The following is a 115,343-nucleotide window of genomic DNA, read 5'->3' on the forward strand; positions in this document are numbered from 1 at the left end:
TGTTCTTGTTGTGGATATCAAAATAAAGACGTTAAAAATCTAAACCTACGTGAATGGGACTGTCCTTCTTGTTGTACACACCATGATAGGGATATTAACGCAAGTATCAATATAAAGAATGAAGCAATAAGGCTTCCAACCGCAAGGACTGCGGGGTTAGCCTAATCAATTAGAGTTCGATAGAACTCTTTACTTAGGAATCCCTCACTTCTAAACGAAGTGAAAGTGGGGGTAGTTCAAGTTATATCCCAAAACCATGTATCCACAAGTTTATGTAATATCCATCCGATATGTATCCGAAATCATACTTGTTCACCAAATTGAGTTTTATCATAGGAGTCAAGTCACATGTCTGTCAACTTGGATTAGTACTAACGTTGCTATAATAAGGGAGAATTTAAATATTTAAAACAGTAGAGTTTTGACTTCCAGAACTTTTTTATTATGGAGTTACTTCAAAATCTTTGCTTGTTAACGATATGTTGATTCCTAATACCTGCATAATATTTAGTCATATTTCCTTATCTATATTGATTTCTTGAGAAACATTGCAACAGAATCGTTCTATGAATTAGATATATCATTTTTGTAACATGAGCGGTCATAGAATAGTACGGTAAAGATTAGGGTTAATGTTAAAGCATTCAATAGTTATACTGATAAGGAGGAAACTAATGAAAAAACTAACTTTTAACGATTTGAACTCGCCGGAAACTATGCGTAATCCCATTATGTTTTATAAAAACCTCATGGAGCAACAAAAGCGTTTCTTTCACATTGATGACTTTTATGGCATGGGAGGGGCATGGGTTGCATTTCACTATGATGATGTGGTTGCAATTTTGAAAGATTCCCGTTTTATCAAAGATTTACGAAAATTCACACCGCCTCGTGATAAGCAGAATCCTATTGAGGAGAATACAGCAGTGAGTAAGCTATTTGAATGGCTTATGAATATGCCGAATATGCTTACGGTAGATCCCCCTGATCATACTCGCCTACGTCGGCTAGTCTCTAAATCCTTCACACCACGTATGATTGAGGACCTTCGTCCTCGTATTCAGCAAATTGCCGACGAATTGTTGGATGTTGTACAGGAACAAGGAAAGATGGAAATTATTGCAGACTTTGCTTACCCACTACCCATTATAGTCATTTCAGAGATGCTTGGGATTCCCGCCAATGATCGAAATCAGTTTCGCGCATGGACACAAGAACTGATGAACGCCTCAGTGGATCCTGGTCAAGGGACTGCAGTGACAGCAACACTTGAAAAGTTTATTAATTATATTGAAGTATTGTTTAACGAAAAACGCCTAAATCCTAGTGATGATTTGATAAGCGCGCTAGTTCAAGCAAAAGAACAAGAAGACAAGTTGAGTAAGAACGAGCTTCTTTCGACAATTTGGCTGCTCATTATCGCTGGACATGAAACGACAGTTAATCTAATTAGTAATGGTGTACTAGCGTTACTTCAACATCCTGAACAAATGAATTTACTAGGGCAAAATCCTTCTCTGCTGCCTTCCGCTGTCGACGAACTATTACGCTATGCTGGCCCAATTATGTGTAGTAGCCGTTTTGCTAGTGAAGATGTGACAATACATGGAAATAGGATTCGTAAAGGCGAATTAGTTCTACTCTCCCTGACTGCTGCAAATATTGATCCAAACATATTTCCTTATCCAGAGGAATTAAATATTTCACGGGAGGAGAATAACCATTTAGCCTTTGGGGCTGGTATACATCACTGTTTAGGAGCTCCGTTGGCGCGTTTAGAAGGACAAATTGCATTAGGCACTTTGTTAAAGCGGCTACCTAATCTTCGCCTAGCAATCGAAGCGGATCAATTGATTTATAACCATAGTAAAATTCGTTCCCTTGCAAATCTACCAGTTATTTTCTAACCTAAGATCCGACATTAGTACCTTTGGTGATTAAATTATTTATAGTTTTGGAATAAAGGTTGATTAAAAGTACCTTATACAACTTGATTTTAGTTAAAGTTATCGCCACATTGTTATAAAACTAAGACTTTATAGTACCCCAAAACGATAAAATTAGCATCTCCAGGTGAAAATGTATAATTTTTTGTTTTGGACATATTTAAATTTGTTAAATTGATGGATGTATGGTGCTACCCCATGTCCATCAACTTAAGAAAATAAATCCACCCCAAAGCGAAAAAATGAGCTTTTTTACTACAAGTTAGCACAAAATTCCGTTCTGGGGGTGAGTGATAATAAAGTCGTTTCAAAACAAATAAAATTATTTAAAAAGATGGTGTGAAATTTTAATTCACACCATCTTTTATTTATATGTTGTATTATAAAAGTATGAAATTAACGCTTCTATTTATTGGTATAATGTATAATGGCGTTATATAAAAATTCAGCTAAGTCTTCATTACTAAATTGATTTATATAATTTTTGAATCGATTATCAAATTTATACGTATTTGCAATACATGTCAACATTTCAGAGTCACATACAATAGATTGTTCGAGATAACTTTTCCATTCTACAATTAATTGCTGTACTTCATCGGAAGTAGGTGATTGATTAATATAGGAGGCAATTTTTCTAAATATTCTTTCCATGTTTTGTTCGAATTCATGAAATAAGTTCGCTTTTTCACTAGGAGAGTGTTTTTTCAGTTTCCCCTCAAATTCTTTGTATTTTTCTGTTTCTCCATAGATGAATTTCGCTTCATGAGCATATTGTTCTTGTAATGATAAAATGGATGAATTATTAAAAATATTTAAATTGTAGATATCCTTTCCTGATACATACTCATCCACCACAGTAATAATTGTTTCTAAACGTTGTTTTTTTAACAATAAAGTTTGGTTATGCTTCTTTAATAATTGTTGCTGTTCTTCTCTTGTAAGTTTCAAAATATCCGCAATTTCCTTTAGAGAAAAGTCCATTTCCTTAAAAAATAGAATCGTTTGAAGTTTTGCTAAACTGTTTCTGTCATAGAGTCGATAACCATTTTCTGTTAAGTAAATTGGCTTTAATAAATTTATTTTATCATAATATTGTAAGGTTCTTTTTGTTATGCCTGTAATTTGGACAATATCTTTAACCTTTAATAATTGTTTCTTCATCCCAAAATTCCTTTATTTCATCTAGTATTTGATTGGCAGGAGTTATTGTGGCTTCAAAGATATTTTTACCTGTTTTTTCTAAATAGTATTTAATTAAATAGTATCCACAGGCATAACCAGCAGCATAAGGCATATTGACTGGTATATAGTTTTGAAGTTTTGCTAATTCATCACCATAAAGATACGGTGCAATTTTATCAAATCCTGTTAATTGTAATTGATCCTTAAGCACGGGTTTGATACGTCTATTAAGCATTTCCATAGTTGTTTTCGATACCCAAGGACCGAGTAGATCTTCTCCAAAAATAGAAGTAGCAAAGTTTTCTGCTAACCCTTCACTAACAATTAATTCACCTAAAGTAACAGTATGGTCCCACTGAATAAATTGATATCGAACATTATGATTACATTCATGTGCTAAAGCCGCTTTCATTCGAGGTATTGTGTATTCATTTGGCACAAGTGTACACAAAATATAGCCAGGGATACCTCCATCACCACTATATCCTTCATTTAACATTAATGAAGGGCTATTTGGATCCCCTAATAGAATCGTGAATAAGTAATCGGATACACGAAGGTTCACATCATGCTCCCTAAATAAATGAAGGCTTTTCCTAACAGCTTCTTTACACTCAGACCAAAAAGAATCAGACGAAATCAATTCTAATTCTGGTGTAATCTCATTTGTAATCTGATTAGGAGAAATGCTCATTATATTATTCAATGTAATAACATCAAAACCATTTGGCTCCTCAGCTTTAAATGGAACATATTGAATTTCCCATTTCCCCATAAATGGGGCCAACATTTCTTGTCTGTATAACTCAACCTTTTCCTCTTTTGGAGCTTGTAAAATTTTTCGATATATTTTATCTGAGCGTAATGATTTTATATTCATTTCTTTCACTCCTTATTTAATATAGTTAAAATTATGCACTATGACGTAGCGTTATAGTCAAGGGGATTAATTAAAAATATGGCAGGAGGATGGGATTAAGTGTTTTTTGAAATATTAATAGGACACTTTCATTTGTAATTAGGGGTCACCGTACATGCCCATCAACCTAAGGTTTTTAATTATCCCTATAGCGAAGATTTCAACTTTTTACAATTCTCCATGAGAATTCGGCTCAATTCTTTCGTTTTGGACAACAATCAATTTCTTAAGTGGATGGTGATGGGGATTTTCCTATTTTTAAATAAATCGGACGGATATTCAAAAAAGAAAAAAACGTGAAATTAAAGTTATATAATCTTGGATTGATGGGGATCTAAAAGTAAAAATGCTCAAGATCAAACAGGTCAATAATGTGCTATAATCTCATGTGTTGAGGTATCGATTGGAAAAAGATATCAGGCACATTAAATTAGAAAAGGAGAAGGAAGGATATGCCACTTATTGTTGACAGAGAACAGGTACGGCAAGAAATACTGCATGCACTTCAGCAATGTTTAGAGGAAAAGCCTCTTCTAAAGGTTTCTATGCGAGATATCGCAGCAAAAGCCAAAATCGCTCATTCAAAAATCAACTATTATTTTAATACAAAAGAGAAACTTCTACTGGCTTATATCGAATTTTTTGCTATTTCATATAAAACGGAGATTGAGCATTGGTACATAAAGTATAAACAAAATAACGCCAATCTCAACGAAAGTTCACAAACGATAGTAAAACATTTCATCAAAGATATGGTTTTGATAAGTCATCAAAAACAATCGTGGGCTTTCACGCAAATAAGCACTATGGGTCAATACAATACGGAAATAAGGTCTGCAATCAAAAATGTTTATAACGATTGGAGAGAGTCCATCATACGTGTTTTGGAAGAGATTTATCGAGGCGAGGATGACCACATGGTATATAAGGCAGAAGCAGTTTTAATCATTATCGATGGGCTTCTTATTTATTCACTTCACGAAAAGATAGATGAGTCAAGAATAGATGCTGTGCTAGCAAATATTACGCCGTGATTTTTTGATTGTTCAAAAAACTTTGACAAAGTTTGATGTGAGTAATATGATTTATTTAGTCCGAGTGGACTAAATAAATCATATTGGAGGTCGCTTATGTCAAAAATTACTGTAGTTGGTTGTGGTGTTATGGGAAGTGCTCTGATTCGCGCGTTTATGAAAGCAGGTCATACTATTACCATTGTCGATAAAAATCCCACGGTAGCCAAGCCATTTGTAGCTGAAGGAGCTACGTTCAAATTATCATTGGATGACGCTCTAGATTGCGATTTCGTTCTGTTAAACTTACCAGATTATAAGATAGCAACGCAGGTTATTGAACAATGCAAATCGAAAGCTATCAAAGGAAAAATCATTGTAAACACTACTACAACAACCCCAACTCAAGCCCGAATTTTTGAGCAAATGATTAAAGACAGAGGCGCTATCGCCCTTGAAAGTGTGATTATTTGTTATCCTCATGATATTGGCACACATCGCGCATATCTTGTATATTCTGGCCCCAAGGAGGCTTTTGACCAAATTGAAGATCAACTTTCGGCACTTTCTTCGCCACATTTTGTTGGGACAGACATTCGCTTTGCAGAAATAATTGAGATGAGCACGTCAGCTCTGCAATTTGGTCTTTATTGGTTTGCCCTGCTAGGTTCAGCACTTTGTATACGAAACAAATTACCTATCTCCGAGTATTGTAAACATATTAAGGTAGCACTTCCAGTGGTGGGTCACCAACTGGTTACCCACTTGCCTGATAATCTAGAAAACTACACTGGCAAATTCCAAGATGCTACCGTCGCATCCTTGGATGTTCATACGCATGGACTCCAAACGGTAATGAAAACATTAGAGGATAATAACATTGATACCAGTGTATGTGAAGTTATGGAAAAGCAGATGAAAGTAGCTATTGATGTAGGATATGGAAAATGTGATTTTGAAGCAGCAATTACTCAGTTATTGAAATAAAGAATCTTCTTTAATCATCCTTGATCTTACATACATGATTCAACCTGAGACTAAAAATAATATACTAGCTACTGTATAATAATTGATTAATTGCAGTGATACCTACTATCAAAAAGTTAACTGAATTGGTGATGATTTATCATTTAGAGATGATTGTGTTATAATCTCGCCAAATTGCTATTAATCTAACGAAATTAAATTACCCTCCAATGAAAAATACGCTATTCTTTCTGTAGAATCATAGGAAAGGATGGCGTTTCTTTATGAATCTTTCGATTCTTGACGCACTTCAACTGATTGCTGAAGAATTACAACGACATATGTCTCTTCATGCTCTAAAACACCTAGCCAAAGAAAAAGGATTCGTTCAGCGAAAGGGCGCTTATCTGGAGCAAGGGTAAGCGGTCGTTTTCAATTTTAGAGTCATATTCTGGAATAATTTTCTCTATTCAGAATGGATATTTAAGTAACAGTTGAATGAGATTTTGATGAAATGTATAAAAGTAACGAAGCAGAATAATTTAACAAAAAACACTAAATAGTAGTGATGTTATGGTATTGAAAAGGGGGAATTTAAATGCGTAATGAAAATGAGATGATGGCTCTTTTTGAAAATATTGCTATGAATGATGATAGGATCAGATTATCAGTTCTTGAGGGTTCCAGGACTAACAAAAACATTCCTAAAGATGATTTTCAAGATTATGATATTTCCTTTTTTGTATCAGATATAGAGTCTTATAAGAAAAATGATTATTGGCTCGAAATATTTAGTGACCTAATTTTTATGCAAAAACCAGAAGATATGGAGTTATTTCCAGCAGAGCTAGGAAATCGGTTCAGCTATATTATGTATTTTAATGATGGCATAAAGATTGATTTAACTTTAATTCCTCTAAATGAAATAGATCAGTATTTATCTGACGTAGATGGTTTAGTGGAAATTTTGATTGACAAAGATAAACGCATTAATGAAAAAATAGTTCCAAATGACAAGAAATATTGGATTGAAAAACCATCTGAGCGAGAGTTTGATGATTGCTGTAATGAGTTTTGGTGTGTATCAGCTTATATAGCAAAAGGCTTTTATAGGAAAGAGCTTTTTTATGCACTGGACCATTTCAATCAAATTCTTCGTCCTGAACTCTTACGAATGATGTCATGGGAAGTTGGTATAAGAGAAGGATTTAATTTTAGTGTTGGCAAGAACTATAAATTTATTGGTAATTATCTTCCCGAAGAAGAGTTAGAAAAACTAATAAAAACTTTTAGTCAATCTGGTTATAAAGAATCCTGGGGATCCTTTAAGTTATGTTGTGATATGTTTAGAGCCTATTCTAAAAAAGTTGCATCTTTATTAGATTTTAATTACCCTGATTATGATGAAAAAATGACAGATTTCATTCAAAATAATTACACTAAACTAAGTCAAGAGTAACTTTGTGAACCACACTTGGTATTAAGGAAACGGTCGCGATTGTTGAATAAAACTTTATTTTTTATGGAAACAAACGAATTTAACAAATGGATATGCCAAAAGATTCCAATAAACAGTCGGCGAATTCAATCGCTCAAGGACGCAATACGCGCTTCAACATCACAGATAGCTCCTTATTCTGCACGAACAGCAATTTCAGGAAGTAGTGTAGGCTCGTTAACGAATTGGGTGCGTTCACTATAACTAATTCCTGTATATTAATTTACTTTTAATAACGAATTTTACTTAAACTAGCCTCTCTTGTAGGGGCTAGTTTTTTTCTTAGTGTGGCTTTGCTAGCAATTTCCTAACAAGGCTAATAAAAAAGGGCTGATATGAATATCAAACCCTTTTGATTATGTATAATTATTTCACTGCTGCTTTTAATTCTTTTCCAGCTTTAAAAGCAGGTGCCTTTGAAGCGGCGATTTGCATTTCTTCACCTGTTTGTGGGTTACGTCCTGTACGTGCAGATCTTTCACGTACTTCAAATGTGCCAAAACCAAGAATTTGTACTTTTTCTCCATTTACTAGCGCATTTGTTATTGTATCTAAAACAGCTTGTGTTGCTGTAGCTGCATCCTTTTGTGTAAGTTCAGCTTTTTCTGCTACTACTTTTGTTAATTCTGTCTTATTCATTTTTTGCACCTCTTCATATGTAATTAGGTGACTATTATAACGTGTGTATACCTATGATGCAATTAATATTGTGAATAGAAAAAGCCCTAGCAAGAGCTAGGGGACAATTTCTGTGTGGTAGTAAGAAAGAAAATCATGTTCATCGTACAGTTTATATTGTAACATCTCTATTAAATGATGAAAAGTACCTATTCTAGATTTTCTACTTGTTTCCACCTATTCTAAAATGAAAAATATCCCTCTAATTCATTTCATCTTAGAAGGATATTTCCAATCTTTTTCTTTTCGAGTATTTAGAGCAGGTTTAGATGAATTTGTAGAAAGTGTTTGCTTTTCTATTTTCTCTAATCTCTCATCTAATTTTTCAATAGCTTCTTTTGTTTCCTTCAGCTCTAATTTAATTTCTGTCAGCAAACGGAGTATTGCATCTCCTTTTGTCATTTTCAACAGTAATCGCTCCCTTACTTATATTAAAAAGGGATAGTAAAAAACACCAACTGGCCTAATTTAAAAGGAGATAAATTATATATGTTAGAGACCCTTGAAATGAGAAAAAAACAACACGAACTAAAAATACATAAATACAAAAATATACAAAAATACTATAATTCATTTTTGTTTGCAATCTCGATTATTTATTTTCTCTATTTCATTATTATTAATCATTCTCTTTCAGCACATCTATTACTATCTTTCATTATCGGTTTTACTCTTTGGAGTATAGGCCTAGCTATACATCTAAAACTCTTATATGAGAAAAAGGGAAAACGAAAAGTCATGAATATAGAAACAATAAACGAAATGAAAAAAATAAATATATGAGTCCAGGAAGAAAAGAACGTTATATTAAAGATTATAATGCTTCCAAAAATGAACTAGAAAAGATAATGACTTACGCTCAATTTATGTTAGAAGCTAAAGAAAGAGAAAACGCGGTAAAAGACGACAAAGGAATTTAGAGATATAATTGTAGTATTATATGCAGATGATAGTGGAAAAACAGCATTAAATCCGCTTGCTCATATGTGATTATTAGCTAGAAAAAATAAAAGGTGGTATAAATATGAAATCAACAGGTGTTACAAGAAAAGTAGATGAATTAGGACGAATCGTTCTTCCGAAAGAGTTAAGAACAACGTTAGGAATTGCAGAAAAAGAACCTTTAGAAATATTTGTAGAAGGTGAAAAAATAATATTACAAAAATACAAGTCATATGATGCTTGTGCAATAACTGGTGATATTTCAGAAAAAAACATTTCATTAGCTAATGGACAAATTGTTCTTAGTCCTGAAGGGGCTGAATTTTTAATTAAAGAAATCCAGCAACAATTAGTTAAATAATAACATTCTTCTTATTACATTATAAAGAAAAAGACATCTATATAGATGTCTTTTTCTTTGACTTAAACCAACATGATCCTATTCAACTAATGTGATGTTATAGTTTTCAGATAGTCGAACAAACATATCTTTTGCATAGTCTGACATATCATCATCAAACACATTTCTTCTGTATTTCACGACCAACACAAGATGATAATACAACAAGAATACTGAATGGTTATTACTATCTAATTTCATTTATATACCAGCCTTTATAATTTATAAGACTGACTATATCAGAGGCAAAATAAAAAGGAAAACCTTTTGGCTACGCCAAACCGAAATTCATCTCCCAGCTACCGTTGGGCTCCCCTTCACACGCTTGAGGAAGGAGAATTCTTTCGGGAAATTCGTTAAAAACTGCTGAACCACTGTTTTCTTTCGACGTAATGTGGTGGCCGCATACTTCTTACTTAGTTGATAGAAATAGATTTCCATCTTATTATGGGATAACTCCTTAATGGTTCCAATTGTTTCTTTTATATATTGAAGAAAATGAGAAAGATTGTGCAGATAAAGTTTTTTTGTTTGCTCACTTCTTTTTTTCGTTAAAGAAGGCGCATCGTGTAAAAATAAATAAACTAATGATTCTTCGCTTAATTGGGAATAATCAATATTTCGAATACCCATACCCATAATTTTTTCGAAATGACTGCTATCAAAAAATCTGATTTGGATTTTACAAGTTGAATATTATGTTTGTAATTTATAATATTCAAATTTATGCACAATTTAATAGAATGAAAAGACACATATATATTTTTATATGAATTTTTATGATTCTAATTATACCACAATAAACGCATTATTTATTTTGGTATAGAATGAAATGTTTAAATATATATTTTTACCTTTTTATTTAACGTTTCTGTTTAGATAATGTATAATGGAAATTTTTAATTGATTTTTTGTACATTTCAATCCAAACGCGGTAGGAGGAGATTTTTTTGACTAGTCTTCGTCTGAAAATTTTACAAGAAATCCATAATTTAGAAGATACCCATTGTTCAATTTGCCCTCTGAATAACCTATCAGTGAATTGTACAGATGAGCAAGAACAGGCAAAACAGAGAAACTACAAACATTGTAAAGGTTGTCCCATTTTCGATTCCATCCGAGAGAAAGGAGAGCAATTGAATTCTTTATCGAAAAAGAGTACCTTTAATAAGGTGCGAGAACGTTATATGGAAAATCCATTTAAGTATCTTCAGTATAAGGAGTACTCAATCACGGATGTAGTAAAAGAAACAGGTTTAACAAAGTATCAACTGAGAAAATTTAAACAACAGCTAGAATGAAAGTTTCGGATGAGGTGAGAAATGGACTATTTATCTTTAGAAGAGGTATGCGATAGGGTAGGTTTAACAAAAAATCAATTAGGCTATTTAATTAAGTATAAACACATCGAACCGATCAATATGGCCACCTGGAAAGCAGATGGTGGATATCGTTTTGAGCAAGAAGATGTAAAAAAGTTAGAGGAATTATACAAAGACTCTTTAACATTAAAAGAAGCAGCTGAATTTCTAAATAAGTCTAAGACTTACGTTCATAATGCAGCTAAAGATGGGTTGTTGCCCTTTAAAGAGATTGCTAAAGGGAAATCTACTGAACGATTGTACTTAAAAAAGGATTTGGAAGTTTTCAAAGAAAAAATTGAAAACAAATCAAAAGAGGAATTAAAAGAAAAAAAGCAGCATTTAAGTCTCTATCTTGATGAAAAGGTGGTAGAAGCAATAAAGAAAAAGGCTGCAAAGAAAGGATATAATGGCTATAAGAAGTTTGCTGAAGACATTTTATCCGCAGAAGTAAAAGAAGAAATAGAAGAATAGAATTCTAGAGAGAATAGATCCCTGAAAAACGAAAAAACGTTATAAGGGGTCTATTTTTGTTTTTGAGGAGTTTTTTAAGTCTCAAATCTTATTGCATTGCCTACATAAACAATACTCTTTATAAACGAATTTGAGAGCCCTTTTTTTGAGTATGTCCAAAAAAAATTTCTTAAAATACAAAAAAAGTAACATATATACTATATATGGAAAATGGTGGAGGGATCGATAAAACATTTAAGACGATTTTATTCAAGGTAAAAAAAGCACTCCAATTGAGTGCTTTTTTATCATTTATCTGGTACATAACATGTGTTGTTATCCATATAGCATTTTTCTATCTTTGTTTTAGTATTCCCTTTTTTATCTCTGTAAAAAATTTTAACTGTCCCCTTAGCGCCATTATAATCAAATTCATATGCATTAGGGTATTTGTCTCTAACCCATATTAATCCTGAACCAGCACTTGCCGGCATTGCAGAAATAAGTAATGCAGATGTTAAACTTAGCGCCCCAACTATCTTTTTAATTTTTGACTTTGACATAAATAATCCCCCTTATTATTTTATTAACTTATTAGAATAATGTAACTAATAGGTTAATAAAATGGTAACATATACCATAGATATTTAAAATCATTAAAACTTGATAAATAAATATTATAAAATTCAAAAAACAATTACTATTTCTAATAAAATTTAAGAGTAAGTGTAAAAACCTTCAAGTGAACATATTTTAATTATAGTAAACTAGATTATTCGAAAATGAATGTATCATTGTGGATTCTCTATTTAAATGAATAGGAATATGATAAAATAGAAGTATAACTGTATATCGTGTGAAGGTGGGCTTGTTATTATCCCTTCTTTCCATTTGGAAGGAAAGGGGGTGATATAACATGGAATTTTTGTTTGAACTTTTAAAAGAAATTGCAAGAGCAGTTGTGCGTGAGGTTTCAGCATACGCACTGAAAAAGCAATTCGAAAAAAAAGACAACAAAAAACCCGCGCTTCACCGACCAAAGTACAAGCGTGGGTCTAAAAGAAAAAGATAATGCATAATAACAGCCACCTTGACAGTAGCAGTTATGAGACGGGATGTTGACAGCATCTCGTCTTTTTTTAGTTTATGCAATTCAGTTAAGTACTATACTTTATATATACTGAATATGCATTCAATATATAACTAATCTAAAGTAAACATACCATATTTTTATTTTTTGGTCAACGTTCGGAAATATGAGGGACTAATGTTGTTTTGGAATAAAGTTTTATCATTTGCTACCGATGATCTTAAACAATCGCGCCCGTTTGCGGTATATTAAACTGTTACCCCTTTGCCCTTTTTGGCCAAATAAAATTGCTTATGGCAATCACAAAATCAATACCTAACACAAGTGTCCATAATTTTAGAAACCCAACCAACACTTCTGTCCGGGAAAAATCGTTAATTAAATAGATTAGGACGAGTAAAGTACCAGCACCTATTAGAAAGGCAAGCACATGTTGTCCCCAACTTTTAAAGTAGTGTTTCGCATAATCGATGCCAAATCTTTTAACTGGTTTCGATCCTTGTTTCATTACATAATATTGAAAACGTATATCAGCCCATTCAATCATACTTCTACCGTATGCAATAGAGACTCCAATATACACAGCAGCAATTGCATGCACTTTGGTAGCAGTCGCACCACGATACAAGTCTACACCCGTAGCAACCAATAAAATTAAATCAATGACAGGTGTCAAGGCTAGCAAAAACAATCCTAGTTTATTTCTTTTAAGGATATATCGTGTGAATAGACCTAAAGTGATAACAACCCAAAACCCTATTTCACATGCAACGATTAACCACGCAATTACATTCACCCCAGCACCCCTTTGTACGACGCAAGCAATTACTTGTTTCCCCTTAATACTTCAACAAAATAGCCCGTTCGTATAACCTTATATTACTTTTACCATAGGAACCCCTTCAGATAAAGCATATCCAAAGGTGCAAAAGGTGCAACTTTTTTATAAACGGTTCATCTTTTTTCAAACCCACAACTAAATTAAGAGGTTTATACTGTGATTCATAATATAAATGGTATAAAAACTAAGAGTGGTTTTATAGTGAAGGGTTTGCTTATTTTGAAAACAAGCAAACCCACTTGATAGATAGTCTTTAATATATTTTACGGCAATGGTATTATCTATATCTTTGTGCAAACTGCTCAGTATAAGAATCGACTAATTTTGTACGACCAGAATCAGAATACACTTTAATGTTGTATTTAATATAAACATTGTATGCATCTTGATCCTGCCATTTTTGTACAGTCCACCAATAGTTTTTACTTTTAGGAAGGGATAGTCCGCCTATTACATACCCAGCTACACCAGAAGCAAACGTATTTCCAATTTTCGCTATAACCCCAGCACCTAAACCTGCTATAGCTGCGTTAACCATAAAACGATATGAGGCATTATAAAATACATTGTTTCCATAAGTTGTCGTTACATATTTCCAGTTGAACGTACCAGCTGTTGGGTGAACATATTGAATTTGATCCGAATCTTTAGGTGTTATTGGATTAAATGGAGCTTGTCCATTTAGGAATAAAGAGTCTAAATCTTGTTGAGGTAATGAACTAATATCAATTGCTCTATTTTCTTTTGATACATCCTGGTTGTAAGAAACTACAGGTGAATTTTCTGCCTTGTTCTCTGCTGCTTGCGTTGTTGAACTAAATGCAAAACCTGAGCTTAGTAATAAAACCAAAGAACTTCCTGCTAATAATGTTTTTTTCATAATAATCCCCTTTCATTTGTATAAGAAATTTAATACAATATATTATACAGTCATTCTCTGAAAAGTAATTACTTTCTAAAAATAGGAGGTATGAGTCAATATGTTTAGTAAGATTACTTCAAAAAATGAACGTATTTACGTGATTATTGTAGTTGCACTGTCTATAGGGTTGTTTAGCATATCTCGTACAGTTTGGTGGTTGTATGGAATGGCGTTTTTGTTATTTTTATCTGCTTTTATATTTAGAGACAGACCTACAAAAAAGGAAGTAATGATAAATCTTGTTGGCTTTGTAGCATTATGTTTCATTTTTTGGATAGGAGAATACATCATAAATTTGTAAAATTATAACAATAATTCTCATTAAATACGATTATAACAAATTATTAGATAAATGGAATATTTTACTAACAATTTTAATATAGTGCTAGTTTGGAAAAATCGATTATTTAAGGGGTTTATCCCGTTTTTTTATTTAGAAATCTTGAGATAACCAAGATCCATTGGCAGTAATCAAAGAAAGAAGTCTATGAAAAAATATAAAACAAAGCATATTTATAACAGAAACAGCCCAAATTTCTCATTAGGAATTAGGGTTGTTTTTATGATGGGACATCCTTTCACTTTTAGGAACGGATATTTTCAAATGATAACCATTAATGAAATAATGATATGTTATAATTTTCATAATATATAAGAAAAGAAGGGATGGAATGAGCACACAAATAAAGGTAACACCGGAACAATTAGAACAAGCTGCTAAAACAGTAAGAAATACGAGATCATCATTAGAATATATACATAAAGATTTATACATAAAGATTTATACTCTCAAACTGAATATATAGCTTCTCAGTGGAGCGGAGCAAGCAGTGATCGTTTCTATCAGATGTTTAATGAAGCAAAGCCAATGATGTTTAACATCTTGCAAGAATTAGATAAGATTGCAGTAGAATTAGAACGTGCAGCTGTTAAATTCCGAGAAGCAGATGAATTGTATGACGGAATTTTAGTTGACTCTGATATTCAAGAAGGTGCCATGTGCGGAAAACTCCCTCCAAAATCAGAAGAGTCATTTTTCAATAAAAAAGATTTAAATGCTGCGTGGACTGGTATTTCTACTGGTTTTGTAGATGGTGCAGTGGATGCGTGGGAAGGACTGATATCCTTAGGTGATAAAGAAACCTGGCTTAATATGCGAGATGCGATTGTAAACTATAGGGAGACAATTCCTGCTGCATGGAACACTGTATCAGATACATTTATGAATAAATTTTGGAATGGGGATATGGAAAGTAGAGAGCATTATGTAGCTTATGGTATAGCAACGTTAGGACTCGGGTTTCTGGGTGATAAAGGTCTTAGTAAAGCAGGACAAGTTGGGAAGGTAGCTGCTATTACAGGTTTTACTAAAGGAAAATCACTTGTAATTAATTCTCCGGCATACAGAAATGCATTACATATATTAAACAACTATGAATTCAAGGCTGGAAATCACCTTTCATATGCGGGAGTCGGTAGTATTAAACAGTACTTACAGAAAGCAGCTCCATATACTTATGAGGGTCCAAATGGTCCGAAAACAATAAGATTAAGATTGGGTGAGTTAGCGGGAAATAAACATCCAGTTACAGGCATTCCGTATGATTTAGATGGCTTTCCTATCTTTAAACCCGTTTCTGAAGTTAAATTAAAAGAAGCTGATTTTAAAAAGTCTAGACCAACACATGATAGAATATGTAGTAAAGCATTATACGAACAAATAATGAAAGACCCTAAATTAGCTGTAAAATTCACAGAAGAAGAAATAGAGTTATTTAAACTAGGTGAGGTGCCAGAAAATTATACATGGCATCATCATCAAGAAGCAGGACGAATGCAACTTGTTGATTATGAAACACATAGGAAAACAGGTCACACAGGTGGATATAAAATTTGGGGAAAAGACAGCGATAAGTAAGGAGGAGTATATATGAGCAACGTTACTTGGATTGGAGTAAATAAAAAAGAGATTACAGATGAAAACATTCGGAAAGTAGAACAATATTTCAATATTAAATTCCCTATGGATTTTGTAGAATGTGTAAAAAAATATGATAGTGGTTATCCAAGACCCAAAATATTTGATGTACCTGGACAGGATGAGAATGTATTTAGTAAGCTTTTAACTTTTGATTTAGAAAGTAGAAATTCAATCATTCAAGTTTATGATGATATAAAAGATAGATTAGCAAATAAAGTATATCCTTTTGGCAAGGATTCATTTGGGAATCATCTGTGTTTTGATTACCGTAGCAATCCTGAATCACCAACAGTAGTATTTTGGGAGCATGAGGAGGAAAACATAGAAGAAGCAATATATCCTGTTTGCTCAACATTTACAGAATTACTTGCTAGTCTACGTGATTTTGAAGAAGAAGATTGAGGGAACTAAAAAACGGCCTAGAATTCTAGACCGTTTTTTTATGATTTACTAATTTTCCAACCATCATCCGTTTTCTCTAATTCAATTACGATTACTTTTTTGGGATTACCTTTATATACAGCATCAACAGTTACTGTAGCAATTTCATTTTTCTCTTCGACTTTTCGAATTTTATAGCTTTTAAGATCCTCGCTAACTGATTTCATTAGGTCTGCATTTCCGCCCACAAAAGCAACGATTTTCTTCGCTTCAGGAGTGAATAACTCGCCAAAATCTTTAACATTTCCTTCTTTTGCATCTTCAAAATATGCTGTAGCAACTTCTTCCGGATTACGATTATTCCCACATGCTGCAAGTGCTGTAACTGATAAAGCCATTACCACTATTAACATGATCATACGCGTAAATTTGTTTTTCATTCAAACCACTCCTTATATATAACGTAATTTCAACTCTTAGAAAGAGCTAAATCACTTGTATAAGTATATAATAATTAAATTTGTAAAACTATATATATTTAAATATAATTTTTATGATATTATTATTCTTAAAAAGAAGGACAGCAGGGGGAATCTACCCCTTACTATAATATTGATTTCCGTTATATACATTAGTATAAATAAAGTCAGCGTTATAGGGGTATAACAGACGACGTTCATTTTTAAAATCATAAAATCGAATTCACTTATATGAAAGATAGAAGCTCTCCTAATTAAAGGAGGGCTTTTATCTTGTTGTTAATAACAAACGAACATTTGAATAAATTTGATATGATAGAAGGAATTCATTCTTTTCAATTATGATTATTAATCGGTGGGAAATTTGGTATTGTATCTCCCTTATAAGCATCCCAATACCAAAAACTATAATTAGGTTCTAAGCTACTAAAGTGTTTTAATTTAAAATCACGTTCTATATGATACGAGTCCATATTCTCAGACATACCAAAAACCTCGATAATTGTTGGTATTTCAGTATCAATAAAGAGACCATCCGGTTTCAAACCAAGCCAACTATGCGGATGATATTTTGGGTCGTAAGTTCTTTTTACTAACCTTTGCTCCTGGCAAATACGATCATAAAGCTCGCGCTCATGAGAGCTTTCTACAACAACACCATATGTGTTAATTGATAAAATACCAAGACTCATGATGTGGTACTGTTTGAAGCCTTTTTGAGATACAAAACCTGTGATGACTGTTGGTCCATTAGAAACTCGGTTACTTAATTGCGCACTTTCTAACATTTTATTTTTTACGATAAAACTTACTGTATTATCCGCCTTTTCTGAAGGGAACCTACCTGTAATGCTACTTATATCTTCATTGATTTTCTCATGGGAAACATATTCCAATAGGAAGAAGACACCAGTTTTTTCTTTCATTTTGTCTAGTATGTGATAGATACTTCCTACTTTCCCACCTTTATACATGATGGACTTTAATGACACCGTCTTTTTTTTATTTAAATAAGTCTTGCTAGCTTGATAGTCCACCAGTTGTTTAAAAATTATAGGTAAAGTAGGATATGTTTTATGCCCTTCAATATGTATATACTGGTCCCAAGCATTTAAAAGTAATTTTTTTGCTAATTCACGAATTGATAATTTGTGTTTTTTTATTGCCGTAGATTCAGTTGTGTTGCCAGTCGAAGCAGATGGAGTTCCTTCTTGTTTACTCTCTTTATAAGTCGAGCTCTCTAATTCTACAATAATATCTCCATCTTCATCTTCATTCCAACCGGTTCTATAATCAGTTGGCTTAATAGAGCTGTTTCCATAAAAAATACAACCCTCCATATGATTATTTTTTTGTCCAGGAAATGTTTGTAGATAATAATTTTTCTTGTGGCCAATAGCCATTTCCACCGGATACTTAGGGTTACACGTACAATAGAATTTATTTTTCGTATCATATAATTCTTCAAGCAATGCTCCGTTGTTCATGCCTATAGCATATTCATAAGTATAAAATTTCTCTTCATACTGCTTATTTACTACTTTGATAAAAGATAACATTGATATTCCCCCTAAAAATCATAAAGTATTAGTCTCTCTACAATTGCTTGTTCTACAACATTCTGTAATGTGTTTCTTACATATGGGTATATATGGTAGTATACCATTACAACTTAAAACTTCATACAAACCACACATTAACTACACTACTAACACAAACCTACATAGTATAATTTAGTTAATATAATTCACAAAGAACATTCGTACATACTAATATTAAGTATTACAGAAATTACGTTAATTTAAAAGAGAGCAAATAAGGGGGAGAAGATACTATGACAAGTTTTGCGAATCAACACGTAGAGAATACGATTTTAGAAGAGGATGTAGAGCTTTTAAAAGTTATGGCACACCCAATGCGTTTAAAATTGATCAGTGAGCTTTCTAAGCATAAAACACTAAATGTAACCCAAATGACCGAAATTTTAAATATTCCACAATCAACGGTTTCCCAACACTTATCTAAAATGAGAGGGAAGGTTCTAAGAGGAAATCGTCAGGGATTAGAAATTTACTATAGCATCGAAAATCAAAAAGCTAAAGAAATTATGGGATTATTAGGACCTCTACAATAAAAAATTAGGACTACCATTAAACAGTCACTTATATAGGATAAAAGCCCTCCTTATTGTCGAGGGCTTTTATTTACTAATTATTTAAGTAATAATCACTTTGACTTAATCAATGCATCATGTCTTTGTACAATGACATGAAACTAGGAACTAATTTTATAGTGTAAAATGCTCTATTATCTACAGAAACAGTTCATTTAGTACCCATTTTCTTGTCCACACATCGAGACAAGAAGATGGGTACTTCTTTAAACAAAGACACCAAAGTGGATACTTTTTAAAGAAACTTTATTGCAGCGTAGCTAAAGATTTATAGATTTCAAAAAGGTATTGTGCCGTTATTTGTTTCAGTCGTCCAATCACCTTTGCTAATATTACAAGTTTGACATAATATCTCAAAGTTTGTTGGGTCATTATTGCCCATACGGTTTAGTGGTACAATGTGATCTATAGCATCTACATTCGTCTCATTAGTAAGATGGTGTCGACACAATATACAAACACCTTTATCTTAATGATATACAGCTTTTTTACCCACTCATCTGTTCCAAAAAAAATTAATAGGGTTAAGCTTTGAACCACATATTTACTTATAAAAGTAGATTACAACACAATAGCCTCTTATTATTAATGAAAATATATCACTATCAAGTGGGAATGTATTTTAGAAAACATCATCCATTTGCCAATAAAAAGTAAAAATTTGAAGGAATTAATAATAAATGAAAAGAAAATATATGTGTTAGATTCAATTATAATGAGTAGAAACATATTTCACCATTTGATAAAGAATCTTATGATTCTAAGCTAATCAAGGCTAACTTATTTTCTCCTAATTTTAGCTTGCCTCTTAATTAAAACCGCTTATATAGATAAACATTCTTATTTTGGTAGTTATTTTTTTAGTTTCAATGCACTTGTACCATACTCACATAAAGAAAAGCTTATTTGAATTGAAGTTCATGTAGGATTTCCCCTATTTTCTAAAATATAAGTGTAATTTCTTTAATAATCTGCACTAAAATTAAATTCTATACATATATTTAAATTAGAACGATTGTACTAATTAAAGGGAGGAGAATGTATTTGAATAAAAGGCGTTATGATAGTGAGATTACAAAAAAAGAAATCATGGAGCATGCATCTCTTTTGTTTTCTCAAAAAGGATATAACCAAACATCTGTCGGAGATATTTCCAAATTCTCTGGTTACAGTAAAGGACATATATATTATCATTTTACAAACAAAGAACAGCTATTTGTTCTCTTAGCGCAAGAAACTATGCAAAATTGGTATGAAAAATGGATAGCAAAAGAATCTACTTATTCAACCGCAACTGAAAAACTATACGGCATGGCAATTCATGTCCTTTATAATTACCAAACGCCGTTATTAAAATCAGGTCAAGAGCTCGCTTCAAACCCAAAATCTAGTCCTGAATCAGTCCAGAAATTATTCGATTTATCAATTGTACCAATGAATACTTATCAAACAATTTTAAAAGAGGGGGTAGAAAAAAAGGAGTTCAAAGATGGTAATCTAGACGAATGGACTATATTGCTAGGAACTTGGCTTGGGGGATTATGTCAGCTCACGAATACACATGAGTTGAAAACACTAGAACCGCTGTTTAATCAAGCGATTACAATCTTTTTAGAATCCATAAAAGACGGGGGAAATGAAAATGAAGATTGGATTAATTGGTGATAGTTTAACTGAAGGGCGTCCAGGAGTGTCCTTTGTGAACATATTAAAACGAAAATATCCAAGTATCACATTTTTAAACCTTGGTAAACCAGGGGAAACGGTTAAAAGTTTGCATACACGATTAACGAAAATCAAGTTGGAATCAAATTTTGATTTAATCTTCCTTTGGATTGGTACTAATGATGTTTATTCAAAACTGTTAAAAGTGCAAGCTCAACCAATTGTAGAAGACCATAGAGAATTTAATAATTATTTCAACAAAATACTAAATATAGTCATTCCTGTTTCCAAGTACGTTGTTGTGGTTTCACCAGCAATAGTGGGAGAAAACTTAACAAATCAATCAAATTATGAGTTAAAGGGTTTGTCTTCTATTATTGAAAATATCTCGAGTCAATTTTTAAATGTTAGTTTTCTGGATATGCAATCAGTTTTTGAGAAACGGTTGGCTAACGTGAACAGTTCAGACTATATCAGCACAAGTGTGATGACAGTAATGAAGGATGTGTTTCTTTATAAGAATCCAATTCGAATTGATCGATTATCCAGTAAGCGAGGTCTCCATTTGACTTTAGATGGTATTCATTTAAATAGCAATGGTGCTTTGTGTGTGGCAGAAGAATATGCATCTATGATAAATCAACTTTTATTCGATAGCAGTGGTACCATTCAGTCACAAAAATAGATTAATTTATGGGGGGAACTGTAATGGGAGAAAATAAAAAGATTGCTATTGTAACAGGCGGTGCCTCAGGGATCGGCAGAGCCATTTGCAATGAATTATCGTCTCGAAATGTATTTGTAGTTATCGCTGATATTAATGAGAGAGAAGGAAAAGTGATTGAAGAAAAGCTTAACCAAGACGTTTTAAATTCTAGGTTTATGTATTTAGATGTTACTGATTACAATTGTGTAGAACATGTAATCAAAGAGGTATATGAAGAATTTGGCAGGATAGACTATCTATTTAATAATGCTGGAATCTCTATGTACGGTGAATTGTATGATATGTCGTTAGAAAACTGGAAAGAAATTGTTGATATCAATTTATGGGGAGTCATTCATGGTACTCAAATGGGATATAAGATAATGAAAGAACAAGGGTTTGGACATATTGTCAACACGGCATCTGCTGCAGGTCTTGGTCCATCCCCAATAGCTTCGGCCTACTCTACGACTAAACATGCTATTGTAGGTTTAACAACCTCCCTTCATTATGAAGCGGAAGAGTTTGGTATTAAAGTAAGTACGCTTTGTCCGTCTTTCGTTGATACTCCAATATTTGACGCTGCAAAAGCCATAAATATCGATAAGTCTGCTTTAACTAAACAAATGAAAAAACACAAGATGATGTCTCCTCAAAAACTTGCAAAAATTGCTATTGATGGAGTTCATAAAAATAAACCTATAATATGCCCAATGCCACTACGTAAAACAATGGATGTCATATTTACAATATTCCCCCCAATGCATAATGCATTAGCGAGGTTTGTTTGTAAAGTGGTTAGAGAGGCCAAAGGTTCAACTGGATAATTTTTATGATCCCTCGCAAAATAATCCAACAAAACTGGTCAAACCTTCGCTATTTAGTTAAGAAATAAATTCAATTTGTTATGTAAAAAAATCAACCAAATGTTATTTTAGTCTGTTGTTAAAATGAGACCATTAATAAGTTGGTTTCATTTTTTTGACCAAAAATAATTATAGAAATAGAAGTATCCACTTTCTTGTCTAAAAAGTATCTAGATTCATGTCTTTCTACATTTAAGAAGGGGAGGGAGGATGAACAAAATACCAACTGTTCGTTAAATGCCGATTTAACGAATAGTTGGATGGTGAAATTCTATCTCTACTAGGGGTAACATCACATTGCTATTAAATTAAAATTTATAAACCTAAAAAAGAGTAGAAAGATTTATTTTTCACGCTTCTTATTATTAATAAATATTTACTATTGTTCTAAATTTTTTATATAAGATTTCACAGCCTGCAATAAGAATTCTTCCTGTCCCATACCTGCAGCCGCTGCCATTTGTACTATTTTTTGTTTGAAATCATGATTTGCATGAAAAGTTAATGACTCTACATTACTTTTAAAGTAAATACCTTCTACATGTGGAAGTATCGTGCCGGAGTTCATATGAGAATGTAAGTATTTAATCTCCTCTTGAAACTGCAATGGATCAACTTGTAATACGAAAGGTTTAATTTCTAATTTGATAGTATCAGATGAAATACTCAATCGCATATTTGTGACACCTAGTTCTTTATAAAATAAATTTATTAGATTATAGGTGATGGAATGAAATAGCTGAGGTTTTTTAAATGAAAAAGATAAATACCCTCGTTTCGTAATTACCGCTTGTTTATGGAAAGAATCAAATGAGTAATCATGTTCTTTATAAGTGGATAGAGGGAATATTTCTTCGTCTTCTGTAAGAATCTTGCCGTCTGCTCCATTGATCTCTATTACCCTAGCTGTTTTTCCTGTATGTTGATGTGTTAATAATTGATATAGATAAATTTCTTCTTCTTGAATCTTAGTAATGAATGTTTTTCGCTCTTTTGATGTAGTTTTTTCATAAGTAAGTTGAAAAGTTTCAAGATCATCTTTATCAATGATATATACTTCTTTTCCACGTTTATCAATCTTTGAAGCAGGTAATTTACCAGATTTGATATAGGTAAAAACTGTAGATGGTGCTACATTGAGAATTTCAGCTGCTTCTTTTGTGCTATATCCTTCAACCTCTTCAATATTTTTTAAACGTTCAATATCCTCTAAATAATAAATCTTACTACCGAATTGCTTCCAGTTATCTTTATATACACACTCTATTAATCCATCTTTTTCTTTTTGTAAAATTGTTTGTACCGTTACCCCTAATAAGCTGGCTGCCTCTTTTGTCGTTACAGTAGGTTTTGTAATGAACAATAAATCTTGTGTCATGAAAGGACACCTCCATAACTATCGTTTGTTAATATTTTAGGTATGTATATATCATATCAGAATATGATTTATATTTAAAATAATAAATAGAATTTATTAAAGTTCTTATACATATTTATAATTTTAAAATACTTGTAATTCGTTTTGTATTTTAATAGGTTTTTATAGTTGATTTTATTATAAAAATAATTTTAATGTTAAATAGTAAATAATTAAAAGATATCTATTTACTAATAAATTATAAAAAAATATAAATATAAGTGAATAGAGAAGAATATAGCATTCTTATAGAAAGAATATGAATTATCATTTGTATAATGTATAGAAGTAAAATAAAATGATAATTAAGGATAATAAAGAGAATTATATTCATAATCTTCAATAGGAGTGGTGAATTCGAATTATGGATAAACAAAATGAAAAAGAGAACTTACCTATAATAAAGAATAAAAGTGAAAATATAGATACATATGTAGAAAACATAAGAGATATGGTTCCATTCTTGCATGATAGTCGTTATGTAGATAAGGTGGAAGAAAAGATGGAGGTTGCAGAAAAAGAGGGAAAGAGTAAATATACGTATTTAAGTGATCTGGAAGTCATTTATCATTTCGTACATTTACAAAAAGATATGGATGAGAAGAAGAATAGAAAAGAGGATACGAAAAAGAGTTATATATCTGAAATCTTGTCATTTTGTCAGTGCATGGTGCAACATGCAGAAGAATTCGAATTGAATGGGGAAGAGGTACAGCAAAATGATTCGTTATTAAAAACATTAAAGCCTTGGCATATTCGTAAATATAATGCTTGGTTGAAGCAGGTAGAGAACGGGAGAAATGGAGATACGTACGCAGTCGCAACACTTGCAAAAAAATCAGTACTTATACGTTCTTTTCTAAAACATCTTCATGTATTTGCTTATATTGAAAGACCTGTTCATGAAGAACTGCAGCGCGCTAATGTAAATGAACAGGATCGGCCAAATCGGGACTTATCTTATGATGAAGTGATGAAAATTTTAAGGTTTTATAAAGAACAAGGGCATTTAGTAAACTATACAATTTTACTAGCTCTAGCAAGTACCGGTGCAAGAATTCAAGAATTGTGCACCGCGAGAGTGAAAGACTTACATTATGACGGAATGTATTGGTTAAAAGTCACAGGAAAAGGAGATAAAGCACGTGAACTTTTCATTCCTGAGCATTTATTCCAATGTATTAGCGAAATGAGACGGAGAAGAGGATTCCAGACTATATTGGATCGGGGAGATGAATGTCCTTTATTCGTAAATCAAAGAGGGAATTTTTATAATCCAAAAACGTTATCAAATCAGGTAACAGACATGATAAAAAAGACAAATTTAGATTTTCTAAAGTATCGTGAAAATCCTGTAACGGCACATACATTCCGTCATGCTTTTGCAATCATGGCAGTTGAACAGGGAAATGCAGATTTATATCATTTAATGCAAACACTTGGTCATGAAAATATCCAAACAACAAAGATTTATTTAGAAAAACATATGAAACGGAAGAATAATGTGGGGACTTCATTTGCGGATATGTTGGTTTGAAATTTTAATATGAAAAATTGTTTAATTGTGTATTTTTTACATAATTAAATGTACATTATTTAACATGTGAGAAGAGTACTCAAGAATCTACACATTAAGAAATGGCTAAGAAAAATCAATAAAGGTAGAGTCCTGGCGTTCATTTAGAGAAGAAATGAATTTGTTAGGAATTCAGGATTTAGATGTGTTTCAAATTCAGTTAGTGGAATATGGTAAAGAGAGAACGAAAAAGAATTTTCCTAAAAATAATAGAAGAAAATAGTTTACTTACGTATAAATATCATAATTAAGCACATGTTATATACAAATATAGTGGAGGTGCAATTATGAATATTCAAAGACACGAAAGTAATACAAATGAAATTCTTATTTCTGCTGCAGCAAGTGCTATTGAGCAAATGAAGTATGAAATTGCCCGTGAATTAGGAGTCACACTTGGACCAGATACATCGTCACGTGCAAATGGCTCTGTCGTTGGAGAAATTACAAAACGCTTAGTTCGAATGGCTGAAAAGCAATTATCAGGACAACACAGATTACATTAAGTCAAAATAAAAAGGATCCATAAAACTGATTATTTTTCCTTTTATTTGCATTAAATCCGAAAATTGGTTTTTATAACTTAAAAACGACCTTCCAGATTCCTTTATAAGAGGTTTTATTCAACGAGGGAATACAATAAGGGCTAATTTTTAAAAAATTCATTACAAGTAGATTAAGGGCTGTTTAACATATTCTTATTATATTTTATTGTTTTTTTACTAGTTTATTAAAAACTTATAATTAGTGAAGTCATCGCTTTAATTTACCATTGATATTGATCGATAAATAGGGGGCACCATTTCCTACACGGTAGCCTTTAGAAAAAAGAAACAACCTTTTACTATAATTGACGTTGTATGAGCTTAGCTTGATAGCAATGTGGTGGTACCCCTACAAACAAAAAAAGATAAGATCCGGGAACACGATCTTATCTTTAGCACAAGGAGTAAACAAAAACACCCAGAGACAAAATTTTAATTTATTTTTAATGTGAAATGGAACAATTGGTTTCCCTTTACTACCAATCTGTTTCATTTCCATTGCAATACCCCATCTTTCTTAATTGAATATGTTTTCTATTACCCGTTTCAAGCTTTTTCCCATACCTTTTACTGCCCATACTAGTTTAATGAACACTTTAAAGATAGCATCCCATACGTGTTCATTAATAAAAAATTCATATACTTTCTTTAACCACTCTTTCGGGGATTTACTCTTACGTTTAAACCTTTGCCAATGCGTTTCTTCACTAGTTTTCATAACTACCCCATCTTTCTTAATCGAATATGCTTTCTATTAGAAGTTTTAACACCTTTCCAATACCCCAAAACACCCAACCTATTAGTCTAAAGAAACCTTTGAAGATGAAATTCCATATGATATCGCTTATAATGAAGTCTATTACTTCCAGTAACCAGTTTCCAAAGGATTTACTCTTACGTTTAAACTTACTCCATCTTGACTCCTTATAAAAATACATCATCCCCCTCCTTTACGGAAGATACACATCTATTTTACGTTTATGAAGAACTCGTTTTGAGTTCTTTCTTAGATTTAGTTTTAATTTAAAAGTATGTTGTTTGATACACCTCTTGCAAACGACTGGATTGTTTGGCATACCATAGCATCCACACTCGTAACTGCTAAAACATACTTCAGATTTATAGTCTTTTTCTACTACCGTAAGGTCTTGACAGATATCATATAACCGATCCTTTGTATCTTTTGTCTTTCTCCATCTTTGTTTCACCAAAACTCTATCTTTATTAATTTCCATTTTAGGAGGATTCTGTTGTATTAGCTTGATAGCGATGTGGTGGTACCCCTATTAGATTATGATAGTCGATATGCTTCCTATAGCCCAGAAAAGAACTAAAAACTCTAGTGAAATCCAAAGTACTTTTTCTCAGGTTTTTGAAATTCTTTTATTAAATAAAAAACAGTACTAATCGCTATAATGATGAAAAGAACGAGGTTTATCATATCTGACAATTTAATCACTCCTAATTTTAAATTAAATTCATTATATAACGATTCCTAAATTTTTAGTTAATTACCGGTGAGAATTAAGCAAAATTTAAACAAAAACACCTATATTAGGCTTTAGTTATAGGTTTTCCCCCTATAAAATCAACTATTTGTGCCCCAAACTATAGGGTACGCGAATTACTTTGATATTATCTTTGAACGAACAAAATAACTCCTTTCGAAAAACAAATGAACTGATATTAATCAACTTCCAATAACAAATTTTATGTAAATAAGCTGTCCATATGGACAGCTTATTATATTTTTGCTTAGTGTATATTTTCGTTAAAATGTTGGTGGTACGCCTAGTGGAGCAAAATTAATACAGATATTTTTATATTGATGAAATTCATTTTTATTTTGAGCTCAACCGGTATTGTTAGCTTAATAGGGTTACGTGTGTACTATAAATAATAAGCTTCGTTAAAGTGCAGGGAAAAAGGAAGTGAAAAATATGGCTAAATACACTGAAGAGCAATTTATATATTTTACAACAAAATCAATTTATTTAGAATCAATTAAAGGGAACCAGGAAACATATTGGGATGAATATAGAAAACTACAAGACTGGCTGCAAGAACAGCAACTAAGTACCAGTTTTATTAGTTGGGTTGAAAAGAGGATGAAAGAAATAGTTCTTAATTTATCCTTTAGAAGTATTCCTTTATATCATCATGATGAAAATGTATTTAATAAATAGGGTAAGTTAGGCATCCTGAGGGATACTTTTTCTTTTGGCATAGAAATCCCCTTGGTGACTATATTTTAAATATAATTAATAAATGGGGTACGTGAAATTTAATAATGTGTGTAGAGATGAGATTACATTTAACACAATTAGGGAAGAATGGCATATAAGATGATGGATTAAATACATATACTTTTATAAAAATGAAGGAGTGTTATGAACGCAGTTTGTAAAGATTTTAAGCAGACCATAAACGCAGTAAGTGCTGCCAACACATATTTAGATTGCTTAGTACAAACCAAAACATATCTGCACTTTCTAATACTTATCATATTTTGTATTATTACTGTTTACATACCTTTTCCATCATTCATGCTTAATTATATAAATGAATTGGATATACTGATGCAATACATAATTAAATCTGTTTATTTTTCTTTTCCTATTTATAATGAGGGATCAATGGTTTTTGTTTTCTAAAAAAATCACTTTCCGGCAACTAAAAATTTCTTTTTTTTGTGCTTTCATTATTTATGCTATTATGTTGTTTTTTTAGCCGTACTAATATCTTTTACAACATTCAGAGGAGCATCTAATGAAGGGATTACTAATATGCTTCACAAAACACCTGGGATTGCAATTCAATTAATCGGAGAGAACATTATGTTTGTATCTATATTGTTCTTTTGGCATAAGATCATACGCTTCTTCAAAATAAGCCCCATAGCTTCAATTACAGTCTCTTTAATATTGTCTGGAAGCTCATTTGGATTACTCCATCTCTCTACGTATAACTATAATTGGGTACAATGTTTAATTATCATTGGATTACCAGCTATCGCTAAAATGATTTTTTTCTAATATTTAAAAATATTCATATGGGATACATACTTCACTTCAATTACAATTTAATCATTATACTTTTTAACTATATGGCTTCAATTTAGAATGATGTATCACTAAAAAGTAAAAGAAAAGGCACCCCTGCTTTTCTAAGGGGTATAACTCATTAGCTAAGCGGCCGTTGGTTAAGTATACCGCCTAGACCATTACATGAGTTATGTTTTTATTATACATTGATCATATCAAAAATATTATCATTAGTGAAATTAACTTTTATTATTTTTTAATTTTAAAGCTGCCACCATAATAATTATGTTTATCAATTTTCATAACATCTACAAATAATCCTGGCTTATAAACTGATGTAATAGGTGTTACAAAGCTCCCATAAATATGCGCAGTACTAGAATCATAATTTGTTTTTTAACTTTGTGAGATAGTTTTAGAGACAAAAATAATAGAAATGGAAAAAGAAAGGATGAAAGCAATCTATATACGTCCTAATGTAAAATATATATTGCGTTTATTTTGTTTATAATTTAATATATAGAATATAAGATAAAAAGTAAAGATTACCTTTACAAACGGGGTGCATTTAATGTCAGTAAGCAAAATAAAAATTGCAAGAACAGAAAAGGGGCTAACTCAACAAGAATTAGCTGGGCTTGTAAATGTTACCCGACAAACAATCGGCCTTATTGAACTTAATAAATACAATCCATCTTTAAAGCTTTGTATTGATATAGCTAAATCACTCGATAAAACTTTAGATGAATTATTTTGGGAGGAAAAATAGAATGGAAAAATTTAAAAATTTATTTTCACTCAGTACACATTCAGATGAAAGAATTCAACAAATCGAAATGAAAATTTGGGCTCAATCTGGAATTGTGGTTTTATTGCTAGCCTTCTTAGATTTAATAATAAGGGGCGTATACTTACAAAGGCCGTTTCTAGAATGGGCTACAGCTCTTGGTATCATTATCTGTTATATGGTATTCTTCTTTATTAGATCCATTTTAGCTGGTGTTTACGAACCAGAAATCGATAACAAGGAAAAATTAAAACAAAAATTAAAAGCTAAATTATCTTATACTCTTATTTTATCTTTTTCTGGTGTAGCCTACACTACATATCATAATCAATTACCTCAAGATATTGTTGGATGGATCTTAGTATGTATTAAGTTTATTCTACTTGTTATTATTTTGTTCGGTATTCAATATTTTATTACTATATTAGCATGGAATAAATCCAATAAAATTCAATAAGTATAGACAAAAAAGCTTATCTTTTAGTAAATAATGATAAGCTTTTTATTATTTTCTTCCTATCTTTTTCGTTTTAGGGGTATTTTGTTTTGTTAGCTTGATAGCGATGTGGTGTGACCTCTAAATGCTTTGAAAATCCTATCTCTTGTGTTGATAAAGCTGTAGAAATATAAAACAGAATATTCCATCTTATATTTATAAAACTTCAAATTATTTACATATTTAGGGAATAAAGTTATGTTTGTGATGATATACAATAAATGGAGGGAAGGGATCTTATATGTTTAAAAAAGTAGCTTTAGGGATTTCATCGTTAGCAATCATTACATTTGTAGGTTTAGGAATGGCAACAGAGGCATCTGCTGGTCCTGCAGCACCATTATCTTCATTAAACGTTGTACAAGTAGAGTCTGAGCAAGGTGGGATAGAGACTATCAATACTAATAGCTTTAGTACAGCAAGAAACCATGGGGGAAGTTACCTATATATTTACACAAAAGAAATTGGGTATGGACAAAATCCAATTGCAAAAATGAATGGTTCATCAGTAAAGAGTATTGGATCAACTGTAATTGGGGGCAACCCAATTGTTGGTTGGTATTATAAATGGGATGCATCTGGGCATCAACAGGGGACATTTGAATATCAAAAAACCTCTATTAATTTCCCATTCAATACAATGCGTACTTCACTTTATATACAATAAATAACCAGAGATAAATTGTAGGAATAACTATTTAGATACGAGTTCTTATGGGGTTGTTTATTCTTTGAAATGAATACTATTTTTATAATGATATTTTTCTTTTGTTTTATAACTATGTTATCTATTTATAAAAGTTCATAGTCATGATGGCTTTACGTATCTATATAAACATAGTTTTGGAGAATGGATACCTCTTATTATAGGGTTCTTTATAATTTGGCAGAATCAAAAAAATTTAATAGGAGATAATTAAGGACTCTGAGATTTGATACAAACAAATTAATAAATAATGTTCAATAAATAAGTTTGTTCCTTTGGTATGGCAACCTTTAATTTTTAAAAAATACAGAATGAGAGGAGTTTTAATATGAAAAAACAAAGTCTAGCTATAGCTACTATTCTATCATTAAGCTTAACTGTATTTGGTGGTACTACATCTACATTTGCGATGAGTGAGCCAAATGATAATGTGACGGTTCAATCTACATCAAAATATATAGGAAATATACCGTCAAAACCCAAGGACTGTAATAATGTAGACAAATATAAGCTGTGTACAAACAAAGAAGAAGCTGATGCTTGGGGGAAAAAACAATTTAATAAGTGGAGTAAAGAAGAGAAATCTGCCATAAGAGATTATACAAAAAATGCAAGACCGTATAATGAATTTTTAAGAATGCATGCGGGTAAATTAGATTCTGATCCTACAATGAAGAAAAAAATTGAATCCTTAGATAAAGCATTAAATAGAAAAGAGGCAAAAGTGAATGACAATATAAAAGTGTATCGAGGGGATGATGCATGGATTTTTGGAAAGGAGTATGATAATTCCATAATAAAAAACGGCAAGGTTGATAGGGAGAAATTCAAGGAAATACAAAAAAAATTCCAAGGAAAAACAACAACAGAATTTGGGTATATAAGCACTTCTATACTTATTGATGCCGGATATGCCAAAACAAGACCAGTTATGACAGAATTTAAGGTAGGCTCTGGGACTCATGGTGCTTATATGAATTCAGATGACTTGACTGCGTACCCAGGGCAATACGAATTATTATTGCCAAGAAATACCGTCTATAAAATTGAAAAAATATATATAGCTATAGATAACAATACCCAAAAAGAACAAATAAAAGTGGAGGCTACAATTAAATAAATCTAATGAAGTTAAATTTTTAAAAATAAAGTGATTCAGAATAACTATATAGATCCGAATACGCAACGCATGTAAATAATCCAAATAAAAACCGTAAGGATTTCTAATCTTTACGGTTTCTATCATTTTAGCCAAGAAGACTCCTTCCTCAAGGAGCGTGAAGAGTTACAGCCCAGTGAGTAGGCGGGAGATGAATTGGCTTCGAACAAGGGATGGCAGGGATCCATCCTAATTGTTCGACATATATAAAATGTTACTTTGCTATCTATCGAATATATTTTAGATAAGTTTAATTTGATATTCTTGAAGCCAGCTATTCACTTGAAGTAGATAATCAATTAAACCTCTAGCCTCATTACCATTAATGATTTCATCTGTACCTAGTGCAATTGAACGAACCTTTTCTACGTTAATAAGAGGTAGAATAGGAGAGGTATTATCGTTTAATACATCTAGCATCCATACACTAATTCCTTGTAAATAGGTGTTATCTTTTGTACTTGGATATGCACTTTTTTTACGATAACATACATCTGTGGGAAGAACATTCTGGAAAGCTCGACGTAAAATTCCCTTTTCAATATTATCGATACTTTTTATTTCAAACGGTACATTCCAGAGATATTCAACCAGTCTATAATCACAAAATGGAACACGTACTTCAAAACCTGTCATCATGCTAGTACGGTCTTTTCTCTCTAACATAAAAGGTAGGAAGCGTGTAATAAACATATAAGACATTTGACGTTGTTTTGCTTGTATATCATTTTCTCCTTCTAAAAAGGGTATTTCATTTACAGCTTCTTGAAAACGTTGTTTTTGATAGTTGATAGGATTTATTTTTGTTTTTAAGTCTTCTGATAAAATTTCTGTAATATAAGAATAGTTTACATTCCAAGGGAAAATATCCGCTTTTAAAAACTCTTCTTGATGGAACCAAGGATATCCAGAAAAAACTTCATCTGCTGATTCTCCTGAAAGGGCTACTGTAGCATCTTTTTTCATTTCTTTAAAGAGAAGATATAAAGATGTTTCAAGTTCCCCAACACCTGGTAAGTCACGAGCCCTCATTGGAATTAATAAATTTTCAATGAGCTTTTCAGATCCTAATTCAAAAGAATGATGTTGTGTTCCAACATGCTCAGATACACGTTGTACCCAAGGTTCATCCCGATCACGGCGAAGAAAATCTTCTTCGAAATCTCGTTCTTCATTTGTAAAAGTTAGAGAATAAGTATGAAGTGTCTTTCCGATTTGTTTGAATTCATTTCCTGCTAACCCAGTTAAACCACTGGAATCTAAACCTCCTGATAACATAGTAACCACGGGTCTATCGGCAACTAATTGTCGTTTCACTGTATCCTCTAAAATAGATTGAATTGTATTAACTGTAGTATTTATATCATCTGTATGTGGTTTGCTTTCTAGTTTCCAGTATTGCTTACTTTCAGTTTTATTAGTAGTAAACAGAATGTAGTGTCCCCCGCGCACTTCATGTAAATCTTTAAATACTGCATGACCAGGTGTTCGCATTGGACCAAGACAGAAGATTTCGGAAAGTCCTTCTGTATCTACCTCTGCTTGTACATTTGGATGAGAAAGTAATACTTTTATTTCAGATCCGAAGATAACCGAATTATCACGTTGTGCAAAAAAGAGTGGTTTCACCCCTAAATGATCACGGGCTAACATGAGTCGTTGCAATTTCTCGTCCCAAATACCAAAGGCGAAAATCCCGTTAAGGTGTTGTACACAATCCTCTTTCCATTCTAGATATGCGTGTAATAATACCTCGGTATCTGATTTTGTTTGAAATACATGGCCCAAATGCTCTAGTTCAATACGTAGTTCTTGGTAGTTATAAATTTCTCCATTAAATGTTAGTGAAACAGTTGTCTCCTCATCCTTATACAACATGGGTTGTAGACCACCTTCAGGATCAATTACAATAAGACGACGGTGACCAAAAGCTGCATGTTTAGAGAACCAAAATCCTTCTGCATCTGGTCCACGATGTATAATAGAATTTGTCATGTTTTTTAAAGTTTCTTTTTGTTTAGAAAGGTCCATTGACCAATCAACCCATCCCGCTATTCCGCACATATATAATACCTACTTTCCATTTGATTAGTAAACATCATAGTATTTCTATAAATTTTTTGTTTAGTAATAAGTTTTTAATCATATTAATAATGCTTATTTAAATGATGCATATCCTTGATTTTTCGTTATTTTTAGTTGCATTACCTGCTATCTGGATACCAGCTAATAGGTGTATCAACAATTGCTTGTGCAATTGCAAATATCCGTATTCCATAATCGTCTTACTCTAAAGTTGCTGATTTTGTTTTGTCATCATAATAACAGCACCCTTTGAAACAGGATAAACATAAGTACCTATTGATGCTAGAAAACTAAAAACAGAGGCAATATTAATAATTACACCATGAATATGTAATTCACGCGTTTTTTAGCGGTGCCAATAATACCATAGGTTCCGCCGTGTTGATTGATATAAATGATACGATGGTAATCATTCAAGTCATGTTCTAAAACAGCAGTGGGATAGCCAATACCGGCATTGTTAAACATAATGTAAATTCTTTCAAAAGCTTGAACAGTTTTTTCTATTAATCACTCAGTTCCTTTAAACTTTGAAACATTTGTTTTTATAACAATCGATCCTCCAGCATTTTCCTAGATGGCTATAGCGGTTGCATTACCTAGCTCCACATTAAAATTAGCTATTACAACTTGATTTCCTTTTGAGCAAACTTTTATGTAGTTTCTTTACCAATTTTTCTGTCTCGACCAGTGATAAAAGCGACTCTTCTCGGGTTTAGTGTTATCCATCTCCTTTATTTTTATATAATGAATGTTAAATGTGTTTATACAAAATTGTTATTAATTGAAAGATTAATAACAACTATCTGTATTGTAACTCTATTTATAATTCATTAAAATTTAGATATATTTACTAATAATTAAGTAAATCTTAATAAAGGGAGTATTAAGATGAATTTTGAACAAATGGAGTATATCGTAGCGGTAGCGAATACTGGATCATTTACTAAGGCTGCACTCCAGTCTCACGTTACTTTATCAGCAATTAGTCAATCTATTTCCTTGTTAGAAAATGAACTGGGAGTAAAACTCTTCGCACGTTCACGAGGGTTGGGGGCAGTTCCGACTTCCGAGGGGAAATCGATTATAAAAAAAGCTAGTGATATTCTACTGCAAGTAAAAGAATTGAAAGAAGAAGCGCAAATCTACAATCATACTTTAAACGGGGAGTTAAGAATTGCGACAATCCCTGGGCCTATGCATGTACTAATAAATATAATTTCGACATTCAAAAAGGAGCATCCTTATGTAAATATAAAGGTTTATGAAAAAGATCATAAAAAAATACTAGAAGACCTTCAACAAGGCGAGATTGATATTGGATTTATTGCATCATCAGAGAAGTTTAGAGAGAGGCATAATAATTTTACATTTAAAAAAATAATAGACGTTAAAATAGTTGTGGGAGTTAATAAAAATTCTCCACTTGCATTAGAGAAAATCCTTGTACCAGAACAGTTAATAAATCAGGATTTGGTTTTATATGATGATGAATACATTCGGGATAGCATTAATAAGTTATTTTCTAAGTATGGGAATGTGGATATATTATTCATCTCTAATAATACGCAAGCAATAGAAAATGCAGTGAAGCAAGAACTAGCTATTACAATTGGATTGGATTATTCATTCAAACATAATCTATTAAATAATCAAAAAGAAATGCTTTCTATTGTATTAGATGTACCTAACCTAGAGCCTCTTTCTTATGGATGGGTCCTTAGTAAAGACAAGCAACCTTCAAACATACTAGTGAGGTTCATTAATAAGCTTCAGTTTGAGTAGAAGATTGGTTTAAATTGCTTAGTAGACGGTATAAATGAACATTATTAAAAATTAAGCTATTATTATCCCATACATTAAATTAATTAGGAGAATGTAGTTAAATCTAACATACGAATCCGCTTGAAAACAGAAGTATATGGAGAAGGAATCGACATATATGAGGTCATTTTTTACTTAGTAGTTCGGCTAGTAGGTGTTGTAAAAGTTGGATGGCCGTTTTATTAAACCATTGATTCAATCCCTCAGGGCAGATGGGTAATTCTGTTGATGCTTCTAAATAGCTAGATAACTGAGTTAAAGAAGTCATAGCTACATTTTGGCTCACTCATACACATAAAGCTGCTAAATCTTTTGCTTGGTACTTACTGGTTCGTCGTATAAACCCAATATCTCTAGCAAGATTCCGTAAGGTATTTGGAGGTGAAAAACTTTGAATCTCTTGAGCAAATAGTTGTAATTCGTCAGACACAGACATAAAAACGCCATCCCTTCTTATGATGCTACAGAAAGATTAGCGGATTTTTTCATTTTAGGGGGCATTTTATTTTGTTAGATTGATAGCAATGGGATAGCATCACACATCCATCAAACTAAGAAAACAGATTAACCCCAAAACAAAAAAATCCTTCGCATATTATGTGAGTGAAAAAGAGAGATAAAGGTATTTTAACCTTATCTCTCTTTTTCTATATTAATTTATTTTCAGGTAAGGAGTTGATTAGTTATTACTATTAATAAGAACATGAAGAAGTGTTGATGCTGGTTGGAACTGTGGTAAAGGTTGAGGGGGGAATCCAAGGAAATAGCAGAGATGAGCATGATAATTTGGCGCAGGGTTATTAATCCATCTTCTATGAAGTTGTGGGATTATATAAGCTTTTATTATCCTGGAGATTTTAAAATAAAAACCACCTAATTATAGAAGTGATTTGAACGTAAGGAAATTGTAAGAAATGGATAAGAAAAAAGAAATTTTTATTGTATAGGATACAAATATAGAGAAGCTTAAAAGAGAGAGGGGAAATAGGATAAATTTATACGAAAAACAAACTAGTAATAAGAACATTCTAAATGAAAAAGTAATTTATGGTACTAACATACGTGTAAGAAAGAGAGGATTTACCCTTGGTTATGACAGAATGGTGCTTGTAAAAACAATCAATATAAAGATGATCTCTGTGTAGTTAGTAAGAAATAATATACAACCGCCCATACTATATGAATAGAGGGGAAGAGTGTCTTATGAAAATATATAGTTAACTTCCATTTGCAGATTTGGCACTTTTCATTGCCGGAACTTCTTTATTATACCTAACACTAACTTCAATTATAAAAACAGGTTCCACTCAAAATATACTTAGTTCATTACAAATAAGTACACAACGAGATCGTACTTCCGTCGAACAAGCAATGCGAAATACAGTGCAACTTGGATACCCCGGGATAATCACTACAGTTCCTACAGGAAAGGGAGGAATCAATGGATATGGTCTAGGAATCTATGAAACTATACTTCCTAACAGTGTCCCAATATTGGGACATACAGGTGTATCCCAGGATTTGATATTTTTGCTAGAGGTAGGCATATGTTGATCGTCAATTTGAACAGTATGGGTAGAGCCGAGAATCCTGTTCTTTTTAAAAGTATTTTACTGTTGAATTTAGACAGTAGGGATAAAGGCGGAATAGTAGTTTATGTGATGTTTGTAATTGAATAAATAAAAGATGAAATCGATTATTTATCTAAGGAGGCATTTTTCTTATGGAAAATAAATTATCTGGGGTGTTAGCCGCTACCTTGGCTCTAACGATGAGCCTACCAACAGGAGCGCTAGCATCTTCTAGCAGTAAGGATCCGGTTGTAGCTAGCCAAGAAGTTGCTAGCAAAGATTTGGAGAAAATTGCTGCAGAGAACGCTGAACTACTCACGAAGTCCTATGAGACAACTAGCGTGCAGTATGCGCTGATTGATAATGGTAAACTTATTTTGTCGGGGCAGACAGGCAAGAACGACATAGAAGGGAAAGAGCCACTAACCAAAGATACTCTATACGGAATTGGTTCAACCAGTAAAGTATATACAGCTGCGGCTGTTATGAAACTAGTAGACGAAGGAAAAGTTGATTTGGATGCTCCTGTTGCCCGCTATATTCCTGATTTCAAAATGAAAGATAAACGATATAAGCGTATTACACCGCGTATGTTGTTGAATCACTCCTCGGGTTTGCAAGGTTCCACGTACAATAATGCATTTTTATTTAAAGATAAGGATGTCCATGCCCATGATATCTTGTTGCAACAATTGTCCAACCAAAACTTGAAGGCAGATCCTGGTGCGTTCTCAGTATACTGTAATGACGGTTTTACGCTGGCTGAGATTTTGGTAGAAAGAGTCAGCGGTATGAGTTTTACTGAATTTCTACATCAAAAGTTTACAGAGCCATTAAAACTGAATCATACGATAACATCGCAAGACAAATGGGAAGACGAAAAGCGGGCTGGACAGTATTCTCCGACATACCAGGGACAGCTTCCAAGTGAAATGGTAAATTTGATTGGTACGGGAGGAATCTCTTCTACTGCAGAAGATGTGGTGCGATTCTCACAAGTATTTATGGGGCGGGGAAAAGAAATTCTCTCTAATAAAGCAGTTAAGGCGATGGAACAAGAAGAATATAAAAAAGGAATGTGGCCAGGAGATAGCGATAATGTGTTCAACTATGGTCTTGGCTGGGATAGTGTGAAACTATACCCATTTAGTGAATATGGGATAAAAGCGTTGGCTAAGGGAGGGGATACGATGCTACAACATGCTACATTGGTCGTGCTTCCAGAACAGAAGATGGCAGCAGTTGTATTGTCCTCCGGCGGCTCCAGCACGACAAATCAACTGTTGGCAAACAAATTACTGTTAACTAGACTTAAAGAGAAAGGGACAATTAAGGATATAAAACCAGATAAATCCTTTGGCAAGCCAGTCAAGGCTAAAGTACCTCAAGACGTGGTAAAAAAAGCGGGTTTTTATGGAAATATCCAAAGCCATTTCAAAATAGAAATTACGAAGAAGGGAGAACTGTTTTTACCAACTAAACCGGAAGAAAAATATGTATATACGGCGGATGGAAGCTTTATAAATGAGAAGGGTACCTCCAAGCTTAACTTCGTTACTGAGAAGAATGGAAAAGTTTATTTGAGAGAGAGCACATATGAATTATCGCCGGGATTGGGGCAAACTGTGCTGACTCAATATTTAGCCCAAAAATTAGAAAACAATGTGTTACCGAAGAAAACAGCTGCTGCATGGACCAAGCGCGAGGGTGGCAGATTCTACCTCGTTAACGAAAAATTTAATTCTATAAACTATCTAGGAAAGCTAATACCTCTTAACACACAAATTACGCTCAAAGATGGCTATTGGGACGGCAAACAAATTACAGGTCCGAATACGGCGACGCATCAAATTCAGATTCCTGTGATAAATGGGCGGGATACAAAGGAAGCTCATTTCTATACAGAGGATGGTACTGAATATATGGAGATGGCCAGCTTTTTATACGTCAGTGAATCTAACGTAAAATCCCTTGATACAGGTCTATTATCGAAAGTTACACTGCAAAAAAATGGGCATGCGAAATGGTTTACAATCCCGCAAGAGGCAGCAGGGAAAACGATGACTGTGGAGTTGCCATCAGGAAGTTCATTCGCGGTGTATGATGAGAATGGCGTATGCGTTAATTTTACGGTTGTTAGTGACAACAACAAAGTGAAACTACCAGAGAACGGGACGGTTGTATTTGCTGGCGCACCGAACTCAGAATTTACAATTGCTTTGAACTAGCTACAATTTAAGATGACCTTTAACAAAACCAGTAAGGCACAGAAAAGATGTGTTACTGGTTTTGTTTGTATTTATGCATTCTCAATGAAAAAACTTAAATAATACCACGCTTAAGCACTTTGAACTTCCGAAAATTCTGATATTTTTGGTCCTATGCCAATTAATTCATCTCCACCTACTCACTTCGCGTTCCTTGAGGAAGGAGTCTCCTTGACTAAAATGATAAAATTATCGACAAGATTGGCACTTTTTTATGTAACCAATAATGTACCGCTATCATTTCTACCTAAGAAATTAATAATCTAAAAACGAAAGAGCTATCTTGTTACAAGTTAGCACAAAATTTTGTTCTGGGGGGAGTTGTATTTTCTTAGTTTGATAGCGATGTGAGGGTACCCCATATATGTTTCATTGACTTTATAGGGGGCATTTAGTTGTTTTAAATCATGTCGGATTCTTTTGTCCAAGACTGATGAAACCAACGAATAATTGTTATAGAAGTAATGGATAAGTTCTGTTACCCTAACGTTTTCAACAAGTTATAGAAACTTAATATAGATGTAGTGGTAGTACATAATAGTTATTTGGAAAATTACCACTTATGACCATGTATATATAATAGTTAACTTTCCTCTATATGGATATGCAATTTTACATATCCATATAGAGGAAGAAAAAAGTGAAGAGTACTAAAAACTATACTAAAATAATTTTTCAGAAATGAAAATTCACCTAGTTAAATTAAATTAGGTATCTTTTTATCAGTAATATTAAATTATAATTATTTTAATTATAGGGGTGAAGTTCCATAGCAATTTTAGAAGTATAGTATTTTAATGTGTACACATATTAAATAATTAAGATGAAAAACAAAAAAAGGACAAAATTATACAAAAATCAACAAAATTTTACTATATACGCACTGAAAATTTGATGTTTTAATAAGGGCACAAGATGTTAGTTACATTTTAAGACATATAAAATCAAGATTATCTTCGTATATGCCTTTTATGTAATGACTTAGGGAATAAGTTTATAGTAGAGCATTATGTACAAATGTTTACAATCTATATTTATATTCCTTAAAATTCATCTTTAAAATAATCTATATAGATTAATAGTTTTAGTGTTGGATTTCAAATTAATTAAAATTTAGTCCAACTATTTTATCAAAAGACACCAATAAATGGGGGATCACTATGAAAAAAGCGTTAGTCGCAGGGTTATTAGTTACAGCAGTATCTACAAGTTGCTTCTCACCTGTAAATACTTTTGCAGAAAGTAATACAACTTATTTACAACCAAGTAGTATACTTGGGCCCGCTATGGATAGGTTATCAAATTCGATTACGAAATTAGGATCACAGACGCCATTAATTCAAGGATATGGGCTAATCATATTACAGCAACCAGACCTTGATGTAAATACTATATATGGAATAACAACTGATCAAGGTACTGCAAGAAACCATGTTCGAGACTGGCTGGATGTATATAATCCCAATTTATTCAAAGTAAATCAGGACATAAAGAGTTTCGGAATAAGATTTATAAATTATTATGATACTTTGGTTGAACTAGCTGGAAAAATGAATGAGGATCCGCAAGCAAAAGCATTATTTGTGCGTATTTTTAATTTACTTCAAGGTGACGTGCAAAAAATTCAGTATAATATGAAAATAAATTCAGAAGACTTAAAGAATTTTAAAGACGTTTTGGTTGAAGATAGTAATAAATTTTCAATTAAAGTTACCAGAGCGTTTGAATCTTATAAGAGTTCAAACGGAGACATTGAAAAATTAAGAACAGAAATGGGACAACTTAATGCAGGCATTCAAGAAGATTTTGAAAAACTTCTAGATCTACCAAAAGAAAATCTAGATGGTTCTTTAAATATTACAAAGTCGGTTATTAATATTTTGAAAGACGGAGTTAAGGATAAAACTGTAGACGTGTCTAATTTGGAAGCGATTTATAACCAATATGGACAACTCAAAAATGATAAAGTAACAGAACTGAATAAAGCTATTGCTCAGAAGCAACAGAAACTAATTCAATTGGTACAAAATTTATCGAATATTGAAGTGCAAGCAACTCAAATGACACTAATTGAGCAGCAATTAAATAACTTTACAAGAACAGTTAAAAATCAAACTCAGAGTTTTGACAATCTAGTAAGTAGTTGGGACACCTTTAATAATATAATGATTCAAACGGGGACAAGTCTTAATGCTGATACGAAAATAGATTCTAATTCATTACAAGCACGATTAAAAGAGCTTAAACAGTTTACTGATGAATTGAACAAACAAACAACGGAATATCAAGAGAGTGTTACAAAAATAAAAGTAACAGGATGAAATTTGTAGAAGGAATAACAAAAATTCCTAATAATATAATGTAAGGAGAGAAAAATGTAATGAAAAAACCTTATAAAGTAATGGTCTTATCTACATTAATAGCAACAATAGTAGCGGGTGGCATTATGCCATCATATGCCTCAGCAGAGGAACCAGCACCTGTTTATGCAAATCAAGACCTTAAATACCCTAGTTATTACCTTGGGCCAACAGGGCTTGATAATGCGATGAAGGATACTAAATCCAATATGTTGGTAATGGACCTGTATGCTTTAACTATACTTAAACAAGCAGATATTAATTTGGATGGTTTACCTTCAGTTGGCGATGATTTAAAAACAGACATTAAAACCAACCAAAATATTACTAGAGAAAATGCAACATACTGGTTAAATAATTTAAAATCAGGAATAATTACGACGAATCAAAATATTATCAGTTATGATACAACATTCCAAAATTATTCTCGTTATTTATTACAATATAAAAATGATCCAGTCAAACTAACAGCTTTGCTTACAAAGTTGAATGGTGAAATTTCACAGAATAAAGGTGAAGTTACCAAATTAGTGGATGATTTGAAAAGTTTTCGCGGCAAATTAGAAAAAGATACACAAAATTTAAAAGGGAATGCTGAAAAGATCGTAAATATTTTAACTGGTGAAGAAGCTGGAATTCCACTGTTCCAGCAACAAATCGAAGCAAATAAAGCATTAATTGATGAAAATAACAAAATTTATATTGGATCGTCGGTTGCAACTGCTTTTAGTGTATACTTAATTCTTTCACCTTTTGCGCCTCTTGGTGCAGCTGGATTAGGAGGCTCGATATTCGGAGTTGTTTCATCGCAGCAGCAAATAATCAAGGCACAAGAAGAAATTATAAAGCTAACACAAAATATTTCAATGGCGAAACTACAGTCAGGTAGGTTAACGATAGTACAAGGTGATATTAAAAATTTAACAGATACAATTGATAAAGCTATTGTCTCTCTTGAAAATATAAAGACTACGTGGGATGTAATGGGTACAAAATATGATGCACTGATTGATAAAGCTAAAAAGGTTGACCCAGAATTCCTTGCTATGGATATCACAGCAGATCTGGATACAGCGAAGGAACATTGGGAGCAGATTAGAAAGTATGCTGAAAATATTCAAAGTAGTGAGATTTCGTTCTTGAAATAATAATATTACTTCAAGAAATTGCTGAAGTAATGAAAAATATAATATACTGAGTGTCTCTTTTGAAGAACACATAATGGAAGTCTCCTGTTCAAGTTTGAGCAGGAGACTTCCTATATAGTTATGAAACTTAATAAAGAATATAGAATAAGAAAGTACAAGTATCTCTATTTTAATATGTTGTTTTATTTGCAATAATCATAATTCATTTGAAGTAAAGAATAGAAGCTTATGAATCTAATAAAATATGTGATGCATGTGAAAGAGTAGGTGAAAAAGATGAATAAGAATTTATATAAGAAAATTATTTTGTCAACAATCATTACGGGAATGGCAGCGAGTAATGTAATTCCACTTCATACTTTGGCAGCAGAACAAACTGTGTCCCAACAGCAAGAAAGTTTGAAGAACTATTCCCTTGGTCCTGGTGAATTTAAAGAAGTAATGGGAAAAATGGTGGCAAATATCCTTACAATGGATTCATATGCCAATACAATCAGTAATCAACAGCTGACAGATTTAAGTAAAATAAGTTCTATAAATGGTGATTTACAAGCAAACATGATTAAGCATCAACGGGATGCAGTAGAGAATGCCGACTTTTGGTTCATGTATTTTAAAACTCGTATTATGTACACGCATCAGAATATTGTAAATTATAATGATACGTTTCAAGCAAGTTATAAGCTTTTACTAGCTGCTATAGAGCAAAAAGATACAGAGAAATTAAAATATGAACTAGAAAATTTGTACAATAGTATTTTGTACAATAGTCAAAAATTAGATATATTGTTAGAAAAATTAAAAAATTTTCAAGGTGAAATAGCAGAAAATACAAGAAATTTCAAAGAAGATTTCAATCAATTGGAGAATATTCTAGAAAGTACGAACGCTGGTATTCCGCTTCTACAACAACGAATTGAGAATTGTAATAATACAATTAAAGAAAACTATGATAAACGTGGTGGCTATATAGCTTTATCTGTATTTATGCCTCCGATTGGTATACCATTGATTGTCACTACTGACAAGAATATCGCATCTGCACAACAAGAAATAGAACAATTAAAGTCCAGAATTTCTGGAGCAGAGGCAGAAGTAGTTATTTTGACTGATGCTAAAAATAAAACGGAACATATGGCTGCAACAGTTGGTACAGCTGTTACTGCTCTTGAAAATATAAAGACTCAGTGGGGGACAGTGGAGAAAAAATATAAATCATTGATTGACAGTGTTGACAACATTAGTCTAGACTTGTTTGATGAGATTATAAGAGCAGATCTTAATACAGCAAAGGATAATTGGCAGGACCTTAAAAATTATACGGATAAATTATATGAAGGTGCTAAGATTGCACAAAATAAATAGATTGTACAAATAGGAGAACCGTAAATAGGACCGGATTGCAACTGAATACTTGTAAAATAACAAAATTAAAATTAAATAATAAAAGCTTATCGTAAACTACAAGAAGCATAAGATGGACAAAATGGCCATCTTATGCTTTATAGTTTTAGTATTTCCACTTATTGGAGAGGTAAACTTTGAGCTTAGAAAACAGCAAATTATGGCTGTATGTTCAATTTAGACGTAATTTTATTTGAACATTGTTTTTGTTTTTAAATGAAGCTTATTCAAATTGATACTAATAAATTTGATGAATAATCATAGAAAAGAGCGTGTTTTGAAAAAAGTTAATCAAAACACACTCTTAATATTTTCAGTTGATTGATTCTTTTATAAAAAGTTTAATCATTTCCTATCTGCATTACTATATTATTAGACTCTTTTCTTGAATATGTCTAATAGTTAATGTGCAGAATTCAAGTGCTTATAAGGAATACTTAGCTAACTGTTCACCCCAAGATGATAATTCAGTTTCAATAAATCCTGCTTTTTTATATATAAATTTAGCTGTAAGGTTTTCAGGAGCATATCCAATCATTATTATAGAAATGTTTGCGGTATTATTTCTTCTTATCTCATCAATTACCAGATGTATAGCTTGTTTACCTATACCTTGTCCTTGAAATTTTTCATCAATCATAAGTCTATAAATCCAATAATTATTATCATCAGGATCTATCCCAAACATAGTAAATCCTATCATTTTTTCATCAAGATAAATACCGTTTGCATAGAAATTATCTAGAAATTGAACTTCTGCGATAGAATAAAGGTTGGATGCAATAAATGTTTGTTGTTTTTCTGTAACAGAAAGTTTAATCGCTTCTTCCCAATTACTTTTGTCAATGGCCTTTAAATAAATCTTATTCAATCTGATACTCTCCTTCCAATATTGAAGAGGAAGCACGTAGTTTATGTGCTAGTGATACGTTATCCTCTTGTTTTTTTGCCCAATCAAATAGAAATATTTTCTCATCGACAACGCCTCCTTAAAGGTACAATTCAAAACACATTATTATAATCAATATAAATATATTCTTTCCACTATAAATTCTTTTCCTGTTGAAAAGATCCTATTTTTCTATCTAATTTATCAAAGGTATATGATACCAAATATCGGGAGAATCTCTTTGCAAACAATTGTATTTCATCTTGAATAAGGAATGACGTTTTTTGTTTTGGAGAAGAATATGATTTTTAACTTGATAGTCGTGTGGCGGTACACTATTGTCATCAACCTATTATTCTATGATTTTTGTTTCTATTTACCAATATTTTCATTGTTACTGAACTCTACTTCATTAAAAGTTTGTTTATATCCCAGGTTGCCTCGTGTGAAAATAAGAATAAGTAAAGCAACAAATCCCAATCCTATCACTACAAATATATCCGTATTCTTTAAAACAGGGTTGGTGGAATGAGTTTGTACCAAACTAAACGTATTTACACTCGCATGAATTAGCATGACAATAAATAAGTTACCTTGATTGCAGTTATAGACCCAAGTAAGAATAATTGAGATGGGCAAACATAGTAAAATAAAAATTGGCAAATGGATATATAGGAGAGAAAGGTCAGAACCCGGGCCACCCCTTTGTGCAGCCGTTAAGAAATGCGGAAGATGCCAAAAAGCCCACAAAACACTAAGAAGTAATGTTGCTTTTAACGGTCCAAATTTCGATTGTAATCGAGGCAGAGCGAAACCACGCCATCCGATTTCCTCGGGTAAAGGCCCACCGAGAAAGAAAATTGCTACAAAAGAGAAGAGATAGGTTATAAAAAATTCAAAATTAAGGTCACGGAAAGTAGGTATCTCTCCATTTACTATCACCATCCCCAGAAACATTGCAGCGGTGATAACGATGAAAGTAAACAAGTACCACTTCAAACCGACCTTAGTAGGTAGAATGCTTTTTCTAACTTTTTTCCATGACTCTTTGCCTTCAAGAGTTCGAAACATGATACACGCTGCTAACATTGGGCCTGCAAATGCATTGGCAAAAAAGAAAATATCAAATGCCTTTGTTTTAGGGAAAATACCCCATTGGGATAAGATAAATGGGATTAATACAGCCCATGAGAATAAATATGCCATTACAAAAAATGAAGTTAACGGATAGGATTCCAAATACCCTCTCAGACCTGTTGATGAGTTTTTTGATTTTGTTAAATAATTCAACACAATCACCTCTTTATTTATAAAATACCGTATATGTACTAATTCTACATATTTTCATACAGAACCTTTTTGACGTAATAGAGTTGAGTTTTTTGTAAGAAAGGAGCGATAAATTACCAAAGAAATATAGAAATTTCTATAACAGTTTCCTTCATTTCCGTGTCTATCTTGAATGCATGTGGGGGAACATCCCATGCCTATCAAATTAAGAACATAGACAACATGAACTTCGTCTATTAGAACTAAAATATTCTTAACGCAGAGGTAGGCTCTTACAAATGTGGTTATTAGTGTTTCACTAACATGATTCGTTGAACCCTCAATATAGAGGCATACTAGATTATGATGTTTTTCCGTAACAAATGTAGTTAAAAGTTTTTAGGTTTAGAGAGAGTTATAGAGGGTATATATACATTATAAAGAGTTGATTGGAGATAAACTTTATAGTGAATTAGTCTATAAAACTTACATTCTTACTTTAAATAAAAAGGGGGGAATATATATGAGTAAAAGGTTAATGAATAAGAGGATTCCATTTATTTTGTAAACGAGGAGCGTGTGAAAAATGAAAAATATGAAACGTAAGCTAGGAACCTTTGCACTTACAATGACTGGGATTGGTTCGATTTTAGGATCTGGCTGGTTATTTGGTGCATGGAAGGCCGCCAAAATATCAGGGGGGGCCGCTATCTTTTCTTGGGTCTTAGGAATGATTGTAATATTATTTATTGCCTTACCATATAGCGAGTTAGGAGCCATGATTCCAGAGGCTGGCGGAATGGTAAAATATACCCAATATTCACATGGAGATTTCGTAGGATTTATTGCTGCATGGGCTAATTGGATAGCCATCGTCTCAGTTATTCCGGTTGAAGCTATAGCCTCAATACAATATATGAGCTCGTGGCCTTGGGAGTGGGCAAGTTGGGCCAAAGATTTAGTGGATAATGGAATGCTGACTTCAAAAGGTCTTGCAGCTGCTTCTTTACTTATAATCATATATTTCTTTTTAAATTATTGGACAGTTAGTCTATTTGCAAAAGTGAATTCGTTAATTACTATATTTAAAATTATAATTCCTGGTCTTACAATTGGTGCATTGCTATTTGTTGGATTTCATGGAGAGAACTTTACTAGTCATCAGGACTTTCATGTATCTAATTGGTCAAATGTATTAACTGCTATGGCAACATCTGGTGTTATTTTTGCATTCAATGGTTTTCAAAGCCCGATTAATATGGCTGGTGAAGCAAAGAATCCAGGGAAATCCATTCCTCGGGCAGTTGTGGGATCCATTTTAATTGCAACTGTAATATATGTATTATTACAAATTGCTTTTATCGGTGCTGTGAATCCTAATATGATAATTAACGGATGGTCAAATTTAAATTTTAATTCACCATTTGCTGATTTAGCGATAGCACTAAATATTAATTGGCTAGTTATTGTATTATATTTAGATGCTTTTGTATCTCCTTCTGGTACAGGTACTACGTATATGGCAACCACATCACGCATGCTATACGGAATGGAGAAGAATGGATATTTCCCAAAAGTTTTTGGGACATTACATCCTATATATGGTGTGCCTAGATTTGCCATGATGTTTAATTTATTGATTTGTTTTGTTTTTTTATTTTTATTTAAAGGATGGGGTGTTTTAGCTGAAGTTATTTCAGTAGCTACATTAATTTCATATGTTACTGGACCTATAACAGTAATGACTTTGAGAAAAACTGCACCTAATTTTCATCGTCCTTTCTATATAAGGAGATTAAACATTATTGCGCCTTTAGGGTTCATATTTGCATCATTAACATTATATTGGGCAAGATGGCCATTAACAGGAGAAGTAATGTTTATTATTCTTATGGGCTTACCTATATATTTTTATTATCAATTAAAAACAAAATGGGTTGGATTTAAGAAGAATTTTTTAGCTGGATTATGGATTGTGGGGTATTTATTATTTATGATTTGTATATCGTACATTGGAAGTGAAAGATTTGGTGGGTTAAATATTATAACTTACGGATGGGATATGGTACTCATTTCAATTGTTTCTTTTCTATTTTATAGATGGGCTATAAATAGCGGATTTAAAACTAAGGATCTAAAAGTAGCACAGAAGATTAATCGGACAATCAGTTAAATGCTATACATAAATTGGAAAAAATGAATTTCTAAGAGTTAACTTATGCTATTTTGAAATTTTTAATTGAGAGTCACCTTACATGCTCATCACACTAATATTTTAAAGTATCTCCAAAACGAAAATTTTATTATTTTATAGTTATTTATGAGAGTTTAACTCATTTTCTTCGTTTGTGGGAACTACCAAATCCTTCAGTTGATGGGTATGTGGTGCTAGCCCATCAAGGGCTACCAACTACAAAACGCGGATATCGTACGTTATCAAGAACTAAATTCAAAGAAACCTAAAATATAAGAGTCCTAACATATTATATATGACTAATATGTTAGGCTTTTTTATTTTTTGCACTGATTTTTGGATCTGAGTTTGTGTAATATTTTTCTTTATTTGGATGGTAAGAAAAAGAATCCAGTTTGAAAAATCCTTGATCAAAATTGATTCCACTTTTGAGATTGACTATTTATCTTTCATAAAAAAGTTTGATCATTTTTGTGATTTTTCCTTCATTAAAGCGCTCTATAATGGAATACCGAGAATAGAAATTCGAATGCAAATTAGCTTATTTTCCTTCAACTAACGCCATCTATCCATGGTAAAGTTAACATTTTCCCCATAAGGAATAATAACTTTGTTTAATAATCAGTATCATTTTGCTAATGTAATGAACCTACTTTATTAATTTTCAACGGAAACCCTCTTCATTAATCGCTTTAATTTATTTTCAGTATCTGTTTCCCCTACTGGCGTGTAGATACTGCACCGTAAATCCATATCACCTTGAACTTGAAGAGAAGTTAAATTAAACAACATTTTGCCTGCTTTAGCATGTCTGAATTCAATTATCATGTCTGGAGCCTTACTCACTTGACTTTCTTTCCATAAATCCTGGAATTTTGGATGGGAATTACTCATTTCTTTAACAAACTGGCTATACCATTCATCGTCTAAATAGCGTCCATAATAGGTACGGAAAATCGCAAGAAAACCTTTCACAAAATGGTCCCAATTGACAGCCAATGCTTTTAATTCCTTTCTAGTGAATACTAAACGAATCAAATTTCTTTGATCATTCGGTATTTGTTCAAAATCTAAAAAAACATAAGCAGCTGCAGGATTCCAGCCTACAATATGGCAATGTCGATCCGTAATGATAGTCGGACAATATGTTAACTCATCTAGTATTCGTATTAAAGAAGGGCTAATCTTTGATTGATCTTTTTTTTGGCTTGTAAATTCTGAATTTGTTTCGAATGCTAGGTCATATAAGTAGTCGGTTTCATCAATATTTAATTGCAAAGCTTTAGAAATACAATCAAGTACGAGTGTAGAAACCTTTATATCTCTTCCTTGCTCTAGCCATGTATACCAAGTAGTGCTTACACCTGCTAACTGCGCAACCTCTTCTCTTCGTAACCCAGGTGTTCTTCTCCGGTTTCCGGCAGACAAACCAATAGATTCTGGACTAATTTGGGCGCGCTTAGCTTTTAAGAATGCCGACAGAGCTTTAAGCCTTGTTTTATTATTCATTTTTAAAACTCCTTATCTTATCAATTTATCCTAGTAGTAGTTATACTAGGATAAATCCCCCCCTTGTAATAGGATAAATTGACTGTAAAATACAAGTATATTATTGATTGGAGGGAATGCAAAGTGGAAAGAGTTGTGATTACTGGTATGGGAGTAGTTTCTCCTATAGGAAACGACATCAAAACATTTTGGAACAATCTAATTAAAGGGGAGTCTGGTATAGTCAATATCGATACTTTCGATGTTATCAATCATAAAACAAAAATTGCGGGTATCGTCCAAGATTTTGATGCAGATGAAGTTTTAGGAAAGAAAGAAGCAAGACGTTTAGATCGTTTTTCTCAATTTGCTTTGGCTGCAGCTGAACAAGCTTGGTCAGATTCTAAGTTAGACCTCGATCGTATAGATGTAGAAAGGTTAGGCGTATACGTAGGTTCAGGTATCGGAGGGATTGAAACCTTGATTGAAAATGTTGATGCGCTTAGGAAGAAGGGACCAAGAAGAGTTAGCCCAGCTCTAGTACCTGCCATAATGTCTAATGCTGCTGCAGCACAAATTAGTATCAAGTGGAATGCGATGGGGCCTTCTATGTCACCTGTTTCTGCTTGCGCAATTGGAAATACAGCTATCGGAGAAGCCTTTAGACTAATTCGTTCTGGGGAAGCTGACGTTATATTTGCGGGTGGAACAGAGTCAGCTATAATAGACTTATCAATAGCCAGCTTTGGTAACGCTACAGCATTATCAACAAGAAACGATAATCCCACTAAGGCTAGTCGTCCATTTGATGAAAATCGAGATGGATTTGTCATGTCAGAAGGAGCTGGAATTTTAATTTTAGAATCTTTATCTCACGCTTTACGTAGAGAGGCAAAGATTTATGCAGAAGTCATTGGATATGGTGCAAGTTCAGATGCGCACCATATCGTAGCTACACATCCGGAAGGTAAAGGTGCTTATCTTGCAATGAGATCTGCTTTAAAAAATGCCAATATATCGCCTGAAGAAGTTGATGTTATTAGTGCCCATGCAACAAGTACAAAAGTGGGGGACATCTCTGAAACGATGGCTATTAAGCAGCTGTTTGGAAAACAAGCTTATCAGATTCCGGTAACAGCTAATAAATCTATGTTGGGTCATATGTTAGGGGCAGCTGGTGGAGTTGAAGCAATTGCTTTAGCAATGAGTTTAAAGGAAGGTATAGTTCCTCCAACAATTAACTTAGAAAACCCTGATCCATTATGTGATCTGGATTATGTACCATCTGTTGCTCGCCAAGTGAAAATAAATATAGGTCTATCTAACTCATTTGGTTTCGGAGGTCATAATGCAGCTATTGTTTTAAAGAAATACGAGTGAATAAACTTTCTCTCATAATTCTAACCGTTTCCTCTAGAAATGGTTAGAATTATTCAATTAAATGGCCCGTTTGCTTAATAAGAAAAAATCCTACATTATCAAAAGTCCACATATAAACGGTTTAACTTTGTTTTAAATCCACAATTAAAAGTACTTAAAAATCTTTTGTGAGCTCATAATAGGTGATTTTTGGTACCAAGGTTGAAGAATTCCTCCTTAGCTTTAATTCAAAAACATCAAAACTACCCGAAGCATAAATTTACCATAAATAAAAAGCACCATTACCTTGCCAATCCGGAAAACTTATGGTTCATATCACTCCAAAATCAGAAACTTCCAGCACGTGTCATTTAATAGGATATGTAACACATTTTTTATTCAAGAAGACATAAGTGGGTCTAAGCAAAATCAAGTAAATACTTTTCAAGATGAGATAGGCCCGAATCAAAGACAAGCCTCGTCTATTTAAGGTGGGAATCCATAGGGTACTACTAAAGAATATAATGAAGGCAAAGAGGAATTTAGATGGATGCAAGGAAAGAACGCATAAAATACCAGAAGATGTCAAAGAATTATGACCGTATGTATTTAGTTTCGCTTATCCTATTAATTGCGCTTGTTTGTAGTAGTGTGATTATCATAGGAGCTACAGGGGGGGAATATGGAGGTTTTTATTATTAGTAGTTTTACTTAACACACGTATTACTAAAGAATCTCAAAAAAAGTATGAGCACTATTCTAATAAAGGGCGTATTTAAAATGATACATATCCTGAAAGGAACAAACTAGATGTACATTCAAAATATCTCTATATCATCACCTATTAACTAGTAAAAGTAACTTTATATAAATAGTTTTTTAGCAATTTAGGAATAGAAACCGTACCTTATTAAAATGTTATTTCCGTTCCTATAATGAATTATCCTTCTAGCATATATATAAGATTTATATCATATATTAGGAGAAAGAATGCAAGTTAGAAGGGAGTCTTATAGAATGAGTTATTTGGAGGGAAATGACTTTAGTGAACAAAATATGGTAAGTGTGCCTAATCCCTACGTATATCAGACATTACAATCAGTAATTGGTAAACATGTGGTTATTGAAACTGTAAGAGGTAATGTAAGAGGAAAGTTAAAGGATGTGAAACCAGATCATTTGCTCATTGAAGATACGGTACCGTATATTGTACGAATTCAACAAATTGTATGGATTATGCCAAAACAATGATCAAATTGGTTTCATAGACGTCCAAAGAAAAACACAGGGGTTTATCTCTGTGTTTCTTCAAATTTTCTTTTTTGGATATATGCTTGAGCATGGATAATTTCTTTCTGAAGTTCTTTTAACTCTTCCGTAGATCCTGATTCAATCTTCATGTACGTAGTAACTAGACTAATCATCATATCCATCTTTTCTACTATATTTTGAATGACCTGTTCAGATTGCTCTTTTTGAGGGTGTTGTATTGCTATTAAAGCATTTTCTATATAATTGTTTTTTCTTTGCTGGATATCATAAATAAACTGTTTTGTGTTTGAGTTCATTTGCTATTCCTCCATTTTGGATATACTTCTATTCTATCATATTCGAATGGTGAATATTGGATTATTCTAAATATACACCTGTCTCGCACATCTCCTCAAATATACAAACTAATCCTTTAATGTAAAGGAAGCTAAGAAAAATGTTTATAAAGAAAAAGCCGATTTCCCTATATATTAAGGGTATCGGCTTTTGTTCATATTCTTTTACTTAATCAATTTCTGACATAAAACTTATAATAATAACAGTACTTTTACTAGCTAGAAAGGGGTTGATACTGTACATTTTAAAATATCAATTAAGCACTAATATTTTGATTATGTACCGTTTCCCCTTTATGGGAAACATAACTGTGTGCTATCATTCCTAGCATTATTACAAACATGCCACACCAAGATAAAATAGAGGGGAATGAAGAATGTAATAAGATTAGTTCTCCGATAATAGCAAAAAACACCTCCATAGATTGTGTTGCTTCAACAGTTGCAAGTTGCTGCATATCTCCTTTAACCATATCAGTCGCTTTAAAAAATAAGATAGTTGCAATTACACCAGAGCAAATGGCAACTAAAATAGATTGCATAGTTTGCTCCTTACTAGGTATTCCTGCTGTAAAAAGACCGTACAAGGATAGTAAAAACCAAAACGGTAAGCTAGCTAATGTCATTCCAAGGACACGTTGATAAGCATCTAGACGATCTCCACAAACCTCCATCATCTTACGATTCCCGAGTGGGTAAGCAAAAGAAGCTACAATTACAGGGATAATACCTAACATAATATCTTTTACAGCAAGCGATTTTGCTTGTTCTATTTGCATAAGGAAAATACCAAGAAGAATAATCAATGACATACTCATACCCTTCATTGGAATTTTTCCTCTTTTCTTAATAATTCCATCTGGTGTTTGATAGGTTTGGATAAAAAGAGGAGCTAACAAAGATCCTGATATAATAGTAACTTGCCATGTCCCCGCAATAATCCATCCTGGTGCATGTGCAGCGGCAAAACATAATGGAGCATAAAATAGACCAAAACCTACAAAACTCCATAAAAACCACGCACTTAAATCCTCTCTCATAACTTGTAATAATACTTTCAATTTTTTTTGACTCATAACAAGAAGTAAAAGGAATGGAAGCATAAAAATAAACCTTAATGAAGCACTCCATATCCAGCTACCACCTGATAATTCCATTGCTCGATTTAATATAAATGTGAAAGCAAAAAAGAAAGCAGCACATATACCTAAAAAAATAGGGCGTAAATTTCTCATCTCAATCTGCCTCATAAGTCATTAATTTCTCAAGACTTAACCAGTTTTGTTCTACAAGATGCGCTGTTGTTTCTTTATTTTTATTTTTGCAAGCCTCTATAATTTGCTGATGTTGTTCTACTGACTTTAGACCATTTATCGAAGTGAACTGAGAAATTTCGAGACGTTGAATCTTAGATATACTTCGTTCTAACGCACGAATGATTTCAGGATTTCCTGCCACATCTAAAAAAACATTGTGGAATAACTCGTCAGCTTCAATTGCTTTTATAATATCTTTTTTCTCAATAGATAATAGTAAAGCCTTATTACTGAACTCTAATTCTTGAATATCCGACTCTTTTAATAATGGTACTGCTAAACGAGCAGCTAACGAGTGTAAAACTGCTACCACAGTAAATGCGTGTTTCGCCTCCTCAATATTTAATGGTGCAACACGAGTAACTGAACCAGGAATAGATTCAACAAGTCCTTCATCCTCAAGACGCTTCAACGCCTCTCTAACTGGAGTACGGCTAATTCCAAATTCTTCTGCTAATTCTTTGTCATTTAAGCGTTGCTCCGGTTGCAGCTCTAATGTAACGATTGCTTTTTTCAAAGTTAGATATACTTCATCTCTAAATGACATACGTTTAATGGGTTTAATAATATCTTTTTTCATAAAACCAATATATCGGATATTGGTTTTATGGTCAACTCTAATTTTTCAATAAAATATACTCGATTATAAAATTCTAAAAACGACCGTTTAAGGAACCTTCTTAACGTATGAAAAAACCAAGTTCTTTAAAGAAATAAATCCTTAGCGTACGAAACTCGCGTTTTATTGGTGGGACTCTCTAATTAATTCGCTTAATGGATTCGGTCTCGTCTATTTTGGATACTACTTTATGTGAAATGGAGATATTATTTTTATTTAGGATAGATTTCTTTCGAAATATGTATCTAGAGCCGTATATTAATTTAAATGTGATACGATAATTGTATATATGCATTGAGAAGGTAAAAGGGGATGAGTGTTGATGAAAAACGATACAATGGTAAACGGAAAACTCCTTCAGACTAATAAAAAGTGGTCACATCTCCGGCAAAAACAAAAAGAGCATATTTCTAATTGGTTACGTAGGGAATACATACAGTTTGTAAAAACGCATCATCGAAAACCTAGAAAAAACGAGCATGATGAGATTCTTCATGAAGTGATGAGTCAAATACAGGAACAAGAAATATGGATTCCAAATGGTGAAGTGAAAAAATATTATGTAAGCAAAATAGGAAAATGGTTTAGAAAAATAGAAAGTGAATGGGAAATACAAATAGATAACAATGAGCGGCAGCAAGTATTAAAAGAAAAGTAGATACAAATAGGGGGCGTATTTCATGTATAACTTACAAGAAGATATGTATGAACAATTGAAAGAGAAAAAAGGGGAAGTAACTGTATTTTTAGGGAATGGTGTTCCAGTACGTGGGCAGATCCTTGCAACAGATAAAATTACCGTCCTAATGATGGTTCATGGAAAGTAACAACTAGTCTACAAGCAAGTAATTTCCACAATTCTTAAGTAATTCTTTTTCCTTTTTTCGAGAGAAGAGGAAAAAACACAAAAAATAGAAGATTGAGATCAATCTTCTTTAAAAAAGGAACAGATGACAGATTACTACTCCAACTCTTAATCAATTATAAATAAGTACATATAAATATTCAATCCATTTCGAGTTTTCTCAACATATTTGTCTTTTTTTAAAATTATAATATAAGTAATTCTTTTTATTATTATATATTTGTTCTTTCCTGTTGCAGAATCCTTAAGCTATTAAGGATTCCTTTTCTTGTTTCTAAAATTCAAAAACTACATTGATAAAACACACAGCAAAGCCATGCATACATTTTCTTTAGACAATTAGCTAAATATCATCTAAGCTGTAATTTTATGAAAATATAATAGCTGATTTCAAATGTAATTAGAAATAAATGTAAGTCTATGACCTATTTTTACACGTATCTCGGCTATACCCCATATTGATAAAAAGGCGCTATCCCTTTCCTATGATTTCTCAGAAAGAATAATGCCTTTTTTTTAGGGGGTATTCTGTCTAGTTAGCTTGATAGCGATGTGGTGCTCCCCCTTATAAAATTATTGAAACATACCAGGGAAAGGTATTTATTGAGAGTGAAGTGAATAAGGGAACTATAGTTGAAGTCGCTGTCCCAACTTGCTCACTTCAAAATTAATACATTCTCTTATTGAAATTTTATAAGTTAGTGAGCAGTTAGCTTTGGCTAGCTGCTTTTTTGTATATATTGGAATCGATTCTACATTTTACTGCTTTTTGATGATTCATATATAGATTTTATGGCTTTTAAAAACTCTGTAAGTGTTTTGTAATATTTACGAGAGACTTTTTTAACAGTTATGAGAGAGAAAAGAAAGATTTGTTATATATGATGAAATTAATCTTACTAGTAGGTGTTCTAATTGACCTAGAAACCAAGGAGGAAAAATAACAATGAAACCATTAAAGCCAGCAATTAGTGTATTAGGTAGTGTATCGATGGCACTGACTCTAGCATCTCCAGCTTTAGCAGATGTAAAACAACCGAATCCAGGAGGTACAGTTGAAATATTCAAAGAGAATGCAAATGCAAAAAAAGAAGATAAGAATTTCACGCTCGGATCCGATGGGGAGATAGGTTCGCTCATTACACAAAACATTGAAATGGCAAACAATGATTGGGACAAAGATGGTATTTCTAACGACTTAGAGATTAATGGATATAAAATTGAATTCAATTCACAAACTGGAAAAAATGAAGCGAAAGCATGGGATCCTGAGAAGGATAAAGGAAAACCAAAATTTATATCGAATCCTATGAATGCAAATACGGATGGTGATCCTTTTACCGATATGTATGAGGTTGAGAATTATAACAACGATTCTGATACTAATTTCAATCCGATAATTGCCAACATACCGAATTTGCAAATTGGTGTCAAACGTATTGAAGTAATTCCTATTGCAACCATTACGGATAATAATGGCGGATCCGTTAGCAGAGGATGGGAAAAAAGTGTATCTACACAACATTCATTTAATGTAGGTCTAAGTGGTTCAGGTGGTGTAGAAGGCTCAGCAGCCGGTCCTGTTCCTTCCGGAAGTGTTTCAGCAAATGTGGGATACGGATATTCAAAAACAACTACGGAAACAGAGAGTTATACAAATAATTTTGATTGGTCTACTGCAACAACTGTAGATACAGCGAACGCAGCAAAATTACGGGTACATTTGGAATATAAGAATGTAGGAACAGCATCCGCTGAAAATGTTTCGCCACATTTTAATATTCGTTTAGGAAACAAAATTATTAATACTGTAAAGGCAACACAAGATCGTTATAAAGCAAACTATTTAAGTACAGAAAAAGGTGGACGCAATAAAACAGAAGTAGTTATTGACAGTTTAGAAGGACAAGCAGATGCAAATATTGTCTTATCTTTGGATGAATTGAAAGCTGTTGAACAAGGGGAACTTCTTTCGATTGAAGTTTTACCTACAAGTACAATGAATTTATCTATTGAAAAAGGTGAAGAAATTATGCATTTGGGGGATTCAGGGAGATATGAGTCTAGAGTGCATGCAGCTACTGAACAATTAGAAACAGATATAGGAAATATACCAAAGTTTAGAGTATATACTCCTAAAGACAAATCCCTTGCTGATAAGCCAGTTTTATCCTATAACGAAGTTTTTCAACATGTAAATATAGATACGAAAAAAGTAAATCATATTGCAAACAAGGCTAAAAGTACTAATAACGTATCAGTGGTTTCAGCTAATAATGGAACTGATGCATTAAACGATTTAAAAGCGGGACAGGGAGATCGCGGTTATTTACATAAAGACTCTGTACACGGTGCTTTTGCAAAACTACAGCAACCAACATTAGTAGAAGGTAGTTATGATTCTGTGACGCAAAAGATTAGGGCAACAATTTTACCTGGTTTATTTGGGGTGAGTAAAGAGATTCCTACTACTTATGGCAAGAAATGGAATGCTCCGTCACAAACAGTAAAACTAGTTAAACGTGAGAATGGATTTACATATGAATCTAGAGAAAATATACACCCTATTAAATCTGAAATTGCTGCGCACAGAAAAGTTACATTTGAAATCAATGACGCACATAATCTAACGCCTACACAAAAGATTGATACTGAAGTTAAAGCTAATAAAGAGTTTGAAGATTATGTAGTAGATAATTCAGGTGAATTTGTTACTGAAGGAATTCCTTATACTATAGCTTCATATGGAAATACAGCTTATTGGGGAAGTCATCACGCCGGGAATAAATGGGAGTATCTGTGGGCTGAGCAATCTAGTGATGAAAAAGTGAATGTAATTATTGAAAGAGTAGGTCAACCTAAACCCGGAAAACCAATTAAAAAGGATGAAGAGGTATTAATTAAATTCCAAAATCCTATTTATTCAGATTATGCATATTTAAAACTTCAAGATAGTTATATTCATTTAGATCAAAAACAGAACGCAAGTACTTTTAAATTTAATCATGCATACCCAAAGAATTTCACTGGACACCATAAGCAATGGAACATACTATCTAATGGTAACAAGTTAAAGGTAGGATATTTAATTGATTATATGAAATATGGTAATGGAGAAAACGGGACGGATACTATAGCATGGAATTTATCAAGAGCTCAGTAATAGGTAACAGTTCTGTTGCTAAGATTGATAATTAACGGTAATGAACTGAATAAGAAAAGTTAGATACAAAAATTTAGACTACTAATAGGGAATGAGTTTGATGTTGAATCGTACTCATTCCTTTTAATTTATATGATTTAGACACTACTATTTTAAATACTTATCTAGGCATATAAGTAATCAAATGTTAAGATTACTATCTGTATTACATAAATAGTATTCTGAATTTTTATTTGTTTGGATGTTGAAATGAGGAATTTTGATTTGTTGATACAATCAGTTTATATATATTTATTCGAGAATAGAAAAAATAAATTTTTTTGTTATTGATGAAAAAAAGTGAGGATAGTATATGAAGAAAAGAATTTTAATCGTAGAAGATGAAGAAAATATTCGAGAAGTATGCAAACGGTATTTAGAAAGAGAAGAATATGAAGTATATACTGCTGTAAATGGTAAAGAAGGTTGGGATTTATTTCTTACATATCAACCAGATTTAATTATATTAGATTTGATGATGCCAAAAAAAGATGGATGGGAATTATGCGAGGAAATTCGTCAACAATCAAACGTCCCTATTATTATGTTAACTGCTAAGGGAGAAGAAAGGGATCGAATTTTAGGCTTAACAATGGGGGCGGATGATTATTTAACAAAGCCATTTTCCCCTCGTGAATTAGTATTAAGGGTCCAAATTATACTAAGAAGAGGAAGCCAAGTACCTATACAAATAAAAGAATCTCTATCGGAAGTGATAGAATTTCCAGACTTAAAAATATATCCAAAGACAAGATGTGTACTTGTTTGTAATAAGGAAGTGGAGTTAACGGTAAAAGAGTTTGAGGTACTTTATCTTATGGCAAAGCATCCAAAACAAGTATTTTCTCGCTCACAGCTTCTTGAACTAATTTGGGATTTTGGACATGAAGGAGCATCAAACACGGTTACCGTGCTAGTGAGCCGTTTACGTGAAAAGCTCGAGAAGCATACGATAAAGAATCGCTGGATTCATACGGTTTGGGGTATAGGATATCGCTTTGAGCCGAATGGAGGAAATGAAACGTGAGATTACGTATTCAATTGTTACTCATGAATTTATTAAGTACCGGTATTATGGTAATTGCTATATGGTATAGTGAGACGAAAATGTTACTTGAACCGGAACAAACGCGGTTATTAACAGTAATTGCATTTGTGGCATTTATTATTTCAACGTTTATTTTTTGGTTAATGACACGCCCTATCATGAGATCTATACAAAATTTAATAAAATTGACGAAACAATTTAGTGATAGACACTTTGAAACAATGTATATAATTGGGCAAGAACCACGTGAGTTTAAAGAATTAGCAACAGCCTTTCAACAGATGGCAAAAAAACTAGAAGAAGGGTTTACTAAATTAGAGAAACAGGAAAACTCTCGTAAGGAGCTAATTACCAATATCTCACACGACTTACGAACACCTATGGCTAGCATGCAAATGATGATAGAAGCATTACAAGATAACCTGATTGAAGATCCTGAAATGAAAAAGCAATACTTAGCGACGATTTTAAAAGAAATAGAAAGATTAAGTGGACTAATTAACGACTTATTTGATCTTTCGAAATTAGAATTTGAGCAAGTAGATTTTCACCCAAGTTTCACACATTTAGATAAAGTTTTATTAGATGTATTAGAGTCGCATTCTGTCTTATTGGAAGACAAACAAATCAATGTGCAATTGGTTGTTCCAGATACATTACCTAGACTTTTAATTATGCCTTGTAAAATAGAAAGGGTCATAGGAAATTTATTACATAATGCAATTCGCTATTCTCCTAGCTCTGGAACAATTGAATTAACTGTAGAAGAAAATAAAAAAATTCAACAAGTCCAATTCACCTTGAGGGATGAAGGGATGGGAATTTCCCCTAATGATCAGTTACGTGTATTTGAACGTTTTTTTAGAACAGATCGATCAAGAAGTTCGCAGTCTGGAGGTTCCGGTCTTGGATTAGCTATAGCAAAATCATTGATAGAAATGCACAAAGGGGATATTGGTGTGAGGAATCGCGCAGATGGTAAGCAGGGAAGTGAATTTTGGTTCACTCTTCCCATCACATTCGAAAAAAATAAGACAGCTGAAAGACTTTTGTAACATTTACGTTAGAAAAATGAAAGACCTTCTTGTTAACATACTACTAGACAGTATGTTACAGGAGGTTTTTTACTTTATGAAAAGAAAATATGTATGGCTTATAGGTGGTTTAATAATTGTATTGGGGATTTTATGGTCATTGTTCCGACCAGAGAAATTATTTATTGATAAGCACGTAAATGAATCATTGCCACAAGCAGAGATACAATCAACTGAAGTAAAGCAACAAAGTGATCGAGTAATAAGGGAAGGTCAGTTTCAAAACGGTGTCCATGAAACAACAGGAACGGCAAAAATTCACCAATTAGCGGATGGAAAACGTGTTTTACGACTTTCTAATTTTGCAACATCTAATGGGCCAGATGTACGAGTTATATTAGTTCCTACAAATCGTTTAAAAAATAATGAAGACGTGAAAAACTATCAGTACATTGAATTAGGAAAATTGAAGGGTAATAAAGGAGATCAAAACTACGAAATTCCTGAAGGAATAGATGTAAGTGGATATGGTTCGGTTTCAGTTTGGTGTAAAAGATTTAATGAAAACTTTGGTGTGGTTTATTTTAATAATTAAATATGAACTTGAAATTTCCTCTTACAGGCGAAATTTATATGAGATATGGTAATAGCTGCAGCAGACTTAGTTGCTAATAAGGGCACTCATAAGAGTGTCTTTTTCATATTTCTTAATTTTTGTATATTTTAGAGCTATTGGACGTTTACGGGGTACCGCCACATCACTATCAAGCTACCAAAATAAAATCCTAGATAGAAAAAACGGTATTTTTTCTATCTAGGATTTAGATGTATCTTTTGAATAAAGTTTGATAAAAATGCTTTTTCTCCCATCCATAAGGAATAGTTTATTGTGAATGGAGAAAAAATGATTACAGAAGGAGACGGCACAATAATGTTTCTAGAGATAGATGGTAGGCAAACACATAGCATAGGGGCTACGTTAAAAGAGTGTCAAGATATTATCCTATATGAAAAAGGAGCTATAAATGCGATGGCAATGGATGGAGGTTCTTCTGCTACGCTATATTTAGGGGGAAAGGTTATAAATTCGCCTTCCACATTATCTCATGATGATCGTTATTTACCGAATGCTTGGGTGGTAACAGCAAATTCTAAGCAAAAAATACAGATGACAATAGATGAGGAAAAGGTAAATCCAAAAAGATTAGATGAAATTGATACAAAGATTTAAGCCCATGTATGAATTACTTATATAGATGAAAATTATGGTTAAAACCGTAGAATGTATAATGCATAAAATCCGTGAAATGAAATCCTTACACAACAAAGAGAAATGAAAATAACACTAAACTTTTTGATGAAATTCAAAAAAAGTTTAGTGTTATTTTTAATACAGTTACACCTTCAAGGTCTATTAATTTGTAAGGTCATCTAACTTTAACCATTGAGATTTTCAAGAGCGTTCATTAAATTAGTTCCATCCGGACTACCTAATCCTGTACAAGCATCCCACCCGGAAGATGCTTTATAAGCACCATTTCCATTATTTACATTATTATTTCCGACTGTAATATCATGAAATATACCAGTTTGAGTCGATATCTTATATAGAACTGGATTGATAAATCCGATTGAGTGACCCAATTGTTGATTGATATTTGCAATTAAACCAGCCCAAAGAGGAGCTACAGCGCTAGTTCCACCAGTAACAGTTTGTTGCCCATTTACTTCAATTTGATACCCTGTTTCTGGATCAGCATTACCTGCCACGTCTGGAACACCACGCCCACTTTTTCCCCCTGGATTAGCTGAAGACGGAACATGTGCATTTATCTGCCAGCTTGGAAGAGGGAATACATCACTCACTCCGCCACCAGTAGCAATTTGCCTTGCAGGACTATTGTTCCAAACAACCTCATTAGTTATTGTGTGATCGTTCCCTTCTAAACGTGTACCACCACATGCTAAAGCAAAAGGACTAGATGCAGGGAAATCAGTGTGAAGTAATTGGTCTGGTGCAGAACCATCTTGGTTAAAATCTGATGAACCATTATCCCCCGCGGCACAACATACTGTTATGCCAAGTGTTGCAGCATCTTGGAAAGCTCGATCTAAAGCTATTCTAGCTTGATTTGTCCAGCTATCTTCAGATGCACCCCAACTTATAGAAATTACAGAAGGTTTGTTAATTTGATCATGGATGGCTTTGTTGATGCCATGAAGAAATCCAGCGTCCGTATTTGGTGCAAAATACATAGCAATTTTCACCCCAGGAGCAACTGCAGCGGCTACCTCAATGTCTAACTGTACTTCACCATCTGCAGCATCCCCTGTTTGATTATGTGCTCCATCTACAAGTACATCAACTAGTTTTGGTTGAGAAACTCCTAAGCGATTAAAGTATTGTACCATATCATTAGGATTGTATCCCCCGCCAAATTCTACAATAGCGATGCATTGGTCCTTACAATTTAAAGATGGAAAATTATAAAGCTTTGCTACTTCGGGTGGTGTAAATGTTTTTCTTGCAGCTGCACTTACAACCTTATCTTCTTCCAACATACAAATATGTGGAGAGACTTGTGGTCTGTTATCTAATCCTAAAACGGCTTCAACAATATCAGAAATTTCTTCTGGGACATGTACATGCCCTGTACGTCCGCGATATGTAAAGTCAGGATGCTCATATTGAGCAAGCTCCACACCAAATGCTGTACTGAATCTATCTACAGTTCCCGCTAACCTAACTGTTCCAGCAGCAACATTTATGTCTTTTACCTCTAGCCCTTGTTCATTTGCAAATGCTTCTATCTTTTTCAAATCATTAGGATTAGCGCCATGCTTGGACTCAAACTCTTCATGGCTAAGGTGACCACGTTCTGAAAGCGGACTAGTAGTTGCTTTTTCAATCATAGATTTCAACTTTTCAGTATTAGAAGGACGTTTAACAACAATGGTTACTAACATCTTTTCATTTGGGTCAGCTGAAGCCACCTTCTTTGCGTTAGATGGGACATTACGTTCACTACCTGAAACCCTAACCAGATTCTTGTTCATTTTTTACACCTTACTTTCATTATTTTTAATATTGTTAATTTGCTATATTATATTGCTACTAAAAAAATAAAAGCAAACATAGCAACCTTATTATGTACTTATTAAATATTTTTATACTCTATTAAAGAAACATGCATTTAACATATATATTGATTTAAAAAGATAGATAGGTAAAATATATTATACCTATATGTATATAAAATGTTTTTGAATTTATAAAACTCATATTAATATATGGAATTATAATATTTACTAGTTGCTATAATGTAAATAATCCAGTTCTATTCCTACAAATTCCAGCTGTTAAAGCAGAGTTTGCTAGTGAGAATACAGAATTTATAAAAAAGTTATGGTTATAGTAGAAGGTAAATAGTCTGTTTAATTTTAAAGGAAACATTATAGGCACGTTTTATTTTTTAGAACAAGGAAAATATTGCTTACTTGATCGTTACGCATAAAGCAGGATCTCCTTAAAGATATTACCATTTTAATCCTGTTGTTTTTCTTAAGCAGAATTAGTGTTTATTCATTATTTCATATTATTTTTGTCTGGAATTTTTCATTTGGATTAGCTAGGAATGATATATTTAGATTTTTTGATGTTAATTATGTAATTAGTTCGCTCACTTTGTAGACTGGACAATTCAAGCATCCGGGTGGATGATTCTTTCTTTAGGAATAAAAAACTCTTGAAGTGATTTAGGTTTTATGAAAAGCTAAATCACTTCAAGAGGAGGAGTAATACCGTTAAGGAGATCCCAAGTACTTAATCCAAAAGAATACTCGAAATGCGGATAATCAACTAGGGTAGTAAAGCGCCCACCCCAATTTAAACCAAGTTTTTCTCCTATATACCCCATTTGTTTGAATTTTTTGATGTTACCCCAAGGTATAGAGTTATTTTCATAAGGTGCAGCATCAAATGCCAATCCCCAATTGTGATATGATTCCCCGCCCCGAGCATTTGTAACCTTTTTACCTGGTTGCCATCTTCCTAAAGAAAATAAACGGTCTTGTTCACTCCAGCTCCTAAATGCGGAATATATTCGAACATCTAAGCCATTAGCTTTTGTTACTTGAAGAAACTCTTTAGCCAACATCTCAACATATGGGTGTAAGGAGTGTAAGTGATTAGAGCTAGTATAAAATTCAGATTGAGAATTGGGATTAAACAATTTGTGGCGTGTTCTAGGTGTAATATCTCCAGAAGGGTATAAATTTTGATTTTTTTGGTATTCTTGTATGGCTTGGGTAGTCGATACATTGAATAGCCCATCAAGTTCTCCAAAATAAGTCCCCATAGATTGCAGCTTCTTTTGTATTAATATTACGTTCTCAAACAATGATCTCCATGTGTTAACTTCTACTATTCCATTTGGATTTAATTTATTTTTTTCTTGAAAAATTTTTGTGCATTTATTTGTTTTATCGTCAAAAAAACCGGTAATAGCAAGCTTCTCGTAGTTTACTCCCAAACCGTTTAAATTTAATTGGAGGACTGTTACATAATATCCTGTAGAGCCTAATTTTAAAGTGGGTAAATTCTCCATATTTCACCCCTGGATTTTAGAATACTGTTATTTATTATAGCTGAATTGAACTTTAATATGACCGGTATTAATCGTAGAAGAAATAGCGGTTAATATATTCAGTTTTATTCACTCAACTTGCTAAAAGTAAAGTTACTTTATTTAAATATTTGTAATTATTTTTTCTATTCCTTAAATATAGATTTTAAAGAAGTAATTCAAAAAAAGTGCTTTATAAATCAACTGAAATCTTTAATTCATAACTTTCTTTGTTATAAGTAAGTATAAATTTGAATTACTTAAAATTATCTTTGTAAATAAGGTTATTTAACTTTTATAGTATGTAACAAAAGTGTAACTAGATTAACCTTTTGGATTGAAGAGTTATTTCGGTTAGATTAACAGAAGATAGTGAAAAAATAGAGTTGTTCAAACGTATGTTCCGATGATTTTAGAGAGGATTTGAGCAAGTATAAAATTGAGTTATATAAAATTATCTTTGTAAATAAGGTTATTTAACTTTTATAGTATGTAACAAAAGTGTAACTAGATTAACCTTTTGGATTGAAGGAGTTTTTCGGGTAGATTAGCAGGAAGTGGTCAAGTATTAATAGAGTAGTCCATACTTATTTTTTTAAAAATCTATAGAATCTTTAAAGAAAATAGGCAATTATATGATTTCAAAAAAATAGAGTTGAGCATAATATCATGGATAAAGGGCCTTTTTATTTTGTTTATATACGAGAGTTTTAATATAAATAGGATTTGATGAGAGGAGAGATGAATTTGTATAATTATCCACCATATTCTTCAGGAAATTCTAAACCACCACATTCTATAGCAGGAGTGAGTGATGAAGGTCAGGAAGCTTTTTATCGGCAACCAAGCGGAAAGATATTTGCAAAAATATATGAAAAAGGCACAGAAAGACCGATTAAGGGTGTTAAAGTATCAATTTATAAAATGACAAATGAAGGGCGTATTTTAGCTTCACGACAAAGTGAGGTTATTACTTTATATACGAATGAATTCGGTGAAACAAATACAGTTGCCTTGCCTACACCCCCTAAAGAGAATGCTACCGATCCTTTAGGATCTAAACCTTATTCAGAATATGCAATTTCTATTGAAGCTGCAGGTTATGCACCTGTAGTACTGCGCGGTACACAAATTTTTGAAGATGTTACTGCTATTCAGAAAATGGAACTTATACCTATTAGTGGCGCAGAAGGACGGGATCTTGTTGAAATAATTGATATTCCGGAACATACTTTAATCGGACAATATCCCCAGCAGGAATCCCAACAGGAACTACAAAAAGAACTCGAGACGCAACAAGAGATAAGGGAAGATACCGATAGAGATATTGTAATACCTGAATTTATTACCGTTCACGATGGTCATCCAAATACACCTGCAAGAAATTACAGAATGAGATTTAAAGATTATATAAAAAATGTGGTTGCTTCTGAGGTTTATCCGAATTGGAAAAAAGAAGCATTGTTAGCTAATGCCCTTTGCATTATGACTTTTACATTAAATCGTCTTTATGTAAACCCTTTTAAAGGAAAAGGATTCGACATCACAAGTACTACACAGTTTGATCAAAAGTATACTCATGGAAGAAATACCTTTGAATCTACTGATGATGCAGTGGAGGAGGTATTTAAGCAATATCTTGCAAAGCATGGAGAAAATACACCGTTTTTTACACAATATCGTGATGGGAAAAAGCAAACATGCCTATATGCTAAAAGACCAGGAATGCTATATCAATGGGGAACGTTCTGTCTAGCAGAAAAAGGAATGAGCTATTTGGATATTTTGAAATATTACTATAAAGATATTGAAATCCGTTTGGCGGAATTTATACAAGTCGTCAAATCTTTCCCGGGGAAAATTTTAAAGGAAGGAGATCAAAATCTTGCTGTTGAAACCATTCAAAAGTATTTATTCCATATAAGAAAAAGATATACAGATATTCCAGAAGTAAGAGTAAACGGTACGTTCAATTCAAGTACTACAAATGCAGTTAGGGCTTTTCAAAGACAGTTTCAACTTTCTGAAAATGGTGCTGTAGATGAAATAACTTGGAATAAAATGAATGATATTTATGTGTATGTTACCAATCTCCCTGGCATGTATCCAATTTTACAGAATGGTAGCCAAGGAGAGCTTGTAAGGAGATTACAAAATTTATTGAAGGATTATGGTTTTTACGAAGGACAATTAGATGGTTTTTTTGGACTTGGAACTGAAGTATCAGTGAAAGAGTTTCAGAAGATAAAAAGTTTTACTGTTACGGGAGTAGTGCGTAAGGAACTATGGATGGTCCTTGAAGAGATAGAATATACTATGGGAACTTCCCGAAGGTCTTTAACAAGTAATTCAATTCCACAGCAAACGAATACAGGTTTAAATCTTAAAACACAAGCGCCTTCTCAAAATCAAAATCCAGTATCTATTTATCCCTCTTCTATGACAAATGTGTCCAATTATCAGCAAACACAATCATTCTACAATAATAATAGATATTATCCCTTTTCTTAATTAGTGATGTATGTAAAAGTGACAAGGAGTAATTAAATGAACAGACATAGAGGGAGGACGAATAGATTTGAATGAAAATTATTCTTATCCATTGGATTTAGGACAGCAATTTTATTATCAACCACATCTATTTTTTAATGAAAATCAAATTCATTATGATACACGGCATTCTTATCGGGCATCAACTGGTAAATTAATTGTATCTGTTTATGAAATGAATACAGATAAACCTATTAAGGGTGCAAAGGTATTCATTCGTAAGCAAGAGGATAGTAGTCAAGTTATTGCTACACTCCAAACAAATGACATTGGTTTCACAAGTCCCATTTCTCTATCAGCGCCTCCTAAAGAGTATTCTCAGAATCCTTCAGGACCTAAACCTTATACAGAATATGTCCTTACAATCGAAGCACCTAACTATGGAGTTAAAATAATTAGAGGTGTACAAATCTTTCCGGAAACTACAGCGAAACAAAGAGTGGAAATGGTTCCTGTTAATCGAACAGGAGAACGCCAATTAATTGAAACAATTAATATTCCTCAACATGCATTAACTGAATATTATTTAGAGAGACAACTTCGATCAAACTATCCCCGTTTTTCTCACTTTCCTCAACATGCAAATAGCTTAAACATCCCTCAATACATTATCGTACATGATGGAAATCCTAATGAATTAGCTCCAAGATATAAAGTGGAATTTAAGGAATATGTAAAAAACGTAGCTGCTTCAGAACTTTATCCAACATGGCCAAAAGAAGCTATTAAGGCTAATATAATTTGTATAACATCTTTTGTATTAAATCGTATATATAATGAGCATTATTTGGAAAGAGGGTTTACTATTAGTAGCACTCCTTTGTTTGATCAATCTTATAATTATGGTAGAAGTACTTTTTCTGAAATCGATGATATAGTTGATGAGTTGTTTAATCAATATATTGCAAAACCGTATAGTATCGAGCCAATGTTAATTGTATATAGTAGTGGTATAAGAAATTATTCAAATGAATACTTTTGTAGATGGAGCAGTAAATATCTTGCTGATCAAGGTATGGATTATGTAGGTATTTTAAAGAGCTATTATCCATTAGCTCAAATTTATTTTTTATAATTTAGTAAAAAGGTATTATGTAATTTAGGGGTAAGATGAATTACAAATGGTATATGGATTCAAGTTTATTATTAAAATATAGATAAATCAAAAACCGTAGAAGTAGTTAGGTTCTATGGTTTTTCTGTATATAATTATTAAAAGGTTTATTTTGTTAAAATAAAGAAAACTCCCTCCTAAAAAAGGTAAGGGAGTAAGTATTAAGCTTTTTTAACTTATATTTATTTGAATTATAAAAACTCAAGAAGAACTCAATGAAAAATCAATTTTACGAGCATAGTTAGGAAAATCAACAAGGGGTTTTCTATTCCTTTGAGTGTCTTGAATACTTTGATTTCGATGTCGTTCATATATACTTACTGGAAATTTTCTAAACTTTATTATTAACAATCGCTTTTGTAATTACAATCTTCAACAGGTTTAATTGCATGGCCAGAGTCATCTGTACACCATGACTGTGACTGGAACGCTAAAAAGACAGCTTCCCATTTATCAGTGTCTTTATAATGGAAAAGTACTCCACCATCTTGCCAAATGCCGTCATCTTTTTTAAAACTTCCTACATTTCCTTGGTTCATGTGGACATCATGAATTCCAGGAGGGATTTCTTCACCATATGCATAAATATCAACTTTTGGATTATTTTCAGATGTTTTCATGTAATTTAAAAACTTATCTTGCAAATCGTTATCCTCACCAGGTGCAGTTACTGGAAGTGGGACTAATTTACAACGGTCAAGTAAATTACCTCGAATATAATCAAGCGCAATTTCTCTATTATTACTAGTAATGTTTGTGAAGCCGTAATTTAAGTTAGGTAGGTTTGTAATTTGCTCAGAATGAAAATTTTTACCTGCATAATATAATAACTCTGATGGTTTTTCTTTTGATTTGACATTAATAATAATTTCGTATTCACGGTTATTATTATCTGAGATATTAACTGTAAAATGAGGTGTGCTATCCTGATTGTCAGGAGGGGTATATCCTACAACTTGACCTTTTAAAACTCCATAATTTTTTAACGGCATTGCTAACAGCTCCTAAAAATTTATTTAAACAGAATATAGTATTATCTGTGTTTTGTTTTTTATTCTAAAGTTATATTAATAAAATGGGAGGGAATATTTTTTCTATTAAGAAATTATAATCAATTTATGATTTTCACTTTTCAATATCAGCGGATAGTAGTAATCTTAAGCTGTACGAATATTTTCTAATGACTATTACAGGAACATCAATTACAACAGTAACTGGATCTATCCCCGGTTTGCATGGAGCTTGTATATTAGAAAACGTAACAAGTCTTTTTGGGGGTACTTCTAGTGCCACGCCCTTAGTAGCGGGAATGGCTACTTAAATTATTTCAGCGAATCCAGAATTAACAGCTATAAATATAATTTCTATCTTAAAAAGCACCGTTTCTAAATTAAAGACGCCACCAAGTCCATTTGATAAAGGAGCATTTATTGATATTGGAAGTAGTGATGGAACATGAAGTCCCTTGGTTTGGGCATGGTAGAGTGGATGTATTCAATGCGGTGAACGAAGCTTTATAAATTAAATAATGTTTGTAAAATATCCTTTAATAAGTATTGGTACAAAAAGTGGTAGAAAAAAATAGATTTGCTGCTATAAGTAGAAGATATAGTGAAGGGTAAAAATTTAGGTACGATGCTGAAAAAAACTATAAGATTTTATTTTTATTATTAATATCAAGTCAGGAATAAAGTGAGTGTTTATAGTTAGTTGCATAATTAAAATCCACCTCAAAAATGACTCTTTTTTAAGAACGTTTTTAATTTATTCACTATAATTTTATAATAGCATATACAATTACAAAACCGGAATAATTGCTATATAATAATATCCGTTTCTAGTTTGTTACAGCTTTCTACAAAGGCAGGGGAACTAACTTATAACTTTCAAGTGCATGTTGAATTTCTCTTTAAGGTAATAAAGGTATATTAAATTTTAATCATATAATAATAGATGAATTGAAAAAGATATGGGGATGCTAACTTATTTTAAGCATTTTTAAAATTTAGATCTTGATAATCTCAAAGCATATAAATTGTATGAATTTCAAACATAAAGAACAAATTAATAGAGATGTTATAAACTACTATCACGAAAGGGTGTAATTTATGCATACAAAACGTTGTTCGCATAAGAAATGTCAATGCTTTATTGTTCCAACCTATATTCTGGAGAATTTAGCACAAAACGATATAGAAGCCGCACGAATTAGTTTAGCAAAAAGTCGCCAAATTCGAAAACGTAGAAGCTTGAAAGAATATGATATTAATGGGGTTGTCGCTTTAACTGATGCTGGAGCAGGACCTAAAGGTGAATCTGCACGCCATGTATATGATTGTAATGGTGGAAGAGACCTTCGAGTTAAAGAGGTTAGAACAGAAGGCGATAGATCAATTGGGGATAACGCAGTTAACCATGCGTATGATTATGCTGGTATAGTACGTGATTATTACAAAAATGTGTTCCACCGTAATTCTATTGATAACAATGGTCTTGATCTCATTTTGAATGTTCATTTTGGTCATAACTATCAAAATGCTTTTTGGGACGGGGATGAAATGGTGTTTGGTGATGGGGATGGAACTATTTTTACTAGTTTTACAGATTCACTTGATGTTATAGGGCACGAACTAACACATGGAATTACTCAATTTACTAATGGTTTAGAATACGATGGACAGTCTGGAGCTTTGAATGAACATATTTCGGACGTGTTCGGAATTGCAATTAAGCAATCTTATTTAAAGCAAACGGCAAAAGATGCGGATTGGTTAATTGGTGCTGATATAATGGGACCAACATTAAAAGGACAAGCACTTCGTTCAATGAAAGCACCTGGCACTGCATTTGACAATAAACTAATGGGTAAGGATATGCAACCAGATCATATGAAAAATTATTATCAAGGATCTCAGGATAACCACGGAGTTCATATAAATAGTGGTATACCAAATAAAGTGTTTTATCTTGTATCTATGGAAATTGGAACAGATAAAGCAGCTTTAATATGGTATAATGCAATGCACAACTTATTTGCAACTACTAATTTCAATCAATTTACGCAAATTGTAACTAAAGCAGCACAAAAACTTGTAGATAGTGGCCAAGTTCCGCAAACAGCTGCAAAAACAGTAGAATCAGCTTTTAAATCGGTCGGTTTACCTTCTTAATCAGATTTTGTATCATGAAGGGAGGGCTAATATGCATATTAAATTTAGTTGTACCGGGGGGCTTGCTAACCTCCACATAACCTTTCAGACGGATACGACGGATTTACCAGAGGAACAAGCTAAGGAATTAATTAATTTAATTCAACAATCTAATCTTTTATATCTTAAACCAAGTGAAGTAAATGGGGCTGCTATCCAAGGAGCGGATGCTTTTTCTTATGAGTTAGGAATAACAGACGATGAGAAGAATGTATCCTTTTCAGTAAACGATTTGACAGCTTCAAAAGATATGCTCCCCGTTTTAGATTATTTACGCAATTTAGCTATTAAAGAAAAGATGAAAAAATAATAAAAAAACCAAATTCTCAATTAGAATTTGGTTTTTTTATTATTAACAACATCTATGTAATTTTAAAATTTATCTACTAAGCATACGTGGTGAAAAAATGTGTTATTATGTATTTTTTACATGGTAACATAAAGGTGGAATCGAATAAATATACCTTATTTAAATGTCGTAGTCGTAATAAAAGTCCAGCAAAATAAAATTGCTGAACTTTTATTCTTTATTCTTTCCTATTCTTCCTAAACTATCTTTAATAGTTGTTTCCCCAAGTTGAGTATATAACAATGCTGTATCTTGACTAGTATGTCCAAGTTGCTGCATCACTTGTAAAGAGTCTTTCTCCTCCATGTATAACTTATTTGCCAATGTATGTCTTAATTTATGAGGAGACATTCTTTTTCCATAGGCCTTAGTATATTTTTCTACTATATCTTGGATGGCCCTAACTGATAGAGGCTGTGCAGTATGTTTATACTTCGATAAAAACACATTTTTTAATTCTTTTCCTGGAGCATATTTGTTATCTCTGATTTCCATATACTTTTCAAGATCATTCAATGCAATTGGGGTAATCCATACAGAATCTTCTTTGTTTCCTTTTCGGATTACATCAATTAGTCTTTCTTTTAAGTTTATATCTTCTATACGTAGATCGGCTAATTCGCTTACTCGAATACCACTACCAAGAAAGAGGGAGAGAATAGCTACATCACGATCTTTATCTCTTAGGAAATAGAATAACTGATGTTTTGTTAAAGATTTTTCATGTTCATATTTAACGTAATTTAAAAATTCTTGATCGTCATCATTATGGAATATTTTAGATCTCATACGTTTTGCACGAGCATTTAATGTTTCTTTATCTTTATGTATTTCAATTTTGGCCATTACATTTCTATAAAAATAACATTCTCCTTCATCATTCTCTGATAGGGAAGTAAGGTACTTGAATAAAGACTTTAAGGCTGAAATTTTTCTATTAACAGAGGAATTCTGCATGTTTTGTTGTAGTTTTAGAAACCTCATGAAGTTCTCAACATCTTTTTTCTTTAAATTCTCCAAATCAGAGAAGGATATGTCTTTAATGGGCTTAAATTCAATAATTTGCTCGGATAATAGCCAGTTAAAGAAGACTCTAAAATCATATACATAATTCAGTAGGGTGGAGGGAGAGGCATCATGCAATTCTTTGTACTCCACAAATTCTTCTATGTAAAAGGGCATTTCATTTAGATTTTCGTATAATTTTTTACGATGTACGGATTTTTGACGTTGCTTACTGTAATCCATAAAAATCACCTCATATATACTATAACAGAAAATGATAGCGAACACAAGTTCGCATTAAATTCAATTTTTACACAAACTTATTTACATAATTAAATTATGAAATACTAAAATATGTTCAAAACTGAATGGTATAGTGTAGTTAGTCAAATGAAAATTATAGCTAACTAAGTGATAAATTTGCATAAGACCATAAAATTCAGTGAAAAAACTACATATAAATGTATATAAAATAAAAAATTTTTATATATAAATTCATACAAAAAATCAATATATGAAAACAGTTTAAAATTCGTTATCTAACATGAATTGGTTAATTTAATCATGTTTATAAGGAGTTAAATAGATCAACATAAGAAAAAATCTTATATAGTAAAAGGTAATTTACTATGAATATTTTCAATGAATTGTTCAGTATTTAATGATTCCTATATAAAATATGAATTATATAGAAACATACCAATATACTGAGATTCATGCAATTGAGCTAGAAATCCCTAAATACTGTATTAGATTTTTATTTATATATCTTATTGTTCGTAAAATTGGTATTTCGTGCGAAGTTATAACGTGTTTGTTTTTCACCTCTTCATATTAACTTTTATTCTCATCAAACAAAATACGTCATTCACTTTCCGCTTCATCAGCCTGAATATCTTTTAGTTTCAGATACATTCAACTATACATATTGATATTGATTACATGATTATAGGACATAACCAGTATATAAATACAAAACAATTTAATCACCTAAGACTAAATGGATTGTCTTAGCAATTTGTTTCACATAAAAACATCTGAAAATCTATTAAAAAAAGATAGCAAATTATTTGCTATCTTTTCTATTTCTTAGCTATTATTCAGGTTGTGGAAAGCAAAATTGTTCTATAATCAACTCCGCTAGTTCTTCAATGATAATTTCCCAGTCATTATTCTCATTTAAATTTAATATAGTTGGAACTAACAGTTCGAAATTCGCATCTCCTTTACCGTGAACTTTGCTATTACGAAATTCATATAAATTCTTTGTGAATTCTTTTTTATCTGCTTGATTACTAATTAATCCCTTTGATAAAGCTAACTTTAATATCGGTTCCATATTTTCTAAATTATTTATCAATGTACCTAATAAATCAATCTCATTATCCTTATATACTTTAGTAATTTTATTTAGTATTAGATCAAGATTCTTGTCGTCGTTGTAATTTTTAATATATTCTTCAAATTCATTTTTTCTATTAATAACAAAAAAGTGCTCTATCACTTTATAAAAACTTAAAAAATCTCTTTTTTGTTTTCCCTCGTTAAAAAATGCTAGCGCTTCTGGGTATTTACCCACTTTAAAACTTTTATCAATTTCTTTTTCCACTTTTTCATCTGTTAATTCAATATCTTGGTAATAGTTGTGCGCGTATAAATACTTATAAATTTGTGGATAATCACCCACATACTCTGATGGAGCGTGTTTATGTATTAAATACATTGCATTTTGAAGATAGCTTTCTAACTTTTCTTTATTAATATTTCTCAATTTAATAGTATGGATTTGTTTTTGTTTAAAATGTATATCTTGTTTAAAATGATGAAACATCACTTTAAATAATTCACTCGGTTCTCCTATTTCAAATTTCACATCATCAATATTAAAATTCGACATCTCTACACCTGAACATTCATCTTCAATTTTAGAATATGAAAATAAAAATTCAGCATAAGTATCTACCTGAAAACCCTTAGCTTTAAAAAACATAATTTTATTATCTAATTCATAATTATAGTCTTGAAAAAAACGTGCTACCCATAAAAACTGTGTTCCGTTTAATATCCTGCTGGGTATAATGAGATTTTTACGTTTAATTGCGATTTTCACTTTCGAATTTACTTCTTCCCATTCAAATATATCCTTATCATCCTTTATAATTTTAATAATCCCTTCTTCAATATAACCTTTGTAATAGTCTTTTAAACAATCAAAAACTACAACAGCACTAACATTTGCCATCTATTCATCCCCTTTTAAACATACATTCTTTGCCTTTAGACTTCTTATATTTAAATATCATTTTATTCAAATAACATTTAATAAAATATAACTCTTATATATAATTTAAAAAATAAAGAATCACCTAATAATAATAATAATAATATGTTATTAGGTATCATTACTATTAAAGAACCATTATTCAGATTATGAATAACAAAATTGTAATATAACCAACCCAGCTAGGTTTTCTATAATAATTTCCCACTCCATACTATCATCTAAGTTTAATATAGCAGGTACAATTAATTTGAAACTTTTTTCTTTTTTACCATGAACCCTACTATTACGATAATCGTATAATTTATTTGCAAATTCTGTTTTATCATCTTGTTTACTAATCAATCCCTTTGAAAAAGCTAACTCTAATATCGGTTCTATATTCTCAATTTTATTAATTAATTTTTGTATTAATTCACGCTCTTTCTCACCGTAAATGCCTGAAATATTATTAATCATTCTATCTAGATTTTTGTCCCTATTATAAGCTGTAATATAAGCTTCAAGATCATCTTTCCTATTAATAATAAGGAAGTATTCTAATACTTTATAGTAGCTTAAAAAATCCCTTTTTTGCTTTCCTTCGTTATAAAAGGCTATTGGATTAGCGTATTTTCCCATTCTAAAATTATTACTTACTTCACCCTCTATTATTTCCTCGATTTCCTTAATATAGTCATGAGTATATAAATACTGATAGACATGTGGATAATCACCCACCAAATTTGATGGAGCATTTTTATTTATAATATACATGGCATTTTGAAGATAGACTTCTATCATTTCTTTATTTATATTTTTTAACTTAATTGTGTGAAAATCTTCCCATTCAAAATGTTCTTCCTTTGAAATATGATGAAATAACACTTTAAATAGTTCACTTGGTTCTCCTATTTCAAATTCCACATCACCAATTTTAAAATTTTTCATCTCTGAATCAGGCAATTCGTTTTGAATTTTTTCGTATCTAAATAGAAATTCCGCAGTATTAGTTATGTAGAAACCCTTAGCCTTAAAGAACGTTAATTTTCGATTATCCAATCCAAAATTATAGTTTTTCAAATCTTGCCATAGAGTAAATTCTTTAAATGGCGCTATCACTTTTCTGTTGGAAGGTACAAGATTCTTACGTTCAATAGCGATTTTTATATCTGATTTCATCTCTCTCAAAACGAATATATCGTTTGTATCTTTTAAAACCTCAATTATTTCTTCTTCAATTAATCCTTGATAAAAATCTTTTAGGCATTTAAAAATCTCAACAGCATCAACAGTTTTCATTTATTCATCCCCTTTTAAACATACATTCTTTCCCAGTATACTCTATTGTAATGTTGACCTCGAAAGAGTGGTCTTTATCTTTCATTTTGCAGCTTTCCAACTAAACACGAGTATACAAATACTATAATATATTTAAATATGAAATAATATAATACCTCATAACAACAGGTTATGAGGTATTATTTTCTAATGCAGAGTTATTGTTTAGGTTGCGAAAAACAAAATTGTAGTATAACCAATTCCGCTAGATTTTCTATAATAATTTCCCATGCATTATCATCAAAGCTTAATATTTCAGGGAATGATAATTTGTATTTTGTACCTCCTTTTCCATGTACCTTACTATTACGAATTTTATATAATTCGTCCGCAAATTCTGTCTTATCATCTTTATCACGTATTAAATCGTTTGCAAAAGCTAAATTTAATAGTGGTTCTATATGTTTTATTTTGTATATTAGTTTTTCTAATAGTTCAATCTCTTTAACTGTGCTTTTATCCTTGTTATTTGTTTTCGTACTCCGTTCAAAATCGTTTTGTCTACTAATAATATAGAAGTATTCTATTACTTTATAAAAGCTTAAAAAATCTCTTTTTTGTTTCCCTTCATTAAAAAAAGCCATTGGTTCTGTGTATTCTCCCAGCCTAAAACTAAGATCCATTTCATCCTCTAATATCTCTTCGGGTTCTATAAAATAATCATGAGTATACATATACTCATAGACTTGTGGGTAATCACTTACCAAATCTGATGGGGCACACTTATGTATTATAAACATTGCATATTGAAGATACTGTTCTAGTGATTTTGGTTCGTTTTTCTCATCTTCATCTAGATTTTTCAATTTAATCGTGTATATATTTTCCCAGTTAAAATCGTCATCATATGATAAATGATGAAACATTACTTTAAACATGTCACTCGGCTTACCGATTTCAAATTCCACATTTTTAATGGTAAACTTGACCATCGGATGTTCTGGGTATTCACTTTCAATAAGAATGTAACGAAAAAGAAATTCCGCAGAATTCTTGATCCGAAAACCTTTGTTTTTATAAAAATCTATTTTTTTATTATCTAATTCATAATTATAATTTTGAAACATACGGCTCACCTGATACATTTTCCAAGGTCTTCTTACTTCTATGGGTGAAATAAATTTCCCAAGACTAATCGCTATTTTATATCCTGATTCTTGTTCTACCCAAACAAGCTTTTCATTATCATCTTTTACAATTTTAATAATTCCCTCTTCAATAAAACTATTATAATACTCTTTTAAACACTGAAAAACTTCAATTTCGCTTAGAACTTTCATATTTCCATCTCCTTATTAGAAAAAATATCCAATACTTATTATACACTAAGTAAAATTTTGTTTTGAAAGAGAGATTTTAATTTATTTAGTGTATGCCTAGGATATTCAGAAAAAAATTTAACCATCTAAAGTCAACAAATAAAAGAATACCTCATAACAACTTGTTATAAGGTATAATTCATCACGTTTTATCTATTATTTACGAGTTTGATTCTTTCATATAAAGTTGCATTAAAATCACCTATATAGTCTCTTATATCTTGCAAAGTTTGATGTCTGATTAAATAGATTTTATCTTCAATCTTTCTTCCGTAAAAGAAATCATTGTGCGATAATTCATCGTTTCCTGTTGTTAATGTAATCACGATAAATCCAATTATTTGTTGAATCGTATTTGACGACAGGTTATCACCATGTATAGACAATTTTAGTTCATTTATTTCCCTTTCTATATCGTTTATATCAACCTTTGCTTTGAATTCGTTAGAAAGTTGACGTACCCCCTTTAGCGCTTGGTGTTTTATCATGTATATTTTCCCGTTATATCTTTTACCGTAAAAAATATCTTTGTGTGACAGTTCACTCTCATATAAAAATAAGGTGATGGCACATATTTGCTCAATCTCATGGAAAGTAAAATCGAATTTTGAGTGTCCATAGTAACATATACCCATTGTTTTAATTTCTTCATCCAAATTTCCACAGGATAAAATCGTATTGAAATCATTCATGCAAACCTCTCCTTACCTTATATTTTAGATATGTTCAGATACGTGTTTAGCATGAACTACCCTTCTCTTTCTCTTATTCTTTCGCCTGTGATACTGTTTTACCAATCATGTAATCGAAGACTTTTTGCGCTTGGCTTGCAGCGCGCACCACTAGATTCTTATCATTTTTGAGTGCTTGTAACCAGTCATTAATATAAGCAGCGCTATTATCGATTGTTTGAGAGGTCCCAACGTGGTGACACAACATCGCAGTTCCCACTTCGGCAACTAATTCCTCTTTTGAATAAGTTTCATCTCGCTTTAAGCGAGATGAAAGTCCTGTTGAATGAATACATTCATGAAATACAATACTGTAATAGTGTTCTGGTTCACTAAACCTATTTAAGAACGGCATATGAACACTATTATTTACTGGAACATAATACGCATCACCAAGGTGATGTTTGTACTTAGGTGCCCCTTCTCTTGTTAAATGTCCTTCTAAGACAGCTTCCGCTTCTTTTATTGGTTCATGTTCTTTTCGAAGAGGCAGTTTGCTTTCTAAACCTGTTACTTGTGTATTGATATTAAAAACTTGGTAATAGCGTAGAAGAGGTTTTACTCTAGTACCTTCTTTTTTTTTGTATTTTTTTGCTTTTTCTTTCCTTTTTTAATCGGTTTTTCATCTTCATCTACTTCTATCTTCTTAAAGAAACAAGCTATTTGATGCCTCGCACTCGTTCACCAGCATCACTAATTTGTTTGAACGTAGCATATCCTCCAAGGTCTAGTAACCAAACATTTATCCCTCTATATGGTATTTGTGTCACCCATTTGACCGCTTGCTCACTAACCCATTCTTTTCTCTATGGTACAATGTCTTTTTCTAATTTCTCCATAATTGTCTTTGGTTATGTTTAGACCGGGATGGCAAAAGACTTAATGAATTACCTAAATTTGATTGGTAAACATAGATTATAAATTAAAAACACACCGTTACAAATATGTAACAGTGTGTTTTCCTATTTGCTATTTGGTGCCTTCAAGTCCCTCTGTATTACTAATCGTATGATACAAAGGTGCCAATATTTTAGCTATTTCAAAAGCTGTATCCGCTATGTTCTCCGCTGTTTTAATGCGAGAATCATTGGGAGAAAAGTTGCAAAGCAAGTACGATTCAACTCCTTCTGCGTCATTCTTGGCATAGAAGGACATAAAATCTTTTGGGTCTTCTTCATCAATAAAGAAATCTACTTTTACAACATTTTCATTAGGTTCATAAATCCTCCATTTAAATCCATTCCATTTTAATAGTTTGAAACATTCTTCAATCGCCTCCTGCACTTCAGGTTGATAGAGTTTTTCATGAAAATATTCACGATCCATAGCCCCATTTGCAATAGAATGAAAGATGTTAATAAAAACACCTTCCCCACGTATACCAACTTGAATATTAGCATGTAGATACAATTTATCTGCTTCTTTGGTTTTACTCCAGTACGCTCCTTTTCCTTTGTAACTGGAGAGTACCTTAGGACTTTTTCCATATCGGATTCCAAGCCAAGACACACGGTTTCGATTACTATCATTAGGAATGATTCCAGATAAGATAAAATCTTCATTACGATGTGGATGTAAATCCAATTCTTTCATTCTTTCTTTAACAAGTGAGTGTATATGTAAAAGCTTAATTTTCACTCGTTCTCGTTGCTTATGAATTGACTTGAGCTTCATATTGCGATTAAAGAACACCGCGAAATCTTCATATTGAAAATAATAATCCTGCAAGTCATAAGTCCCGCTATCAAACGGATCTTGTTCCATTTTTTTCGGGCGTATGCTGCGTGTTAATTTATTCTTCGCTTTTTTCCATTCTGCAAACACACTTTCTAAGTCCTCATAGTGTTTAACAGTTTCTGCTGTCACTTTCTCACAATAGGCCTGAAGCTGTTTAAAATACGTGTCAAGTGGGTATGTCATGTTCCCTGTTACAGGTTGCAGGCTATTGAATTCAGTGTTTTTTTCATAACCACCTCTTGTAAAGTTGCTGCTTCCATGGCAAACAAACGGATTCTTCCCCTTAAAATAATAAACCTTTGCGTGCAGGAATGGTTCTTCTATGATATAAACCTCAGCAATCTCCATTGTTTGTTTCAGTAGTTCTCCTGGTCGATTCATTGTAAATTCCTGCGAGAGATATAGCTTAATATCTTGCTTAGAAAGTCCCCACTTTTTTGACCACTCTTTTAGTAATCCAAGTCCATATGTAGAATAGTAAGCCGTTGCAATCTGTAATTCTGTTACTTCCTTTACTTTCGCATTAATGTCTTGTTGTAAGTCAAAGCCATCCCATAAAAAACGTATATCCTCCATCATTTCACCCCTTGAACAATTTCAGCCTTTTAGATTATGATACTACGAGGTTTAGCATACGAAAAGATAGTAGAATTTTAGGTTCTGTTGCAAGGTTTTCTAAATGAGACTACACTTTAGAAAAAAGGGTAAGAAGAATCACAAATGCGATATTTTAAAGGGAAACAATTCAAAAAGGATATTATTTTGGTATCCATCGGCTACTACTGTCGTTTTTCTTTAAGCTATCGCGATGTATCTGAGATTCTACAAGAACGAGGGGTTTCCGTTCACCCTACAACAATCATGCGTTGGGTGCATAAATATGGCAATCTGATTTATCAAATTTGGAAAAAGAAAAACAAAACTGCACACCATGCTTGGCATTTAGATGAAACGTACATCAAAGTTAAAGGGGATTGGTGTTATCTTTATCGTGCAATTAATGGAGATGGGTATACCTTGGATCTCCACTTCGTAGAATACGCGATCATCAAGCAGCGTTTTGCCAAATCTTCTGGATTCCAAAATATTCGTCATGCTTCACGTACCATAAAAGGGATTGAAACGATTCAGGCCATTTATAAACAAAGACGAAGTCTTGAATCAGACTCCGTCTTTTCAGTGTACAAAGAACTACAGCAATTAGTAGCCATTGCTGAAAGTCTATTCCAAATCTATAGACCTCTCTATATTTTTTCCAACTTTGCAACAGAACCTGTATTCTTCTTTAATTGGTCTTTCGATCAAGGACGGTTAAGAAAGTGAACTTTATCTTTATGAAAAGCTCACTCTTAAAAAACGACAAATAAAAATTTAATGCTTCTAATATCTTCCCAAACTGTATTGACTTTCATTAATAATCCTTACAATAAGATTTTAATAAAATATTTTATCAAATAAAAAATTATGTTGATATTTATTACCAACTATATAATATTAAAGAAAACAGTATCTTTTTATACATTAAAAGGGGGATGGAAAAATGTATATAATTGAATCATCGGATTACCCAAAGATAAGAGACTGGGATACAAAAGTTTTCTCCATGCCAAAAATACCACGTAGTTCAAAGGGTTATGCGGAATCATTAAAAATGATATTAAATGCACTAAAAGAAAAAAAACCATATAACAAGACAATTTACATCGATGGGAGCAATAGGCAAGACACATTAGAACGGCTATTAATTTTTTTACGTCCTACTGGTATTGTTAAAAAAAAATTAAACGGCGATTGGGAAATGTCGGACGAAATTTCTAAATGGTTGGATACATCGGATAATTTATACTTAGCTGCTATCTTAAATGCTAACATTAGATTTTTTTCAGAAATTCTCAATATATTATCTAAAAATCCTGCACAAATACAACAAATAAGGGACATTGCTCTAAACGATTACAAATTGCCTTGGAAAGAAAAATCTGAAATACATAATAGATTAGGTTGGCTTCGAGATTTAGATCTAATCAATTATGAAGATTTTTCATATATATATAGAATCACTGAATTGGGTAAAAAATTTTTAAGTTCAGTAGGCTATTTTAATCACGAAGATATAGTAGTTGACATCGATAGTACAATCCCAGAAACAGAAGTTCCAATATCAGAATGGGCGTTAGAGTTATGTAAGTTAACTGATGAAGAAAAGATACAAAGGAAGAACGGAATAGGGTATTTTCCCGGTAATATTAACACAATGCATGAAACCGCTTATTCCTATTTATTATTAATGGATAATTCAACTGAAATCCAAACAATTATTAATTACTCCGCCGAAACATATGATATAAAAGAAAGTTCGGTTGGGTCTCTTCTTTCGACACTATCAAATCTAGACTTTATTGAAAAAAAATCTAAAACACAGTACCGAACAACTCGCTTAGGGAAAAAATTCCCTACTGAAAATTTTGAAATGGATTTTGCCTGTTGTGTTAATAATAAATTTAACTTTGTATTTGAAATATTAGCTGAACTTCACCAAGAAAAATTAAGCATCAAACAACTCGCTGCACGTGGAAAAGTTTCTTATAATTTTTCATATAAAAACACAAGCGAGCTGAGCAAAAGATTACATATTTTACAAAACGCTAAATTAATTCAGGAAATAGGTACGGAATTGTATGGTTTAACAAATCGTGGGACAAATTTTTATGAATTAATAAAAGGTAATTTATCAATAAACACAGTAGAAATTGCGCAAACTGGAAATTCCATTATCACAAATGAAAATTCCAGTAGTTATGTAGATAAATGTTTAAATGAAATACGATTAGCTTCTAACGATTCGTCAAATCCTGAGCGTTTTGAAAAGGCTTTAGAAGTAGGGTTTAGCCTATTAGGGTTTAATGTTAAACATTTTGGTGGTTCAGGTAAAACGGACATTCTTCTTCATGCACCAACCGCTCCGAAATTTGCTTACTCTGTAACTGTAGATGCAAAAGCAACTTATCATAGTGTAGTTTCAGAGGGCTCAATAGATTTTGATACTATAGTTGAACATAAAAACAAGCATGAAGCAAATTATGCTGCAATTGTAGGGATTAGTTTTCAAGGAACTCGTTTAATCGATCGAGCTATAAATCGAGATGTAGTTTTAATTGATGTTGACTCATTGCAAATATTAATTAGATGGCATGTCGAAGTGCCCTTAAATTCAGATTCCTACAAAAAGATATTTTTACAGAAAGGATTGGTAAATTTAAGTGTCCTTGAAGAAGATCGAAATAAAATCATTAGAGAAGGACTACTGCTTCAAGCAATAATTAAATGCTTATCCGAGCAAAGTAGTGACCCATTTACCAAAGGAATTGTACAAGCACGTGAAATATATTTATTGTTGAAAAATGACGAACAATTCAATACCCCACCTGATTTGAATGAAATACAATTTATGTTAGATTTCCTTTCTTCTCCTTTAATCGGGTGTGTTGGAGTAACAAAAGAAGGGTATTATGCATTAGGTTCTTTAAATGACGCAGCACAAAAGTTTGATTTTTATTTAAAAGCCTGTAATAGTAGTAACACAAAAAGCTAGGGTTTTACCTTAGCTTTTTATATCTACTTAATTGCAATTTTCTTTCCTATTTTATAATTTTCGATTTGGTTCTGTTGCAAAGTTGGAAAAAATATAGAGAGGTCTATAGATTTGGAATAGACTTTCAGCAATGGCTACTAATTGCTGAAATTGAGAAGAATGTTATTCATTCTTCTCAATTTTTTTATTTAGGATCTGTTAATATTGATTATTGATAAAAAGTATTAAATATGGGAAGACACCTTAGAGTTGGTGCTTCCCTTAGTTTTTGATTATTCACATTCAAATCTAAAATAGATATTTTCTAAGCCTATTCTTTGCTTTAATGTTTTGCCCAAAGCATAATTATTTGGTAATTCTTTTTCAATGACACAAATGATATAACCTGCTTTTCCTGTTGTTAAATTAGTTAGTTGTAAGTAGTTATTGTTGTCGTATATATAAGAAATAATATATTCATAGAAATTATTTTCTTTGTCTTCTCTATTCATACCAACATTGTACAACCTAACTCTTGCTCCTGCCCAAATTTCCTCCTCAGCATCAACATTACTTAAAGGTATCCATTTCGAGTTATCCAATATTTCACCCTTTTCTTAATACATTCGTTTATACACTGAATGTTGCTAGACACAAACTATCATAATCATTAGTCATTTCATTGATTAGATGACCACCGACAGAAAAAAGACTCAACATAGCGTTTTACCCATTGAAACACTTGCTCTCTCTGTGTGACAAATCACAAATATGTTTCATTTTCTAAAAAACACAAAAGGAATCCTTTACGGATTCCTTTTTGCAGTGCATTCTTTTTCAAATAGTGCATCTTTGCACCTAATCTTATCATATCTCATACTTCACATAAGATAAATAAGATTAATTGAGATTCACTTCTATATTTTCATAAAAAAGATGTGAGTCTAGAAATTAATAATACTAGATTCACTTACAAAATATTTTTATTCTTTCACCAAAAATGAAACATCATAATTCCTTATAAATTTATAGATAAAATAGCATATTTTTAAAACTCATCCCTTGAACATTCCTTTAGTTGTTCCATAGCAATCTTTCGCGCATGTTCCTCACTATCTATCAAAGTCAATCCTTGTGATATATAACTCCAAAATTCATATCCACAATCCTCCATCCATCTATACGCTTCTGTTGTGTATAGACCATCTTTTCTTTCAATGATTTGAACCTTATAGTTTTTATTTGGAGAAAAAAACTCTTGTATAACCTGCTCCATTTATGAAATATCCTCCTTAAATGTGTTATATGAAATTATTTTTTATATACAATTTTCCCTAATGTTTTTTCGCATAATTTAATAACCTTATACATTAAAATAGAAAATATAATTGCGAGATAAATCATCATACCCAAATGAATATATGGATTTGCAACAAAGCTTTTAGTATAACCTAGAGACAAGACAGCTAAATTTGAAATTATAAATAGTAACATAGCGTTTATAGTAGATATAAATTCGGCTTTTGTAGGAATAACTTCTGTAATAGAGTTAGAATTTAATGCAGCTACTCCAATTAACAACGCTACTAAGCCAAAAATCATTGATAAATTAGTTTGTGCTATAGTCTTTGTATAATCTTGTAGCACTTTAAACCCTTCTTTTTCACCATAAAGTCCTTCCATATTCCAAAAACAAAATGTAAATACAGTTAAAATAAAGTAAGCTATCGACGCAATCCAGAATAATACCTTACTAATCTTCTTTTCTTTTTCCATTTTCTGTTTATCCAAGTAATATCTCTCCTTAAGTTTGCAATACAATAGTTCAATTTTGAATCTTTGACGCCTATACACATGCACCCACTATTAGTAATTTCCGCATATTTAATACACATCAATATAATCAGATTATCAATTAAACACGGATTTAATGTAAAATTAATGATGATAGAGTTCTTTCCTTTCTCACAACATATTCCAAAACGTCTACTCTCCTTTTCCAATGTACATACTTTAAATTTTCTTGAAAAACAATGCTATTAGTTGCCATTGTTCGTTCAACAAATTTGTCTTTTTATCTCTAAGCTTATGGTTGGGAATTTTATAACCATTAATGAATCGTAAACATATTGATTATAAAATTCCCGAACAAATGAACATATGAGTTTTAGAATTTCTTTATTTTAATTTTGCAATTGTTAGTTTTATATGTTCAACAATTGGACTACCCTCACCATATTGATGCAATGCTGATTTTAACACTTTTGCTGAAAGATTTTTTGCTTCTTTATAACAGGCATTATCTAATAACATAAAATATATTTGTAGCTGTGTTAATAAAGTTTCGTACTTGTCATCTCCGATAGTAGATTTGTAAATTTCATGGGATTTTTTTAAAGATTTTATTGCTTTATCATAGTCCCTATTACTATAGTACATATCACTTAATTTTCTATAATCCCTAGCTATTTCCACATTATTTTTTCCATATGTTAAAACATCATTTTTTAAGACGTTTAATAGCAACTCTTCTCCTTTTTTGTAATCCCCTAATTTCCATGTAATACTTCCTAGGTTAGATTCAATTGTTGCAATTTTCGGATGACTTACATTACCTAGATGTTCTTTACAGATACTTAATCCTTCTAGGAGCATGGTTTTAGCTAAATTATAATCACCCAAAGCTTCATAGGTCATTGCTAAATTATTTAGAATATCGGTTTGTAAAATATGATTTTCCCCTAATAACTTACGACTTATGGATAAAGATCTATTTAAGTATTTTTTTGATAAAATTAATTTATTAGTATCTAATTTTGCAGTAAATTGACTAGCTTCATACATTTTATAATAATATAGACCTAAATTATTATAACATTCAATGATTTCGAAGCTATTTTTACCTACATATTGCTCTACTAACTTTATAGCCCTGTGTATGGTCGTAATCGCTTCTTCGTATTCTCCTAAAGATTCATGTAATAATGATAAATTATTATATGCGCGAATCAGTAGAGAGCTTGTTTTCACTCCTACGTGTGTTTTAAGCAACTTAATTATATTCATTAAATACTGCTTGGCTTTTTCATACTCTCCTATCTCATTAAGCAACGAACCAAAACTAATGAATATTGCAGATACCATTATATCTTCTTGAATTAAATTATAAAATTCAATTCTCTTTATGGTCTCTTCATATATTTGTGCAGCCTCATAAGGAAAACCTTGTTTCCATTTTAAGGTAGCTAAGTTGTGTGAAAAATCTACTCGATTCCCTTTATTGAAGGTATCTATGCTAATGGATTTTTTAAAATATGCTTCGGCCTTATTATAGTCACCTAAATTTGTATATAAAACTCCTAAACTATTATAGTCCCTTGCTACTGAAAAATGTAATTCACTATATAACATTCTATCAATTTTTAATGCAGTATATAAAATCTCCATCGCTTTATTAAACTGACCTAAGCTAATTAACAATCCACTTAATAAATTTAGTATTTTTGTAACTTCGTCTAAGCATATCTCGTTATCAATGGCATATTTGGTAATAGTTAACGTATGCGAAATTTTTGAATCCTTGTTTTTTAGATTCTCCCAGTTATCCAATAATAGATTTAAACCAATATCAATAAAATATTTCCTCTGATATATATCTAACTTATCATTAATAACAACCTGCACTAATCTGTGAATTGAAAAACTACTTTCATGAGATTTAATTAACGAAAATTCTCTTAATGTAGCTAGTATTTGATCAAGTTCTAATTCTGAAGGAATCCAGTTAGAAAGAATGTCTAAGATATCGTCATTATGATTTTTAAAAATTTCTAATTCGATTTTATCTGGTGATAAAACTGAGCATAAATAGATAAAATCTAAAGCTTTTGGATTCTTCTTTTTAATTTCTTCAAATGACATTTCCCAAGTTGTTGCAATTGTAAAGTTATAATCCAGTGGCATACCTTCCCTAATAATTTGTTGTCTATATTTTTTAAATCTTTTTAAGTAATCATCTATAGAGATTCCAGTTTTTATTATATAAGCACTTGCTTGTTCAAGAGCTAAAGGCAAATCATCTAATGTATCCGCTAATTGATCAGCACTACCTTCAAAACACTTATGCTTTTGAATTCTATTTAATATGAACTGAATAGATTCACTTCTTTTGAATTTATCAAGATCCATAGGATTGATTAGACTAGATATATTGGATTTCCTTGTAGTAATTATAATATCCCCACAAAATAATGTAGGTAAAAATGTTTGTAATGTTTCTTCCTCCATTAAATTATCAAATACAATTAACCAATTCGAATTTGTCTGCATCCACTTTTTAACGACTTCTAATGTTACGTTATTGTTTTTCTCATCACTTAGTGGCAAATGAAGAGTAGCTGCAAGTTTCTCATAGCTAGCAATAATTGAAGCGTTATTTTCAGCGTTAATCCAGTAAATTACATCATACTGATTTCTTTTTTGATAACAATATTGTAATGCTAGTTGCGTTTTCCCAATTCCACCTAGTCCACTTATAGCTTGTATAAAAGATGTACCCTTATTAGAGTACACTGCACGCTCTAAATGTTCTAACTCAGCTTTTCTTCCCATAAAAAATATATTTTTTTTATATGGAACATTCCAAATCGGTCCTATCTTTTTAGAAAGATTTATATCACTAATATCTTTTTTTTTATTTTCTTTCTGCACTTCTTTAAATGAAATTTGTTTTAAAATCTCTCTTATTTCACTTGCGTAGTCAATATTTTCATCAACTTCTATTGGTATTACTTTAAGATTATAATGCTCCCTAAGATACTTTATATTTTGAATTGTTGGCTTATTCAAAACTATATAATGGACATTGTTAAAAATATCTTTATTCACGTTAATTAATTTTTTAAGATAATGATCATCAAAGGAAAAACCTAAAAATAAAAATGTATTACTTGCTTTTAATAATGAAAATAACTCAATATAGTTATTGTTTCCATACAAAAGCTCATACTTGTTTCGTGTTAATACAATCGAACCTGGATTGGATAGTTGACCATGAAGACACCAAATTCGTTTAAAATCGGTATTATTAATAAGTTTTTGAGAATTGATTTGGACATCTGCCAAATTTACTGGCAAATGACTATTTCCTTCTAAAAATTCATACAACAAGCCGTCATAATTTGTAGTAACAAAAGTTTTAAATGCCAAGCGACCTAAATCTGCATAATTATGAGTTTCAATGGAAATATCCCTATGAATTGAACTTTGTATGATTGCACATATCTCTTGTTGAACATCATACTCAATAAGATTTCCAAATCTCATAAGTAAGTCAACTGCTTCCCAATAATTATGTTGCTTTAACTCAAAGTTAATAGCTGGGTGGTATTCTTCACCTACTTTTTTCATTAATTCCTTTATAATACTATTCCAACTAGGTATATTAAAAGGCATTGATAGGCCAGCTCCAATAAAAGGAACTATTCTACTTTGTTCATAGAGTTCTGCTAATTCCTGAATGTACATATTTTTATTCATTTAGGATACGTCTCCCTTTTTAAGGTTGTTTAGTTATACTTATTATAGATTATAAATGGTTGATATTGTAAGTAATAATTAACTTATTAATAATGTTCCAGCTATATAAAAAAGCTCTTGTTTCTTTATATATTATTTCTGATGATACTGAGTAATTACTATCAGGTTTATAAATAGAATAGTATTCTCTTTTACTCTCTTTTTTAGGAAAGATCACTTCATGACCGTGGGAACAACTATAAATAAGTACTATATTTATAATTGTTAATAATATAGACGAAAATTAATCGGGAATGGGGCGTTAATAGTGAGTTACAACAATAACTTTCAAATGAATACCAGCACGAAGCTTACATTTTAAAATACGCATATTAATCCATTTTTTCAATGAATTAATATGCTCTCTCTTAGGAAGATCGATAAATAATATAACTTGTGTAACTAAGGGGTGGATTTTTTTATGGTTAAAAGAAGCATTCCATTTCATAGACTCAGTCTTGCGTTAAATTCTCTGTTATGATACGCACCCCAAGTAGAAGTCCCATTTATAAAGCTTGAGGACCTTTAACATCTTACTTTGATAACCAAAACCTTCTTTATTGATCATTTCAATTTGTACAAGGGTTTATTTTGAGTGTTTATATTTTTTTCTCTGCATACTAAGTGAAATATCTGGTATAGAACTATCAATCTTATACTCCCTTGTTTTTATTGGTAAGTAATCTACACTTGCTTTTTGTCCAGAAATAGCTTGGTAATCCTCGTGGATTTTTAAAAGCAGTGTCCTGTAAACTTTCCGACTCATGTAAGAGTCCATATAAAGCTTAATAAGGTATTCGGTTTCATGAGTTTCAAAAACCGGGACCATAATTTTTTTTCTTGTCGCTATAAGCTTTTCCTTATTTAAATTATTCATACTTTCTGCTGCTACAATCTCTGCATTTATTAAAGATTGTGGAACATGAGCAGCCCAGTTTCTAAAGTCTCTGCTATGTTCCAACATTTTTTTTTGAGTGTTGCTAAGAGGTTTTAGTTTTTCTTTGAATTTTGATTTATCTATTATCTTTCTAAAATTATAATAAGATATTGAGTCTCCTTGCGTGTCCGAGAGTAAATTTGATATTCCCAGCCCAGTTGCTGTAGTTAAATCCATATATTTATCATATATCCCTGCGGGTAAAGTGTTTTTAAATATTTCAACATTACAAACAGGTGAAGACATCATGTCGGCATGGCTGTCGAGACAACTTTTTAACGATTCAATATTCATAGCATCTACCAAAATATCCTCCATCTCATTTATGTATATCTCAAGTCTACGCAGTTTTTTCACAAAACTAATAATAATATATTCAAGGAAATACGAAAATTCACTCTCCTCAGTCATTTTAAATCTTTTGTAATTTTCCATTTTTAATCCCCTCTTTCTATCTGTTTTTTTGATTCCTAATATATAACTTTATTAATTTATAATCAACAACCCCTTTTAGACTAAACAAACCTCCTACCAGATGTCTTTCTCTACAAAATTCCACTTTTTCTTAAGCTCAATAGTATCAGAAATAATTAAGAATTTATAGATAGGGAAATATATGTATACTCACAAGATCTTGTTTTTAGGTTGAATTCATTGATTCTTGTACTACTTTAAATATCTGTGTAGAATTTTTTCCTCATTTACTTCGGTTCCCTTAGGTGGAAGAAAACTATCTAGTATTAATATCCATGCAGTTAGTACATTTTCTTTAAAATAAATATTTGTTCTCTTCTCGATATTACTAGTCCAAATATTAGATGCCTGTAATTCGACTGCCAACTTAAGCTCTTCTTTTTCATCAATTGTTTTCAGTACCGCTATATCGGCACGTGAAATGTCTTTATGTCCTTTCTGGTTTTTTACGATGTAACCAGCCTTACTAAATAATTCATATAAATATTTCTTAGTTCTAACATGTGCTAGTCATTCAAAGGAAAAACAATGTTCTTTATCTAAATGAAAAAAATATGAATTTCTATTAACTATCTTAGACCTTTATTAAACGACATGATGTCTTGGCATATAGGACATTTCGCCTGATATAACGATTTTCTACTTCTTATATACTTAGCTTCCTTATCATTATATATAACCATAGAATCTAGCTCTATTGTTGCTTTGAAATAAAGTTTGATTAAAACAGTACTGCAAACATTGATTTTATAATAGAAGAAACCCATACATTTTGAACAAAGACTGAGCAAAATACATGGGTTTTGTTTTGGGATAGGTTTAGTTTTTATAAAAAGATTGATTAAAATCCTTTTTATAGACTAGATTATTTTCATTTTTATTACTCAAAGACTAATTTCTCTGTGTAAATTCTTTCAAAGCATTAAGAAAGTTACTCTGAAAAGATTCGCCATTTACTAATTCGAAATCAATAGATACGTCATTAGCCAATAGTTCCTCTATAAGGATATGACGAATTCTTATATCACCTTTCTCATTATAACTTTTAAATCTAACTTCCGCATCCTGAGATAATGGCAATACCGTAACAATAATACCGTCAAAAATACGCTCTCTCCTCATATCTTCTATAAAAGCTCCTAATTGATCTCTAGTAAAGTTCTGACTTTGTAGTTTTATACAAAATGCAGCATTAGCCTCCTGTCTTACTACATCACTATAAAGGGTACCACTTCCCCTACGTACTTCTTTAATCACTTCAATTAAAATAGGGATTCTACCATCTATACCACCATCTGAATTCCCTCTTCTCGCTGGTAAACCCGTAACAGTTTTAGTTGGGTCTCCTCCTAACGCTAATACTATTTTATTCCCTATTTCTTCTTTTTCTTTTGTTGAATAGCTTAGGAGCCTACAGGCTAATTCTTTATGTAATTTTGCCATTATTTATGCTCCTTTCTGGGAATAAATTTTTAAACACCATTAAATTATAAGCAACTATCTCTTGAATATCATTTACAATACCATACTTAAAATTTAAAGTTTCAGCCAAACTACCAGTCAATTCTAAACTTATTTCCGAAAGTTCATTTGCTTCATCTAGATATTTATCGGAATAACTCTTTGAGTAGACTGAATTTTTATTGGTATCAACATTATAAGCATAAAACTCTAAACACTTTTTCATTAAATTTTTTTCACTATAATTACCGTGAAGAATTTTAAGATTACTAATGTTTTTTCGGAAAATATCTGTCATACCTAATTTAAATACTTTTTCTTTTCCTCCATAATTAGCTTTTTCTAGATGATCCCAACTAAATCTAATAATTTCTCTAATAATATCAAAGTGTTCCTCAAATCCTCCCTTATACTTACTTAAACAAACAATTAAATGCCAATTAAGTACCTCAATTTTAGTAAAATGTTCTTCAAACTCTTTTAAAGTAATGTTTTCCCTAAATTCTTCTCGTTTCCCAAAAAATTCATTAGGAACTTTACTATACTTTAATTGTTCATATAATTCTCGATTAAACTCTAAATAATAAAAAGCATAAAACGATATACAAAATTTTACTACCTCTGAAGAATCTTTTAATCCCCAGATTTTTTTTAAATCCATTAACTCAAATTCCTTGAGTAGTTTTTTAGGAAGATAAATACTCACCTTTCCATCTAATTTATTTTTTCCTTTTAAACCAAATATAAGCTTCGACACTATATCACCTCAATTTCTTCTAGTAAAACTCTTATTCCTTCATTGAAGTTTTCCTCATTAATATAATATGGAGCTTCAGCTTCACAATTAGTGATATAACTTTCACTTATAAATTCTTCTATTCCATGATTCTCTAATTGGATTCTTATCTTTTCTATTGAATCAATATCTATAATTTTATTAGGCACTATTTTCAAATTGAAATCAAGTTCACCAGTGAACATCGATGAAACAAATAGCGCACCTATTTCTTGTGGAATCCTTTGCAAACCATTGTATTCATCCATTATAGGTACAATTACTTTCCACCCCCTAGAAATTCCCCTATCAGCCAAATCTTTAATAATTTCTAAATAATCATCTGTATCTGCAACTAAAAAATCATAATTACGAACCCCATTAAATCGTTGAGGAATTGATTCTAACTCTCTCGTTTCAATTTTATTAGCTGTTTGCTCTTCATTGAAATGTTCTGTTACTTTTAAGGCTGTTGTCATTTGTTGGCCTTGAGCTAAATCTAAAGCCCAAACTCTATGATTATTTTTTGCTAAATATAGAGCAATATTAGTTGCCAATGTAGTTTTTCCTACCCCACCCTTAGGAGCGTTAATTAAAATTTTTATCATATCTTTATCCCCTTATATTAAGATGCAAATTATTAACTCTATGTTTTCAATTCATAATAGAACGTCAAATTTATACTTTTAAAATAGAGTTAACAATGTATTCTCTATCCAAGACTTTTTAAACTTTTCTTCAACTTCTTTAGTAATTAAAATAACCAATTCTTGCGTCGCTCTTGTTAATGCAACATATAAATAATTTAACATCTTGTTCTGATCAACTTTATTTTTAAAAAAGTATTCCGATAGTTCTGTTGTTAAAATGAACAAACATTTAGATCCTTCTAATCCTTTTACATGATCAATAGAATTCACTATTATTGCTTCTCCCTGTTCAGACTCCCTATTTAAATCTAACGCCGCATACAAGCGTCCCATGTCTGCTTTAGTAAAATTTAGTTGTAACACCTCGCTTACCTTATTTATAATCTTCCAATTATTTTTTTCACTTATATTATTTCTAATCCATTTGCATAAAACATAATTTATTTTTTCAGTGTGCTCTTCTGCAAACTTCGATTTTTTTATTAATAGCTTTAATTCATATTCCAACAAATTTTTTGGTCCAGTTCTATCTTTACTATTTGTAAAAAACCTGTCATTTTTTTGGTAAATATAGATATGATTAAATGCTTCTTGTTCCAGAAATTTAGGTACATCAATATCATTTTCAAACAAATGTCTAATATAACCTTCATGTGCTATTCGGTGTTCTTGCTGTTCTTCTTCTGGAACATACTTATTTGATAAATTCACATGTGAAATAGGACACCGATAATTTTCCTTTTTATATTCTACAAATTGAGGATATTCGCCAATCAATCTCCTTAATTCATTTCTTCCTCTTAAATCTTGCTTAGGATCACCTACAATATGTAAGAAAAATTCATTAGCATATAGAATCTCTACTATTTTAGCTAATTCAGTATCCATATCCTGAGCCTCATCGATAAAAATTGAATCCAAGTATTTTTTTAGAATAGACAACACCTTTATTCTTTTGTCTTTCACTAACTTCCTATCATTGCTTTTACCATTAATTACAAACCTGGCCACCTTATTTACTTCTTCAACATGAATTATATTTTGAACTGCCAATTCTTTAATCTTTTGCGCTCTATAAATATGATTACTTGATAAATTTATTGATGATATTTTTGAATAAAATTGTCCATACAACAAATGATGAAAAGGAAAAATAATTTCTTGTAACAAAAAAACATGGGATGTTTCCACTTTAATCTGATTAGGAAGACTTCCATGTTGCTCAATCACTTTATTTCTTATATGATCTCTAGCAGCATTAGTATAGGTTATTACATACATTATTTTTCCGTCTTCTAATGCCTTATACCTTTTTAAAACCTCTTCAGCCATTGAAGTGGTTTTTCCTGCACCTGCACCAGCAACTACTATCTTCATTCTTTAACACCACTCTGTAAAAATTTTAAAACTCGATTAATATGTTTTGGCAATTCTATATTCTTTAAATGCCCCGTACCAAAATCCTGGCAAAACTTTAACATAATATCTGTTTTAGCTGTTCGCCATTTATCAGATAATGCTTCTGAAGTATTTATTTCATCATCTTCCCAACTATGTTCCTCAGAGAAATACTGTTTCAAGTGAGTATAGTTTTCACCTGTTTCAACAAATTCTGGTTCTAATGTATATTCAGTAGTAGTAGTAACAAATATATTTTTTTGTCTATTGTATTCTTCATGACTTTGTTGAGCATTAGGTTGATTATCAAAATCTCTAATAACGCCAATTCTATGTGATGAACCTTGGTTTACCTTTAACCAAATATTTAACATATTTTTAAATCCTTTATGTAATGAGATGACCTCAATATCATTCAACATATTTCTCTGAAAAGCCAAATATGATTTGATTAACATTTCTTCACTAGGACCCTCGACCAATATACATTTTCTAGAAAACAAGAATTTCAAAAAATCTAGATTCGGTTTTTTAGCTAAGTAATCCAAATCAGTCTCTTCTACAACTGATGATAAAGAAAATGCTTTTCCTTCTTTTACTACGGTCACATTTTTTAATTCTAATTTACTTAAAAATTCCGAACTATGTGTAGAGATAAATAACTGAGCTTGATCACTAGAATTTATATTAGAATTAATAAAGCTCGCCAGTAATCTTTCATTACTTATACATAAATGTGCTTCTGGTTCCTCTATAGTTAAAATATTTAAAGCGCTATCTTTTTTTACCTCTAATGAATTCATCATTACCAGTAAATATATAAGATTTCGATACCCCAAACCTTGACTATGAAGATACTCGTCTCCTATTCCAAGCCTAACATTATTTAATAACGAGCTAAGACTTGGCATATTAGGTAGTAGGCTAATTTGTTCAAAAAACTCCTTGGCATTTTCTATATCTGAAGTTTCTTGCCAGTTAAATATCCCTTCTAGATTACTAATCTCTTTTAAATCAGAAAAGAAATTCCCATAAGATTTTTCAACTTTAACTTTTTCTTCATCACCTAATTTATTTTGTAGTAGATTCACCAACGCTTGAGAACCTAATTGAGTATTTTTATGAGAAAAGTCGTCTCTCTCTGCAGCAAGTGAATTATACTTAAAATTAGTCAAATCAGTAAAACCTACTTGTTCGTTTGTTATGGGAACTACTATTACATATTTAAACATTTCTATTGGTAATAAGTTTAACTTCATTTTATCTACGTCATTTTGTGTTTTATCAGCTAGGATATTTGTTATATGCTCTAGTAATTGTTTAGGACTTTCAACAAAATATTTATATTCAATTTGATATAAAGATTTGCCATCTTCCAGTGAGTTATTCCATTTTCGAACATAAAATTCATCAGCACCTTTTGGTTCAAAAGTTACTTTTACAGATACAAATGGAATAATACTTTCAAAATCTTTTATTTCTAATTCTTTTTGTTTTATCTTTTCTAAATTTGCTTTAACAAAATCAAAATATTTTTTTTTCAATTCATTATTTATATCATCCCATCCAAGATTTTTATTAACATTCCCTATCTCATTATTTAAAAATGGCAAAGTCATAGCTTTGAGTAAATTACTTTTCCCACTATTATTTTCACCAATAAAAATGACTAATCGATTTAACTTTAGGTCTATCTCTTTAAGATTTCTATATCCTTTAATACAAGCACTTGAAATTAGCATTCTGCCTCTCTCCATAATCTATAGTTATTATTTCTTAATTAAGAGCTCATCAATTATCTGAATTTATTAAACATTATCCTAACTCTATGTTTCATATCTTTTTTTCCATGCCTTAAAATTAATAAGTCTATATTATTAATTTGTAGCTGCTCTTTATCCCAAGCCCCATTAGCGTTAATTAATCCCTTTAAAATTTGCTGATAAGCATATATTTTATTTTCTTGCTTATCTAAAAAGCTTATTAAAGCAGACAATGATTTAGTTTCTCGTTCTATCTCAATGACACTAACTTCTTTATTAATAAATAATTTAATCTCAGCAATCCCAACTTTACCCCGATTATTTTTTTCCAACCGTTCAGTTCCTGAATGTTCTTCTTTGATATAGCCCTCAATATGTCCAAGCAAATTATTTATCATCTCTCAATAACAATCCCTAAAATCTGTCTTAAGCTTTATTTATAGACCCCCTTTTTTCAGAAAAAACAAAAAAACAACTTCTTACAGATATTTTACCTGAAGAGGTTGTTTTTCATCAAACTTTATTACAAATTATCAATCTTTATTCAAAAGCTACACTAGAACATCTTCATGTTCTCTCGGTTTCAATCTACGATTATGAACCTTAACCTTCTCTATATAAGCCTCTCTCAACCAAGTTGATATGGTTTCACGCTGTTTTTGCTTTAGATGTGACCATTTTCTTATTTGTTTGCAGTAGTTGCCCTTGAGAGTTCCTGATATGATCCTTTATTGCCATTCACTCCCCAATCGTATTTTTTCTTATTTGAACCAAAAACGCAGCAGATTTCGAATCGAATCACAGCATACATCTTACCATTTTTACGAATTGAACCTTATGAAAACTTATCCTAGTATTAAAGCTGATAAAGACCAATTAAATCATCCAATCAATAAAAAAAGGACTAGATGATTAATCCTAGCCCTTTTTATTATACATTAAATTAGTGTATCAACCACCGTGATCTCCAATTGAAAGACCTTGAATCACTTCGTATGATTGTGGAGTCTTCGATGTATTCGTCACACCTATAGTCAAGGTTATAGCGGTAACAATTCCCATTAAACTCAATACTACTTTTTTCATTTTAAAGCTCCTTCCTCAAAAAATTTTCGTTTCGCTTGCAACCCTAAATGGAAATACTTACTCTCCGCATGATGATTCTTTTCATCATAAAATTTTGTTCCGAGCGTCTCATAAGACTCTTGAACATCTTCATACAATCCTTCTCTTTCGAAGTAATCAATTCCTGCTAGCACTACTGTTTCGAGTATTTGAGTAGGTGAAGCATTATTTAGCTCTTGTAAAATGAGATATCGATGTATGAACTCTTCTTGATTTAGTTTCTTACTAATATTTAAACCGTTCTCAATGAGTTCTGCTGCGACATCTCGCTCATCCAATTTGTAATGTTCCAATGCCTTTGCATACATGGCTTTGTAATGGTTTGGAGACTTTTCAATGACTTCAGATAAATAACGAATTGCTAAAGAGGATAGGTTTTGTTTAGAATACATCCAACCCAAGTTATGGCGCACCATAATAATAAACTTATCTTCTCCGACTTTTTGGAACTTGTCCATTGCAGCCGCAAAATGTTCCTCCGCTAATGACCACTCTTTTAAATTTATACAAGCTAACCCCAACAAGTTCTCACAAAAGCCGACATTACGCTCATAATCATCATGAGCTAAAAACATTTCCTTTGCCCTTGTTGTGTACTGAAAGGAGACTAGTGAATCACAAATATCAAAATGGAATGCACCTAACTTATAATAAAATTCAGCTTTCTCAACTTCATCATGAATAAGCTCTAATAACTTTTCGGCTTGATCAAAATGTTCTTTTGCAACCTTATAACTACCAGTTCCACTAGCATGGATAGCTTTAAAGAAATGATAATAATAAGTTAAAGTGTTGTTAGAAGGAATCTCAAATGATTCTACTTTATCAAAACTACTTGTAGAAACACCTAAGTTATCAATTACATATTGATGACGAAAATCTAATAACGAATAGTATAATAATAAGTTCTGATCTTCTTCTATATTTTGCATTTTATCATCAATTTCTTCTTTTAAACGATGTGCATTACTTATGCGCCGCGCACGAATTTCCACATACCAATCATTCAATAAGCCCAGAATCTGTTCATTTCCTTTGACTGCTATATTCATAATCTACCCCCTCATTACCAATTATCATATATTCTTTTAATAATATAATAACAGAATTTGTAAGTTAATAGGCGCATTTTCAAATATATATCAACAAAATTCAGAATATTAAAACTATAATTATCAGGACTATAGTAAAACAAGAACCCCAAAATGAAATGAGATTCTTGTTTTACTGTCTAATATTCTTCTATAAACCTAGTACACTAACAATCTGACATGCTTTGGAATTTGCGATATGATAGTACATCTCTAACCCTCTTCTTTCCGAGCGGAGAATCTTGCCACGCATCTTAGATAAATGCTGAGATACGGTTGATTGAGGGACATCTAATAGCTCTGTTAATTGTGTTACATTACAAATTTTGCGGTGTTCTAGCTCCTTCACAATTTGTAACCTAACTGGATGGGCCATAATCTTTAATAATTCTACATCCGCCTCTGGGATTTTGTACATTTCATTACTTGCTTGAATAGTTGTCATTTTAATTTCTCCTTTTATAATTTCTTTAAATTTTAATTATCTATTTTTAAGTATGTTTTTTTACTTGAGTACATTGTTCATAACCACTATATTGTTTGTTCTTTTGTCTCTGTATCAGATTTAATATATAGAAGTATTATGATGGCTAAAAATCCAATAAAAGATAGTATAGGTATTGAGATGAAACCAAATAAGTTCAAGTAATCTTCTGTACAAGAAACTCCTACTGAACAAATCTTCATCTCACTAATAGGAAACGCTTGAATTGTAATTTGATATACAGATAACATTAAACCGATACACGCAAATGGAAATGCATACGTGCTGACGTGCGGATCTTTTCTATACATTCCTATCCCCAATATTAATACTAATGGATACATGGCCATTCTTTGGTACCAGCACAAATCACATGGCGGCAGCTTCATCCATTCACTAAAAAACAAACTAATTAACATTGCACTAGTAGCTATCGTCCAAGCAATTGCAATGTGATACTTACGAATCCATTCCATTTTATGTTCTCCTCACACGATTTTAGTTGTATTGAAGGTTTTATAATAAGGATGCGATATTATCTCAATTATCTATTTAGAATGTCACTAATTTATTTCCGTATTTGGAATAACCGGTTTCAATGGATAGTATCCAATCATTTAGATTTTCCCAGTCATACCCCTTAGCTTTCAACTCTGGTGGAAAGCAATTCTCAAAATCATCACGCATTCTGTACATAGTTTCTAATGCTGTTTCTAGTGGACCGAATCTATATACAATATGTGTTTTCACTCGTTTGTTTTTCTTTTCTGCTACAGCCAAATATACATATCGTCTTTCCTTTGCTAAAACAAACTTCAAGAACCCTGGTATTTGACTCATCTAAAACATTCCCCTTTCGGTTTTCCTTACCCTTTCCTGTTATATACGAGTAAGGAAAACAAGCGCTTTTGCCGTATTAATTTAAGAGATGTCCCATTTTTTTGCCTTGAAAATACAAGAACACACTCATTATGACAATATTTATTACACCGGCTGCAGCTCCAATTTTTGCAATAACATATACATATTCATTACCGCTAAATGGCAATAGACTCAAAAAAATAAAAAAAGTAGAAATAAAAAAAGATAAGAGCATGTTTCTTTTGTTCCCATTCATTCAAGAAACCTCCTTTTGGAATAAGTATTAATATTAAGCTGCATCATTACGGTTATAATGCCGATTCTTTTCATCTACAAATCCTTTAATGCTCCACACACCAGCCTTTAATTCTTTTGCTTCTTTTTCTGCTTCTAGCATTTCAGGTAGAAATGTAGTATTAGGTCTAGAAATATAGGCTATAATCCCATAACCAGACTTGACCATTAATTCATTAATATGTATTCCGTTACAAAATACATAAGCCAATTTCCTACCGTATTTGTCTTCTTTTTGTCCCCGATCATAAACCAAAGTTACACTTTTCCCTTCTAGGTGTTTCTTTAAAAAGGAAGAGGCTTCTTTTCCCATCTTTTGTGGTGGGATTTTTTGAGATACAGACTCAGGGGTATCCAATAACAGTAACCTTACCGTCTGTTTCTGCCCCTTTACGTTCACGTCTATCGTATCTCCGTCCTTTATATGTAATACCTTCCCTTTAACAGTCTCTAAGCCTTTTATTTTCCCCTTATAAGCTTCTGGAATATCAACAATACCTTTCCCTTCCACGTGCTGTTGTATCCCGTTTTGTACTGCTTGGGCAGGTCTTGAATCATTTTTTGTTTGCGTCGAATTGCTACATGCCGCCATGTGAAATACGAATGATGTTATACAAATAGCCTTAATCCATATTTTCATATCGAAATTTCTTCCTCCTAATCAAAATACGTAAATAGCTGCATCTAATAAACAAACGGACTATCCATTGTACTTACTTCTCGATAATTACAACATAGGCAAGACAGTATCCATTTTGGATAATCATTATAAAGTGCTCTAAATGAGCGTTTCTTACAATTCGGACATATTGACACTATGTTTTTTTCATTCTCTTCCTGACTTTTCAATTTTTCAAAAGAAACATTAGTAGATGCTATATTACTGGTACACAATATATATCCCCCTTTTGAGTCTTGAAATCTCATAACAAATAAAAAAGGACACACCTATGGCATATGTATGCGTAGGTGTGTCCTTTTGCAAGATAGTTTTAGAAGTATTTTGTTACTTTTATCATATCATAGTTCTAATTAATTTTATATATGAAATTTAAGATTTTGCGATATTATTTCTTCTTCTCATATATAAACGTGACTCTCTTCTGTGTAGAGTCATATGTTAATTTCGCATCGAATGATTTCCCTGTTTTTTTCGATATAAATCCTTTTATTGTATCCGTCATATTCTTTTCTAATAGTTTCTTGATTTGACTAGCTGTAATTCTTTTTTCAAGTATCATTCCTGAAACAATGAAATCACAGCCCTTCTTGTATTGTTCGCATAAATAGTTTGTTTTCCCTATTATGACTCTACTCTGGCATAATGGGCATTTACCTACTGTACGATCATCTGTAGTTGGAAATTCAAAACAAATACTAAGATCCGGGTTTAATCGAATCGCAGCTGTGAATTCCCCCCTTCACTTCTTCTATTTAATTCTTTGGGAAAGATATATTTTCCTGATAATAATCATAACCTATATTAGAATTTCATTTATTTCCGGAAGGAGTAAATGGGATGGGTTTCCCAACTCAACAACAAAATAAACCTAGCATTGAATCATTAAATGATACCTAGACCTATATTTGATAACCCCAATTACAAACCAGCCGGTAAACTTATAAATAAGATAGTGCTTATAACTGGTGGGGAGAGTGGAATTGTGAGGGCTGTCGGTTTTGGTGCAAAAATTTAAGGACAATTACAATGACTCTATAAATCTTGGACATACTGTTACTATTACTTTAGAATGGGTGCGTGATTGGTATGGGAAAGGAAAACGCATTCAAATGGAAGCATTATCAGCCTGATATTATTTTATTAACGGTAAGATGGTACCTACGGCACAACCTCAGTTTTCGTGATTTGGTGGAAATGCTAGAAGAACGGGGTTTATCCATTTCTCATACAACGATTATGCGTTGGGTTCATCAGTATGGTCCTGAATCGGATAAACGAAACCGTCGTCATCTCAAACAAATGACTCTTGGAGAGTCGATGAAATATATATCAAAGTAAAAGGTCAATGGATGTATTTGTATCGTGCTGTTAATTCAAAAGGAAACTCAATTGATTTTTTCCTAAACAAAAGACCAGAAGGCTGTAAAGCGGTTTTTCAAGAAAGCTTTGCGATCTCTTCATGTTTCAAAGCCGCATGTTATAACTGTCGATAAGAACCCAGCTTATCCTATAGCGATTGTACAGTTAAAAAAAGAAAAAAGCATACCTGATGGTATGCAACTTAGACAAGAAAAGTACCTGAATAACATAGTAGAACAAGATCATCGCTTTATAAAGAAGCGAATCTGTTCTATGCTAGGGATCAAATGTTTTGACACAGCTACATCCATTCTTTCTGGGGTAGAAGCCATGCATATGATTAAAAAAGAACAGCTTGATTTACGGAACCAGTCTGTCCAAAATTAGAAAGAATTCATCCATCAATTGTTTGGACTTGCACCATACGATACGATTCCGTTAAGGATATATGCGCTTTATTCTCTTTTATTTTTGCACCAGAACCATAATTATTTAATATAAGAATTTAATTACATTTACATTAATACTGTTCTTAAAAATTGTTTATGACGGCAATTTTATTTCATAATGTGATAGTTGTTTTCCTTGGTAATCTTTATCATAAGCAAATTGGAATCCTAAGGTCTCTAATACCCTTTTTGATTTATCATTTGTAATTTTAATTCTCGCAATTAGTTTTTTAATTTCCATTGATTTAGTAGCATACTGTATAGATGCTTTTGCAGCTTCTGTTGCATAACCTCTTCCCAAAAATTTTGGATCTAATAGATACATAATTTCAACTTCCTCTTCTTTTAGATCTACATATCTTAAACCACAATGCCCTCTAATTTCCCCTGTACATTTATTTAAAATTGCCCATACGCCAAATCCATATTGATTCCAATGATCTATAAACTTTTCAACATATATTTTTGCTTCTACTATTGTCATTCCTCTAGATGCTGCAAGCCATTTACCGACGGTATCATTTTTTACGATTATTATAAATATCACTAATGTCTTCTAAACTTATTCTTCTCAAATATAGCCGATCTGTTGTAATTGTTTTTTCGTCTATTTTAACATTCATACAACTCTCTCCTTTAGACAGTAATCAATATTTTATTATCGTACTGCATTTCCCTGTTTTTTCCACAACAACTATTACTGTTGGTTCGAAATAAAGTTTAATCAAATTAATACTAATCCCCTTAATAAATGAACAAATAGAAAGAGCGGGTTTTGAAAAAAGGCTGCTCAAAACCTGTTATAAATTTATACATATAAAATTACTATTAAAAAAAGTTTAATCATTTTCCAGGCTGTCATATTCTCTAATCTAAATTAATTAAATTAGCTATTAACAAATGGTGAGAACTTATCTACATATTTAGTTGGCGTAAATTTGATTAATTCATATTCAGCAACTTGATTTTCATAAAAAGGGTCTTCTTTTAATATTTTTTGAACAGTAACCTCATCATCCGAATTAACTAAAATAACTCCACCAATTCTAGGATCACGTCTTCCAGAGAGAATGAAGTTGCCTCCTTTGTAATGTTTATCTATGAAATCTACATGTTCTTCCAGAAAATCTTTGACTACACTTAATGGTTTCACATATTTTAGTAGAACTATAAACATAACCCCATCCACCTTTCAATATACATTACTTTCTATATTTATCATTCTAAACCTATAATCCCTAAAATCATTATAGTTAAATGTATTGATAAATGAAATTCGTTCAAAAATAAAAGAAATAAGTTTCCAGTTAAACTTTTTTTAAAATCTACAATTACCTATATCTTTCTTACAGATTATTAAGTAGCGGAGCACAACACATCCTCATCAAATTAATATAAATTTATATCCATATAACAAAAAAACGCTATTCTTTCTGTAGAATCATAGGAAAGAATGGCGTTTTTGTATGTCTATTTCTGTATCTGATGAATTACAACTATTTGCTCAAGAAATTCAAAACTTCTTATCTCCAAATTTCTTACTAGTTCTTGCTAGAGATATTGGTTTTGTACAACGAGCCAGTAAGTACCAAGAAAAAGGTTTAGTAGCTTTATGTGTATGGATGAGTCAAAATGTCGTTAAAAACTCTTTAACCCAGTTATGTAGCTGTTTAGAAGCATCAACAGAAGTGTGCTCATCAGTCCTGAAGGACTGACTCAGCGATTTAATCAAGCCGATTTTTTTACATTAAACTAGAATGTTAAAATATTATGATTATTGAGTATTTTTAATCCGACTAGTATATAATAAATGGTATGACGTTCTTTAAAATGTGGGATTGAAAATGAAGAAGTTTTTAATTTCATTGGTAGGGTAGAAACATATATTAATGGAGGTCTGAAATGAAAAATAAACTTATTATTGAAAAAGAATTTTTACATCCACAAGAAGATAATTTAGAGACATTATTAAATAAAACTGTTTTCCTTCAAAAACAACTTAAAGTTAATAATTACCTCAACCCTAAATTTGCTGTGGATTCTTTTAATTACCAAGAAGAATTAAGGAAGAGTTCTATACCTGAACGGGGAAATAATTCAGAGGAGGTTTTAGCCAGTCTTACTGAGATGTTTGAAGGAAGTATTCGTCCACAGTCTCCATATGCACTCTTCAACATGGTACCGTCACCATTGTTAGATACAGTAGCGGCAACAACGATGACACAACTATACAATTCTAATAGTTTAATGGATGCTTTTGGTGGGAAAACCATTTTGTTTGAACAACGTATAGCACGAGCTATCGGCCGTTTAGTAGGATGGGAACAATCGCATGGAATCTCTTGTAATGGCGGAAAATTAACCCTTTTGTATGCAATTAAATCAGCAATTTCAAAAATATCTCCTGAATCTAGACGTGAAGGGGTTCCAAAAGATCTCGTTATTTTAACAAATGAAGGAGCACATTATTGTGTTGAACATGTATGTTCACTACTGGGATTAGGTGCAAATCAATGTATTCGGATTAGAACAAAAGAAGATTGGCGTATGGATGTAAATGATTTAAAACAAGTGATTCAAGAGCAATTAGCTAAAGATAAACGTATTGCAGCAATCGTTTGTTGTGGTGGAACTACGATCAATTTTGCGTGCGATGATACAAATGAGGTTTATCAATGCGTGGAGAAAATATTTAAAGAAACAGAACAAACTTATTTTCCATACTTTCATCTAGATAGTGTAATAGGCTGGTTATGGTTTAATTTTATGGGTCTAAGTGAAAGAGAATGGGAACAGCGTGTTGAGAATCCTGAAATTCGTTTTAAAATAAAACGAGTAATAGAAAAAATGGAAGGTGTTTCACGATTTGATTCATTTGGGGTAGATATGCATAAAAATGGCTTATGTCCATATTCGACGAGCATGTTTGTTTCAAAAACCGATGAGTGTTTTAATTACCTAAATGAGGGTACATATACATATAGCGAAAATGATTATGAATTTGGAAATTTTCGTGCGTACCGATACACAATTGAAAATTCTCGACCAGCTACCGGTATTGCAGCTGCATGGGTAGCAATGAATCGGTTAGGGCGGAATGGGTTTCAAGAATATTTGGTTAGGCTACATACACTGAGTTTATTATTTGAAAAAGAACTACAAAATTTAAATGGTATCTCTGTTATTAATAGTGCTTCACTAGGATGGGAAATTGTTTTTACGATCTCATTTCATAACATATTAACTGAATTTACACATTATGATGCTAATGAAATCGCTAAAGCATTCATTCAATATTGCTGGAGTGAAAATAATAAAGGTCGAGAGATTCCATTGATTAGTATTGTGCCAGAGTTTAAAGTAACTCCAGATGATACAGATAAAATTGCTTTCTTACTTTATCCAATGTCTTTATTTTCAGAAGAAAAATCAGGAGAAATTATAAAAAAATTAGCAACTTGTATTAATGAATTTGAAAGCAAAGTTATTTCAGGAAAAATTCCAATTAAAGATTGTGTTTTAGAAAAGCCAATCCGTTAAAAAATATGGTTAAGATATAACTAAAAAGGAGATTTTTATGGCAAAGACGTTTATTCAGACCCTTCCAGCAGATGCTTTTAGCTTTATTGAATCAAAAATAAAACAGCAAAAACAACCCATAATTAATTTAGCGATTGGAAATCCGGATGGCACACCAAATTCTCACTTAGTAGAGAAACTACAAAGTTATATTTCAAATCCCAATTTTCATGGATATGGAGATTTCACTCCAGAAATAGGAAAAGAATTAAGAAAAGCAGTTACATCTTATTATGAACGCCGTTTTGGAGTGAATTTATGTGCTAGAACCGAGGTAATAGATGTATTAGGTACTAAAGAAGGCATTTATTATCTGCTGTCCTCCCTTCTAGATGAAGGGGATTCTGCCCTTGTGCCTTCCCCCACGTATAGCGTTTATACAAATTGTTTACATTTAGTAGGAGGAGTTCCAATTTATTTTCCATGTAAAGAAGAATCCTTTCTACCAGACTTAGCTCAAATTCCAAAGGAGGATTTACAAAAAGCTAAAATCATGGTCCTATGTTCACCTGGAAATCCAACAGCAACAATTTTACCAAAAGCTTACTTAGCACAAGTCATTGCACTTGCAAAAAAATATAATTTTGTAGTGATACACGATTTAGCCTACGCAGAAATTTCTTATGGTGAAGTAGAAGTACCTAGTATTCTATCCTTACCTGGAGGTAAAGATGTTGCGGTTGAGTTATATAGTTTGAGTAAATCTTGTAATTTAGCAGGTTGGCGCATCGGATTTGCTTTAGGGAATAAAAAGGCATTACAAGACTTACGAACCATGAAATTTAACATTGATTTCGGAATGTTTTTGCCCTTTCAAAATGTTGCAATAGATGCTCTAAATAACATGGAGTACTATGCACTGGAACAAACAAAACAATATCAAGAACGAATGGATTATATTGTCCCGGAGCTTCAAAAACTTGGATGGGATGTTAAAAAATCTAAAGCTTCTTTTTTTATATGGACAAAAATCCCAGATCATTATAAAGAGATGGGGGATCAAGGTTTTGTAAGCTACCTTTTAGATAAAACAGGCGTTTTGCTTTCACCTGGCAGTGGGTTCGGTATTGGAGGGGTAGGTTACGTACGCATCGCGTTAGTAAAAGACATAACTATTTTAAAGGAAGTGATTGAGCGTTTAAAAAAATTATAAAATTATCTATGAAAAATGCATTCAACTTTTCCATAATTGACGAGGGGTGAAGTGCTTCGGTATTCACCTCTTGTTTTATCAGGATCCTCAAGATCGGAGAAATCCAGCAGCTAACAAAATTTCTGGATATATAACAAAAGTCATGAACCTAACAATATTCTTCTACTCCATGATTGGAATGGTAGCAAATTTTCTAGGAGATCTCAGACAGTTGAAGCATTAGAAAGTATCATAAGATATTTATACAGAAACAATTATGAATGTGTAACAGTATCTGAAATGCTCTATCGTTCCATAAAACCAATCCCCTCCCCTTTTGATTCCTTTTATCAATGATCCTAGGCTTATTTATTATTTATTTTTTCAGGTCTATCTTATTTACATAAATATACAATAAATGTCTGGAGGATAATATTTTTTAGTAACTCTACATATTAAAGATTATAATGAAAAAAGAACTTGTACCTATGGATAAATAACTTAATCAAAAATGGAAAAGAAATTTCGGTAATACAACTTAACAATAAGGGATTTTATTCCTAAATAAATTAAAGTTTTATAAAAGGAGAGATGTAAAATGTACCCTATAGAATAGACACTTGAAAAAAGTCTATTCTATAGGGTATTTCTTGTATAATAAAAGGAAAATTGGAATCGGAGAATGTTGAAAATGACAAAAAAACTATTTACAGAAAGAGAAATTCAAATTCTATCAAATAACCTATACGTAAAATCTGTAAGTCAGAAAGGTATCACTTATACAGAGGAATTTAAGCATATTTTTATTGAGGAAAATGAAAAAGGAAAGCTACCTCGAAATATTTTTGAAGAATGTGGTTTTGATATAGATATGATTGGAATGAAACGAGTTATGTCATCGGGAAGTAGATGGCGTGCTGCTTATAGAAAAAATGGTGTATTGGGTTTAAGGGATACACGTATCGAAAACGCTGGAAGAACTCTTGAGAGAGAGCTTACGTTAGAAGAAAAGTATGCCCGTTTAGAAGCCGAACGAAACTTACTAAAGGCGGAAGACGAATTGCTAAAAAAAATCAAACTTGTGGAAGGGAGGATGAGAAGGAAATAACACTACCACCTAGTCAGAAATTCATCTTGATTCGTTCTGTCATCATGAAATACAACTTAAGGAATATGGTCAGTCATTTGTGTAAAGTAGCTGGTGTATCCCGTTCGGGATACTATAATTACTTTTCAGTTTCATCTCAAGAACAACGGAAACAAAAGAGTGATCGAGATGAAATCTTGAAGGAAACCATATTAAAAGCACTTCGATTTAGAAATAGAAACAAGGGGGCTCGTCAGATAAAGATGACATTGGCGGGTCAGTTTCAAGTTGTCTACAATTTAAAGCGTATCCGTAGAATTATGAAGAAATACGAGATTATCTGTCCGGTTCGCAAAGCGAATCCTTATAAAAGAATGCTTAAAGCTACAAAAGAACATCGAATAGTACCGAATCAATTAAATCGGGAATTTAAACAAAATACCCCAGGGAAAACACTTCTTACAGATATCACCTATTTAGTTTACGGTAAGAATCAAAGGGCCTATTTATCTACAATTTTAGACGGCTCAACTAATGAAATTTTAGCTTACCATGTTTCAGAACAGATGACATTAGAGCTCGTAACGACAATTCTCCATAAACTAAAAAGGAATCCGCGGATTCGATTGACTGAAGGTGCTTATATTCATTCAGATCAAGGATCCCACTACACAAGCCCTACCTATCAAAAGCTAGTTAAAAAGCTAAACCTTGGACAAGCCATGTCAAGAAGAGGAAACTGTTGGGATAACGCCCCACAAGAATCATTTTTTGGTCATCTGAAAGATGAAGCTCATATAAAACCTTGCGTGTCCTTTAATGAATTGAAACAAGAGATTAAGAAATATATGACGTATTATAATCATTATAGATATCAATGGAATTTAAAAAAGATGACTCCTGTTGGATACAGAAATCATCTTCTTGATGTTGCCTAACTTTTTTCAAAATGTCCTTTACAAAGGGTACAGATTAATGTGTCTCTCCTTTTATTCATGTATTATCTAACGTTAACGATTAACTCCACCACTAAGTTGTTGTTCAGCCATTGCTACTAGACGTTTTGTCATTTCGCCACCAACAGATCCGTTTGCACGAGCTGTGGTATCTGCACCAAGTTGTATACCAAATTCTTGAGCGATCTCATATTTCATTTGATCAAGGGCTTGTTCAGCACCATGTACTAATAATTGGTTTCTGTTTCTGCTTCTACTGTTATTGTTTTCCATGTTATGTCACCTCCTTCAATTTTTAATATGTTAATAAGCAATGAAAAATAAATAATCCTTTTTTTAGGAAATCCATAATCTTTTATACCATCAAGATATGATGTGACACTCAATCCCAAAGCTTGTATTGCATCTTTATCTAAATTATTTATGCTAGAAGAAATTCCGTATTCAGTCTGCAATGGTTCCATTGTTAAATTCATATTATTATAAAATGGTGAATGTATTTCGCCACCTAAATTAAGCAATAACCTGGATTATATACTTTGCCCTCTATTTCAACCCATGAATGACTAAATTGAACGTTATTTCCAGTATCTAGCACTCCTCCGATTCTAATCACATTTTCAATTCCTTTTTCATTAAGAAGAATATGCTTCTGGAATATCAGCATTATTCTTTCCTTCTACATTCTGCTGTATTATTTTCTGTGCTGTTTGTACAGGTTTTGTTTGTGTTGAACTGCTACATGCTGTAGTTTGAAAGACTAATGATGTTATACAAGCATTCTTAATCCATGTTTTCATACCGTAGTATCCTTTTCTATTAGTACCACTCTACTTAATATACAAATGAACCATAGCTGGATTCACTTTTTTATACTCACAACACAAGCAAAATTGAACCCACTTTGGATGCTCGTTAAACGTAGCCCTGAATGATTGCTTTTTACATTTGAGACATGCTGATATTTCAATCCCCTTGTTACGTTCCTGGCTCTCCATATCCACAAAAAATACATTTATAGTTGGTATTTTACTCATACACAATATATCTTCCACTCTCCTTTTTTTTAGAAACTTATAAACAACGAAAAGAGGACACACCTATGGCATATGCATGCGTAGTTGTGTCCTCTTGCAATATAGATTTTAAAATATTTTGTTAGTTTCATCAAATCATAATTCTTATTAATTGCATGTACAGAGTTTAAGATTTTGTGATATTATTTGTCCTTATATAAAAAAAGTTCTCTACCTGTTGGTTTGTAATAAAGTTTGATCAAAAGCATGCTACAACAATTAATTTTCCAACAGAAGAAACCCAAACATTTTGAAAAATGATCAAAATGCTTGGGTTTTTTGTTGCTATTAAATTTACATCATTATTAATAAATCAATAGGATATGAAGGTGCCATATTTCTAACAACTATCTTTAAACAGAACCCTACATACCTCCGGCTGTTATTATATAAATATGAATCAAACTATTATTCCCATCATAAACTTCAGCTCTAATTGTTCCTTCTACCCCGCATATAATTTCTCCATTAGAGAGGTTTATTTCCCAATCTCCTGATGGATTCTTCGTATCAAACTTATATTTGTATATATTATTACCTTTATTATCAATTTTTATAGGTAAATAATATGGAAGTCCTATGGGTATACTCAATTCATAGGTCATTTGATCATAAGAGAGCGGAATAGATAATTTCACTGGATTTTCATTCTGGTTTTCTGCAACAACTACATTATCATTTCCTATAAAAAAAATACTAGTTAGTAATATACCTATTGGCAATTTTTTGTACATAAAAACCCTCCTTACAATATTCGTATAAAAATACATCTGAATTTTTCGAAATATAACGTTGTAAGCATCTGGAAGATACATATTTGCTACACTTGAGATTGATTTCAAAAATGCCATAATGTTAATACCTATGCCAAGGAAGAACAATTTTCTACTAGCTCTCCCCAAGTCATATATATTCTTTCTATATCTTCTTCTATTAATTGACTACCTCTTTGCACCTCAATAATCTCCATATCTGAGATTGCACGGAGTCCATGCTTGGCTCTTTCTGGTATTTGAAGAACATCCCCTGCTTTCACGTGGAATATCACATCATTAAGCACAAATTCGCCTTCACCTTGAAGAATTGTCCATACCTCATTTCTTTTATAATGTAATTGATAGCTAATATTTCTACCCGATTTAATCTTTAATTTCTTCGTTAAAACTTCCTGTTCGTTTACATTTTTTGTGTAGTCTAATATTTTATAAGAACCCCACCTCCTTTCCTCGTACATAGGGCGTTGATTAAATTGATTTACATAGGTTTTGACCTGAGCACTAGTCTTTTTATCTGTAATGAGAATACCATCAGGGCTTGCAGCAACAACAACATTTGATAATCCTACTGTTATTATTGGAATGTTCAATTCATTAATTAAATGCGTATTTTGACTATTTTCACAAATAATTCCCTTTCCAACTATTTTCGTATCCATCGCATCAGTTAATGTATTCCATGTACCTAAATCTTTCCAATAACCTGTATATAAAAGAGCAACAATATTCTTAGCTTTTTCAACGATCTCGTAATCAAAACTAATCTTTGACAATAAATGGTAATTACTAAGAAGCTCTTTGTAAGAAATCGGAAGACCTTTTTCTTGAAGTATTGAGATAATATACCTCAATTTACATGCAAATACACCACAATTCCATAGCGCATTTTGCTCAATTAGTTCTATTGCGTGTGATTTGGAAGGCTTCTCTTGAAAATATTTCACTTGCATATAGGAATCAACATCTAAATAATCCTTCGGAACTATATAGCCATATTTTTCAGATGGATAAGATGGGACAACTCCTAACAAGGCAATATCTGCATCCGTTTCTTCCAATAAATTCTCTAACTCTTTTATTTTTTCAAAAAAATGATTTTGTACATATGGATCCACAGGCAAAACAACTAGAGATTCATCTAAGTCCATCCCTTGTATTGAATAGAGATAAGTAGCTGCTAATGCAATTGCTGGAAATGTATCCCTTCGTTCTGGTTCTACTAAAATAGGAACATCCAATCCTATTTGATCTTGAATCATTTCTACTTGTGATTTACTGGTTGCAATAACTGTCCTGGAAGCAAGGTTAACTGATTTCAGCTGACCCCAGACACGTTGAACCATTGATTCATGCTCATTCCATCCATTTTTAAAAACTTTCAAGAATTGCTTGGAACGAGTATCATTTGATAACGGCCAAAGTCTTTTGCCAGAACCACCAGATAATAATACTAATCTCATATCAAAAATTCTCCTCCTCTTATTTCTTAAAAGGTTAAACATATATAATTATGAGTAATTTGAGATTTAAAAAATAGTAAGGATAAGAACTCATAATTGTAATGATTATTTCTGGAATCCTAATTAATTTACAGAAAAATTAAGATAATTTTTATTCCATTGCTAATAAAAAGTGGAAGGTAAAAGAGCATTTAACTTTAAAAGACAAGGCTAAAAGATAGATTACCTATTATCTCTCACTAAGTTTATAAATGAAAATACAGTCGAACTACAAATAAAAAATAGACCATCTGTTCTTTGAGAAATCAATGTAAATAATTTCAATTACTATTACACTGTTTA

101 protein-coding genes and 19 pseudogenes are annotated in these 115,343 nt (G+C 31.9%); 56 read left to right on the forward strand and 64 right to left on the reverse strand.

Features of this window, described 5'->3' with window-relative positions; translation table 11 throughout:
* Positions 1-165, forward strand: a 165-nt coding sequence (locus MR112_RS21850) for a transposase (protein ID WP_242245496.1), incomplete at its 5' end; no start/stop codon positions are given.
* Positions 166-674: 509 nt separating this feature from the next.
* A complete protein-coding gene (locus MR112_RS21855; RefSeq protein ID WP_242245289.1) occupies positions 675-1,907 on the forward strand; it encodes a cytochrome P450 family protein in 1,233 nt (410 codons plus the stop codon).
* Positions 1,908-2,351: 444 nt separating this feature from the next.
* Here MR112_RS21855 and MR112_RS21860 read toward each other — a convergent pair whose 3' ends face one another.
* Positions 2,352-3,110 carry a MerR family transcriptional regulator gene (locus MR112_RS21860; protein ID WP_242245290.1) on the reverse strand — a complete coding sequence of 253 codons (759 nt, stop codon included), beginning with the start codon at positions 3,108-3,110 and terminating at the stop codon, positions 2,352-2,354.
* Positions 3,085-4,011: a DUF2268 domain-containing putative Zn-dependent protease gene (locus tag MR112_RS21865; RefSeq protein ID WP_242245291.1), complete on the reverse strand. Its 927-nt coding sequence runs from the start codon at positions 4,009-4,011 to the stop codon at positions 3,085-3,087. The genes MR112_RS21860 and MR112_RS21865 overlap by 26 nt, the downstream gene beginning before the upstream one ends.
* A gap of 491 nt (positions 4,012-4,502) precedes the next feature.
* Here MR112_RS21865 and MR112_RS21870 point away from each other — a divergent pair, with 491 nt between their 5' ends.
* The 4 genes from MR112_RS21870 to ant(6) all read left to right on the forward strand — a co-directional run bounded on the left by MR112_RS21870 (position 4,503) and on the right by ant(6) (position 7,488).
* Entirely contained in the window at positions 4,503-5,084 is a 582-nt protein-coding gene (locus MR112_RS21870) for a TetR/AcrR family transcriptional regulator (RefSeq protein ID WP_242245292.1), read from the forward strand.
* 96 nt (positions 5,085-5,180) lie between these two features.
* A complete protein-coding gene (locus tag MR112_RS21875) occupies positions 5,181-6,050 on the forward strand; it encodes an NAD(P)-binding domain-containing protein (protein ID WP_242245293.1) in 870 nt (289 codons plus the stop codon).
* 263 nt (positions 6,051-6,313) lie between these two features.
* Positions 6,314-6,451, forward strand: coding sequence for a hypothetical protein (locus tag MR112_RS21880; protein ID WP_242245502.1), 138 nt, complete (start codon positions 6,314-6,316; stop codon positions 6,449-6,451).
* Positions 6,452-6,627: 176 nt separating this feature from the next.
* Entirely contained in the window at positions 6,628-7,488 is an 861-nt protein-coding gene (ant(6), locus tag MR112_RS21885; protein WP_242245294.1) for an aminoglycoside 6-adenylyltransferase, read from the forward strand.
* Positions 7,489-7,893: 405 nt separating this feature from the next.
* Here the strand turns inward: ant(6) and MR112_RS21890 are convergent, their stop codons facing one another.
* Together MR112_RS21890 and MR112_RS21895 are read right to left on the reverse strand one after the other, a co-directional pair.
* Positions 7,894-8,166, reverse strand: a complete 273-nt coding sequence (locus MR112_RS21890) for an HU family DNA-binding protein (RefSeq protein ID WP_242245295.1) — start codon at positions 8,164-8,166, stop codon at positions 7,894-7,896.
* A 246-nt stretch (positions 8,167-8,412) separates the two neighbouring features.
* The gene (locus MR112_RS21895; protein WP_242245497.1) at positions 8,413-8,607 is read right to left on the reverse strand and encodes a hypothetical protein; all 195 of its coding nucleotides are present in this window, start codon (positions 8,605-8,607) and stop codon (positions 8,413-8,415) included.
* Between the two features lie 622 nt (positions 8,608-9,229).
* Here MR112_RS21895 and MR112_RS21900 point away from each other — a divergent pair.
* Entirely contained in the window at positions 9,230-9,508 is a 279-nt protein-coding gene (locus MR112_RS21900; RefSeq protein WP_149214589.1) for an AbrB/MazE/SpoVT family DNA-binding domain-containing protein, read from the forward strand.
* Between the two features lie 81 nt (positions 9,509-9,589).
* Here MR112_RS21900 and tnpA read toward each other — a convergent pair.
* Together tnpA and MR112_RS21910 are read right to left on the reverse strand one after the other, a co-directional pair.
* Positions 9,590-9,748, reverse strand: a pseudogene (gene tnpA / locus MR112_RS21905) (IS200/IS605-like element ISBth16 family transposase); the annotation flags it as partial.
* A gap of 156 nt (positions 9,749-9,904) precedes the next feature.
* A pseudogene (locus tag MR112_RS21910) lies at positions 9,905-10,269 on the reverse strand (site-specific integrase); the annotation flags it as partial.
* Positions 10,270-10,497: 228 nt separating this feature from the next.
* Here MR112_RS21910 and MR112_RS21915 point away from each other — a divergent pair.
* Positions 10,498-10,848 carry a zinc-finger domain-containing protein gene (locus MR112_RS21915; protein ID WP_000202840.1) on the forward strand — a complete coding sequence of 117 codons (351 nt, stop codon included), beginning with the start codon at positions 10,498-10,500 and terminating at the stop codon, positions 10,846-10,848.
* Positions 10,849-10,869: 21 nt separating this feature from the next.
* Entirely contained in the window at positions 10,870-11,382 is a 513-nt protein-coding gene (locus MR112_RS21920; RefSeq protein ID WP_242245296.1) for a helix-turn-helix domain-containing protein, read from the forward strand.
* 287 nt (positions 11,383-11,669) lie between these two features.
* On the opposite strand, the gene MR112_RS21925 is transcribed toward MR112_RS21920, so the two are convergent.
* Entirely contained in the window at positions 11,670-11,924 is a 255-nt protein-coding gene (locus tag MR112_RS21925) for a hypothetical protein (protein ID WP_000045595.1), read from the reverse strand.
* A gap of 353 nt (positions 11,925-12,277) precedes the next feature.
* Here MR112_RS21925 and MR112_RS21930 point away from each other — a divergent pair, with 353 nt between their 5' ends.
* Positions 12,278-12,433, forward strand: coding sequence for a hypothetical protein (locus MR112_RS21930; RefSeq protein WP_000394773.1), 156 nt, complete (start codon positions 12,278-12,280; stop codon positions 12,431-12,433).
* A gap of 274 nt (positions 12,434-12,707) precedes the next feature.
* Here MR112_RS21930 and MR112_RS21935 read toward each other — a convergent pair whose 3' ends face one another.
* Positions 12,708-13,247, reverse strand: a complete 540-nt coding sequence (locus MR112_RS21935) for a hypothetical protein (RefSeq protein ID WP_242245297.1) — start codon at positions 13,245-13,247, stop codon at positions 12,708-12,710.
* Positions 13,248-13,569: 322 nt separating this feature from the next.
* Positions 13,570-14,172 carry a hypothetical protein gene (locus MR112_RS21940; protein ID WP_242245298.1) on the reverse strand — a complete coding sequence of 201 codons (603 nt, stop codon included), beginning with the start codon at positions 14,170-14,172 and terminating at the stop codon, positions 13,570-13,572.
* 100 nt (positions 14,173-14,272) lie between these two features.
* Here MR112_RS21940 and MR112_RS21945 point away from each other — a divergent pair, with 100 nt between their 5' ends.
* From MR112_RS21945 to MR112_RS21955, 3 genes and pseudogenes are all read left to right on the forward strand, one after another.
* Entirely contained in the window at positions 14,273-14,515 is a 243-nt protein-coding gene (locus tag MR112_RS21945; protein WP_242245299.1) for a hypothetical protein, read from the forward strand.
* A gap of 370 nt (positions 14,516-14,885) precedes the next feature.
* Positions 14,886-16,132, forward strand: a pseudogene (locus MR112_RS21950) (WXG100 family type VII secretion target).
* Positions 16,133-16,144: 12 nt separating this feature from the next.
* On the forward strand, positions 16,145-16,597 hold the full coding sequence (locus tag MR112_RS21955; RefSeq protein ID WP_242245300.1) for an SMI1/KNR4 family protein: 453 nt from the start codon (positions 16,145-16,147) through the stop codon (positions 16,595-16,597).
* Positions 16,598-16,635: 38 nt separating this feature from the next.
* On the opposite strand, the gene MR112_RS21960 is transcribed toward MR112_RS21955, so the two are convergent.
* Positions 16,636-17,016, reverse strand: coding sequence for a DUF4878 domain-containing protein (locus tag MR112_RS21960; protein WP_000790834.1), 381 nt, complete (start codon positions 17,014-17,016; stop codon positions 16,636-16,638).
* 374 nt (positions 17,017-17,390) lie between these two features.
* Entirely contained in the window at positions 17,391-18,614 is a 1,224-nt protein-coding gene (locus MR112_RS21965; protein WP_242245301.1) for a DUF1173 family protein, read from the reverse strand.
* A gap of 275 nt (positions 18,615-18,889) precedes the next feature.
* Between MR112_RS21965 and pagR the strand changes: the two genes are divergently transcribed.
* Positions 18,890-19,189: a transcriptional repressor PagR gene (pagR, locus tag MR112_RS21970; protein ID WP_000200276.1), complete on the forward strand. Its 300-nt coding sequence runs from the start codon at positions 18,890-18,892 to the stop codon at positions 19,187-19,189.
* A 316-nt stretch (positions 19,190-19,505) separates the two neighbouring features.
* On the opposite strand, the gene MR112_RS21975 is transcribed toward pagR, so the two are convergent.
* The gene (locus MR112_RS21975) at positions 19,506-19,679 is read right to left on the reverse strand and encodes an HNH endonuclease (protein WP_242245302.1); all 174 of its coding nucleotides are present in this window, start codon (positions 19,677-19,679) and stop codon (positions 19,506-19,508) included.
* 593 nt (positions 19,680-20,272) lie between these two features.
* Here MR112_RS21975 and MR112_RS21980 point away from each other — a divergent pair.
* From MR112_RS21980 to MR112_RS21990, 3 genes are read left to right on the forward strand one after another with little or no spacing between them, the layout of a single operon-like run.
* Entirely contained in the window at positions 20,273-20,893 is a 621-nt protein-coding gene (locus MR112_RS21980; RefSeq protein ID WP_242245303.1) for a TetR/AcrR family transcriptional regulator, read from the forward strand.
* Positions 20,871-21,578 carry an SGNH/GDSL hydrolase family protein gene (locus tag MR112_RS21985; protein WP_242245304.1) on the forward strand — a complete coding sequence of 236 codons (708 nt, stop codon included), beginning with the start codon at positions 20,871-20,873 and terminating at the stop codon, positions 21,576-21,578. Before MR112_RS21980 ends, MR112_RS21985 begins: the two co-directional genes overlap by 23 nt.
* Positions 21,579-21,601: 23 nt before the next feature.
* Positions 21,602-22,426, forward strand: a complete 825-nt coding sequence (locus tag MR112_RS21990) for an SDR family NAD(P)-dependent oxidoreductase (RefSeq protein WP_242245305.1) — start codon at positions 21,602-21,604, stop codon at positions 22,424-22,426.
* A 418-nt stretch (positions 22,427-22,844) separates the two neighbouring features.
* Here MR112_RS21990 and MR112_RS21995 read toward each other — a convergent pair whose 3' ends face one another.
* Positions 22,845-23,843 (reverse strand): helix-turn-helix domain-containing protein, encoded by a 999-nt coding sequence (locus tag MR112_RS21995; RefSeq protein ID WP_242245306.1) that lies wholly within the window; start codon positions 23,841-23,843, stop codon positions 22,845-22,847.
* Positions 23,844-24,246: 403 nt separating this feature from the next.
* Between MR112_RS21995 and MR112_RS22000 the strand changes: the two genes are divergently transcribed.
* Both MR112_RS22000 and MR112_RS22005 read left to right on the forward strand, forming a co-directional pair.
* Positions 24,247-25,419 (forward strand): tyrosine-type recombinase/integrase, encoded by a 1,173-nt coding sequence (locus MR112_RS22000; RefSeq protein ID WP_242245307.1) that lies wholly within the window; start codon positions 24,247-24,249, stop codon positions 25,417-25,419.
* Between the two features lie 326 nt (positions 25,420-25,745).
* Positions 25,746-25,964, forward strand: a complete 219-nt coding sequence (locus tag MR112_RS22005; RefSeq protein ID WP_242245308.1) for an alpha/beta-type small acid-soluble spore protein — start codon at positions 25,746-25,748, stop codon at positions 25,962-25,964.
* 556 nt (positions 25,965-26,520) lie between these two features.
* On the opposite strand, the gene MR112_RS22010 is transcribed toward MR112_RS22005, so the two are convergent.
* Together MR112_RS22010 and MR112_RS22015 are read right to left on the reverse strand one after the other, a co-directional pair.
* Positions 26,521-26,721, reverse strand: a complete 201-nt coding sequence (locus MR112_RS22010) for a hypothetical protein (protein WP_017658129.1) — start codon at positions 26,719-26,721, stop codon at positions 26,521-26,523.
* 16 nt (positions 26,722-26,737) lie between these two features.
* On the reverse strand, positions 26,738-26,941 hold the full coding sequence (locus tag MR112_RS22015; RefSeq protein ID WP_000274099.1) for a hypothetical protein: 204 nt from the start codon (positions 26,939-26,941) through the stop codon (positions 26,738-26,740).
* Positions 26,942-27,943: 1,002 nt separating this feature from the next.
* On the opposite strand from MR112_RS22015, the gene MR112_RS22020 reads away from it, so the two are divergent.
* A complete protein-coding gene (locus tag MR112_RS22020) occupies positions 27,944-28,189 on the forward strand; it encodes a hypothetical protein (RefSeq protein ID WP_242245503.1) in 246 nt (81 codons plus the stop codon).
* 204 nt (positions 28,190-28,393) lie between these two features.
* Positions 28,394-29,124, forward strand: a pseudogene (locus MR112_RS28955) (hypothetical protein).
* 172 nt (positions 29,125-29,296) lie between these two features.
* On the opposite strand, the pseudogene MR112_RS22030 reads toward MR112_RS28955, so the two are convergent.
* Positions 29,297-29,428, reverse strand: a pseudogene (locus tag MR112_RS22030) (DUF5065 family protein); the annotation flags it as partial.
* Between the two features lie 190 nt (positions 29,429-29,618).
* Here MR112_RS22030 and MR112_RS22035 point away from each other — a divergent pair.
* The 4 genes from MR112_RS22035 to MR112_RS22050 all read left to right on the forward strand — a co-directional run bounded on the left by MR112_RS22035 (position 29,619) and on the right by MR112_RS22050 (position 32,156).
* Positions 29,619-29,816 carry a helix-turn-helix transcriptional regulator gene (locus MR112_RS22035; protein WP_000116560.1) on the forward strand — a complete coding sequence of 66 codons (198 nt, stop codon included), beginning with the start codon at positions 29,619-29,621 and terminating at the stop codon, positions 29,814-29,816.
* A 1-nt stretch (position 29,817) separates the two neighbouring features.
* Positions 29,818-30,291 carry a DUF6773 family protein gene (locus MR112_RS22040; RefSeq protein ID WP_142419465.1) on the forward strand — a complete coding sequence of 158 codons (474 nt, stop codon included), beginning with the start codon at positions 29,818-29,820 and terminating at the stop codon, positions 30,289-30,291.
* Between the two features lie 280 nt (positions 30,292-30,571).
* Positions 30,572-30,997 (forward strand): DUF4879 domain-containing protein, encoded by a 426-nt coding sequence (locus MR112_RS22045; RefSeq protein WP_242245310.1) that lies wholly within the window; start codon positions 30,572-30,574, stop codon positions 30,995-30,997.
* Positions 30,998-31,364: 367 nt separating this feature from the next.
* Positions 31,365-32,156 carry an ADP-ribosyltransferase gene (locus tag MR112_RS22050; RefSeq protein ID WP_242245311.1) on the forward strand — a complete coding sequence of 264 codons (792 nt, stop codon included), beginning with the start codon at positions 31,365-31,367 and terminating at the stop codon, positions 32,154-32,156.
* A 279-nt stretch (positions 32,157-32,435) separates the two neighbouring features.
* Here MR112_RS22050 and asnB read toward each other — a convergent pair whose 3' ends face one another.
* Together asnB and MR112_RS28960 are read right to left on the reverse strand one after the other, a co-directional pair.
* A complete protein-coding gene (asnB, locus tag MR112_RS22055) occupies positions 32,436-34,259 on the reverse strand; it encodes an asparagine synthase (glutamine-hydrolyzing) (RefSeq protein ID WP_242245312.1) in 1,824 nt (607 codons plus the stop codon).
* Between the two features lie 226 nt (positions 34,260-34,485).
* Entirely contained in the window at positions 34,486-34,608 is a 123-nt protein-coding gene (locus MR112_RS28960) for an SDR family NAD(P)-dependent oxidoreductase (protein WP_370658497.1), read from the reverse strand.
* Between the two features lie 563 nt (positions 34,609-35,171).
* On the opposite strand from MR112_RS28960, the gene MR112_RS22060 reads away from it, so the two are divergent.
* Positions 35,172-36,065 (forward strand): LysR family transcriptional regulator, encoded by an 894-nt coding sequence (locus MR112_RS22060; RefSeq protein ID WP_242245313.1) that lies wholly within the window; start codon positions 35,172-35,174, stop codon positions 36,063-36,065.
* An 89-nt stretch (positions 36,066-36,154) separates the two neighbouring features.
* Here MR112_RS22060 and MR112_RS22065 read toward each other — a convergent pair.
* A pseudogene (locus MR112_RS22065) lies at positions 36,155-36,540 on the reverse strand (IS4 family transposase); the annotation flags it as partial.
* A gap of 800 nt (positions 36,541-37,340) precedes the next feature.
* On the opposite strand from MR112_RS22065, the pseudogene MR112_RS22070 reads away from it, so the two are divergent.
* From MR112_RS22070 to nheC, 5 genes and pseudogenes are all read left to right on the forward strand, one after another.
* Positions 37,341-37,565, forward strand: a pseudogene (locus tag MR112_RS22070) (serine hydrolase domain-containing protein); the annotation flags it as partial.
* A 262-nt stretch (positions 37,566-37,827) separates the two neighbouring features.
* Positions 37,828-39,903, forward strand: a complete 2,076-nt coding sequence (locus MR112_RS22075; RefSeq protein WP_242245314.1) for a serine hydrolase — start codon at positions 37,828-37,830, stop codon at positions 39,901-39,903.
* A 1,199-nt stretch (positions 39,904-41,102) separates the two neighbouring features.
* Positions 41,103-42,263, forward strand: coding sequence for a non-hemolytic enterotoxin subunit A (gene nheA, locus MR112_RS22080; protein WP_242245315.1), 1,161 nt, complete (start codon positions 41,103-41,105; stop codon positions 42,261-42,263).
* A gap of 59 nt (positions 42,264-42,322) precedes the next feature.
* Positions 42,323-43,450 carry a non-hemolytic enterotoxin subunit B gene (gene nheB, locus MR112_RS22085; RefSeq protein WP_242245317.1) on the forward strand — a complete coding sequence of 376 codons (1,128 nt, stop codon included), beginning with the start codon at positions 42,323-42,325 and terminating at the stop codon, positions 43,448-43,450.
* Between the two features lie 276 nt (positions 43,451-43,726).
* On the forward strand, positions 43,727-44,815 hold the full coding sequence (nheC, locus tag MR112_RS22090) for a non-hemolytic enterotoxin subunit C (protein WP_242245320.1): 1,089 nt from the start codon (positions 43,727-43,729) through the stop codon (positions 44,813-44,815).
* A gap of 463 nt (positions 44,816-45,278) precedes the next feature.
* Here nheC and MR112_RS22095 read toward each other — a convergent pair whose 3' ends face one another.
* Positions 45,279-45,725 carry a GNAT family N-acetyltransferase gene (locus tag MR112_RS22095; protein ID WP_242245321.1) on the reverse strand — a complete coding sequence of 149 codons (447 nt, stop codon included), beginning with the start codon at positions 45,723-45,725 and terminating at the stop codon, positions 45,279-45,281.
* Between the two features lie 390 nt (positions 45,726-46,115).
* On the reverse strand, positions 46,116-47,033 hold the full coding sequence (locus MR112_RS22100; RefSeq protein ID WP_242245322.1) for a CPBP family intramembrane glutamic endopeptidase: 918 nt from the start codon (positions 47,031-47,033) through the stop codon (positions 46,116-46,118).
* A 565-nt stretch (positions 47,034-47,598) separates the two neighbouring features.
* On the opposite strand from MR112_RS22100, the gene MR112_RS22105 reads away from it, so the two are divergent.
* Positions 47,599-49,185, forward strand: coding sequence for an APC family permease (locus tag MR112_RS22105; RefSeq protein WP_242245323.1), 1,587 nt, complete (start codon positions 47,599-47,601; stop codon positions 49,183-49,185).
* A 678-nt stretch (positions 49,186-49,863) separates the two neighbouring features.
* Here MR112_RS22105 and MR112_RS22110 read toward each other — a convergent pair.
* Entirely contained in the window at positions 49,864-50,715 is an 852-nt protein-coding gene (locus MR112_RS22110; RefSeq protein ID WP_242245324.1) for a helix-turn-helix transcriptional regulator, read from the reverse strand.
* A 123-nt stretch (positions 50,716-50,838) separates the two neighbouring features.
* On the opposite strand from MR112_RS22110, the gene fabF reads away from it, so the two are divergent.
* From fabF to MR112_RS22125, 3 genes and pseudogenes are all read left to right on the forward strand, one after another.
* Entirely contained in the window at positions 50,839-52,074 is a 1,236-nt protein-coding gene (gene fabF / locus MR112_RS22115; RefSeq protein WP_242245326.1) for a beta-ketoacyl-ACP synthase II, read from the forward strand.
* Positions 52,075-52,599: 525 nt separating this feature from the next.
* Positions 52,600-52,832, forward strand: a pseudogene (locus tag MR112_RS22120) (hypothetical protein).
* A 238-nt stretch (positions 52,833-53,070) separates the two neighbouring features.
* Positions 53,071-53,304 (forward strand): YuzF family protein, encoded by a 234-nt coding sequence (locus tag MR112_RS22125; protein ID WP_002068860.1) that lies wholly within the window; start codon positions 53,071-53,073, stop codon positions 53,302-53,304.
* Positions 53,305-53,345: 41 nt separating this feature from the next.
* On the opposite strand, the gene MR112_RS22130 is transcribed toward MR112_RS22125, so the two are convergent.
* From MR112_RS22130 to MR112_RS22140, 3 genes are all read right to left on the reverse strand, one after another.
* Positions 53,346-53,621 carry a hypothetical protein gene (locus MR112_RS22130; RefSeq protein ID WP_078993232.1) on the reverse strand — a complete coding sequence of 92 codons (276 nt, stop codon included), beginning with the start codon at positions 53,619-53,621 and terminating at the stop codon, positions 53,346-53,348.
* A 296-nt stretch (positions 53,622-53,917) separates the two neighbouring features.
* Entirely contained in the window at positions 53,918-54,895 is a 978-nt protein-coding gene (locus MR112_RS22135; protein WP_242245327.1) for a DMT family transporter, read from the reverse strand.
* A 1-nt stretch (position 54,896) separates the two neighbouring features.
* Positions 54,897-55,556 (reverse strand): GntR family transcriptional regulator, encoded by a 660-nt coding sequence (locus tag MR112_RS22140; RefSeq protein WP_242245328.1) that lies wholly within the window; start codon positions 55,554-55,556, stop codon positions 54,897-54,899.
* Between the two features lie 361 nt (positions 55,557-55,917).
* Between MR112_RS22140 and MR112_RS22145 the strand changes: the two genes are divergently transcribed.
* The 7 genes and pseudogenes from MR112_RS22145 to MR112_RS22175 all read left to right on the forward strand — a co-directional run.
* Positions 55,918-56,253 (forward strand): transposase, encoded by a 336-nt coding sequence (locus MR112_RS22145; RefSeq protein ID WP_242245329.1) that lies wholly within the window; start codon positions 55,918-55,920, stop codon positions 56,251-56,253.
* Positions 56,254-56,275: 22 nt separating this feature from the next.
* A complete protein-coding gene (locus tag MR112_RS22150) occupies positions 56,276-56,422 on the forward strand; it encodes an RNA chaperone Hfq (protein WP_242245330.1) in 147 nt (48 codons plus the stop codon).
* Positions 56,423-57,406: 984 nt separating this feature from the next.
* On the forward strand, positions 57,407-59,623 hold the full coding sequence (locus MR112_RS22155; RefSeq protein WP_242245331.1) for a binary toxin-like calcium binding domain-containing protein: 2,217 nt from the start codon (positions 57,407-57,409) through the stop codon (positions 59,621-59,623).
* 352 nt (positions 59,624-59,975) lie between these two features.
* Complete coding sequence (locus MR112_RS22160) at positions 59,976-60,689, forward strand: response regulator transcription factor (protein ID WP_120461404.1); 714 nt, start codon at positions 59,976-59,978, stop codon at positions 60,687-60,689.
* Positions 60,686-61,765, forward strand: a complete 1,080-nt coding sequence (locus MR112_RS22165; protein ID WP_242245332.1) for a sensor histidine kinase — start codon at positions 60,686-60,688, stop codon at positions 61,763-61,765. The genes MR112_RS22160 and MR112_RS22165 overlap by 4 nt, the downstream gene beginning before the upstream one ends.
* A gap of 76 nt (positions 61,766-61,841) precedes the next feature.
* Complete coding sequence (locus MR112_RS22170) at positions 61,842-62,339, forward strand: DM13 domain-containing protein (protein ID WP_242245333.1); 498 nt, start codon at positions 61,842-61,844, stop codon at positions 62,337-62,339.
* A gap of 291 nt (positions 62,340-62,630) precedes the next feature.
* Positions 62,631-62,975: pseudogene (locus tag MR112_RS22175) on the forward strand (phosphodiester glycosidase family protein); the annotation flags it as partial.
* 206 nt (positions 62,976-63,181) lie between these two features.
* On the opposite strand, the gene MR112_RS22180 reads toward MR112_RS22175, so the two are convergent.
* The gene (locus MR112_RS22180) at positions 63,182-64,801 is read right to left on the reverse strand and encodes a S53 family peptidase (protein WP_242245335.1); all 1,620 of its coding nucleotides are present in this window, start codon (positions 64,799-64,801) and stop codon (positions 63,182-63,184) included.
* Positions 64,802-65,517: 716 nt separating this feature from the next.
* A complete protein-coding gene (locus MR112_RS22185) occupies positions 65,518-66,351 on the reverse strand; it encodes a peptidoglycan-binding protein (protein ID WP_242245338.1) in 834 nt (277 codons plus the stop codon).
* 765 nt (positions 66,352-67,116) lie between these two features.
* Between MR112_RS22185 and MR112_RS22190 the strand changes: the two genes are divergently transcribed.
* Both MR112_RS22190 and MR112_RS22195 read left to right on the forward strand, forming a co-directional pair.
* Positions 67,117-68,880: a peptidoglycan-binding protein gene (locus tag MR112_RS22190; protein ID WP_242245339.1), complete on the forward strand. Its 1,764-nt coding sequence runs from the start codon at positions 67,117-67,119 to the stop codon at positions 68,878-68,880.
* A 67-nt stretch (positions 68,881-68,947) separates the two neighbouring features.
* Positions 68,948-69,994: a SpoIID/LytB domain-containing protein gene (locus MR112_RS22195; RefSeq protein ID WP_242245340.1), complete on the forward strand. Its 1,047-nt coding sequence runs from the start codon at positions 68,948-68,950 to the stop codon at positions 69,992-69,994.
* Between the two features lie 240 nt (positions 69,995-70,234).
* Here MR112_RS22195 and MR112_RS22200 read toward each other — a convergent pair.
* Together MR112_RS22200 and MR112_RS22205 are read right to left on the reverse strand one after the other, a co-directional pair.
* Positions 70,235-70,363: pseudogene (locus MR112_RS22200) on the reverse strand (endonuclease I); the annotation flags it as partial.
* Between the two features lie 14 nt (positions 70,364-70,377).
* Positions 70,378-71,025: a YukJ family protein gene (locus tag MR112_RS22205; protein WP_025118722.1), complete on the reverse strand. Its 648-nt coding sequence runs from the start codon at positions 71,023-71,025 to the stop codon at positions 70,378-70,380.
* Positions 71,026-72,141: 1,116 nt separating this feature from the next.
* Between MR112_RS22205 and MR112_RS22210 the strand changes: the two genes are divergently transcribed.
* A complete protein-coding gene (locus MR112_RS22210; protein WP_242245341.1) occupies positions 72,142-73,203 on the forward strand; it encodes a M4 family metallopeptidase in 1,062 nt (353 codons plus the stop codon).
* Positions 73,204-73,234: 31 nt separating this feature from the next.
* Positions 73,235-73,552: a protealysin inhibitor emfourin gene (locus tag MR112_RS22215; RefSeq protein ID WP_242245342.1), complete on the forward strand. Its 318-nt coding sequence runs from the start codon at positions 73,235-73,237 to the stop codon at positions 73,550-73,552.
* A gap of 210 nt (positions 73,553-73,762) precedes the next feature.
* On the opposite strand, the gene xerS is transcribed toward MR112_RS22215, so the two are convergent.
* From xerS to MR112_RS22255, 8 genes are all read right to left on the reverse strand, one after another.
* Positions 73,763-74,839 carry a tyrosine recombinase XerS gene (gene xerS / locus MR112_RS22220; RefSeq protein WP_088045664.1) on the reverse strand — a complete coding sequence of 359 codons (1,077 nt, stop codon included), beginning with the start codon at positions 74,837-74,839 and terminating at the stop codon, positions 73,763-73,765.
* Positions 74,840-75,692: 853 nt separating this feature from the next.
* Positions 75,693-76,838, reverse strand: coding sequence for a hypothetical protein (locus tag MR112_RS22225; protein WP_242245343.1), 1,146 nt, complete (start codon positions 76,836-76,838; stop codon positions 75,693-75,695).
* Positions 76,839-77,024: 186 nt separating this feature from the next.
* Positions 77,025-78,158, reverse strand: coding sequence for a hypothetical protein (locus MR112_RS22230; RefSeq protein ID WP_242245344.1), 1,134 nt, complete (start codon positions 78,156-78,158; stop codon positions 77,025-77,027).
* A gap of 197 nt (positions 78,159-78,355) precedes the next feature.
* Positions 78,356-79,477, reverse strand: coding sequence for a hypothetical protein (locus tag MR112_RS22235; protein ID WP_242245345.1), 1,122 nt, complete (start codon positions 79,475-79,477; stop codon positions 78,356-78,358).
* Positions 79,478-79,665: 188 nt separating this feature from the next.
* Positions 79,666-80,208, reverse strand: coding sequence for a hypothetical protein (locus tag MR112_RS22240; protein WP_242245346.1), 543 nt, complete (start codon positions 80,206-80,208; stop codon positions 79,666-79,668).
* 73 nt (positions 80,209-80,281) lie between these two features.
* Positions 80,282-80,602, reverse strand: coding sequence for a zincin-like metallopeptidase domain-containing protein (locus MR112_RS22245; RefSeq protein ID WP_242245347.1), 321 nt, complete (start codon positions 80,600-80,602; stop codon positions 80,282-80,284).
* 304 nt (positions 80,603-80,906) lie between these two features.
* A complete protein-coding gene (locus MR112_RS22250; protein ID WP_242245348.1) occupies positions 80,907-81,017 on the reverse strand; it encodes an ArdC family protein in 111 nt (36 codons plus the stop codon).
* A gap of 199 nt (positions 81,018-81,216) precedes the next feature.
* Complete coding sequence (locus MR112_RS22255; RefSeq protein WP_242245349.1) at positions 81,217-82,560, reverse strand: phospholipase D-like domain-containing protein; 1,344 nt, start codon at positions 82,558-82,560, stop codon at positions 81,217-81,219.
* Positions 82,561-82,704: 144 nt separating this feature from the next.
* Between MR112_RS22255 and MR112_RS28965 the strand changes: the two are divergent.
* Positions 82,705-83,196: pseudogene (locus tag MR112_RS28965) on the forward strand (IS6 family transposase); the annotation flags it as partial.
* A gap of 328 nt (positions 83,197-83,524) precedes the next feature.
* Positions 83,525-85,576, forward strand: coding sequence for a hypothetical protein (locus MR112_RS22265; RefSeq protein ID WP_242245350.1), 2,052 nt, complete (start codon positions 83,525-83,527; stop codon positions 85,574-85,576).
* A 272-nt stretch (positions 85,577-85,848) separates the two neighbouring features.
* Here MR112_RS22265 and MR112_RS22270 read toward each other — a convergent pair whose 3' ends face one another.
* From MR112_RS22270 to MR112_RS22360, 21 genes and pseudogenes are all read right to left on the reverse strand, one after another.
* Positions 85,849-86,139, reverse strand: coding sequence for a hypothetical protein (locus MR112_RS22270; RefSeq protein ID WP_242245498.1), 291 nt, complete (start codon positions 86,137-86,139; stop codon positions 85,849-85,851).
* A 464-nt stretch (positions 86,140-86,603) separates the two neighbouring features.
* Positions 86,604-86,831 (reverse strand): hypothetical protein, encoded by a 228-nt coding sequence (locus tag MR112_RS22275; protein WP_000438636.1) that lies wholly within the window; start codon positions 86,829-86,831, stop codon positions 86,604-86,606.
* A gap of 35 nt (positions 86,832-86,866) precedes the next feature.
* Positions 86,867-87,346 carry a hypothetical protein gene (locus tag MR112_RS22280; RefSeq protein WP_242245351.1) on the reverse strand — a complete coding sequence of 160 codons (480 nt, stop codon included), beginning with the start codon at positions 87,344-87,346 and terminating at the stop codon, positions 86,867-86,869.
* A 387-nt stretch (positions 87,347-87,733) separates the two neighbouring features.
* Entirely contained in the window at positions 87,734-91,093 is a 3,360-nt protein-coding gene (locus MR112_RS22285) for a tetratricopeptide repeat protein (RefSeq protein WP_242245352.1), read from the reverse strand.
* A 625-nt stretch (positions 91,094-91,718) separates the two neighbouring features.
* Positions 91,719-92,504: a hypothetical protein gene (locus MR112_RS22290; protein WP_242245353.1), complete on the reverse strand. Its 786-nt coding sequence runs from the start codon at positions 92,502-92,504 to the stop codon at positions 91,719-91,721.
* 231 nt (positions 92,505-92,735) lie between these two features.
* On the reverse strand, positions 92,736-92,996 hold the full coding sequence (locus MR112_RS22295; RefSeq protein WP_370658498.1) for a competence protein CoiA family protein: 261 nt from the start codon (positions 92,994-92,996) through the stop codon (positions 92,736-92,738).
* Between the two features lie 438 nt (positions 92,997-93,434).
* Positions 93,435-93,986 (reverse strand): hypothetical protein, encoded by a 552-nt coding sequence (locus MR112_RS22300; RefSeq protein WP_242245355.1) that lies wholly within the window; start codon positions 93,984-93,986, stop codon positions 93,435-93,437.
* A complete protein-coding gene (locus MR112_RS22305; RefSeq protein ID WP_242245356.1) occupies positions 93,970-94,761 on the reverse strand; it encodes a hypothetical protein in 792 nt (263 codons plus the stop codon). Before MR112_RS22305 ends, MR112_RS22300 begins: the two co-directional genes overlap by 17 nt.
* Positions 94,761-95,387, reverse strand: a complete 627-nt coding sequence (locus tag MR112_RS22310; protein ID WP_242245357.1) for a nucleotide-binding protein — start codon at positions 95,385-95,387, stop codon at positions 94,761-94,763. Before MR112_RS22310 ends, MR112_RS22305 begins: the two co-directional genes overlap by 1 nt.
* Before the next feature lie 78 nt (positions 95,388-95,465).
* Positions 95,466-96,806, reverse strand: coding sequence for a UvrD-helicase domain-containing protein (locus tag MR112_RS22315; RefSeq protein ID WP_242245358.1), 1,341 nt, complete (start codon positions 96,804-96,806; stop codon positions 95,466-95,468).
* Entirely contained in the window at positions 96,803-98,569 is a 1,767-nt protein-coding gene (locus MR112_RS22320; protein WP_242245359.1) for an ATP-dependent nuclease, read from the reverse strand. Before MR112_RS22320 ends, MR112_RS22315 begins: the two co-directional genes overlap by 4 nt.
* A gap of 53 nt (positions 98,570-98,622) precedes the next feature.
* On the reverse strand, positions 98,623-98,988 hold the full coding sequence (locus MR112_RS22325) for a hypothetical protein (RefSeq protein WP_242245360.1): 366 nt from the start codon (positions 98,986-98,988) through the stop codon (positions 98,623-98,625).
* Positions 98,989-99,147: 159 nt separating this feature from the next.
* Positions 99,148-99,322 (reverse strand): annotated as a pseudogene (locus MR112_RS28800) (transposase); the annotation flags it as partial.
* 219 nt (positions 99,323-99,541) lie between these two features.
* Positions 99,542-99,676 carry a hypothetical protein gene (locus tag MR112_RS28805; RefSeq protein ID WP_255772758.1) on the reverse strand — a complete coding sequence of 45 codons (135 nt, stop codon included), beginning with the start codon at positions 99,674-99,676 and terminating at the stop codon, positions 99,542-99,544.
* A complete protein-coding gene (locus MR112_RS22330; RefSeq protein ID WP_242245361.1) occupies positions 99,673-100,767 on the reverse strand; it encodes a response regulator aspartate phosphatase in 1,095 nt (364 codons plus the stop codon). The genes MR112_RS28805 and MR112_RS22330 overlap by 4 nt, the downstream gene beginning before the upstream one ends.
* Before the next feature lie 190 nt (positions 100,768-100,957).
* Positions 100,958-101,251, reverse strand: a complete 294-nt coding sequence (locus MR112_RS22335; protein ID WP_000207870.1) for an ArsR/SmtB family transcription factor — start codon at positions 101,249-101,251, stop codon at positions 100,958-100,960.
* A gap of 86 nt (positions 101,252-101,337) precedes the next feature.
* On the reverse strand, positions 101,338-101,766 hold the full coding sequence (locus MR112_RS22340; protein ID WP_242245362.1) for a disulfide oxidoreductase: 429 nt from the start codon (positions 101,764-101,766) through the stop codon (positions 101,338-101,340).
* A gap of 76 nt (positions 101,767-101,842) precedes the next feature.
* Positions 101,843-102,130, reverse strand: a complete 288-nt coding sequence (locus tag MR112_RS22345; protein ID WP_242245363.1) for a hypothetical protein — start codon at positions 102,128-102,130, stop codon at positions 101,843-101,845.
* 76 nt (positions 102,131-102,206) lie between these two features.
* Entirely contained in the window at positions 102,207-102,407 is a 201-nt protein-coding gene (locus tag MR112_RS22350; protein WP_242245364.1) for a hypothetical protein, read from the reverse strand.
* A gap of 33 nt (positions 102,408-102,440) precedes the next feature.
* Positions 102,441-103,085, reverse strand: coding sequence for a thermonuclease family protein (locus MR112_RS22355; protein WP_242245365.1), 645 nt, complete (start codon positions 103,083-103,085; stop codon positions 102,441-102,443).
* 427 nt (positions 103,086-103,512) lie between these two features.
* Positions 103,513-103,866, reverse strand: a pseudogene (locus tag MR112_RS22360) (topoisomerase C-terminal repeat-containing protein); the annotation flags it as partial.
* A gap of 98 nt (positions 103,867-103,964) precedes the next feature.
* On the opposite strand from MR112_RS22360, the pseudogene MR112_RS22365 reads away from it, so the two are divergent.
* The 3 genes and pseudogenes from MR112_RS22365 to MR112_RS22370 all read left to right on the forward strand — a co-directional run.
* A pseudogene (locus MR112_RS22365) lies at positions 103,965-104,121 on the forward strand (NAD(P)-dependent oxidoreductase); the annotation flags it as partial.
* Positions 104,122-104,125: 4 nt separating this feature from the next.
* On the forward strand, positions 104,126-104,257 hold the full coding sequence (locus MR112_RS28810; protein WP_255772759.1) for a hypothetical protein: 132 nt from the start codon (positions 104,126-104,128) through the stop codon (positions 104,255-104,257).
* Positions 104,214-104,987, forward strand: a pseudogene (locus MR112_RS22370) (IS6 family transposase). The gene MR112_RS28810 and the pseudogene MR112_RS22370 overlap by 44 nt, the downstream one beginning before the upstream one ends.
* Before the next feature lie 42 nt (positions 104,988-105,029).
* Here MR112_RS22370 and MR112_RS22375 read toward each other — a convergent pair.
* Both MR112_RS22375 and MR112_RS22380 read right to left on the reverse strand, forming a co-directional pair.
* Positions 105,030-105,558, reverse strand: a pseudogene (locus MR112_RS22375) (GNAT family N-acetyltransferase).
* 263 nt (positions 105,559-105,821) lie between these two features.
* Entirely contained in the window at positions 105,822-106,112 is a 291-nt protein-coding gene (locus MR112_RS22380) for a YciI family protein (RefSeq protein ID WP_242245366.1), read from the reverse strand.
* A 289-nt stretch (positions 106,113-106,401) separates the two neighbouring features.
* Here MR112_RS22380 and MR112_RS22385 point away from each other — a divergent pair.
* The 5 genes and pseudogenes from MR112_RS22385 to MR112_RS22405 form a co-directional block, all read left to right on the forward strand.
* Positions 106,402-106,670, forward strand: a pseudogene (locus MR112_RS22385) (IS4 family transposase); the annotation flags it as partial.
* 167 nt (positions 106,671-106,837) lie between these two features.
* A complete protein-coding gene (locus MR112_RS22390) occupies positions 106,838-108,475 on the forward strand; it encodes a pyridoxal phosphate-dependent decarboxylase family protein (RefSeq protein WP_242245367.1) in 1,638 nt (545 codons plus the stop codon).
* A 37-nt stretch (positions 108,476-108,512) separates the two neighbouring features.
* Complete coding sequence (locus tag MR112_RS22395) at positions 108,513-109,667, forward strand: aminotransferase class I/II-fold pyridoxal phosphate-dependent enzyme (RefSeq protein WP_242245368.1); 1,155 nt, start codon at positions 108,513-108,515, stop codon at positions 109,665-109,667.
* Positions 109,668-109,740: 73 nt separating this feature from the next.
* Positions 109,741-110,003 (forward strand): annotated as a pseudogene (locus MR112_RS22400) (chitooligosaccharide deacetylase); the annotation flags it as partial.
* Between the two features lie 325 nt (positions 110,004-110,328).
* Positions 110,329-111,671 (forward strand): IS3 family transposase gene (locus MR112_RS22405; protein WP_242245369.1). Its coding sequence is split into 2 segments (ribosomal slippage): positions 110,329-110,710 and positions 110,710-111,671, totalling 1,344 coding nucleotides; the frame shifts between segments, so codons are not numbered across the junction.
* A 72-nt stretch (positions 111,672-111,743) separates the two neighbouring features.
* Here MR112_RS22405 and MR112_RS22410 read toward each other — a convergent pair.
* The 4 genes and pseudogenes from MR112_RS22410 to MR112_RS22425 form a co-directional block, all read right to left on the reverse strand.
* Complete coding sequence (locus tag MR112_RS22410) at positions 111,744-111,962, reverse strand: alpha/beta-type small acid-soluble spore protein (protein ID WP_242245370.1); 219 nt, start codon at positions 111,960-111,962, stop codon at positions 111,744-111,746.
* Positions 111,963-112,333: 371 nt separating this feature from the next.
* Positions 112,334-112,489: pseudogene (locus MR112_RS22415) on the reverse strand (thermonuclease family protein); the annotation flags it as partial.
* 641 nt (positions 112,490-113,130) lie between these two features.
* The gene (locus tag MR112_RS22420) at positions 113,131-113,499 is read right to left on the reverse strand and encodes a hypothetical protein (protein ID WP_242245372.1); all 369 of its coding nucleotides are present in this window, start codon (positions 113,497-113,499) and stop codon (positions 113,131-113,133) included.
* Positions 113,500-113,627: 128 nt separating this feature from the next.
* On the reverse strand, positions 113,628-115,001 hold the full coding sequence (locus MR112_RS22425; protein WP_242245373.1) for a sugar phosphate nucleotidyltransferase: 1,374 nt from the start codon (positions 114,999-115,001) through the stop codon (positions 113,628-113,630).
* Positions 115,002-115,343 lie beyond the last annotated feature (342 nt).

Source organism: Bacillus cereus group sp. BfR-BA-01330, assembly GCF_022663885.1.
GTDB lineage: Bacteria > Bacillota > Bacilli > Bacillales > Bacillaceae_G > Bacillus_A > Bacillus_A cereus.

Bases quoted from the DNA above. Each gene is read 5' to 3' on its own strand.
- MR112_RS21855 (WP_242245289.1), top strand. From the start codon at position 675: ATGAAAAAACTAACTTTTAACGATTTGAACTCGCCGGAAACTATGCGT.
- MR112_RS21860 (WP_242245290.1), bottom strand. From the start codon at position 3,110: ATGAAGAAACAATTATTAAAGGTTAAAGATATTGTCCAAATTACAGGC.
- MR112_RS21865 (WP_242245291.1), bottom strand. From the start codon at position 4,011: ATGAATATAAAATCATTACGCTCAGATAAAATATATCGAAAAATTTTA.
- MR112_RS21870 (WP_242245292.1), top strand. From the start codon at position 4,503: ATGCCACTTATTGTTGACAGAGAACAGGTACGGCAAGAAATACTGCAT.
- MR112_RS21875 (WP_242245293.1), top strand. From the start codon at position 5,181: ATGTCAAAAATTACTGTAGTTGGTTGTGGTGTTATGGGAAGTGCTCTG.
- MR112_RS21880 (WP_242245502.1), top strand. From the start codon at position 6,314: ATGAATCTTTCGATTCTTGACGCACTTCAACTGATTGCTGAAGAATTA.
- MR112_RS21890 (WP_242245295.1), bottom strand. From the start codon at position 8,166: ATGAATAAGACAGAATTAACAAAAGTAGTAGCAGAAAAAGCTGAACTT.
- MR112_RS21895 (WP_242245497.1), bottom strand. From the start codon at position 8,607: ATGACAAAAGGAGATGCAATACTCCGTTTGCTGACAGAAATTAAATTA.
- MR112_RS21900 (WP_149214589.1), top strand. From the start codon at position 9,230: ATGAAATCAACAGGTGTTACAAGAAAAGTAGATGAATTAGGACGAATC.
- MR112_RS21920 (WP_242245296.1), top strand. From the start codon at position 10,870: ATGGACTATTTATCTTTAGAAGAGGTATGCGATAGGGTAGGTTTAACA.
- MR112_RS21925 (WP_000045595.1), bottom strand. From the start codon at position 11,924: ATGTCAAAGTCAAAAATTAAAAAGATAGTTGGGGCGCTAAGTTTAACA.
- MR112_RS21930 (WP_000394773.1), top strand. From the start codon at position 12,278: ATGGAATTTTTGTTTGAACTTTTAAAAGAAATTGCAAGAGCAGTTGTG.
- MR112_RS21940 (WP_242245298.1), bottom strand. From the start codon at position 14,172: ATGAAAAAAACATTATTAGCAGGAAGTTCTTTGGTTTTATTACTAAGC.
- MR112_RS21945 (WP_242245299.1), top strand. From the start codon at position 14,273: ATGTTTAGTAAGATTACTTCAAAAAATGAACGTATTTACGTGATTATT.
- MR112_RS21955 (WP_242245300.1), top strand. From the start codon at position 16,145: ATGAGCAACGTTACTTGGATTGGAGTAAATAAAAAAGAGATTACAGAT.
- MR112_RS21960 (WP_000790834.1), bottom strand. From the start codon at position 17,016: ATGAAAAACAAATTTACGCGTATGATCATGTTAATAGTGGTAATGGCT.
- MR112_RS21965 (WP_242245301.1), bottom strand. From the start codon at position 18,614: ATGTTATCTTTTATCAAAGTAGTAAATAAGCAGTATGAAGAGAAATTT.
- pagR (WP_000200276.1), top strand. From the start codon at position 18,890: ATGACAAGTTTTGCGAATCAACACGTAGAGAATACGATTTTAGAAGAG.
- MR112_RS21985 (WP_242245304.1), top strand. From the start codon at position 20,871: ATGAAGATTGGATTAATTGGTGATAGTTTAACTGAAGGGCGTCCAGGA.
- MR112_RS21990 (WP_242245305.1), top strand. From the start codon at position 21,602: ATGGGAGAAAATAAAAAGATTGCTATTGTAACAGGCGGTGCCTCAGGG.
- MR112_RS21995 (WP_242245306.1), bottom strand. From the start codon at position 23,843: ATGACACAAGATTTATTGTTCATTACAAAACCTACTGTAACGACAAAA.
- MR112_RS22000 (WP_242245307.1), top strand. From the start codon at position 24,247: ATGGATAAACAAAATGAAAAAGAGAACTTACCTATAATAAAGAATAAA.
- MR112_RS22005 (WP_242245308.1), top strand. From the start codon at position 25,746: ATGAATATTCAAAGACACGAAAGTAATACAAATGAAATTCTTATTTCT.
- MR112_RS22010 (WP_017658129.1), bottom strand. From the start codon at position 26,721: ATGAAAACTAGTGAAGAAACGCATTGGCAAAGGTTTAAACGTAAGAGT.
- MR112_RS22015 (WP_000274099.1), bottom strand. From the start codon at position 26,941: ATGTATTTTTATAAGGAGTCAAGATGGAGTAAGTTTAAACGTAAGAGT.
- MR112_RS22020 (WP_242245503.1), top strand. From the start codon at position 27,944: ATGGCTAAATACACTGAAGAGCAATTTATATATTTTACAACAAAATCA.
- MR112_RS22035 (WP_000116560.1), top strand. From the start codon at position 29,619: ATGTCAGTAAGCAAAATAAAAATTGCAAGAACAGAAAAGGGGCTAACT.
- MR112_RS22040 (WP_142419465.1), top strand. From the start codon at position 29,818: ATGGAAAAATTTAAAAATTTATTTTCACTCAGTACACATTCAGATGAA.
- MR112_RS22045 (WP_242245310.1), top strand. From the start codon at position 30,572: ATGTTTAAAAAAGTAGCTTTAGGGATTTCATCGTTAGCAATCATTACA.
- MR112_RS22050 (WP_242245311.1), top strand. From the start codon at position 31,365: ATGAAAAAACAAAGTCTAGCTATAGCTACTATTCTATCATTAAGCTTA.
- asnB (WP_242245312.1), bottom strand. From the start codon at position 34,259: ATGTGCGGAATAGCGGGATGGGTTGATTGGTCAATGGACCTTTCTAAA.
- MR112_RS22060 (WP_242245313.1), top strand. From the start codon at position 35,172: ATGAATTTTGAACAAATGGAGTATATCGTAGCGGTAGCGAATACTGGA.
- MR112_RS22075 (WP_242245314.1), top strand. From the start codon at position 37,828: ATGGAAAATAAATTATCTGGGGTGTTAGCCGCTACCTTGGCTCTAACG.
- nheA (WP_242245315.1), top strand. From the start codon at position 41,103: ATGAAAAAAGCGTTAGTCGCAGGGTTATTAGTTACAGCAGTATCTACA.
- nheB (WP_242245317.1), top strand. From the start codon at position 42,323: ATGAAAAAACCTTATAAAGTAATGGTCTTATCTACATTAATAGCAACA.
- nheC (WP_242245320.1), top strand. From the start codon at position 43,727: ATGAATAAGAATTTATATAAGAAAATTATTTTGTCAACAATCATTACG.
- MR112_RS22105 (WP_242245323.1), top strand. From the start codon at position 47,599: ATGAAAAATATGAAACGTAAGCTAGGAACCTTTGCACTTACAATGACT.
- MR112_RS22110 (WP_242245324.1), bottom strand. From the start codon at position 50,715: ATGAATAATAAAACAAGGCTTAAAGCTCTGTCGGCATTCTTAAAAGCT.
- MR112_RS22125 (WP_002068860.1), top strand. From the start codon at position 53,071: ATGAGTTATTTGGAGGGAAATGACTTTAGTGAACAAAATATGGTAAGT.
- MR112_RS22130 (WP_078993232.1), bottom strand. From the start codon at position 53,621: ATGAACTCAAACACAAAACAGTTTATTTATGATATCCAGCAAAGAAAA.
- MR112_RS22135 (WP_242245327.1), bottom strand. From the start codon at position 54,895: ATGAGAAATTTACGCCCTATTTTTTTAGGTATATGTGCTGCTTTCTTT.
- MR112_RS22140 (WP_242245328.1), bottom strand. From the start codon at position 55,556: ATGAAAAAAGATATTATTAAACCCATTAAACGTATGTCATTTAGAGAT.
- MR112_RS22145 (WP_242245329.1), top strand. From the start codon at position 55,918: ATGAAAAACGATACAATGGTAAACGGAAAACTCCTTCAGACTAATAAA.
- MR112_RS22150 (WP_242245330.1), top strand. From the start codon at position 56,276: ATGTATAACTTACAAGAAGATATGTATGAACAATTGAAAGAGAAAAAA.
- MR112_RS22155 (WP_242245331.1), top strand. From the start codon at position 57,407: ATGAAACCATTAAAGCCAGCAATTAGTGTATTAGGTAGTGTATCGATG.
- MR112_RS22160 (WP_120461404.1), top strand. From the start codon at position 59,976: ATGAAGAAAAGAATTTTAATCGTAGAAGATGAAGAAAATATTCGAGAA.
- MR112_RS22170 (WP_242245333.1), top strand. From the start codon at position 61,842: ATGAAAAGAAAATATGTATGGCTTATAGGTGGTTTAATAATTGTATTG.
- MR112_RS22180 (WP_242245335.1), bottom strand. From the start codon at position 64,801: ATGAACAAGAATCTGGTTAGGGTTTCAGGTAGTGAACGTAATGTCCCA.
- MR112_RS22185 (WP_242245338.1), bottom strand. From the start codon at position 66,351: ATGGAGAATTTACCCACTTTAAAATTAGGCTCTACAGGATATTATGTA.
- MR112_RS22205 (WP_025118722.1), bottom strand. From the start codon at position 71,025: ATGCCGTTAAAAAATTATGGAGTTTTAAAAGGTCAAGTTGTAGGATAT.
- MR112_RS22210 (WP_242245341.1), top strand. From the start codon at position 72,142: ATGCATACAAAACGTTGTTCGCATAAGAAATGTCAATGCTTTATTGTT.
- MR112_RS22215 (WP_242245342.1), top strand. From the start codon at position 73,235: ATGCATATTAAATTTAGTTGTACCGGGGGGCTTGCTAACCTCCACATA.
- xerS (WP_088045664.1), bottom strand. From the start codon at position 74,839: ATGGATTACAGTAAGCAACGTCAAAAATCCGTACATCGTAAAAAATTA.
- MR112_RS22225 (WP_242245343.1), bottom strand. From the start codon at position 76,838: ATGGCAAATGTTAGTGCTGTTGTAGTTTTTGATTGTTTAAAAGACTAT.
- MR112_RS22230 (WP_242245344.1), bottom strand. From the start codon at position 78,158: ATGAAAACTGTTGATGCTGTTGAGATTTTTAAATGCCTAAAAGATTTT.
- MR112_RS22235 (WP_242245345.1), bottom strand. From the start codon at position 79,477: ATGAAAGTTCTAAGCGAAATTGAAGTTTTTCAGTGTTTAAAAGAGTAT.
- MR112_RS22240 (WP_242245346.1), bottom strand. From the start codon at position 80,208: ATGAATGATTTCAATACGATTTTATCCTGTGGAAATTTGGATGAAGAA.
- MR112_RS22245 (WP_242245347.1), bottom strand. From the start codon at position 80,602: ATGCCGTTCTTAAATAGGTTTAGTGAACCAGAACACTATTACAGTATT.
- MR112_RS22255 (WP_242245349.1), bottom strand. From the start codon at position 82,560: ATGGAGGATATACGTTTTTTATGGGATGGCTTTGACTTACAACAAGAC.
- MR112_RS22265 (WP_242245350.1), top strand. From the start codon at position 83,525: ATGTATATAATTGAATCATCGGATTACCCAAAGATAAGAGACTGGGAT.
- MR112_RS22275 (WP_000438636.1), bottom strand. From the start codon at position 86,831: ATGGAGCAGGTTATACAAGAGTTTTTTTCTCCAAATAAAAACTATAAG.
- MR112_RS22285 (WP_242245352.1), bottom strand. From the start codon at position 91,093: ATGAATAAAAATATGTACATTCAGGAATTAGCAGAACTCTATGAACAA.
- MR112_RS22290 (WP_242245353.1), bottom strand. From the start codon at position 92,504: ATGGAAAATTACAAAAGATTTAAAATGACTGAGGAGAGTGAATTTTCG.
- MR112_RS22300 (WP_242245355.1), bottom strand. From the start codon at position 93,986: ATGGCAAAATTACATAAAGAATTAGCCTGTAGGCTCCTAAGCTATTCA.
- MR112_RS22310 (WP_242245357.1), bottom strand. From the start codon at position 95,387: ATGATAAAAATTTTAATTAACGCTCCTAAGGGTGGGGTAGGAAAAACT.
- MR112_RS22315 (WP_242245358.1), bottom strand. From the start codon at position 96,806: ATGAAGATAGTAGTTGCTGGTGCAGGTGCAGGAAAAACCACTTCAATG.
- MR112_RS22320 (WP_242245359.1), bottom strand. From the start codon at position 98,569: ATGCTAATTTCAAGTGCTTGTATTAAAGGATATAGAAATCTTAAAGAG.
- MR112_RS22325 (WP_242245360.1), bottom strand. From the start codon at position 98,988: ATGATAAATAATTTGCTTGGACATATTGAGGGCTATATCAAAGAAGAA.
- MR112_RS28805 (WP_255772758.1), bottom strand. From the start codon at position 99,676: ATGAAAAAAGTAGTATTGAGTTTAATGGGAATTGTTACCGCTATAACC.
- MR112_RS22330 (WP_242245361.1), bottom strand. From the start codon at position 100,767: ATGAATATAGCAGTCAAAGGAAATGAACAGATTCTGGGCTTATTGAAT.
- MR112_RS22335 (WP_000207870.1), bottom strand. From the start codon at position 101,251: ATGACAACTATTCAAGCAAGTAATGAAATGTACAAAATCCCAGAGGCG.
- MR112_RS22340 (WP_242245362.1), bottom strand. From the start codon at position 101,766: ATGGAATGGATTCGTAAGTATCACATTGCAATTGCTTGGACGATAGCT.
- MR112_RS22345 (WP_242245363.1), bottom strand. From the start codon at position 102,130: ATGAGTCAAATACCAGGGTTCTTGAAGTTTGTTTTAGCAAAGGAAAGA.
- MR112_RS22350 (WP_242245364.1), bottom strand. From the start codon at position 102,407: ATGAATGGGAACAAAAGAAACATGCTCTTATCTTTTTTTATTTCTACT.
- MR112_RS22355 (WP_242245365.1), bottom strand. From the start codon at position 103,085: ATGAAAATATGGATTAAGGCTATTTGTATAACATCATTCGTATTTCAC.
- MR112_RS22380 (WP_242245366.1), bottom strand. From the start codon at position 106,112: ATGTTTATAGTTCTACTAAAATATGTGAAACCATTAAGTGTAGTCAAA.
- MR112_RS22390 (WP_242245367.1), top strand. From the start codon at position 106,838: ATGAAAAATAAACTTATTATTGAAAAAGAATTTTTACATCCACAAGAA.
- MR112_RS22395 (WP_242245368.1), top strand. From the start codon at position 108,513: ATGGCAAAGACGTTTATTCAGACCCTTCCAGCAGATGCTTTTAGCTTT.
- MR112_RS22410 (WP_242245370.1), bottom strand. From the start codon at position 111,962: ATGGAAAACAATAACAGTAGAAGCAGAAACAGAAACCAATTATTAGTA.
- MR112_RS22420 (WP_242245372.1), bottom strand. From the start codon at position 113,499: ATGTACAAAAAATTGCCAATAGGTATATTACTAACTAGTATTTTTTTT.
- MR112_RS22425 (WP_242245373.1), bottom strand. From the start codon at position 115,001: ATGAGATTAGTATTATTATCTGGTGGTTCTGGCAAAAGACTTTGGCCG.